We start from the raw sequence: 112,650 nt of genomic DNA, 5'->3' as shown, positions 1-112,650 counted from the left end.
ATCAAGAATCTGTTGCGTGACCTGGGCTTCACCAACACCGATGAAGCCGACGACGGCACCACCGCGCTGCCGATGCTCGAAAGCGGCCATTACGACTTCCTGGTGACCGACTGGAACATGCCGGGCATGTCCGGTATCGACCTGCTGCGCAAGGTGCGTGCCCACGACCGGCTGAAAACCATGCCGGTGCTGATGGTGACCGCCGAAGCCAAGCGCGACCAGATCATTGAAGCGGCCCAGGCCGGCGTGAATGGTTACGTGGTCAAGCCGTTCACGGCCCAGGTGCTCAAAGAAAAGATCGAGAAAATCTTCGAGCGCGTCAACGGCTGAGTCACGTCAGGGGGCGCCATGGAATCAACAAACACGTCATTGGGGGAGTTCGAGTCGACCCTCAAGAAGCACGCGCAAGAACTGGTGTCGAGCCTCGAGAAGGGGCACTTCGGCGATGCCGTGCAACTGATTCACCAGCTCAACCAGACCCGCGACCGTGGCCTGTACCAGGAGGTCGGCAAGCTCACCCGTGAGCTGCATAGCGCGATCGTCAGCTTCCAGATCGACCCGCGCATGCCGCAGGCCGAGGAAGTCTCGCAGATCACCGATGCCACCGAGCGCCTGTCCTACGTGGTCAAGCTCACCGAGGGTGCGGCCAACCGCACCATGGACCTGGTGGAGGAGAGCACTCCGGTGGTCAACGCGCTGGCCGCCGAGGCGCAGGGCCTGAGTGTCGACTGGCAGCGCTTCATGCGCCGCGAAGTCGCAGCGCCGGAGTTCCGCGAACTGGTCAAGCGTGTCGACAGTTTCCTGACGCACAGCGCCGAGGGCAACCGCAAGGTCGCCGGCCACCTCAACGACATACTGCTGGCCCAGGACTATCAAGACCTGACCGGCCAGGTGATCAAGCGCGTGACCGCGCTGGTCACCGAAGTGGAAAGCAATCTGCTCAAGCTCGTGCTGATGGCCAGTCAGGTCGACCGTTTTGCCGGTATCGAACATGACCACCAGCAGCTGCGCGCTGAAAAAGATCAAGAAAAACATCCGACTCGGGGTGAAGGTCCGCAGATTCATGCCGATAAGCGTGAAGACGTTGTGTCCGGTCAGGACGACGTCGACGATCTGCTGTCCAGCCTGGGTTTTTAAGGAGCACGTTTAATGAGCTTCGGCGCCGATGAAGAAATCCTTCAGGATTTCCTGGTAGAAGCCGGCGAAATTCTTGAGCAACTGTCCGAGCAACTGGTCGAGCTGGAAAGCCGGCCCGACGATGCCGACCTGCTCAATGCGATCTTTCGCGGTTTCCACACTGTAAAAGGGGGCGCCGGCTTCCTTCAGCTGAACGAGCTGGTGGAGTGCTGCCACATCGCCGAGAACGTGTTCGACATCCTGCGCAAAGGTGAGCGCCGGGTCGACGCGGAACTGATGGACGTGGTGCTCGAAGCACTGGACACGGTCAACAGCATGTTCGGCCAGGTGCGTGAGCGCAGTGCCGTGACCCCGGCCACCCCGGAGCTGCTGGCGGCCCTGTCGCGCCTGGCAGAGCCCGCCAGCGCCGATGCCCCTGCGGCGGTGGTCGAGGCTGCGCCCGAGCCCGTGGCGGCCGAGGCGGACATCACCGACACCGAGTTCGAACAGCTGCTCGACTCGCTCGATGCGGTCAAGGCCGAAGCGGCCGCTGCCCAGGCGCAGATGCAGGGCGAGACCCTGAGCGGCTCGGGTGATGACATCACCGACGCCGAGTTCGAGTCGTTGCTCGACCAGTTGCATGGCAAAGGCCAATTCTCGCCCGAAGTCGCCGCCGCCGACGCGGGGGGCGAAGCCAGTGCGCCGGTGAGCGACGAGATCACCGACGAAGAATTCGAGTCGTTGCTCGACCAGTTGCATGGCAAAGGCACCTTCCAGGCCAACGCTTTGCCGGCTGCCGCCGCTGCAGTGGAAAACGTGGCCGCGCCTGCCAGCAGTGACGAGATCACCGAACACGAGTTCGAAGCGTTGCTCGACCAACTGCACGGCAAGGGCAAGTTCACCGGTGAAAGCGTTGCTGGTGAAGCAGCGGTTGCCGCGCCAGCGCCGGTTGCGGCGGTGGCCGAAAGCAAACCGATCGCCAAGCCGGCACCGGCACCGGCACCCGCGGCTGCGGCTGCCAAGCCAGCAGCGCCAGCCCGTGCTCCGGCCCCGGCCGCGGAAAAGCCTGCCAGCGAAGCAGAAACCACCGTGCGCGTCGATACTGCGCGCCTGGACGAGATCATGAACATGGTCGGTGAGCTGGTGCTGGTGCGTAACCGTCTGGTGCGCCTGGGCCTGAACAGCGGCGACGAGGCCATGTCCAAGGCTGTGTCCAACCTCGACGTGGTCACCGCCGACCTGCAGACCGCGGTGATGAAAACCCGCATGCAGCCGATCAAGAAGGTGTTCGGCCGGTTCCCGCGCCTGGTCCGCGACCTAGCTCGGCAGTTGAAGAAAGAGATCAACCTGGAGCTGGTCGGTGAAGAGACCGACCTCGACAAGAACCTCGTCGAGGCCTTGGCCGACCCGCTGGTGCACCTGGTGCGCAACGCCGTCGACCACGGCGTCGAGATGCCGGACGAGCGTGAAGCCGCCGGCAAGGCCCGCACCGGCCGCGTGGTGCTCTCGGCCGAGCAGGAGGGTGACCACATCCTGCTGTCGATCTCCGACGACGGCAAGGGCATGGACCCGAGCATCCTGCGCGCCAAGGCCGTGGAAAAAGGCCTGATGGACAAGGACGCTGCCGACCGCCTCAGCGAGTCGGACTGCTACAACCTGATCTTCGCCCCAGGCTTCTCGACCAAGACCGAGATTTCCGACGTGTCTGGCCGCGGCGTCGGCATGGACGTGGTGAAAACCAAGATTTCCCAGCTCAACGGCTCGATCAACATTTTCTCGGCCAAGGGCCAGGGTTCGAAGATCGTCATCAAGGTGCCGCTGACCCTGGCGATCATGCCAACCCTGATGGTGATGCTGGGCAACCAGGCGTTCGCCTTCCCGCTGGTCAACGTCAACGAGATCTTCCACCTCGACCTGTCGCGCACCAACGTGGTCGACGGCCAGGAGGTGGTGATCGTGCGCGACAAGGCGCTGCCGCTGTTCTACCTCAAGCGCTGGCTGGTCCAGGGCCAGGTGCACGAGGAGCAGCATGAGGGCCATGTGGTGATTCTCTCGGTCGGCACCCAGCGCATCGGTTTCGTGGTCGACCAGCTGGTCGGCCAGGAAGAGGTGGTGATCAAGCCGCTGGGCAAGATGCTGCAGGGTACCCCCGGCATGTCTGGCGCCACCATCACCGGTGACGGCCGCATCGCGCTGATTCTCGACGTGCCGAGCATGCTCAAGCGTTACGCGGCACGGCGTATCTGATTTTCGGCGGCGCACCCTGGCGGGTTGCGCCGCCTAATGGAGTGTTTATGGCAGTCAAGGTCCTGGTGGTGGATGATTCCGGTTTCTTCCGCCGCCGCGTTTCGGAAATCCTCTCGGCGGACCCGACGATCCAGGTGGTTGGCACCGCGACCAACGGCAGGGAAGCGATCGACCAGGCACTGGCGCTCAAGCCCGATGTCATCACCATGGACTATGAAATGCCCATGATGGATGGCATCACTGCAGTGCGGCACATCATGCAGCGCTGCCCGACGCCGGTTTTGATGTTCTCCTCGCTGACCCATGAAGGCGCCCGCGTCACTCTCGACGCCCTGGATGCCGGTGCAGTGGATTACCTGCCGAAGAACTTCGAAGACATCTCGCGCAACCCGGAGAAGGTCAAGCAGCTGCTGTGCGAGAAGGTGCACACCATCTCGCGCAGTAACCGCCGTTTCGGAGGCTACGCCAGCCACGCGCCGGCCAGCGCACCTGCGCCGGCCAGCAGCCATGCACCGGCCAGCAGCCTGGCCAGCGCCGCACCGGTACGTGCTGCCGCGCCTGCCCGTGCGGTTGCGCCGGCACCGGCCGCAACGCACGCCCCGGCGCCCAAGCGCAAGCCTTACAAGCTGGTGGCGATCGGTACCTCCACCGGCGGCCCGGTGGCCCTGCAGCGGGTGCTGACCCAGTTGCCGGCCAGCTTCCCGGCGCCGATCGTGCTGATCCAGCACATGCCCGCTGCCTTCACCAAGGCATTCGCCGAACGCCTGGACAAGCTGTGCAAGATCAGTGTCAAGGAAGCCGAGGACGGCGACGTGCTGCGCCCGGGCCTGGCGCTGCTGGCCCCTGGCGGCAAGCAGATGATGATCGACGGCCGTGGCACGGTGAAGATCCTGCCAGGCGACGAGCGCCTGAATTACAAGCCGTGCGTGGACATTACCTTCGGCTCGGCCGCCAAGTCCTATGGCGACAAGGTGCTGTCGGTGGTGCTCACCGGCATGGGCGCCGATGGCCGTGAAGGTGCGCGCCTGCTCAAGCAGGGCGGCAGCACGGTGTGGGCCCAGGATGAAGCCAGTTGCGTGATCTATGGCATGCCCATGGCCATCGTCAAAGCCAACCTGGCCGACGCGGTGTACAGCCTGGATGAAATCGGTAAACACCTGGTCGAGGCTTGCGTCTGATGGATGTGCTCAGCCTGATTGGCCTGATCCTGGCATTTGTCGCCATCGTAGGCGGCAACTTCCTCGAAGGTGGCCACGTGGGGGCCTTGCTCAACGGCCCGGCCGGCCTGATCGTGCTCGGTGGCACCCTGGCGGCGGCCTTGCTGCAGTCGCCGCTGCCGGCATTCAAGCGCGCCTTGCAGATCTTGCGCTGGATTTTCTTCCCGCCGCGGGTCGACCTCGCCGGTGGTATCGACCGTGTGGTCAACTGGAGCCTGACGGCGCGCAAGGAAGGCCTGCTCGGCCTGGAAGGCGTGGCCGATGCCGAACCTGACCCATACGCCCGCAAGGGCCTGCAACTGTTGGTCGACGGTGCCGAGCCGGAATCGATCCGCAGCATCCTCGAAGTCGACTTCCTGACCCAGGAAAGCCGTGATATCCAGGCCGCCAAGGTGTTCGAGAGCATGGGCGGCTATGCCCCGACCATCGGTATCATCGGTGCGGTCATGGGCCTGATCCACGTTATGGGCAACCTGGCTGACCCGTCGCAGCTGGGTAACGGCATCGCCGTGGCCTTCGTCGCCACCATCTACGGCGTGGCCAGTGCCAACCTGATCCTGCTGCCGATCGCCAACAAGCTCAAGGCCATCGTCCTGCGCCAGTCGCGCTACCGCGAGATGCTGCTCGAAGGCCTGCTGTCGATTGCCGAGGGTGAAAACCCGCGCTCGATCGAGCTGAAGCTACAAGGCTTCATGGAGTAAGCCATGCGCCGTCGCCGTCATACCGAGGAGCATGAAAATCACGAACGCTGGCTGGTGTCGTACGCCGACTTCATCACCTTGCTGTTCGCCTTCTTCGTGGTCATGTATTCGATCTCCTCGATCAACGAGGGCAAGTACAAGGTCATTTCGCAAGCGCTGCTCGGGGTGTTCAACGACCCTGAGCGCAGCATGAAGCCGATCCCGATCGGCGATGAGCAGCCGCTCAGCGTGAAACCGGCGCAGCCGCTGATCAAGGACAGCGAGCAGACCGATGCGGGCCTGGCGCAGACCAGCGTCGACCCGTTGAAAACCATCAGCGACGATGTGCGCGATGCCTTCGGCGACTTGATCAAGTCCGACCAGATGACCGTGCGTGGCAACGAGCTGTGGGTGGAGATCGAACTCAATTCATCGCTGCTGTTCGGCAGTGGCGATGCCATGCCCAGCGACCAGGCATTCGCCATCATCGAGAAGGTCGGCAAGATCCTCAAGCCGTTCGCCAACCCGGTGCATGTCGAGGGCTTCACCGACAACCTGCCGATCCGAACGGCGCAGTACCCGACCAACTGGGAGCTGTCTGCAGCGCGGGCAGCGAGCATCGTCCGGCTGCTGGCCATGGAAGGGGTCAACCCGGCGCGCATGGCCTCGGTGGGCTATGGCGAGTACCAGCCGGTGGCCAGCAACGACAGCGCCGAAGGGCGTGCGCGCAATCGTCGGGTGGTGCTGGTGATTTCCCGTAACCTCGAAGTGCGCCGTAGCCTGACCGGCTCGGGCAGTGCCAACGCCACTGCGGATGCTGCGCTGCGTCGTGCTGGCACACAAAGTGCACCGCCAGCCCCAGCAGCGACGACGGCGAGGTGAGCCGTCAATTCTCTGTCACCGCATGCCCTGTGGCAGCCGGCGACACCAATGAAACAAGAGTTGTCCTATGAGAGTCTGGGCAGTAGCCAATCAAAAAGGTGGCGTGGGCAAGACCACCACCACTATCGCCCTGGCCGGCCTGCTGGCCGAGGCGGGCAAGCGCGTGGTCGTCGTCGACCTCGACCCGCATGGCTCGATGACCAGCTATTTTGGGCACAACCCGGATGCCCTGGAGCACAGCTGCTACGACCTGTTCCTGCACAAGGGCAGCGTGCCCGAGGGCCTGCCGGGGCAGTTGCTGTTGCCGACCAGCGATGAGCGTATTTCGCTGCTGCCTTCGAGCACGGCGCTGGCGGTGCTGGAGCGCCAGTCGCCAGGGCAGAGCGGCCTGGGGCTGGTGATCGCCAAGAGTCTGGCGCAGTTGTGGCAGGATTTCGACTTTGCGCTGATCGACAGCCCGCCATTGCTTGGCGTGCTGATGGTCAACGCCCTGGCTGCGAGCCAGCAGCTGGTGATTCCGGTGCAAACCGAGTTTCTTGCGGTGAAGGGCCTGGAACGCATGATCGGCACCTTGGCCATGGTCAACCGTTCGCGCAAGCAGGCGTTGCCGTACCAGATCGTGCCGACCTTGTTCGACCGCCGCACCCAGGCTTCACTCGGCACCCTGAAGGTGCTGCGCGATACCTATGAGCACCAGGTGTGGCAGGGCTACATCCCGGTCGACACGCGCCTGCGCGATGCCAGCCGCAATGGCGTCACGCCGTCCCAGTTCGATGGCAAAAGCCGCGGCGTGATCGCTTATCGGGCACTGCTCAAGCATATGCTGACCTACAAGCCCGCTGCGCAGGTGGCCTCATGAACCGACCCGTCGGCACCAAGCCGCAACTGGCCCTGCAGTCCTACCTCGATGGGCTGTTGCAGGAGGCCACCGAGGCCGAGGACATCGTCGCACTGCCAGGCTCGGCTGCAGAACCCTTGGCAGATGAGGAGTTCGCCGCCGCCGTGCGTGAAGAGCAGGCGCGCGACGCTCACCCGCCAACCCGTGTCGCCAGGCCTTTTGCCGAGCCGCAGGTGCAGGTGTTGCCCGCCGTGCTGCCGGTCGAGCAGCCCGTGGTGGCGGTGGTCGAGACGCAAGTGCTGGCTGAAGCCAGCATCCCGGTGCTGACCGAAGTACCCACGCCGGAGCCGGTAGCACCGTTGGTGGACGTGCACCTGCCAGCGGCCAGCATGGCTGACACACCGGCACCTCCGGCCAGCGTCGATGGCCGCCCGGCCTGGGCGGCCGAGCCGTTCGAGTGCCTGCTGTTCGACGTTGCCGGTTTGACCTTGGCAGTGCCGCTGGTATGCCTGGGCTCGATCTACAGCCTGGAGGGCCAGGAGTTGACGCCGCTGTTCGGCCAGCCGGACTGGTTCCTTGGCATCCTCACTTGCCAGGCCGGCAACCTCAAGGTGCTGGATACCGCGCGCTGGGTGATGCCCGATCGTTACCGCGACGACTTCCGGCAGGGCTTGAACTACGTGATTTCCGTCCAGGGCTACGAATGGGGCCTGGCGGTCCATCAGGTCAGCCGCTCGCTGCGCCTGGACCCGGCCGAGATCAAGTGGCGCAGCCAGCGTGGCCAGCGCCCCTGGCTGGCTGGTACGGTCATCGAACACATGTGTGCACTGCTCGACGTCGCCGAACTGGCCGAGCTCATCGCCAGCGGTGCGGTCAAGCAGTTGCATGCCAAACAGAAATGACACCGAACACAACCGCCAACAGCGGATTTAGAGGGCTAGGGGAATGAAAAAGTCGTCTGCGCAAGGTTCTGAAGATCCGATCCTGCAGTGGGTAACCTTCCGTCTGGACAACGAGTCCTACGGCATCAACGTCATGCAGGTGCAGGAAGTGCTGCGCTACACCGAGATTGCACCGGTGCCGGGCGCGCCAAGCTACGTGCTGGGCATCATCAACCTGCGCGGCAACGTGGTGACGGTGATCGACACCCGCCAGCGCTTCGGCCTGATGCCGTCGGATGTGACCGACAACACCCGTATCGTCATCATCGAGGCTGACAAGCAAGTGGTCGGCATCCTGGTCGACAGCGTCGCCGAGGTGGTGTACCTGCGCCAGTCGGAAATCGAAACGGCGCCGAACGTGGGCAACGAAGAGTCGGCCAAGTTCATCCAGGGCGTATGCAACAAGAACGGCGAACTGCTGATCCTGGTCGAGCTGGACAAGATGATGACCGAGGAAGAGTGGTCCGAGCTGGAGAACATCTGAGTTGATCTTCGAGGTGGCGGTAATCCTGCTGGCGCTGCTGTGGGCCCTGAGCCTGTGGTTCTTCCTGAACTACAGCAAGCGCCAGCGCGAACTGGCGGCGCAGCAGGCCGTGGGCGATGCCCTGCGCGACCAGCGCATCAAGGACCTGGCCAAGCGCCTGGATGACTACCAGAACGGCACCGTGCGCATGGGTGAGGCGCTCCATGAACTGCGCGCGACCGTGGCGCCGCTGCCGGAAAAGCTCCAACAGCTGGAGCAGCGCGACCCCAGCAGCGTGACCTTCACCCAGGCCGCCAAGCTGGTGGGCATGGGCGCCAGCGTGGCGGAGCTTACCGAAACCTGCGGCCTGACCCAGGCCGAGGCCGAGCTGATGAGCAAGCTGCACCGCAGCGAGTGATGAACAAGGCGACCTGGGGTCGCCTTTTTCTTGCCGGCTTCAGGGGCGCGCCCAGGCGTGGAAGTGGCCGGGCCGGGCGAAGCGGTTCAGCGGCAGCAGCTCGCGCAGCAGCGCGTTGTACTGCTGCAGGTCGACGAACTGCCACGAGTTCAGGCGCGGCAGGGTGTACAGGTTCATGACCTGGCGCAAGGTGCGCAGGGCCGGCAGGCGCTGGTCGATCACCGCAGTGAGCAGGGCCGGCCCGGTGAGCTGGCTGAGGCGCTCGGCATAGCGGTAGAAGCCTGGCGGGTCGTCGCGCAGGGTCGGCCGTTGCTCGTAGAAGTCGGGGTGCGCCAGGTAGCGCGTGCGCATTTCCTCGGATATCGCCAGCAAGGTCGGGTTGCCGGGGTGGCTGCCGATCAGGCTGGTGTTGTACAGGCAATTCATGCTCAGCCGTTCGTTGGACATCGGCGGCGGCAACAGCAGGCCGTCTGCGCCAGCGAGCAGGGGCACGTGATCGATGCTTTCGCCTTCGGTGGCCGGCAGCAGCACATCGTCGACATCCATGTACAGCCCGCCGAGCTCGTGCAGCATCGGATAGCGCAGTACGTCCGCGGCCGACGCGTAGTTGCTGGCGATACCGCCATTGCCGTCCAGGGCGGCCTGGTATTGCGCATGGTAGGGGCCTTGGCGGAAGTTCCTGAAGAACCCTTGCTCCTCCAGCGGCAGCACTTGCAGGCCAGGGGCCCGTTCTTTCAGCAGGCGTACGTTCTCGGCGTAGGCGGCAGGCGAGGTGTTGGAAAGGAACAGTTGCAGGCCGTATTCACTGTCGCGCAGGCGCGCGGCATTGCTGGCCAGGTTGTCGATCAGGGACGGGTCGATGACGCGGTCACCAACCCACAGACAACTGATCTGTTTGGGGATCGGCGTGCTGCCTTCGGCCATGACCGGCAGATGCACCGGCAGCGGCAGGTCGACACCCAAGGCGCGCAAGCTGCGGGTGCGCATGGCGTCAGTGACTTCACGTGGGGTATCGAGCGGTCGCAGGTTGCGGCTGTTCGGCTGCGCGACATGGCCCACCGGTTCGAGGTCATTGAGGTCGTGTTCATCGATGAACACATCGGCGGCCATGTCATAGACGACGCGTGTGTTGTAGCCGCCGATACTGGTTTGCAGCTGGTCCGGGCCGCCATCGTACTGCGGCACCCGGATCACCGCCTCGGCAACGGCCGGGTCGCCGTCGGGCAAGGGCGCGATCGGGGCGTGGGTGTGGAAGTAGGGGGCGACGTCGATATCCGGCAACTGCGGCGCCATGAGCGGGCTCAGCGGATAGCCGATCTGGTCGTTGACCCGGGTGGGCGCGACGAAGGAGTCGTTCTTGACCTCGAACAGTGCGCTGCTCCTGCTCGCACCGTGGATGAGCAGCGGCAGGGCGTTGAACAGACCCCAGGTGATATTGCCGACGCCTTCCTGCTGCTCCTGCAGGTGCTTGCCAGTGATCACCTGGTCCAGGCCCAGCCCCAACTGCACGATGCCACCTATCGCCAGCAGCGGGGCGAGCCCGGGTACCACGAAGCTCAGCGGGGCCACCAGGTTCAAGGTGGCGTTGAGGTAATGGCGCCACTTGGCTTTACTGACTTCACTGTTGCTGGTGATGATGAAATCGGCATCGTCGTAGCTGCGCTGGCGTTGCCGTTCGGCCAAGGCCTGGAAGATGTCGCCGGTGATTTTCGGGTTGTATCTGGCTGGCCGGTAGTTGACGTAATCGCGCGGCGACCAGACACCATCATCATTGAAAAAGCCGTGTTCGGGTGGCAAAGCGTGCGAAGCAGGGTAGGCGCCCAGGCCTTCCAGGGCGGTGTCCAACCCACTGAAGTCGATGCCCTGGGGGCCATCGGCCAACCTGAAGTGCTGCTTCAACGCCTGGCGCTTTGCCGGGTCTTTGCACTGCGTGCCTATCCAGTCCTTGAGCGCTGTTTCGCTGGCGAACTCCAGCAAGGGTGAGCTGTTACCTGGCACATAGAGCACCGTCATGTCGCTGATGGCGTCGTTGATGTACAGCAGGTCGGTCGCGGCGTAGCCATAGATGCTCAGGGTACTCAGGCGCAGCCTGTCGCCCCGGGGCAGCAAGTCGCAGGCGCGCCATATGAGCTTCCTTGCCGCGTCACTCAGGCTGCCTTCACCGACCTGGCGGTTGCAGGCGGCGATGAAGTTGAGCTTGCACGACAGGCGGTGACTGGCCAGGTGGTCTTGCCAGTAGCCGTCGAGCAATGCCTTGTACTGTGCGTGGTAGTCCATGGCTTCGATATGGCTCTGCAGTGTCTCGGCAGAAAGCCCAAGCAGTGTGGAATGGTCGAGGCGGCCATCCTCGGTGCGGCGGAACAGACCGTTGAACACGCGGTACCAGGCACCGTTGTGAAGGAGCGGTGGCGCGGGCAAGGTTTCGACGATCTGCAGGCTGCCCTCGGGCAGGGTACCCGCCCAGGGCGCATGGAGCAGGTCGCCGAAAATGTCGTTGTTCGATTCGCCCTGCCAGTTCATCAGGACCGCCTGGGTCAGGCTGACCCGCTGGACCACCATGGCCACGGGAGTCTCCAGGCCCTGCTCGTGGATGTGCAGGGTGACCACGTCGATCTGTTCCGGCGCCAGTTGCACCTCGTGTTGCAGCAGCCAGGCCCTGATCGCGCGCGCTACTTCGCGATCAGGACGGGGGATGGCGGCCAGATGGTCACGGACGTATTGCACGCCTGCAGTGTTGATTCGGCTTGTCGGCATGTCGCTCACCTTTCGGATTTGGGAGCGCACAAGGCTGGGTGAGGTCTGCCGGTTACTGGCGGTAGATATCTACAGGTCGTGCCGAGGTGGCAGGTACAGGTGCTCGGGTGTGATGTCCCGTTCGCCAGCTGGCTCGTCGTCGAAACCAAACGGCACCTTGCCGCGCAGTTGCCAGGCAAAGGCGATGATTTCGGCGATGGTCAGGTACAGCGCTTCGGGGATCTGCTCGCCCAGTTCCAGGCGCGCCAGCAGGCGCACCAGTTCGGCGTTCTCATAGATCGGTACTTCATGTTCGCGGGCCAGGGCCAGGATGGCTTCGGCCAGCTCGTCGTCGCCCTTGGCCGTCAGCGTGGGCGCCTGCTGCCCGTCGTAGTTCAGGGCGATGGCCTGGCGCGGTTGCTTGTTGCTCATGCAGTTTCATCCACCCAGCGTTGTTCGACCCGCGTGCGCAGGCCCTGCGGCGGAATGCCGGGGTGGCATTCCAGGTCGCCGACTTCCAGGCCACGGGCCAGCAGGCGTTCGCGCAGCGCACTGAGCTGGCTGTCGATCAGCCGCGCGGTCTGTTCGCGCTCGGCCCACAGCTGGCCGGACAGACGCCCCTGGCTCAGTTGCGCCTGAACCTGCAACGGCCCCAGGGGCGCCAGGTCGAACGCCAGGTCGATCCGCCATAGTGCCTGCAGCGGGTCCTGCTGCTCACGCTGCTGGCGTTCGGCCTGTTGCTCCGGGGTTTCTTCGCGCTGCAGCTTCACCTGCAGGGGGATGAACTCCTGGCCGTGGCGGATCGGCACTTCGGTTTGCCAGGTGGTCTGCAGGTTGCCGTTTTCCAGCGTGCCGGACTGCTGCAGGCTGCTCAGGGCGTGGCTCTGCAAGCGCGAAATGGCGGCGGCGGCCAGGCGCAGCAGCTGTTGCAGGTCACCTTCGTTTTCCATGGCCTGCAGCAGCCGTGAGGGCAGCGGGAAGGCCCCTGGTGGTGTCCTCGGGGTGACCCGGTCGAGCATGCCCAAGGCACTGCGGGCCATGGCCGGCAGTGCCTGGGCCAGGGTGGTGGGGGCGATCATGGGGCCGCTGGGGGCAGTCATCGAAGCCTGCGCCACCAGCCTGACCAGTTGCGCCTTGAGGTCGGTGGCCACGTTGGCGCCAAGGCCGCCGAGCATCTTGGCCTCAAGGAAGGTCCCGCTGTTGCTCAGGGCCTGGGCGAGGGCTTTGCCGTCACTGAGTTGGCGGGCATCCGGCAGGTTGGTCAACAGGCTGTTGGCGGTGTTGCGCAGGCCGCTGTCGCTGTTCGGGCTGTTGGCAATCTGCTGCAGCGCACTGAGCAGGCCGGGCAAGGAAGCCTGGCGGCCTTGCTGGGCAAGCAACTGCTGGGCGATGTTCAATTGCTCCTGACGCCCACTGAGCGGCACGAACCGCAGCGACTGGTCGCCTTGCACCAGGGCGCTGAGCAGGCTGCCGATCGGCAACGGGCGCGGGCTGTCGACGGCCAAAGTGGCGCCGGCCTGAGCGGTATTGAGCAAACTGACCAGCGAGCGGAAGGTGAGCGCTTCACCCACAGGTTGGGGCAGCGCCTGGTTCGTCAGGACCTTGCCCTGCAGCAGGGTACCGACCGGTACCTTGCTGGTGTCCAGTTGGGTGAGGGTGGCGATGTTGCTGGCGTTGGCTTGTTGCACCATGACGGCCAGGCGATTGCTCTCCGGCTGGCTGACGGTGAACTGACTGCCTGGCGGGATCGGCTGGTTGGCAGTGGCCTGGACCTGTGTACGGCTGCCGCTGGCCTGGATCACTTGCAGCACCAGCTGGAAGGTACTGCCACTCTGGCGCATCGTCAGCACTTCGGCCTGAGCGGTTTCGCCTGGCTTTAGCAGGCCCGGCTGCGCCTGGGTCAGGTTGAGCAGTTCACCGGTCAGCTGGGCCTTGATCGCTTGCGGATTGATCGCGGTTTGTGCGCCGAGACTATTGATTTCAGTCATGATTGTATACAACCTGTGGAGCCCGCCCTCTTGGCAGCGTGGCAGCACGTGTAATAATGCCTGCCGCCTGTCACTGCCAGTATAACGGCAGCGAGGTGGGCGACTTGAGAAGCATATAGATAAGGCGAACCCGTGACCCTTCACCTCCAAGCCGTGGGCCTGGCCTGCGAGCGCGACTGGCGCCTGCTGTTCGAGCACCTCGATTTCCAGCTGCGCCCCGGCGACATGCTGCAGATCAGCGGCCCCAACGGCAGTGGCAAGACCAGCCTGCTGCGCCTGTTGGCCGGGCTGATGCAGCCGACTGCCGGGCAGATCCTGCTGGGTGGCCAGCCGCTTGGCGACCAGCGCCATGCCCTGGCCAGCATCCTGCTGTGGATCGGCCACGCTGCGGGTATCAAGGACCTGCTCACGGCGCAGGAGAATCTCACCTGGCTCTGTGCCTTGCACCAACCGGCTACCCCGGACGCCATCTGGTCGGCGCTCGAAGCGGTCGGCTTGCGCGGTTTCGAAGACGTTCCCTGCCATACCCTGTCCGCTGGCCAGCAGCGCCGCGTGGCCCTGGCCCGGCTGTACCTGGACAGCCCGCCGCTGTGGATCCTCGACGAACCCTTCACCGCCCTCGACAAGCAGGGCGTGGCCCAGCTCGAAGCGCACCTGGCCGCCCACTGCGAACAGGGTGGCACGGTGGTGCTGACGACGCACCACTCGCTGGAGCGCAAGCCGTCCGGCTACCGGGAACTCAACCTGGGGCAATGGGCGGCATGAGCGTATTCATCCTGTTGCTGCGCCGTGAAGCACGCCTGCTGTTCCGCCGCCCTGCGGAGCTGGCCAACCCGCTGGTGTTCTTCGCCATCGTCGTGGCGCTGTTCCCGCTGGCGGTTGGCCCGGAAAGCCAATTGTTGCAAACCTTGTCGCCTGGCCTGGTCTGGGTCGCGGCCCTCCTTGCCGTGCTGCTGTCGCTCGACGGCCTGTTCCGCAGCGATTTCGAGGACGGTTCGCTGGAGCAGTGGGTGCTGTCACCGCACCCGCTGGCCATGCTGGTGCTGGCCAAGGTCCTGGCGCACTGGATCTTTTCCGGGCTGGCGCTGGTATTGTTGGCGCCATTGCTGGCGCTGATGCTGGGCTTGCCCAGCCACTGCCTGCCGGTGCTGCTTGGTTCACTGCTGCTGGGCACGCCGGTGTTGAGCCTGCTGGGCGCTGTTGGCGCTGCGCTGACGGTCGGCCTCAAGCGCGGTGGTTTGTTACTGGCGCTGCTGATTCTGCCGTTGTATATCCCTGTATTGATCCTGGGCAGTGGTGCGTTGCAGGCAGCATTGCAGAATATGCCTGCCACCGGCCATTTGCTCTGGCTCGCCAGCCTGACGGCCCTGGCAGTTACCCTGGCACCCTTTGCGATAGCGGCCGGGCTGAAGATCAGCGTCGGCGAATAACGAGTCCCGGGCTCTCAAGCCCGGCTAATACCCTGGATGTACCTGATGAAAATGAGCTGGACGTGGTTCCACAAACTGGGTTCGCCGAAATGGTTCTATGCCATCAGCGGCCGCATGCTGCCATGGCTGGCCGTTTCCGCCGTACTGCTGCTGTTGACCGGCGTGGTCTGGGGCCTGGCCTTCGCGCCGCAGGACTACCAGCAGGGCAATAGCTTCCGCATCATCTATATCCACGTGCCGGCGGCGATGCTGGCGCAGTCCTGCTATGTGCTGCTGGCAGTGGCCGGTGTGGTGGGGCTGGTGTGGAAGATGAAGCTGGCCGATGTGGCCCTGCAATGCGCAGCGCCCATCGGCGCCTGGATGACCGCCGTGGCGCTGGTCACCGGGGCCATCTGGGGCAAGCCGACCTGGGGCAGCTGGTGGGTCTGGGATGCACGGCTGACGTCGATGCTGATCCTGCTGTTCCTGTACTTCGGCATCATTGCCCTGGGCCAGGCCATCAGTAACCGCGACAGCGCGGCCAAGGCCTGCGCGGTGCTGGCCATCGTCGGCGTGATCAACATTCCGATCATCAAGTACTCGGTGGAGTGGTGGAACACGTTGCATCAGGGCGCGACCTTTACCCTCACCGAAAAACCGGCGATGCCGGCCGAGATGTGGCTGCCGCTGCTGTGCACGGCGCTGGGCTTCTACTGTTTCTTCGGTGCAGTGCTGCTGCTGCGCATGCGCCTTGAAGTGCTCAAGCGCGAGGCACGCGCCAGTTGGGTCAAGGATGAAGTGTTGAACTGCCTGGGGCGGAGGGCCGCGCGATGAGTTTCGCTTCCTTCGGCGATTTCCTCGCCATGGGCCATCATGCCCTGTATGTCTGGTCGGCCTACGGCATCTGCCTGGCGGTGCTGGCGCTGAATGTCGCTGCGCCGGTGCTGGCCCGCCGTCGCTACCTGCAAGATGAGGCGCGCCGTTTGCGCCGGGAGAACAACCAGTGAATCCGCAGCGCAAGAAACGCCTGTTCATCATCCTCGGCCTGCTGGCCGGGGTAGCGGTTGCCGTCGGCTTTGCCTTGAGCGCGCTGCAGCAGAACATCAACCTGTTCTACACCCCGACCCAGATCGCCAACGGCGAAGCGCCGCTGGACACGCGCATTCGTGCCGGGGGCATGGTCGAGAAGGGGTCGGTGCAGCGTTCCTCCGACTCGCTCGACGTGCGCTTCGTGGTCACTGATTTCAACAAGTCGGTGCCCATCACTTACCGCGGCATCTTGCCTGACCTGTTCCGTGAAGGGCAGGGCATCGTCGCCCTCGGCAAGCTCAACGGCGACGGCGTGGTAGTGGCCGACGAAGTGCTGGCCAAGCACGACGAGAAGTACATGCCACCGGAGGTCACCAAGGCCTTGAAGGAAAGCGGCCAGGCGGCCAGCGGTGCGGAGGCCAGGCCATGAATGCAGCCCTGGTGATCCCTGAACTCGGCCAGCTGGCGATGATCCTGGCGATCTGCTTCGCTGCCGTGCAGGCCACGGTGCCGCTGCTTGGTGCCTGGCGCGGTGACAGCTTGTGGATGAGCCTGGCACGCCCGGCCGCCTGGGGCCAGTTCAGCTTCCTGGCCTTTGCCTTTGCCTGCCTTACCCATGCGTTCATGACCGACAACTTCTCGGTCGCCTACGTGGCCAGCAACTCCAACAGCGCCTTGCCGTGGTACTACAAGTTCAGCGCGGTCTGGGGCGCGCACGAGGGCTCGCTGTTGCTGTGGGCGCTGATCCTCGGAGGCTGGACCTTTGCCGTGTCGATCTTCTCGCGCCAGTTGCCGCAGGTGATGCTGGCCCGCGTGCTGGCGGTGATGGGCATGATCAGCGTCGGTTTCCTGAGCTTCCTGATCATTACCTCCAACCCGTTCCAGCGCCTGCTGCCGCAGGTGCCGACCGATGGCCGTGACCTCAACCCGTTGTTGCAGGACTTCGGCCTGATCGTCCATCCGCCGATGCTGTACATGGGTTATGTGGGCTTCTCGGTGGCCTTCGCCTTTGCCATTGCCGCGCTGCTCGGCGGGCGGCTGGACGCAGCCTGGGCGCGCTGGTCGCGGCCCTGGACCATTGTCGCCTGGGCCTTCCTGGGCGTGGGTATCACCCTGGGTTCGTGGTGGGCCTACTACGAACTGGGCTGGGGCGGCTGGTGGTTCTGGGACCCGGTGGAGAACGCCTCGTTCATGCCCTGGCTGGTGGGTACCGCGCTGATCCACTCGCTGGCGGTGACGGAAAAACGCGGGGTGTTCAAGAGCTGGACCGTGCTGCTGGCGATTGCCGCGTTCTCGCTGAGCCTGCTGGGGACCTTCCTGGTTCGTTCCGGGGTGCTGACCTCGGTGCATGCGTTCGCTGCCGACCCTGCGCGTGGCGTGTTCATCCTGATCTTCCTGCTGTTCGTGGTCGGTGGCTCGCTGACCCTGTTCGCCCTGCGCGCCCCGGTGGTCAAGAGCCAGGTCGGCTTTGCCCTGTGGTCGCGCGAGACACTGCTGCTGGCCAACAACCTGATCCTGGTGGTGGCCGCTTCGATGATCCTGCTGGGCACACTGTACCCGCTGGTGCTCGATGCCCTGACCGGCGCCAAGCTGTCGGTCGGCCCCCCTTACTTCGATGCCCTGTTCCTGCCGCTGATGGCACTGCTGATGGGGGTGCTGAGCGTGGGTGTGGTGGTGCGCTGGAAGGACACCCCCGGCAAATGGCTGGCGAACATGATGACCCCGGTGCTGATCGGCAGCGCGGTGCTGGCGCCGATCGCTGGCCTGATCGTCGACGATCTCGACTGGCCGGTCCTGAGCGCCTTCGCCCTGGCGGCGTGGGTGGTGCTGGGCGGTCTGCGCGACATCGTCGACAAGACCCGCCACAAGGGCTTGGCCAAGGGTGTGCGTGGCCTGACCCGCAGCTACTGGGGCATGCAGTTGGCGCACCTGGGCCTGGCGGTGTGTGCCCTGGGCGTGGTGCTGTCGAGCAACAACAGCGCCGAGCGCGACCTGCGCATGGCGCCGGGCGAGAGCGTCGAGCTGGGGGGTTATCACTTCCTGTTCGAGGGCGCCAGGCACTTCGAGGGGCCGAACTTCATCTCCGACAAGGGCACCATCGTCGTCACCCGCGACGGCCGTGAAGTGACGACCTTGCACCCGGAGAAACGCCTGTACACCGTGCAGCAGTCGATGATGACCGAGGCCGGCATCGATGCCGGCTTCACCCGTGACCTGTACGTTGCCCTGGGTGAACCGCTGGAAAACGGCGCCTGGGCAGTGCGCGTACACATCAAGCCTTACGTCCGCTGGATCTGGCTGGGCGGTCTGCTGACCGGCCTGGGTGGGTTGCTGGCGGCCTTCGACCGGCGCTACCGCGTCAAGGTCAAGACCCGGGTGCGTGAAGCCCTTGGCGTGTCTGGAGCTGTTGCATGAAGCGTTGGATCATGGTCGTGCCACTGGCGGTATTCCTGCTGATGGCGGTATTCCTTTACAAGGGGCTGTTCCTCAAGCCTGACGAGCTGCCGTCGGCGATGATCGGCAAACCGTTCCCGGCGTTCGCCCTGGCATCCACCCAGGGTGACCGCAACCTGACCCAGGCTGACCTGCATGGCCGGCCGGCGTTGGTCAACGTGTGGGCCACCTGGTGCCCGTCGTGCAAGATCGAGCACCCGTACCTGAACCAGCTGGCCCAGCAGGGCGTGGTAATCCACGGCATCAACTACAAGGATGACAACGCGGCCGCGCAGAAGTGGCTGGCCGAGTTCCACAACCCCTACCAGCTGGATATCCGTGACGAGCAGGGCAGCCTGGGGCTGGACCTGGGCGTGTACGGCGCGCCGGAAACTTTCCTTATCGACGCCAAGGGCATCATCCGCTACAAGCACGTCGGCATCGTCGACGCCGACGTCTGGCGCCAGCAGCTGGCGCCGCTGTACCAGGGGCTGGTCGACGAGGCCACGCCATGAGGCGCTGGCTGGCAGCCGCCGTACTGGGCATGAGCCTGGCCGGTGTGGCCAAGGCGGCTATCGATACCTACCAGTTCCGTGATGACGCCGAGCGCGAGCGTTACCAGCAACTGACCAAGGAACTGCGCTGCCCCAAGTGCCAGAACCAGGACATCGCCGATTCCAACGCACCGATCGCCGCCGACTTGCGCCGCGAGATCTTCCGCATGCTCGGCGAAGGCAAGAGCAACCAGCAGATCGTCGATTTCATGGTCGACCGCTACGGCGACTTTGTGCGCTACAAGCCGGCGCTCAGCAGCCGCACCTGGCTGCTTTGGTTCGGCCCGGGCATCTTGTTGGCCGGTGGTTTCGTGGTGCTGGCGGTGATTGTCCGCCGTCGCCGTGGCCCGGCGACCCAGGCTGCCCAGGAACTGTCCGTCGAAGAACGCGAGCGTCTCGCCAAACTGCTGGAAAAAGAACAGACCCATGACTGAATTCTGGCTTAGCGCGGGCCTGCTGCTGCTCGCCGCCCTCGGCTTTTTGCTGATCCCGATCCTGCGTGGCCGCCGCCAGCAGCAGGAAGAAGGCCGCACTGCATTGAACGTCGCGCTGTATCAGGAACGCGTCGCCGAGCTGGCCGCCCAGCAGGCGGCCGGCCTGCTCGACGAGGCGCAAATGGCCAAGGGCCGCGATGAGGCGGCGCGTGAGCTGCTGGCTGACACAGAGGGTGCGGAACCCGTGCGTCAGGGCCACCTGGGCAGGGCCCTGCCCTTGTTGGCGGCAGTGCTGGTGCCGTTGCTGGCACTCGGGCTGTACCTGCACTTCGGTGCGGCGGACAAGGTCGAGCTGACCCAGGAATTCGCCGCTGCACCGAAGACGATGGACGAAATGACCACGCGCCTGGAGCGTGCCGTGGAGGCTCAGCCCGACTCGGCTGAAGGCCTGTACTTCCTTGGTCGCGCCTATATGGCCCAGCAGCGTCCTGCCGACGCGGCACGCGCCTACGAGCGCGCTGTCGCCTTGGCCGGTCGCCAGCCCGAGCTGCTGGGCCAGTGGGCACAGGCTCTCTATTTTGCGGCAGACAAGAAATGGAGCCCGCAGGTGCAGGCGCTGACCGACGAAGCACTCAAGGCCGACCCGAATGAAGTCACCAGCCTTGGCCTGCGGGGCATTGCCGCCTTCGAAGGCGAGCGCTACCAGGCAGCCATCGACTACTGGAACCGCTTGCTGGCGCAGCTGCCAGAGGGCGATGCCTCGCGGGCGGCACTGCAAGGCGGCATCGACCGTGCGGCAGAACGCCTGGGCAGCACCGGCGGCAAACCGCAGGCCACAGCGGCAGCCCGCCTGAAGGTGCGGGTGGAGCTGGCGGCGGCGCTCAAGGACAAGGTCAAGCCTGACGACACCGTGTTCATCTTTGCCCGTGCCAGCAACGGCCCGCCCATGCCGCTGGCGGCCAAACGGGTCACCGTGGCGCAATTGCCGCTGGAAGTGGAATTGTCCGATGCTGACGCTATGCTGCCGCAGATGAAACTGTCCCAGTTCGCCGAAGTCCAACTGGTTGCACGCGTATCGCGCGCCGGTCAGCCGACCCGCGGCGAATGGATCGGCCAGGGCGCGCCGCTGGCCAACACCACTCAGGCTACCCAGCACCTGACCATCGACAGCCCAGACCAGTAAGAGAGCAACGCCATGCATAGCGCCGTCCGCCTGACCCTGATTACCCTGGCCCTGGGTTTGTCCGCGTGTACCTCGCAGCAGCCATACGAGCAGCCGTCGCCACCGATCGAGACCGTGCCACCGCACCAGGGGCCTGCGGTGAAGCCGTTGCCCGGCGGGCAGCCATCGACGCAGCCGAGCAAGCCTGCGGCGATCCCCAAGCCGATGCCGCGCACTTCCGCGAGTTTCGCACCGCCACCGGGTGGAGCCAGCCACTGGGATCCGAAGCTCGGGGTTTATGTGCTGGAGAAAAAGACCAATGTCTTTTATCGGCAGCGTACCTATTACCGCTATGACAATGGATGGAGCTGGTCGCTGAGCCCGGATGGGCCATGGCAGGAGACTGACAGCAGTGGTGTGCCGGGTGGGTTGGGTCGAGCCTACGGGCAGTAACCTGTAGGCCGGTACAGTACAGTTTCAGTTGGATATTTCAGTTGACTGTACTGGCTGGTGACTCCGCATAATGCCCCTTCGAATTGACTCGGAGGTGGCATGCGCAAGACAGTCCTGGTACTGGTAGAAACCGTCGACGATTATCTGCCATTGCTCGAACAGGCCGGCTACCGCCTGATTCGTGCCCCGTCCCCGCAGATGCGCAGCGACGCCATCCAGCGCCATGCCGGCGAGATTGACGCCGTGCTGACCCGGGGGCCGTTGGGCCTGACCGCTGCTGAAATCGCCACCTTGCCCAAGCTGCAGATCATCTGTGTGATCGGTGCGGGCTACGAGCAGGTCGACCTGGCCGCCGCTGCGGCCCGCGGCATCACCGTCACCAATGGCGCTGGCGCCAATGCCGCGGCTGTTGCCGACCACACCATGGCCATGCTGCTTGCGCTGTTGCGCGATATTCCTCGCGCCGACGCCAGCACCCGTCGTGGCGAGTGGAACCGGGTGATCAGCCCCTCGGTCAGCGGCAAGCGCCTGGGCCTGCTGGGCCTCGGCGCGGTTGGCCAGGCCATCGCCAAGCGCGCCAGCCTGGGCTTCGACATGAACATCAGCTACCACAGCCGCACTCCGCGTACGGACGTGCCTTACACCTGGTACGACAGCCCGTTACACCTGGCCGACGCCGTCGACATCCTGGTCGTGGCCACCCCCGGTGGCGCCACTACCCGTAACCTGGTCGATGCCCGGGTACTCGAGGCGCTGGGCGCAGAGGGGTATCTGGTCAATATCGCCCGGGCCAGCGTAGTCGACACCCAGGCCCTGGTCTCCGCCCTTGAACAAGGCCGCCTGGCGGGCGCAGCGCTCGATGTGTTCGATGACGAGCCGGCCGTGCCAGATGCCCTCAAGGCCCTCGGCAATACCGTGCTCACGCCTCATGTGGCCGGCCAGTCGCCCGAGGCCGCACGCGACACCGTGACCTTGGTGTTGCGCAACCTGCAGGCCTTCTTCGCCGGCGAACCGGTACTCACGCCAGTCCGAGCATAACCCTTCAATACCCCGGCATGGCCGGATCACAAGGAGCGTTTGATGCAACTCGAAATTTTCCAGGTCGATGCCTTCTCCGCCGAGCCTTTTGGTGGTAACCCGGCGGCGGTGATCCCGTTGCACAGCTGGTTGCCGGACGACGTGCTGCAACGCATCGCCGAAGAGAACAACCTGTCGGAAACAGCCTACTTCGTACGCAATGGCGCAACGTTCGACCTGCGCTGGTTCACCCCCACCGTCGAGGTCGACCTGTGCGGCCATGCCACACTGGCCGCTGCCTATGTACTGTTCGAGCAGCTGGGTGAGCAAGCCGAAGTGCTGCGCTTCAACACCCGCAGTGGCGAGCTGCGGGTCAGCCGCGGTGCCGGCGGGCTGCTGGCGATGGACTTCCCGGCCAAACAGCCGCGAGCGGTGGAGGTGCCGGCCGGTTTGCTGGAGGCGCTGGGCCTGGACGCTGCCGAGGCGGTTTATCGCTCCGACGACTATGTGGTGGTGGTTGATGACGCTGCGCTGCTCGCGCCGCTGAACCCCGATTTCGTCGCCTTGTCGGCATTTGACGTGCGTGGCATCGCGGTCACTGCCGCTGGCCGTGGTTTCGACTTCGTCACCCGCTGGTTCGGCCCGCGGGTCGGCGTCAATGAAGACCCGGTAACCGGCTCGGCGCACACCTCGCTGGCACCGTTGTGGGCCGAACGACTGGGCAAGTCGTCGCTGAGCTGCGAGCAGGGCGGGGCGCGCAAGGGGCAGCTGCACTGTGAAGTGCCTGGCAATGGCCGGGTGATCATCAGCGGGCGTGCGGCGTTGTACCTGCGCGGCAGCGTGTTCATCTGATCGAACCCGTGGAGCAGCGGCCCTGTGGCAGGGCCCGATCTATACTTGCTGGCCCAACCAGCAAGGAGCCCGATCATGACCCTGGAAAAAAGCGGTAGCTGCCTGTGCGGTGAAACCCGCCTGCGCGCCACTGTCGACAATACCCATATCAGCGCCTGCCATTGCAGCATGTGCCGCAAGTGGACCGGTGGTCCGCTGCTGGTCGTGGATTGCAGCCGGGCGCCGGTCTTCGAAGGGCGGGCACCGGCGGTCTACAACTCGTCCGAGTGGGCCCAGCGTGGTTTTTGCAGCGGTTGTGGCACGCACCTGTATTACCGGCTCAAGGACAAGGACCACTATGCGGTTCCGGTAGGCCTGCTGGATGGCGATGAGGCGTGGGATTTCGACCTGCAGATTTTCGTCGAACAGAAGCCTGCCTGGTATTGCTTCGCCAACCAGACCAAGGAGCTGACCGGCGAGCAAGCGTTCGAGCAGCTTGGCTGAGCCATTGTTCATGCGAACTTGCTAAACCCGTGCATTCCTGAGAAAAGGGCGCCCTTGAATTTCAGTGTTGGAGCATGCCCATGAGCAGCGAACTGCAGATCACCGACCTCGTCGAAGGCGACGGCAAGACCGCCGTCAAAGGCGCCCTGATCACCACTCAGTACACCGGCTGGCTGGCCGACGGCAGCGAGTTCGACTCGTCGTGGTCGCGCGGCAAACCCTTCCAGTGCGTGATTGGCACCGGGCGTGTCATCAAAGGCTGGGACCAGGGGCTGATGGGTATGCGCGTGGGGGGCAAGCGCAAGCTGCAGGTGCCGGCGCACCTGGGGTATGGCGAGCGCAGCGTGGGGGCGATACCGCCGAATTCGGATCTGACCTTCGAGATCGAGTTGCTCGAAGTGCTGACGCGGGATGATTGACTCGTTTGCGTCCTACAGAGGGCGGAAAAGGACTACACGATCTGTTGGCTTTCATCTGATTGTGGTGTTTTCGACAGACGACTACCCTTGAACCCCTCAACGAATCAAGAGGGTGGCATGCCCATGAAATCGCATTTTTCCTCGAAAGTAATTCGCGAAGCTAACGCTCTGCTGGTGGCTTCGGGTGGCCGTATGGAAATCCCTTTACCACGAGAGCTTACAGGTATCATAACCAGCACCCGAAAAACCCGTTCGGAGCTGAACGCTGCATTTGAAAACGCACATGGTCGCCTACGCAAGGAGTAACAGCCCCATGGCCGATGGTTGTTACAACCACATTTACTCGGTCCTTGTGGAGAGTGACCAGGATACGCTCGGGATCATTGCCTACTCGTTATACAAGCGACAAAAAATCGAGTTCATCCAGTCCTTCAAAGACAAGCACGACAGAGAACCGAAAGACATGGATCTGGCTCCGTTTCACGATGTCAGTAACAGCCCTATCCAGCTGGAAAGCTATCGCAATCAGGCGAGCCAGCTTGTTCAAGGGTTCCTGGACGCATCTATTGCCACCCAGGCTGCTGAACTCGATCGCTACTACTCCGAAAAGGCCAGCAACGAAATCAGAAATGCCAAGCCTGGATTTTGGCCGGGCGTCGCTCAGAGTCTTGTCGGCTCGGTTCTCTTCGTCTTCTTGCTCGGGTTCCTCGTATTCTTTACCTGGAGTCTCAACCAGGGGCCGAAACAGGTGATCGAGCAGGTCTTCGATGTAGTCATCACCGATTCGCACTCGACATAATTCCGCAACACGCCTGCTCTAACGTAATCCTTGCCCAGGGAACGGCATCCACACTCAGGGAGGAACCAAACGGGCAAAGGGCACTCTGAGTCCTGCTCGTTGCCAGGGATGGCAATCACCAACACGGATGCCCTGCGGCACGGGCTGCGGGGCAATGTGGCGGGTATTCAAGACTTCTGCCACAAGAGCCTCCCTACATGAGATTGCCATCTTTCCTTCGACGTCGCCGCCACTTGTTGCTCAGCCTGGCCCTCGTCGCCGCGGCTGTGCCGCTGGCACTGGAAGTGGTCGAAAGCCGCGCTCAACCGGTCGACGGCACCCAGACGCTGGTGTTCCTGCGCCATGCCGAGAAGCCTGGTGAAGGCCTGGGGCAATTGAACTGCCAGGGGCTCAACCGCGCGCTGGACCTGGCCACCTTGTTGCCAGAGCGTTTCGGCAAGGCGGATTACGTGTTCGCGGCCAACCCTTCGCGGCATGTCGAGGAAGGCAGCCAGGACCAGAGCTACAGCTACATTCGCCCGTTGATGACCATCACCCCGAGCGCCATCCGCCTGGGTTTGCCAGTCAACATCGACTTCGCTGCCAACGACACCGACGCACTCGCCGATGAACTGCTCAGCGACAAGTACCGCAATGCCACGGTCTACACCGCCTGGTCCCACGGCTATCTGCCGGAGTTGATCAACACCGTGGCCGGCAAGGCGTTGGGCGATGAGCGGGTGATCACCGAAGACTGGAATGGCGACGATTTCGACACCCTCTACGTCCTTACCCTGACCTGGCACGACGGCAAGGCCAGCCTGCTCAGCCGTAACGTTCGCCAGGGCCTGAATGGCGGTGCCCATAGCTGCCCGACCTGATCCGCTGCTACTGTCGTGGCAGGGAAGCCAGACAGGGATGAACAATGACGCAGCGGGTGACAGTGATTGGCGGTGGCGTGGTCGGCCTGGCGACGGCTTATGCGCTGGTGCGCGAAGGCCTGTCGGTGGTGCTGGTCGAGGCGCGAGACCAGTTGGCTTCGGCGACCAGCTTCGCCAATGGCGGGCAGCTTTCCTATCGGTATGTAGCGCCGTTGGCCGATGCCGGTGTGCCGTGGCAGGCACTTGGCTGGCTGTTGCGCGGCGACTCGCCGCTGCGCCTGCGTTTGCGCCTGGACCCTGCCCAATGGCGCTGGTTGCTGGAGTTCGTGATGGCTTGCCGCAGCAGCGTCAATCGGCGTAACGCCGCGCAGCTGCTCGACTTGGCCTTGCACAGCCAGGCCACCCTGAAACGCTGGCGTGAAGACGACGGGCTGAGTGACTTCGCCTGGCGGCAGAACGGCAAGCTGGTGGCATTTCGCAGTGAGCGGGCGTTCGCCCATGGCCGGGAGCATCTGCTCGACCCCGATCGTCAACGGGTGCTCGGTGCCAGCGAAGTCAGGGCGCTGGAGCCGGCGTTGGCCGACTCGCCCTTTATTGGCGCAGTGCTGACTGCGGATGAAGAAGTCGCCGACTGCCACCGCTTCTGCCAGAGGCTGGCAGAGCGTCTGCGCGCATCCGGGCAGTGCCGGTTCCTGCTTGGCAGCCCGGTCACCCGCCTGATCAGCTGTGATGACCAGGTGGTGGCGGTGCAACTGGGGCGTGAACGGGTGGACGTCGAGCGCCTGGTACTGTGCGCCGGCCATCGAAGTGCCGGGTTGGCACTACCGGGGTTGCGGCTGCCGGTATACCCGCTCAAGGGCTACAGCCTGACGGCGCCGATTGCCGCGGCGCACCGGGCGCCGGAGATCAGCATCACGGACTACGAGCGCAAGATCGTCTATGCCCGGCTCGACCAGCAGCTGCGGGTGGCGGCGATGGTGGATATCGTTGGCTATGACGAAACAGTGGATGCGCGCCGGCTCGACAGCATGCGGCGGCAGGCGCTGGAGACCTTGCCACAGGCAGCGGATTACGCAGCGGCGGTGGAGTGGGCGGGGATGCGGCCGGCGACGCCGACCGGGGTGCCCATCGTTGGGGCTTCGGCTTATCGCAACCTGTGGTTGAACCTCGGGCATGGGGCCTTGGGGTTTACCCTGGCGTGTGGCAGCGGGGAGCGACTGGCTCGGATGCTGTGTTGACTGGTCCGGCCCTTTCGCGGGTAAACCCGCTCCTACAGTATCGTGGACCACTGTAGGAGCGGGTTTACCCGCGAAAGGGCCGGCACAGTCAACACTGCACTAGCGTCCGAACTTCATCGGCCAGCCCAGCACTTTCTTGGTCCGCGGAGTGGCATAGGTTCGCACCTTGGAGGTGCTGAGCCCCATCCGCACCAGCGACTCGGCAATGGTCACCGCCGCGCTCACTCCATCGACCACCGGCACCCCGGTGCGCTGGCGGATCTGCTCATCCAGCCCGGCCATGCCGCCACAGCCCAGGCAGATCACTTCGGCCTTGTCGTCACGCACGGCACGCTCGGCCTGCTCGACGATCGCCGCCACGGCACGCTGCGGGTCCGCTTCCAGCTCCAGCACGGCCAGGCCACTGGCGCGCACCGAAGCACAGCGGTCATACAGCCCGGAAAGCTTCAGGCGGTCTTCGATCAGCGGCACGGTGCGGTCCAGGGTGGTCACCACCGAATAGGCATGGCCCAGGTACATGGCGGTGCTGGCGGCGGCATCGGTGATGTCGACCACCGGCACGTCGAGCAGCTCCTGCAGGCCTTCGCGGCCATGTTCGCCGTAGCCGGCCTGGATCACGGCATCGTACGGGCCGTCATAGGCCAGCACCCGGTCCATCACGGCGATGGCGGCCAGGTAGCTCTCGAAATTGCCCTCCACCGACTCGGCGCCGAACCAGGGGGTCAGGCCGATGATCTGCGTGCCCGGCGCGGCGACGCTGCGCGCCTGCTCGGCAATCGCTTCGGTGATGGCTTCGGTGGTGTTGACGTTGGCAATCAGAATACGCATGGGCAATCCTCCTTGATCAATGGCTGCTGTGGTCGACGGCGATGCACTCACCGCTGATATCGTGGTATTGGCGGTTACGCGGCGCGATCAGCAGGTACACCGCGGCCGCGATGCCGGCGCCGATCAGCCAGGAAAACGGCGCAATGCCGTGGAAGTTCGGCACCAAGGCCAGGATGATGGCCAGCAGTGCTGCCGGTACGAAGGCGGCCACCGCACGCAGGTTGATGCCTTTGCTGTAGTGGTAGGCGCCGGTCGGGTGCTCGGTGTACAGCTCCGGCACGTTGATGCGGCCTTTGCGCAGCAACCAGTAGTCGGCCATGATCACCCCGTACAGCGGGCCGAGCAGGGCGCCCAGGCCAGACAGGAAGTAGACGATCACCAGCGGGCTGTTGTAGAGGTTCCACGGCAGGATCAGCACCGCCAGGGTCGCGCTGATCAGCCCGGCGCGGCGGAAGTTGAGGTGGCGTGGTGCCAGGTTGCTCAGCACGAAGGCGGGCGCGACGAAATTGGCCATGATGTTCACCGCCACCGTGACGATCAGGAACGCCAGGCAGCCAAGCACCAGGAATGGCGTGCTGGGGATGCTGGCGACGATCTGGGTCGGGCTGTCGATGATCTGGCCGTTGATCTGGAACTGCGCACCGCACAGCACCACGGTGATCATGGCGAACACCAGGATGTTCACCGGCAGGCCCCAGAAGTTGCCGACGCGGATGGTTTTGCGGCACGGCGAGGAGCGGGCGAAGTCGCAGAAGTTCAGCACCAGGGTGCCGTAGATCGCCAGCCACAGGGCGCCCCCGGCGAAGATGTTGCGCCACATCTCATAGCCGGACAGCGGCTCGGCCACCGACCAGGCGATGCGTGCGTCGGCCTGGATGTACATGAACACTGCCAGGCTGGCCACGGTCAGCAGGATCACCGGGCCGGCGAAGGCCTCGTAACGGCGCACCATCTCCATGCCGTAGGCGAGGATCACCAGCTGCACCAGCCAGATCGCCACGAAACACACCCAGCCCAGGCTCGACAGGCCGAGGATGCTGTCGTGGTCGTAGGCGGCCACTTGCGGCCACACGGCGGTGAGCAGCACGCGCAGTACCACCGATGCCAGGTAGGTCTGGATGCCGAACCAGGCGATGGCGATCACCGCGCGGATCAACGCCGGAATCTGTGCGCCGTGGATGCCGAAGGCGATGCGGCTGATGACCGGGAATGGCACGCCGGTCTTCTGCCCCATGTAGCCGGACAGGTTCATGAAGAAGTACACCAGTGCCGCGCCGATCGCCAGCGACAGCAGGATCTGCCAGCCACCCAGGCCAAGGGCGAACAAACCCATGGCAAAGGAGTAGTTGGCAATGTTGTGCACATCGTTGGTCCACAGCGCAAAGATGCTGTAGCGGCCCCAGCGGCGGCCTTCGATACGGGTGGGTGCGAGATCGCGGTTATGCAGGCGAGGGCTCAGGCCGAGTGGCGGCATATCGCCTGCAAGGGTGGAAGACGGGGTGGTGCTGGCGACGGATAGTTCAGGGGCAAGGTCGAGGCTGGTACTCATTCCGGCAGGCTCCTGATGCACGTGGACTGCGATGAGCGGGCATGCGCACGGGCTCGCCATCTCGTCGGTGCAGCTTGGCATCACTGGGTTCTGGGCGCGGCGGCCGGAGGTGGGCCGGCGTCGCGAGTTCTTGTGTATTTATGTTTCGTAAAGTTTGTATACAAAACACGAGCACACAAAAGCGAGTTCCATGCCAGACAAAAACGAAATTCAGATTGCCACTAATTTGAATCTAAGCAGCTGAAAAAATAAGTTTTTGAAATGAAGGAAATATAAGTTGACCAATCGAACAGGTTTAAATTTTTAACGGGATGATTAGTTGATCATATGGTCAGAATTAGTGGCGCGGGATGTGTAACGTATTGGGGCATTAGCTGGAAAAGTGCACACAAAAATGGCACCTATGGTGACATTCTTGTGTACAAAAAATAGTCAATTAACCAGATGGGTGGATACACTCAGTCCATCGGCGGCAACCGCCGCTTCACCGGGCTCTTCTTGATGATCGCGGTGTTGGTTTCGGCCAGCACATTGATCCGGTCGAGCAGGGTGTCGAGTTGCTCCATCGAGCGCACATGCAGCCGCGCGATGAAACAGTCCTCGCCCGTGACCTTGTCGCACTCGGTGAACTCAGGGATGGCGATGATCTGTCGCTCCACTTCCTGTAATTGCCCCGGCAGCGGGCGAATCCGCACGATCGCCTGCAACTGGTAGCCGAAGCTGCGTGGATCGATCTCCACCGTGTAGCCGCGCAACACACCGCGTTCTTCCAGGCGGCGCAGGCGCTCGCTGACGCTGGGGGCTGAAAGGCCGCTGATTTGCGCCAACGCCTTGAGCGAGCGGCGGGAGTCTTCCATCAAGGCATTGATCAGCAGTTGGTCGATGGTGTCGGTCATGCGCACCTCATCAGGCAAATCAGGAAAGTTGCCTTGATAGTAAAGGTGAAATGGCTGATACGCCTTGGTTATCCGCTGGAAGGTACAGGGTGACCCTCCGCATACTAGGGCCATCATCCAAGGGAGGTGTGAGATGGACAGTTCATTACGCCGTGGCTCGCTGGAAATGGTCGCTGCCATGCTGATTTCCGGGACCATCGGCTGGTTCGTGCTGGTGTCGGGGCAGCCGGTGCTGGAAGTGGTGTTCTGGCGCTGCGTGTTCGGGACCGGCACCTTGCTGGTGATCTGCGCGGCGTTCGGTTTTCTCAAGCCGGGTGTGATAACCCGCACCGCGTTGCTGCTTGCCATCGCCAGTGGCGTGGCCATTGTCGGCAACTGGGTGTTGCTGTTTGCCTCTTACTCAAGGGCATCGATTGCCATCGGCACGGCGGTATACAACGTCCAGCCGTTCATGCTGGTGGGCCTGGCGGCGCTGTTTCTGGGCGAGAAGATCACCCTTGCCAAGGTCACCTGGCTCAGTGTGGCATTCCTCGGCATGCTGGCGATCGTCAGCGCCCATGGCGCGGGGCAGGCCAGTGGTGAGGACTACCTGCAAGGTATCGCCCTGGCGCTGGGCGCGGCGTTGCTCTATGCGATTGCGGCGTTGATCATCAAACGCCTGAAAGGCACGCCACCCCACCTGATCGCACTGATCCAGGTCGCCACCGGGGTGGTGTTGCTGGCGCCGTGGGTGAAGTTGGGCGGGCTGCCCGGCGAGCCGTCGGCGCTGGCCAGCCTCGTGACCTTGGGCATGGTCCACACCGGGTTGATGTATGTACTGCTGTACAGCGCCATCCAGCGCCTGCCGACGGCGTTGACCGGTGCACTGTCTTTCATCTACCCGATTGCCGCGATCCTGGTTGACTGGGTGGCCTTCGGGCACCGCCTGGCGCCGTTGCAGTGGCTGGGGGTGGCGTTGATCCTGCTGGCGGCAGCGGGCATGCAGCAAGGCTGGTGGTTCCGATCTGCACAAGTACCGGCCAAGGGGTAGAATGGCGGCCTTTTCACTTGCTTGCGACCCGCCATGACCTCGCCGATGCACACCCTCGAACAGCACCTGCTCGCTGCCCTTGACCCTGCCCCTGGCGAAACCCGCCGCGTGTTCCACGGCCGCGGCCGCTGCTGGGAGGGCCTGGAGCAGGTCACGGTGGACTGGCTGCAGGGTGTGCTGTCGGTAGCGCTGTTCCGCGAACCGCCAGAGGGCCAACTGGCCGAACTGCAAGCCATGCTGCGCAACCTGGCCGAACGCGCGCAATGGACCGGCCAGGCGATCCTCATCCAGCACCGTTATCTGCCCGACAGCCCGGGCCAGTGGCTGCTGGGCGAGCCCTGCCAGCAGCGCGAGGTGGTCGAGAATGGCCTGACCTATCTGCTCGACCTGGGTGTACGGCAGAACAACGGCCTGTTCCTCGACATGCGCTACGGCCGGCGCTGGGTGCGCGAGCAGGCGGCGGGCAAGCGGGTACTCAACCTGTTCGCCTACACCTGTGGTTTCTCGGTGGCGGCGATCGCCGGTGGTGCCGAGCAGGTGGTGAACCTGGACATGGCCAAGTCGGCGCTGTCGCGCGGGCGCGATAACCATCGCCTGAACGGGCACGATGCGTCGCGGGTCGCCTATCTGGGCCATGAACTGTTCAAGTCCTGGGGCAAGGTGCGCAAGTACGGGCCTTATGACCTGATCATCATCGACCCGCCGACCTTCCAGCGCGGCAGCTTTGTCCTGACCCAGGACTACGCCAAGATCCTGCGGCGCTTGCCGGAGTTGCTCAGTGACGGCGGGACGGTTTTGGCCTGCGTCAACGACCCGGGGATCGGGCCGGAGTTTCTGATCGAAGGGATGGCGGAGCAGGCGCCCGGGTTGGCGTTTGTCGAGCGGCTGGAGAATCCGCCGGAGTTTCCTGATGTGGACCCGGCGGGCGGGCTTAAGGCCCTGGTGTTCCGCCAGCTGTGATGTCACCTGTGCCGGCCTCTGCGCGGCTGTAGGAGCGGATTTATCCGCGAGAGGCCGGTCCTGCCTACATCAATTACTGTTGATTGGTGTAGATCTGGTCAAACACCCCACCATCGTTGAAGTGGGTCTTCTGCACGGTGCGCCAGTCACCAAAGGTTTTCTCCACCGACAGGAAGTCAACTTTCGGGAAGCGGTCAGTGTACTTGGCCAGCACTGTCGCATCACGCGGGCGCAGGTAGTTCTGTGCGGCGATTTCCTGGGCCGCCGGCGACCACAGGTACTTCAGGTATTCTTCGGCCACGGCCTGGGTACCTTTCTTGGCCACTACCTTGTCAACCACGCTTACCGGCGGCTCGGCCTCGGCCGATACACTCGGGTAGACCACTTCGAACTGGTCGCGGCCGAACTCGCGGGCGATCATCTCGGCTTCGTTCTCGAAGGTGACCAGCACGTCGCCGATCTGGTTGGTCATGAACGTGGTGGTGGCGGCACGGCCACCGGTATCCAGCACTGGCGCCTGCTTGAACAGTTTGCCGACGAATTCGCGGGCCTTGGTTTCGTCGCCACCTTGCTTGAGCACATAGCCCCAGGCCGACAGGTAGGTGTAGCGGCCGTTACCCGAGGTCTTGGGGTTGGGCACGATCACCTGCACGCCGTCCTTGAGCAGGTCGGGCCAGTCCTTCAGGGCCTTGGGGTTGCCCTTGCGCACGATGAACACGGTGGCCGAGGTGAACGGCGCGCTGTTGTTCGGCAGGCGGGTCACCCAGTTATCCGGCACCAGCTTGCCGTTGTCGGCCAAGGCGTTGATGTCCGTGGCCATGTTCATGGTGATGACATCGGCCGGCAGGCCATCGATCACCGCACGCGCCTGCTTGCTCGAGCCGCCGAAGGACATCTGCACATTGACCTTCTCGTTGTGCTCGGCTTCCCAGTGCTTCTGGAATGCCGGGTTGTAGTCCTTGTAGAAATCGCGCATCACGTCGTAGGAAACGTTCAGCAGGGTCGGGGCAGCCTGGGCCAGGTTGCCGAGGGCCAGGCCGGCGGCGAGCAGTGAGGCGGTGAAGAGTTTTTTCACGGTGCGTCCTTGTTATGTTTCAAATGTTTGGCAATCTGCCACCGACTATAACGTTTGGGTATTGGCCGATTAAAGACCAAATGGCACTTTGCTTATTCGGTTTTTGCAAAGAGCGCACTGCCGCAGCGCGAGCAGAATGCTGCGCCAGGTTCATGTGTCTTCTTGTGGCAGGTCGGACAGGCATGTTGCAGCTGCTCGCCGCGCATGGCATTGGCCAATTCTGCAGTAAAGATCCCGGTCGGTACGGCGATGATCGAATAACCGGTAATCATCACCAGCGACGACAGCACCTGGCCCAGCGGCGTCTTCGGCACGATGTCGCCGAAGCCCACCGTGGTCAGCGTGACGATCGCCCAGTAGATGCCTTTCGGGATGCTGGTAAAGCCATGCTCGGGGCCTTCTATGACGTACATCAAGGTACCGAACACGGTGACCAGGGTCGACACGCTGACCAGGAACACGATGATCTTCTGCTTGCTGCCGCGCAGTGCGTCCAGCAGGTAATGCGCCTGCTTGAGGTAGGGGCTGAGCTTGAGCACGCGGAAGATCCGCAGCATCCGGATCACCCGGATCATCAACAGGTACTGGGCGTCGCTGTAGTACAGGGCGATGATTCCAGGCACGATCGCCAGCAGGTCGACCAGGCCGTAGAAGCTGAAGGCATAGCGCAAGGGCTTGGGCGAGCAGTACAGGCGGGTGAGGTACTCGGCCAGGAAGATCGCGGTGAAGCCCCACTCGATGGCGGCCAGCAGGCCGGCGTAGCCCTGGTGGACTTCGTCGATGCTGTCGAGGATCACCGTGACCAGGCTGGCCAGGATTATCAGCAGGAGGATCTTGTCGAAGCGCCGGCCGGCTACGGTGTCGGTCTGGAAGACCATGATGTAGAGGCGTTCGCGCAAAGTGGATGGGGCAGGCATCGAGAGTAACTTTTTAAGTCTTAAGGGATTTCAGACTAGAGGGAGGGTAGGTGCGGCACAAGGGAAAAATGACCTAACAGAAATGACAGTTTTCTTCAGGCCGTAATAGGGCGAGAATCATGCAGTCATTCCCTAGGAGGCTATATGAAAAACAAGGACAGATGTGCTCATGCCTATACGCCCTATGGGTACATTGCGGTCAATCACAATGAAGGCGCTATAAGGTTCACAGGCCAATGGTTCGAGCCTGTGGCTGGTGGGTACATGCTCGGCAATGGATATCGCCTGTATAGCCCTTCGCTAATGCGCTTATTAAGTCAGGATTTTTATAGTCCGTTCGGCAGCGGGGGGCTGAACGCATACGCCTACTGCAATGGCGACTCTGTGAACAAAGTCGATCCGTCAGGACATTCGGGACGACTCCTTGGTCAAAGTAGTCGGAACACATCCAGACCGGTAACTCCCCCTTTGATCCGCGCCCGTATCCAAAGTGGTAGTCGAGCGCCTGAGAACACGTACTCCGCTGCGCCCAAGCCTACTGTAGAGGCGCTCATGAGTAGACATAAAATCAATAGAACCGGTGCAAGTATGGTTCTCAACGGCGTCCCGGTCGAGATCGTCCAGCGTTCGATCTCCAATAAGATTCCCTTGAGTACGAACTTCATCGAACATGCAAGATTGCCCAAGGACTTTCTAATTGCAGGTGTGGATGAGCTTCTCTCCACAGGTAGCGACATTGAGGTAGCTGTCTACCGTAATTCGTTGTATTACTTCACATTATCTGACAATGGTTTGAACATCAGAGACCAGACACAGTGGGGAACCCTCAACGCGGACCGGAAAAGTGTTAACCCGGAAGCGGCAGTTGTCTCTACTCGTGCTGTTCGGGGTCAGCGTTGAGGAAAGCGCTTTTACCCGTGCAAATGGGTGTGCCACGTTTTTGATAGGTTGTGAAAATATAGTTGCCGACGTGCATCAGCCAGCACGCCGCTACGAAGGGCGCGGTCAGGCCGGCCACCGGCAGCAACTTGAACAGCGGTTGCAGTAGCAGGGCCAGGGCGATTGCCAGCAGCGTCACCCAAGGTTTTTCACCCTGCCGGCTGAAGGCCAGTGCCGCCAGCGCGGCGTTGAAACCGTACAGGCCCAGCCACGCGGCTTGTGCCTGGTCGGCAAGCAGCGCTATACCACCGCCAATGGCCGAGCCAAGCACTGCCCACATGGCCGCATAGGGATTGGCAATGAATATCCCGACGATGATCAGCAACCCGGCCAGCGGCTGGTCGAGCAGGAAGATCTGCCCTACGCCACGCGCCAGGGCATACGCCGGTTCTGCCTCGACGAAACCGCTGGGCGCGGGGCTTGCGAATAGCAGGACAGCCCAGCCGAGCAGCACGAACGGCGCGGTATAGGCAACCAAGAGCTTGCCGCCGCGCTTGCGCCATTGGTGGGTGATGATGCTCGACAGGCCGCCGGCGGCGATGATCAGCGGCGGCAGGATCGCCGACCAGGGCAGCACGGCGCTGATCAGGATGCCGATCAGTACGCCGTTGTAGCAGTAAAGCCCGGCCTGGCGGTCGGCGCGGTCGTAGCCGCGGCGTTGGGCAGTGAGCAGGCCGGCGAGGGCGCCGAGCAGGGCGCCGCCGACCAGGTCGGGGGCGGTCAGCAGGATGGCCAGCAGGCAGCACAGGCCGCACAGGGGGTTGCGCAGCAGCAGCACCTGGCTGAAGCCGTTGAGCAGCGCCGTGGCCCAGTCGGGGCACGGGTTGACGAAATTCTTGGTGTACATGGGCAGTCAGCAAGGTTGATGGGGGAGCGGTGGGCCTCTTTGGGCCTCGATTTTCCGCAGTGATGTGCCACACCACTGACCCGGTTGGAGCGGGCATGCCCGCTCCAACAGGAGAGGCGTGGTGGCTTAGATCAAGTTCTCGATCCGCAGCGTGTTAGTCGAGCCCGGCTTGCCGAAAGGCACACCGGCGGTGATCAGCAGCGTATCGCCCCGGCTGGCCATGCCTTGCGCCTGGGCAATCTCCAGCGCGGTGGACACCACCTCGTCGACCTGGCGCAGGCGGTCGTTGACCACCGAGTGCACGCCCCAGGCCACGCTCAGGCGGCGGGCAGTGGCCAGGTTCGGCGTCAGGTTGAGGATCGGCGCCCGTGGCCGCTCACGCGCGGCACGCAGGGTCGATGCGCCTGACTCGCTGTAGTTGACCAGCACCGCCACCGGCAGGATGCCGCTGATACGGCGGATCGCGCAGCTGATGGCGTCCGACACAGTGGCCTCGGCCTTCGGCCGGCCAACGTCCAGTTGGGCCTGGTAGTCCGGGCCGTTCTCCACCTGGCGGATGATCTTGCTCATCATCTGCACGGCTTCCAGCGGGTAGTCACCGGAGGCGGTCTCCGCCGACAACATCACCGCATCGGCGCCTTCGGCCACCGCGTTGGCCACATCGGTGACTTCGGCACGGGTCGGCGCTGGCGAGAAGCGCATGGACTCGAGCATCTGGGTGGCCACCACCACCGGTTTGCCCAGCTGGCGGCAGGTGCCGATGATGCGCTTCTGGATCTGCGGCACGCTTTCGGCCGGCACTTCCACGCCCAGGTCGCCACGCGCCACCATGATCGCATCGGCAAGTTCTGCGATGGCTTGCAGTTGTTCGACCGCTGATGGTTTTTCGATCTTGGCCATCAGGTAGGCGCGGTCACCGATCAGCTGGCGCGCTTCGACGATGTCTTCCGGGCGCTGCACGAACGACAGGGCCACCCAGTCCACACCCAGCTCCAGGCCGAAGGCCAGGTCGCGGCGGTCTTTCTCGGTGAGCGGGGAGAGGTCGAGCACCGCTTGCGGCACGTTGACGCCCTTGCGGTCGGACAGCTCGCCACCGTTGAGCACTTCGGTATCGATGGCGTCTGCGTGCTTGGCGGTTACCCGCAGGCGCAGCTTGCCGTCGTCGAGCAGCAGGTCCATGCCCGGCTCCAGCGCTGCGATGATTTCCGGGTGGGGCAGGTTGACCCGGCGGCTGTCACCCGGGGCCTTGTCCAGGTCCAGGCGCAGGGCCTGGCCGCGTTGCAACTGGACCTTGCCCTCGGCGAAGCGGCCGACGCGCAGCTTTGGCCCTTGCAGGTCCATGAGGATGCCCAGTGGGTAGTTGAGCTGTTGTTCGACTTCGCGTATCCACTGGTAACGCAGGGCGTGGTCGGCGTGTTCGCCGTGGCTGAAGTTCAGGCGAAAGATGTTCACCCCGGCCTCGACCAGCTGGCGGATGTCGTCGATGCCTTTGATCGCAGGGCCGAGGGTGGCGAGGATCTTTACTTTCTTATCAGGCGTCATGATTGGGCAGTCTCAAGGATCAGGATGGCGCGGAAGTCGTTGACGTTGGTACGGGTCGGCTCGGTGACGATCAGGGCATCGAGCGCGGCGAAATAGCCATAGCCGTTGTTGTTGTCCAGCTCATCGCTGGCCGACAGGCCCAGGGCTTCGGCGCGCGCGTAACTGCTTGGGGTCATGTAGGCGCCGGCGTTTTCTTCCGAGCCGTCGATGCCATCGGTGTCACCGGCCAGGGCATAGACGCCCGGCAGGCCTTTGAGGCTTTCGGTGAGGCTGAGCAGGAACTCGGCATTGCGCCCGCCACGGCCGTTGCCTCTTACGGTGACGGTGGTTTCACCACCGGAGAGGATCACGCAGGGTGCCTTCAGCGGCTGGCCGTGCAGCACGATCTGCCGGGCAATGCCGGCGTGTACCTTCGCCACTTCGCGCGATTCGCCTTCCAGGTCACCTAGGATCAGCGGGCTGAAGCCGGCCTGGCGGGCTTTGACCGCGGCGGCTTCGAGCGACTGCTGCGGTTTGGCGATCAGCTGGAAGTGGCTGCGTGCCAAAGCCGGGTCATCGGCCTTGACGGTTTCCGAGGCGGGGTTGTTGAGCCAGTCGATGACGGCTTCTTTCGGCGCTTCGATGTTGTAGCGCTTGAGGATTGCCAGGGCATCGGCCGAGGTGCTCGGGTCGGCCACGGTCGGGCCGGAAGCGATGACGGTGGCCAGGTCGCCAGGCACGTCGGAAATGGCATAGGTGTAGACGGTGGCAGGCCAGCAGGCCTTGGCCAGGCGGCCGCCCTTGATCGCCGAGAGGTGCTTGCGCACACAGTTCATCTCGCCGATGGTGGCGCCGGATTTGAGCAGCGCCTTGTTGATCTGTTGCTTGTCAGCCAGGGTCAGGCCTTCGGCTGGCAGTGCCAGCAGGGCGGACCCACCGCCAGACAGCAGGAAGATGACGCGGTCTTCTTCGTTAAGGTTGCTGACCAGCTCCAGCACGCGCTTGGCCACGGCCAGGCCGGCGGCATCGGGGACCGGGTGAGCGGCTTCGACCACCTCGATCTTCTGGCAGTTGGCGCCGTGACCGTAGCGGGTCACGACCAGCCCGGAGACGTCGCCCTGCCAGCTTTTTTCGACCACTTCGGCCATGGCGGCTGCGGCCTTGCCGGCGCCGATGACGATGACCCGGCCGCTACGGTCGGCGGGCAGGTAGGGTTCGAGCACCTGGCGTGGGTGGGCGGCGGCGATGGCTGTGTCGAACAGGTCGCGGAGAAGTTTTTGCGGATCGACCGACATGGCAGGCTCCCATTTATTGTTGTTCTGCAGAATCAAAAACGCCCCTGGAACTGCCTCCGTGCAGGCCGAACCAGGGGCGGGTGTTGCTCGGGGTCGCTACCTGACCTGTGGTCGCAGGTCAGGCAGCGTGTGCTTCATCGCGAGCTGCGCTCGCTCCTACAGGTCGCGGATCGAGAAGTTGGCCATGTGCTCCAGGCCTTTGATCAGCGCCGAGTGGTCCCAGTTGCCGCCGCCCAGGGCCTGGCAAGTGTTGAACACTTGCTGGGCATTGGAGGTGTTGGGCAGGTTGATGCCCAGTTCCTTGGCGCCTTGCAGGGCCAGGTTGAGGTCCTTCTGGTGCAGGTTGATGCGGAAGCCCGGGTCGAAGGTGCCTTTGATCATGCGCTCGGCGTGCACTTCGAGGATCTTCGACGACGCGAAGCCGCCCATCAGGGCTTCACGCACCTTGGCTGGGTCGGCGCCGTTCTTGGCGGCGAACAGCAGGGCTTCGGCAACGGCCTGGATGTTCAGGGCGACGATGATCTGGTTGGCGACCTTGGCGGTCTGGCCGTCACCGTTGCCACCGACGCGGGTGATGTTCTTGCCCATCGCTTCGAACAGCGGCAGGGTGCGCTCGAAGGCTTTCGGGCAGCCACCGACCATGATGCTCAGGGTCGCGGCCTTGGCACCGACTTCACCGCCGGACACCGGGGCGTCCAGGTAGGCGGCGCCAGTGGCCTTGATCTTCTCGGCGAAGGCTTTGGTGGCGGTAGGGGAGATCGAGCTCATGTCGATCACCACCTTGTTCGGGCCTACGCCTTCGGCGACGCCGTTTTCACCGAACAGGACGCTTTCGACCTGTGGGGTATCCGGCACCATGATGATGATGAATTCGGCTTCCTGGGCCACTTCCTTCGGGTTGGCCAGGGCCACGGCGCCCGCGGCGATCAGGTCGGCCGGTGCCGCGTCGTGGTGGGTGGAGACGAAGATGCTGTGACCTGCTTTCTGCAGGTTCTGCGCCATGGGCTTGCCCATGATGCCGGTGCCGAGGAAACCGATTTTAGCCATGAAAAATTACCTCTTTTATAGTTGTTCGCGGTCCCGATGGGAGCAGTGATTCAGATCGCGTTGTGCGTTTTCAGCCAGCCCAGGCCCGCTTCGGTGGTGGTCAGCGGCTTGTATTCCGCGCCCACCCAGCCCTGGTAGCCGATGCGGTCCAGGTGCTCGAACAGGAAGCGGTAGTTGATCTCACCGGTGCCGGGTTCGTTGCGGCCTGGGTTGTCGGCCAGCTGGATGTGGTTGATCAGTTTCAGGTTGGCTTCCATGGTGCGAGCCAGGTCACCTTCCATGATCTGCATGTGGTAGATGTCGTACTGCAGGAACAGGTTGTCGCTGCCGACTTCGGCCTGGATTTCCAGGGCCTGTTTCGTGGTGTTCAGGTAGAAGCCTGGGATGTCGCGGGTGTTGATCATTTCCATGACCAGGCGGATCCCGGCCGCTTTGAGCTTGTCGGCGGCGTAGCGCAGGTTTTCCACGAAGGTCTTGCGCACGTCGGCGCACTGCAGGCCTTGAGGGCGAATACCGGCCAGGGCATTGACCTGGGTGTTGCCCAGGACCTTGGCGTATTCGATGGCCTTGTCGACACCGGCGCGGAACTCTTCGACACGGTCAGGGTGGCAGGTGATGCCGCGTTCACCCTTGGCCCAATCGCCGGCCGGCAGGTTGAACAGCACCTGGGTCAGGCCATTGGCGTCCAGCTGCTGCTTGATTTCGGCTGCGCTGAAGTCGTACGGGAAGAGGTATTCGACGCCGCTGAAACCAGCGTCGGCGGCAGCCTTGAAGCGGGCCAGGAAGTCCTGTTCGGTGAACAGCATGGACAGGTTGGCAGCGAAGCGAGGCATGGGTTGTCTCCTTGCGATGAAGGCCCCCAGGGCAAGCCCGGGGGCGTCAGGCGATCAGTCCAGCAGCGAGATGGCGGTTGGCGCGTCGTTACCGACCAGGGCCAGGTCTTCGAACTCGTTGACCGCGTTGATCTCGGTGCCCATGGAAATGTTGGTCACACGTTCGAGGATCACTTCGACCACGACCGGTACGCGGAACTCTTCGGCCATCTTCTGTGCCTTGAGCAGGGCAGGGGCGATCTCGGCCGGCTCGAACACGCGGATGGCCTTGCAGCCCAGGCCTTCGACCACGGCGACGTGGTCGACACCGTAGGTGGCAGCGTCGGTCGAGTTGATGTTCTCGAACGCCAGTTGTACACAGTAATCCATGTCGAAGCCACGCTGCGCCTGACGGATCAGGCCCAGATAGGCGTTGTTCACCAGCACGTGGACGTAAGGCAGGTTGAATTGCGCGCCGACGGCCAGCTCTTCGATCATGAACTGGAAGTCGTAGTCACCCGACAGCGCGACCACCTTGCGCTTCGGATCGGCCTTGACCACGCCCAGCGCGGCAGGAATGGTCCAGCCCAGCGGGCCGGCCTGGCCACAGTTGATCCAGTGGCGTGGCTTGTACACGTGCAGGAACTGCGCACCGGCGATCTGCGACAGGCCGATGGTGCTGACGTAGCAGGTGTCCTTGCCGAACACCTGGTTCATCTCTTCGTACACGCGCTGCGGCTTGACCGGCACGTTGTCGAAGTGGGTCTTGCGCTGCAGGCTGGCCTTGCGCTGCTGGCAGTCTTCCAGCCAGGCCTTGCGGCACTTCAGCTTGCCAGCGGCTTTCCACTCGCGGGCCACTTCGAGGAACACGTCCAGGGCCTTGCCGGCGTCGGAAACGATCCCCAGGTCCGGGGTGAACACGCGGCCAATCTGGGTCGGCTCGATGTCCACGTGCACGAACTTGCGGCCTTCGGTGTAGACGTCGACGGAACCGGTGTGGCGGTTGGCCCAACGGTTACCGATACCGAACACCAGGTCGGATTTGAGCAGGGTGGCGTTGCCGTAGCGGTGCGAAGTCTGCAGGCCGACCATGCCGACCATCTGTGCGTGGTCGTCCGGGATGGTGCCCCAGCCCATCAGGGTCGGGATTACCGGTACGCCGGTCAGTTCGGCGAACTCGACCAGCTTGTCGCTGGCGTCGGCGTTGATGATGCCACCACCGGCTACCAGCAGCGGGCGCTCGGCGTCATTGAGCAGGGCCAGGGCTTTTTCGGCCTGAACGCGGGTGGCGGACGGTTTGTTGATTGCCAGCGGTTCGTAGGCGTCGATGTCGAATTCGATCTCGGCCATCTGCACGTCGAACGGCAGGTCGATCAGCACCGGGCCTGGGCGGCCGGTACGCATTTCATAGAAGGCCTTCTGGAAGGCGTAGGGCACTTGGCCTGGCTCCAGAACGGTGGTCGCCCACTTGGTGACTGGCTTGACGATATTGGTGATGTCGACAGCCTGAAAGTCTTCCTTGTGCAGGCGGGCACGGGGAGCCTGGCCGGTGATGCAGAGAATCGGGATGGAGTCGGCCGAAGCGCTGTACAGGCCGGTGACCATGTCGGTGCCGGCTGGGCCGGAGGTACCGATACACACGCCGATGTTGCCTGGGTTGGCCCGGGTGTAGCCCTCGGCCATGTGCGAGGCGCCTTCGACGTGACGAGCGAGGACATGATCGATGCCACCGACTTTCTTCAGGGCCGAATACAGCGGGTTGATGGCAGCCCCCGGGATGCCGAACGCGGTATCTACACCTTCACGGCGCATGACCAGAACGGCTGCATCGATTGCTCTCATTTTGCTCATGGTTTGTGCCTCATTGATTTTGTAATTGTATACAACTTGCTTTGTGCCAGAGTGTATTCATGGCTGGCCGCTCAGGTCAACGGGTTTTCGTCGGACAGGATCCCTTTCGTTCGAGCGCCCGTGAAAACGGTGGTTTGCGGTCTCGCATACGATCGTTTCAATTTATTGTATACAAAAATTAATTCAGTTGTGTTCTATTGGTTCATCGATTTTTCACCTGCCCTCAGGGCTTCTCACAACAAGAAGAGGACCTTTCCATGAACGCTTTGAACCTGAAAGTCGCGGTCAGCCTGGTGAACGCCGCGTTGGCGGCGGGCCGCGCAATCAATGCCGCCCCCCTGACCGTGGCCGTGCTGGATGCCGGTGGGCACCTGCTCGCCTTGCAACGCGAGGACGGCGCCAGCCTGATTCGCCCGGAAGTGGCCACGGGCAAGGCTTGGGGTGCGATTGCCCTGGGCAAGGGCTCGCGCCTGCTGGCGCTGGATGCGCAGCAACGGCCGACGTTTTTCGCCGCGTTGAACGGCTTGGGCGAGCGGCCGGTGGTGCCGGCGCCGGGTGGCGTGCTGATTCGTGATCAGGATGGAAAGGTGCTGGGAGCGGTGGGGATCAGCGGCGATACATCGGATATCGACGAGCAGTGCGCGATCAGTGCGATCGAAGAGGTGGGGTTGAAGGCGGATGCGGGTGTAGCGGCGTAAGGCTTGAGATTGTAGGGGGCCGCAAAGCGGCCCCACTGGTCCTGTCAGGCAGCTTCAGGCTCACAGCCCTTGAGCACCATGCGGATGATGGTGTCGGCCGCAGCATCGTAATCGCTGTCGGCCAGCCTGGCCTTGCCGGTCACGGCTGAAATCTGCCAATCGAAATCGGCGTAGGTCTGGGTCGCGGCCCAGATGCTGAACATCAGGTGGTGGGCATCGACATGGGCGATCTGCCCGCGGTCGATCCAGCGCTGGATGCACTCGATGTTGTGCCGGGCCTGCTCGTTCAACTGCTCCACCTGGCTTGGCGACAGGTGCGGCGCGCCATGCATGATTTCGCTGGCGAACACTTTCGAGGCATGGGGCAGGTCACGCGAAATGCGGATCTTCGAGCGGATGTACGCACTCAATACTTCTTTCGGATCACCGTCGGCATTGAACGGCGTCGACGCCTGCATGATCGGCGCGATGATGCTCTCCAGGACCTCGCGGTAGAGGTTGTCCTTGGATTTGAAGTAGTAATACACGTTCGGCTTGGGCAGGCCGGCCTTGGCGGCGATGTCACTGGTCTTGGTGGCGGCGAAGCCCTTGTCGGCGAATTCTTCACTGGCTGCGCGCAGGATCAGTTCCTTGTTGCGCTCGCGAATGGTGCTCATGGTCAGGGATCTTCCTCGTGTCTGGCCACCTCTAAGAGGGATCGGGCATGGTAGCACCGCGCCCGACGGGCGCTCAAGGCAGGGGCTTTGGGCTAGAATCCGGCAAATCGACTCATTTGGACACAAACAAACATGGCAGGAAGCAGTTTACTGGTACTGATCGACGATATCGCCACGGTGCTCGACGATGTGTCGGTGATGACCAAGGTTGCGGCGAAGAAGACCGCAGGCGTACTGGGCGACGACCTGGCGCTCAATGCCCAGCAGGTCACCGGGGTGCGTGCCGATCGCGAGCTCCCGGTGGTATGGGCGGTGGCCAAGGGCTCGCTGGTGAACAAGGCGATCCTGGTGCCGGCAGCGCTGTTGATCAGCGCGTTCATCCCTTGGGCGGTGACGCCACTGCTGATGCTCGGCGGCGCCTACCTGTGTTTCGAGGGCTTCGAGAAGCTGGCGCACAAGTTTCTGCACAGCAAGGAAGAGGACCAGCTGCATCACGAGGCACGCAAGGAGGCTGTGGCCGATGCCGCTGTCGACCTGGTAGCGTTCGAGAAAGCCAAGGTCAAGGGTGCGGTGCGTACTGACTTCATCCTCTCTGCCGAGATCATCGCCATTACCTTGGGCATCGTCGCCGACACGCCGCTGACGCAGCAGATCATCGTGCTTTCGGGCATCGCGGTGGTCATGACCATCGGTGTGTATGGGCTGGTGGGGGGGATCGTCAAGCTTGACGACCTGGGGCTGTGGATGACCCAGAAATCCTCAGCGCTGTCCCGTTCGATCGGCAATGGCATCCTGCGCGCCGCGCCCTACATGATGAAGAGCCTCTCGGTGATCGGTACTGCGGCGATGTTCCTGGTCGGTGGCGGGATTCTGGTACACGGCGTGGCGCCCTTGCATCATGCGATCGAGGCATTCAGCGAGGGGCGCGGTGGGGCGCTGACCAGCGGCTTGCTCAATGGCCTGGCCGGTGTGCTGGCCGGAGCCGTGGTGCTGGCGGTGGTGGCTGTTGCGGGGAAACTGTGGCGGGCGCTGCGGCCCGCCACATGAGGGCTCACTTGCCAGCAGCGACGCCTTGTTCTTCGGGCTTCCAGGCCAGCAGGCCCTGGCTGAAGCCGTAGGCCGCACTCTGGTAATAGGCGATTGCCCGACGGATCAGCGGGTTGTCGCTGGCAACCGTGGTTTCCCGGCTCTTGCCCAGCGCGTCTGCATGCACACGCATGCCGCCACGCGGGCTGAGAATGGCCAGGTCGCTGCCGTCGAACAGCCCCAGGTGCTGGTAGTTGCCGATCAGCACCCGTGGCGGCAGGTCGTCTTGCTTGAGCAGGTCGCGGCCGAAGAAGGTCGAGGTGTAGTCGAAGTTGAGCAGGCCCAGCAGGGTAGGAGCCAGGTCGATCTGGCTGGCCAGCTTGCTGTCTTCGCGGGGCTCGATCATTTTGGGCGCATAGATCCACAGCGGGATCTGATAGTTGTTCACCGGCAGGTCCTCGACCCCGGCACTGCCGGCCGTGTGGTCGGCGACAAACACGAACAAGGTGTTGTCGAACCATGGCTTGCCCTTGGCTTCCTTGAGGAACTGAGCGATGGCATGGTCGGTGTACTTCACCGCGCCTTCGCGGCCGTCGCCTGACGGAATGTCGATGCGGCCATCCGGGTAGGTGTAGGGGCGGTGGTTCGAGGTGGTCATCAACTGCAGGAAGAACGGCTTCTGTCGGGCGTGATCGGCATCGGCCAGCTTGAGGGTCTGCCGGTACAGGTCCTCGTCGGCCATGCCCCAGGCATTCTTGAAGCTGATTTCGCTTTCATCGACGCTGCTCTGGTCGACGATGCGGTAGCCGTTGCCGCTGAAGAAGGCATTCATGTTGTCGAAATAGCCGCGCCCGCCGTAGACGAATACGGCGTCATAGCCTTTGGCGGTGAGTTGCTGGCCAAGGCTGGCGTAGCCGCTTTCGCGGCCGATGCGCTTGACGATCGAGCGGCCCGGGGTAGGCGGGATCGACAGGGTGATGGCTTCCAGGCCGCGGTCGGTACGGGTGCCGGTGGCATAGAAATTGTTGAAGTACAGGCTCTCGCGGCGCAGGGCATCGAGGTTCGGCGTGAGGTTGCGCGCATCACCGTTGCTGCCCATGTACTTGGCGCTGAAGCTTTCGATGGTCACCAGGATGATGTTCGGCGTGCGCTGCTCGCCGTTGGCATTGATGTGGCGGCGGATGTCCTGGGGTTCCTGGCCTTGGAATTGTGCATTGGGTTCGGCCAGCTCCTGGTGCATCTGCGCGCCGATTTCGCCGGCGCCGAGGCTGGCGTAGAACTGGGTGTAGTCCAGTTCGTTGTTACGGAAGGCTGCGAAGAACTGGTACGGGCCGTTGCTGGCCAGTTCGCGCTGATAGGCATTGCCGCCCTGGCCGCGCGGGAACTGCTGGTCGATCACCACGATGTTGAGGCCGACCAATACCGCCAGTACAGCCAGCCCGGACAAGCGCTGACGCGAGGTGGCGGCGGGGCCGGCGAGTGCCTGGGCCAGTGGCTTGCGCAACGCCAGGCCGAGCAGGACCGCAGCCACCGCGATGCCGCTGAGCAATGCGGGCAGTGGGTAGGATTCGCGGATGTTGTCCAGCACTTCCTTGGAATAGACCAGGTAGTCGACAGCGATGAAGTTGAAGCGTACGCCGAATTCGTCCCAGAACAGCCACTCAGCCACGGCAACGAACAGCATCACGAACAGGCTGACCACCAGCAAGCCGCCGAGCAGCCAGCGGTTGGCACGCGAGCGCCACAATCGGTTCGGGCAAAGCGCCAGGTACAGGCCCAGAGGCAGGGCCGTGTAGATCAGGAAGCTCAGGTCGTAGATCGCCCCATCGAAGAAGATCGAGAAATAATTGCCGCTGACCTCATCTAGATGAGTCACCAGCAATATGAGTCGTGTCAGCAGAAAGATGCCGAACCAGGTTGAGCAAACGAGCAGCAGATAGCGCCACGGCGCGGCGAGGGGAGTACGCATCAAGTTGGCCTGTTTTATTTCTTGGTTGTGCGAGGGCAACTAGTCTAGTCGAAAAGTTGCAAAAAAAATGTCAAAAATCTACGGCGCACGAGGGTGACGGCTTTATAGTGGTAACTTGCCAATTCAGACTTGATCGGGAGGGGGCACATGTTCGGTGTACTGACTTACGACGCCTATCACTTGGCGCTCTACCTGCTCACCGCGCTGGCGTGGGGGGCTTTGGGCTTTGGTTTCCTGCTGCGTAGCAGCGACGCTCAGGCCCTTTACAAGTGTTGTGCGATGCTCGGCCTGGCATTGGCGATCAATGCGGTAATGCTGGTGCTGGATATCTTCCGGGTAATCCCGCACCACGAAGTGGAGTTGGTATTGCTGATGCTTGGCATGTTACTGCCGATGGTCATATTTTTGACTTTCAAGGCAATATTTTTTGTAAGTAAGACTAATCTCAAAAAGCTGTAAGTTTAAACTTACAAGGCGGCTCCATGACCGCGCCGTCAGATAACGGCGCTGTCACGTTTCAGCCGATCAGAAGTGTACTTTCACCAGGAAGCTCATGGTGTTCTGGTCAGTGGTAAAGCCATCGCTGTCCTTGATGCCGTACTTGTCCTTCCAGTAATCGTACTCGACACCGACATACAGCTGCTTCTCGCCCAGGTGCAGGGCCTTGCCCAGGTCGTACTTGATCTGCGGGTTGAAGTGCAGGTTGGCGTGGTAGGTGCCGTGACGGTTCTCGTCGTTGTCGACGACCCAGTCCATGAAACCGTCGATCAGCACATCGGAGTCACCGACCGGAATGGTGTAGGACCAGACCGGAGTAATCTGCCAGACATTGTTACCCGCGCGGCTGCCTTCAGGCATGCGGTTGTAGAAGTTCAGCTGGAAGTAGTCGAAGCCCGGAATGTTCAGGTCGAAGCCCGGGCCGATCAGGTACGAGTCGACGTCACCTTCGCCAAACTCGTAGGTCGCGGCCAGCAGCACGTCCTTGACCGGGCCAAACTCAAGCTTCTGGTCGAAGATCTTGCCAAACGACAGGCGCGGGCTGAATTCGCCGTAGTAGCTGTTGGGGCCGTTGTTGGCGTCCTTCTTGCCCTGGTAGAAAATCTTGTCAACGAAGAAGAAGTTGTCGCCGTACTTCCAGCCATCGGCATGCTCGAAGGTGAAGGTTTGCTGGATCTCTGGGTTGACCTTGAAGTTCTTGCCCCACAGGTAGGTCAGGCTGTTGTTCTGCCACTGCAGCAGGTCGCCGGCGAAGGTGGTGCCGCAGGCCAGCAGGCCGCCCGCGAGAATCAGGCTGTTGATGGTACGCATTGCGAGTGTCGCTCCCTTGATTGATCTGTTGTCAGCGCTCGTTGGCGCTTTTTTGTCTTTTGAGTCAGCTTTTTTCGATTGGCCACAACTATTTGGCAAGAGCTGCGCCAACTTTTCGGGGTTAGCTGCTACCTTCCTGCTCGACTCGTTCTGAACGGATGAAAATGGGTATTTCAGGCTGGCAACACGTCGGCCAACCGCCCGAATTCATTGACTGAGCGGTCAGTAAACGCCGGCAGAATCCATTGTGCCGTGATCGAGGGGGCGCGCAGATTACTGGCTTGCGCGCCGCGCCTCAAGTGCTCCGTCCTGGAGCACGGTGATACAAACTTGGGCGCTTGGTCAGATTTTCAGAAGTGTACTTTGATCAGCGCGCTGGCGACACTTTGATTACTGTCCAGATTGCCGCGGCTGTCGATGCCGTACTTGTCTTTCCAGTAGCTGTACTCGAAGCCGACGTAGAGCTGTTTGGCACCGATATTCAGGGCCTTGCCCAGGTCGTATTTGACCTGCGGGTTGAAGTGCAGGTTGGCATGGTAGGTGCCCCGTTTGTTCTGGTCGTTGTCGGTGACCCAGTCCATGTAACCGTCGATCAGAATGTCGGATTTGCCCACAGGGATGGTGTAGGACCAGCCGGGGGTAATCTGCCAGACGTTGTCACCGGGGCGGCTGCCTTCGGTGTTGCGCACATAGAAATTCAGCGTGAAGTAGTTGAAGCCGGGAATGTCCAGGTCGAAGCCGGGGCCGATCAGGTAGGCCTCGTTGTCGCCTTCGCCGCGTTCGTAGGTCATGGCCAGCAGCACGTCCTTGACCGGGCCGAAGGCGAGCTTCTGGTCGAAGATCTTGCCGAAAGAAAGGCGCGGGCTGAACTCACCGTAGTAGGTGGTCACGCCTTTGCCGGGATCGGGTTTGCCGTTGTAGAAGATCTTGTCGACGAACATGAACGTGTCGCCGTACTTCCATTTGTTGGCATGCTCGAAGGTGACGGTCTGCTGGATGCTCGGGTTGACCTTGAAATCCTTGCCATACAGGTAGGTCAGGCTTTCGCCATGCCACAGCAGCCAATCGCCTGCATGGGCGGGGAGGGTGGCCAGCAGGCTGCTGCCCAACAGCAGGCTTGATGCAATGCGCTTCATGTTGTGATTCCCGGACTTATTGTTTTTGTTGGCGGTTTTTTCGGCGCGCAGGCGCCCCGAGCGGCCCATTCCGGCGGGCCGACGGTGAAACGGTTACTGCGGAATGTGAGCAGGGGCGGCACACTGCGCCGCCCCGCTCAGGGCTCAATGCTGGTGGCAGGCGTCGTTATGCACGGCGCGCTCGGCACCACCGAGGATGTTGAACAGCACGTTGAGCACCAGGGCACTGACCGTGGCCATGGCGATCCCGCTGTGGGTGATGGGCTCCATCCACTGCGGCATCTGTGCAAAGAACTCCGGCTTGACCACGGGAATCAGGCCGAAGCCGACGCTCACCGCCACCAGCAGCTGGTTGCGGCGGTCGCCGATGTCGGCTTCCTGGAGGATCTTGATCCCGGTGGCGGTGACCATGCCGAACATGGCGATGGACGCGCCGCCCAATACTGCAGGCGGGATCGAGGCGATCAGGAAGGCCGCCTTGGGCAACAGGCTGAGCATGATCAGCAGCGCACCGGCCATTACCGTGACGTAACGGCAACGTACGCCAGTCATTTGCACCAGGCCGATGTTCTGGGCGAACGAGGAGTGGGTGAAGGTGTTGAAGAAACCGGCGACGAACGACGCACCGGCATCGCACAACAGGCCGCGACGCAGCATTCCAGGTGTCACTTCACGGTCTGTCACCTTGCCCAGGGCGAGGAACATGCCCGTCGACTCGACGAAGATGATCACCACCACCAGGCACATCGACAGGATCGGCGCCAGGCTGAAGGTCGGCATGCCGAAGTGCAGTGGCGTCACCACTTGCAGCCACGGCGTGTCGCCCAGGCCCGACAGGTCGACCATGCCGATGGAGCCGGCCAGGATGTAGCCAAGGCCCATGCCCACCAGCACCGACACGTTGACCCAGAAGCCACGCATGAAGCGGTTGATCAACAGGATGACTGCCAGCACCAGGCCAGCCACCAGCAGGTAGATCGGCGAACCGAAGGTCGTGGCGTCCTGGCCACCACCGGCCCAGTTGACCGCTACGGGGAACAGCGACAGGCCAATCGAGGTGATCACCGTACCGGTGACCAGGGGCGGGAAGAAGCGTACGACCTTGGACATGAACGGCGCGATCAGCATGCCGAAGAACCCGGCAGCGATGGTCGCGCCGAAGATCCCTTGCAGGCCGACGCCCGGCATGCCGGCCATGGCCACCATGCTGCCGACGGCCGCAAAACTGGCACCCATCATCACCGGCATGCGGATCCCGACCGGGCCGATACCGAACGACTGGATGATGGTGGCGACACCGGCGACCAACAGGTCGGCGTTGATCAGGAAAGCAACTTCTTCACGGGACAAACCAGCGGCCTGGCCGATGATCAGAGGGACGGCGATCGCCCCCCCGTACATCAGCAACACATGTTGCAGGCCAACCAGGATCAGTTGGAACAGGGGCAGAGGCTGTCGCGGCGGCGCAACTGGGATGTACGCCTTGCGTGACTCGGACATGCAGCACCTCGAGTTTTGTTTTTATTCTCGGATCCAAGCGCCGGTCGCAAGCGGCGGGCCAAGGCAGCCCGGGTTTCCCGCCAGCAGTCGAACGCTCGATGCTTGCTTGTTGCGTATGTCTTGAAGCAGAGGCCGGATCAACCGGCCTCTTCGCGGGCAAGCCCACTCTCCAGGGAGAGCGGGGTGCCCGGTGGATCAGTTGACCTGAGCGCCTTTGGCGATCCAGTCGCCGACGAGCTTGCGCTCTTCGGCGGTCATCTGGGTGATGTTGCCCAGCGGCATGATCTGGCTGGCGACCGCTTGCGCCTGAATGCGCGCGGCCTGGGCCTGGATCTGCTGCGGGGTGTCGAACATCACGCCGGCCGGTGCTGCGCTGAACAGTGGGCTGGTCGGTTTCGACGAGTGGCACACGCTGCAGCGTTCCTGGATGACTTTATGGATCTTCTCGAAGTCGCCACCGGCGGCCTGAGCCGTTGCCTGGGCCGGGGCCTCGGCGGGTGCGGCTGGCGCTTCGGCGGCCTTGGCGGCTTCTTCAGCGCGCAGTTCGGCGGCGGTCTTGCCCCCGACGGCGGTGGCTGGCAGTGGCTGGTACTCGACCTTCGCTGCGGCCTGCTCAGGGCTGACGGCCATCGGCTTGGGGCCGGTGACGTAGGCCAGGCAGATCATCGCCAGGGCACCGACCGGCAGGGTCCAGGCGTACTTGTTGCTGTCGTGGCGGGTGTTGAAGTAGTGGCGGATCAGAACCGCGGCTACTGCGATACCGGCCAGGATCAGCCAGTTGTACTGGCTACCGTAGGTGCTCGGGAAGTGGTTGCTGATCATGATGAACAGCACCGGCAGGGTGAAGTAGTTGTTGTGACGCGAGCGCAGCAGGCCCTTGGCCGGCAGTACCGGGTCCGGTGTCTGGTTGTTCTCGATCGCCGCTACCAGCTGGCGCTGGGCCGGCATGATGATGCGGAACACGTTGCCGACCATGATGGTGCCGATGATCGCGCCGGTGTGCAGGTAGGCACCGCGGCCGCTGAACACCAGGCTGAAGCCGAAGCAGGCGGCAATGATCAGGACGAACAGCACGGCGCCGAGCAGGGCAGGGTGCTTGCCCAGCGGCGAGTCGCACAGGAAGTCGTAGATGAACCAGCCGGCAACCAGCGAACCGATACCGATGGCCACGCCTTCGGCACCGCTCAGGGTGCTGCCGGGGGCCAGCAGGTACAGGCTCGGGTTCCAGTAGAACACCACGCACAGCAAGGCGATACCGGACATCCAGGTGAAGTAGGCTTCCCATTTGAACCAGTGCAGGTTCTCGGGCATTTTCGGGGGTGCGAGCTTGTATTTCTCCAGGTGGTAGATACCACCGCCGTGAATCGCCCAGAGATCACCCGATAACCCATCGCGCGGGTTGCTTCGGTTCAGGTGGTTCTCCAGCCAGACGAAGTAGAACGATGCACCGATCCAGGCCACGCCGGTGATCATGTGAACCCAGCGAATGCTCAGGTTCAGCCATTCGTGAAGGTGTGCTTCCACAGTATGTACCTCTGCCGATCACCGTGAACGATGACCGACCTTTTCTTATTGGTGGGGATTGAGGATCAGCATCTGTTCCTCGGTGAAGTAATGCTCATCGCAGTTGTTGCCAGAACCGCTGCGATCAACCACCAGGAAGTCATCCCGCTTTTCGATCGTCAGCACCGGGTGGTGCCAGACGCCGCGATGGTAATTAACGCCCTGCCTGCCGTTACTACGGAAGGCACGGACCAAGCCTGATACAGGTGCATCGCCAACGGGCGCGACCACGATCAGAAAGGGGTTGCCGAGCAGCGGGATGAAAGCCTGGCTGCCCAGCGGATGGCGTTCCAGCATGCGTACGGTCAGCGGCATGTCCTGCGCGTCGGCGCGGAAGATGCTGATGATCGCCTTGTCCTCGGGCTCGGCGGTCTCGACCGTGGCGAGCTTGTGGAAGCGCATGGTCGAGCCGTTGTTGATCATGAAGTGATCGCTGCCATCGGTTTCGATCACGTCTCCGAATTCGGCGAAGGCTTCTTTGGTCAGGGGCTCGATCATCAGGGTGCGCATGCGGATATCTCTTCTATTGTTCGATGTGCTGAATTAGGTTCGGCTGTTGCTTACAGCTGCAACAGGCGGAACAGGGCGATCAGGTTGATCTGCGCCAGGGCTTCCTTGAATTCGGCATCGGCATCGTTATGGATGCGTTTTTCGAAGGAAGCGAGGATCTGGTGCCGGTTGCTGCCTTTCACCGCCATGATGAACGGGAACTGGAACTTGGCCTTGTAGGCGTCGTTCAGCTCGGTGAAACGGGCGAACTCTTCGGCGGTGCACTGGTGGATACCGGCGCCGGCCTGCTCGTTGGTGCTCGATTCGGTCAGCTCGCCCTGGATGGCGGCCTTGCCGGCCAGGTCCGGGTGAGCGTTGATCAGCGCCAACTGGTCGGCGTGGTTGGCGCTGAGCAGGATGTCGCTCATGCGCTGGTGCAGCGCCTCGATCTCGTCCAGTTCGCCCAACTGGCCCAGGTCGTAGGCTTTTTCGGCGACCCATGGCGAGTGCTCATAGATGTCCGCGAACGCCGCGACGAAGGCGTCACGGGACAGCGCGGAGGGCTTGAGGGTCTTGAAGGCGGTCATCAGGCGTTCTCTTTCTTGTACGGGTGGGTGGCGTGCCAGTGGCGGGCGATGTCCACGCGGCGGGCGAACCAGACCTGGTCGTGGCTCTTGGCGTAGTCGACGAAGCGCTTGAGCGCAGCCAGGCGTGCCGGGCGGCCGACCAGGCGGCAGTGCAGGCCGATGGACAGCATCTTCGGCGCTTCGGCGCCTTCGGCGTACAGCACGTCGAACGCGTCTTTGAGGTACTGGAAGAACTGTTCGCCGCAGTTGAAGCCCTGCACCTGGGTGAAGCGCATGTCGTTGGTGTCGAGGGTGTACGGGATCACCAGGTGCGGCTTGCCGGTCGGGTTGTTCGGTTCCCAGTACGGCAGGTCGTCGTCATAGGTGTCGCTGTCATAGAGGAAGCCCCCTTCCTCCATGACCAGACGGCGGGTGTTCGGGCCGGTGCGGCCGGTGTACCAGCCCAGGGGGCGCTCGCCGGTGATTTCGGTGAGGATGCGGATGGCTTCGAGCATGTGCTCGCGCTCCTGGGCCTCGTCCATGTTCTGATAGTCGATCCAGCGGTAGCCGTGGCTGCAGATCTCGTGGCCTGCTTCGGCCATGGCGCGGATCACATCGGGGTGGCGCTGGGCGGCCATGGCCACGGCGAAGATGGTCAGCGGTACGCCGCTGTCCTTGAACAGCTTGAGCAGGCGCCACACACCGGCGCGGCTGCCATACTCGTACAGCGATTCCATGCTCATGTTGCGCTGGCCCTGCAGCGGCTGGGCAGCGACCATCTCGGAGAGGAAGGCTTCGGACTCTTTGTCACCGTGCAGGATGTTGCGTTCGCCGCCTTCCTCGTAGTTGAGGACGAAAGACAGCGCGATGCGAGCGTTGCCCGGCCATTGCGGGTGAGGAGGGTTGTTGCCGTAACCGATCAGGTCGCGAGGATAGTCAGCGCTCACTGCAGTCTTCCTTCTTGTGTGTTAGTGCGGGGTGGGCGGGGCCGCGTCGGGATGTCGCACCACCGGATGGGCTGATTGTATACAACTTCTGAAATCTTTTGTAAGCCTGTTTTTCCGCATTTCTTCCCTTTTGTCGCATGAGAATCCGTTGCAAGAAACCTGCCTGTTTGGTCAGTTAATGGCATTAGGCTCTGCACAGCGCCTGTATTTGTGACTGATGGCTGGTTGGCGGGGCTCGCGACGCAAGGGCTTAAAAAATTGTGTACAATCTAGCGCTGAAATGTCTTAATGGCCTCATTCCCGCACATCGCAGGCCCCATGCTGGGGCATTGGCTGTGTATTTTTTGCCCATAGATTGAACAAGAGGCGACAAGCAGATGGGACGTTTGACCACACACGTACTGGATGCCGCGCATGGCTGCCCAGGCAGCTCGATCAAGGTCGAGCTGTACCGCGTCGAAGGCCAGCAACTGGAGCTGGTGAACACTGCCCTGACCAACAGCGATGGCCGCGTCGACGCCCCGCTGCTGCAGGGTGACGATTACCGTACTGGTGTCTACCAGCTGCAGTTCAGTGCTGGCGCCTACTACCGTGCCCGCGGCGTGCAGCTGCCGGACACGGCGTTTTTGGATGTTGTCGTGCTGCGTTTCGGCATCGATGAAAAGCAGGAGCACTACCACGTGCCGCTGCTGATCTCGCCGTACAGCTATTCGACCTACCGCGGAAGCTAGTTGGTCGCTAGAAGAATCTTCGTAGGTCCTTTGGCCCGCTCTCACACTGGCGGGCTTTTTTTCGTCTGGTGTATTGGTTTCCTGCAGTTTGAGTCAGCAGTGCGGTATGACTGACACTTTTGTCAGTAGTCACCTCTGTGCGACCTTGTCATGATCAGCGTACCTGCAGAAGGTGAGGAACTCGGCTGATGAACCTGAACAATGCCTATTCGCCCTATGGTTTACGAAGCACACAAATCACACCGCCCGGGTTACTCGGCTTCAATGGCCAGGTTTTTCACAATACAGTGCAGGGCTATGCGCTCGGGAACGGGCATCGTGTGTATAATCCAAGGTTGATGCGGTTCATCAGTCCAGACGCCTTGAGCCCATTTCTCAAGGGCGGCATCAACGCTTATGGTTACTGCCTGAATGATCCTGTCAACGGGCACGACCCCAGTGGCAAAAATCCCTTTTTCGGAAATACCGTAAAAAGAGCTTCGGGTTTGATTAAGCAGGTCGCTAATCGTTATAAAGCACTGACTGCCGACGAGGGATTAAAGAATAACCAATACTGGAATATGGCCGAAGAGATGGCCTACGCGAAAAAGCAAGTAAAAGAAAGCTCGACGTTGTACAGGGTTATTACCAGCAAGAACGGATTCGATCAACTGGAGCCTGGGTGGCACCACAAGTTTGTACAGACCACAGAGCGCAAGATCGTCGTGTTCAGCAGTAAGGATGATGATACGATGCCGAGTCACGGCAGTCTCGCTGAGTTTTCTGGGCTTGGGTTTGGCACGAAAGGCCTTGGCAAGACAGCGATAGTCGCAGGGTATATTATCGTCGGCCCCGATGGTAAAATTTTATTTAATCACTATTCTGGCCATTTTCAGACACCGTTCCAGAGCCTGCATGAATTAAACGACTTTCTGGGAACGGTCGGTGTTGAGGCGCATTACATCCGTATTTTTGGATTTTGACACTTTATTAAGCTGCCAGCTTTGTGCCGTGTGCTTCGGGTGCCTTGGTCGCGCAGTGGTCTGTTCAAGTATGCGTTTTTGACAATGGGCGCCTAAGCGCCCATTGCGGAGGTTGGGGAGTCAGAGGAATACAAACTTCGCAATGAATATCACGCACAGCACCCACAGGCTGGCGGAGATTTCCTTGTATTTGCCAGTGCCTGCCTTCAACGCTACATAACTGATGAAGCCCAAGGCGATACCATCAGCGACCGAGAAGGTCAGCGGCATCATGATCACCGTGACGATCGCCGGAATGCTGTCCGTCGCTTCATCCCAATGAATGTGCGCCATGCTGCCCATCATCAGCATCGCCACATAGATCAACGCGCCGGCAGTTGCGTAAGCCGGAATCATCCCGGCCAGTGGTGCAAAGAACATCGCGGCAACGAACAGAATGCCCACCACCACCGCCGTCAGGCCAGTACGACCACCTGCGGCTACACCTGCGGCACTTTCCACATAGCTGGTCACCGGTGGTACGCCGACCACCGCACCGAACACGCTCGAAGCACTGTCAGCCTTCAATGCCCGCGACAGGTTTTCGATGCGCCCGTCCGGCGCCACCAGGTTCGCCCGCTGGGCCACGCCCATCAGGGTGCCAGCGGTGTCGAACATGTGCACGAACAGGAAGGCCAGCACCACGCTGATCATGCTGACGTTGAACACGCCAGCCACGTCCATGGCCATCCAGGTCGGTGCCAGGCTCGGCGGCATCGACATCACCCCGCCGAATTTGACCAGGCCCAGGCCCCAGCCCGCCAGGGTGACGCCGATGATGCTGATCAGGATCGCCCCGAACACCCGCTTGTAGCTGAGGATGGCGATCAGCAGGAAGCACAGCGCCGCCAGCAGTGGCCCTGGTTCATGCAGCGAGCCCAGCTTGATCAGGGTGGCCGGGCTGTCGACGATGATGCCCGCTGTCTTCAGGCCGATCAGCCCGAGAAACAATCCGACGCCGGCCCCCATGGCATGGCGCAGGCTCACCGGGATGCTGTTGAGCAGCCATTCGCGCACGCGGGACAAGGTCAGGAACATGAACAGCACGCCGGAGACGAACACCGCCCCCAGCGCCGTTTCCCAGTTGTAGCCCATGGTGCCGACCACGGTGTAGGTAAAGAAGGCATTGAGCCCCATGCCCGGCGCCAGGCCCACCGGCCAGTTGGCGTACAGGCCCATCAGCAGGCAGCCCAGCGCGGCGGCGATGCAGGTAGCGACGAAGGCGGCGCCGTGGTCGATGCCGGCGTCGGCCATGATGTTGGGGTTGACGAAGATGATGTAGGCCATGGTGATGAAGGTGGTCACCCCGGCGATCAGTTCGGTTTTGACGGTGCTGCCGTGTTGCTTGAGTTTGAAAATCCGCTCCAGCCAGCTCGTTTCGAGCGGTGGCGCGAGATCCAGCGTAGGGGCTTCGGATTTGCGGCTTTCCACAGCGAGTACTCCTCAAGTCTTTCTTGTTGTTGTGGGAGCCAGGGTCCTGAGCAATGCACTTGGTGGCTCCTCGAGGGAAGGCAGACGTCTGACGCGTTTTGTTGACTCACGGGTCAAGATGTTGCTCGGTGGATTATGCTTTTGTGTACAAAGAATGCAAATAATGTTTTATGTTTTGTACGCGCAATGCGTCGTACAACGGCTATATAGGTAAAACGCCCCCTGCGGAATCGCCTCAGCCTGTGTACAATGGCGCCATACTTTCTCTTCGTGCCTCGAGAGCCCATGAACGAACAGCTGCAACCTCTGAAAAAACCTGCGCGCACTGGCAAGGCCGGCCGCAGTGGTACCCAGGACGACATCGTCTACGCGCACATCTTCGAGGCTATCCTCGAGCAGCGATTGGCGCCGGGCACCAAGTTGAGCGAGGAAGCGCTGGGCGAGATCTTTGGCGTCAGCCGCACCATCATCCGCCGCGCCCTGTCGCGCCTTGCTCACGAAAGCGTGGTGCTGCTGCGGCCCAATCGCGGTGCGGTGGTGGCCAGCCCGACGGTGGAAGAGGCCCGCCAGGTATTCTTCTCGCGGCGCATGGTCGAACGCGCCATCACCGAGCTGGCCGTGCAGCACGCGACGCTGGAGCAGCTCAACGAACTGCGCCAGATGGTGCGCGAGGAGCGTGACAGCTTCTCGCGTGGCGACCGCGGTGCCGGCATCAGACTTTCCGGCGAGTTCCACCTCAAGCTGGCCGAGGCCGCTGGCAATGCACCCTTGGTGAGCTTCCAGCGCAGCCTGGTCTCGCAGACCTCGCTGATCATTGCCCAGTACGAAACCGGCACCCGGTCGCATTGCTCGTATGACGAGCACATGCAGCTGATCGATGCCATCGAGGCGCGCGATGCCGAACAGGCGGTCAGCCTGATGATGCACCACATGGACCACATCGACAGCAAGCTGAACCTTGACGAGGAAAGCGCCTCGGACGACCTGCACGCGGTGTTCTCGCACCTGCTGAAGAAACCAAAGGTGTCGGCCAAGGGCTGATCCTGACCTAGGTATTGAAAGGGCCGCTCTGCGGCCCTGTTTGGTTACTGGCCAATAGCCAAAGCTCTGCTAAATTCTTGTGAGCAAACCTTCATCAAGCAGTTGGGCTTGCGCATCCATTGCGTTCCACTTCTTGAGGATAGGTCGATGACCATGTCTCTGGGTACACGGATGGGGGCCGAGCTGGTCGGCACCTTCTGGTTGGTTCTGGGTGGTTGTGGCAGTGCCGTACTCGCAGCCAGTTCTCCGGTCGGCATCGGTGTGCTCGGTGTCGCCTTCGCCTTCGGTCTCACCGTCCTGACCATGGCCTTCGCCATCGGTCATATCTCCGGTTGTCATCTCAACCCCGCCGTGTCGTTCGGGCTGGTGGTCGGTGGCCGCTTCCCGGCCAAAGAGCTGTTGCCCTACGTGATTGCCCAGGTGATCGGCGCCATCCTGGCGGCTGGCGTGATCTACCTCATTGCCAGTGGCAAGACCGGATTCGAACTGTCCGCGGGCCTGGCGTCCAACGGCTACGCTGACCATTCGCCCGGTGGCTACACACTGGGCGCGGGCTTCATCAGTGAAGTGGTGATGACCGCAATGTTCCTGGTAGTGATCATGGGTGCCACTGATGCGCGTGCCCCGGCAGGCTTCGCGCCGATCGCCATCGGCCTGGCCCTGACCCTGATCCACCTGATCTCGATCCCGGTGACCAATACCTCAGTGAACCCCGCGCGTAGCACGGGGCCGGCGTTGTTCGTCGGCGGCTGGGCCCTGCAGCAGCTGTGGCTGTTCTGGGTGGCGCCGCTGATCGGAGCTGCGATCGGCGGCGCGCTGTACCGGGCGCTGGCGAAACAACCTTAGCGCTGGTGCACGCAACGCCCGGCGGCGTAGGTTTCGCGTACGGTGCGGTCGTCGCCCAGGGTGGTCAGCACGAACAGGGTTTCTTCGATGCTGCCGGACTGCTGAATGCGGTAGTCCAGCAGCGGCGTGGCCTTGTAGTCAAGTACCACGAAGTCGGCGTCGTTGCCCGGGCGCAGGCTGCCGATACGGTCGTCCAGGCGCAAGGCGCGAGCGCCACCTAGGGTGGCCAGGTACAGCGATTTGTACGGGTGCAGGCGCGCGCCTTGCAGCTGCATCACTTTGTAGGCCTCGTTCAAGGTGTTGAGCAGCGAGAAGCTGGTGCCAGCGCCAACGTCCGTGCCCAGGCCCACGTTGACCTTGAAGCGCTCAGCCTGGGGCAGGTTGAACAGGCCGCTGCCGAGGAACAGGTTGGAGGTGGGGCAGAAGGCCACGGCCGAGCCGGTTTCGGCCAGGCGCTGGCATTCGCTGTCGCACAGGTGCACGCCGTGGGCGAACACCGAGCGCTCGCTGAGCAGCTCGAAGTGGTCGTAGACGTCCAGGTAGCCCTTCTGCTCAGGGAACAACGCCTTGACCCAGTCGATTTCCTTGAGGTTCTCGGAAAGGTGGGTGTGCATGTACAGGCCCGGGTATTCCTTCAGCAGCTGACCGGCCAGGGTTAATTGCTCCGGTGTGCTGGTCGGGGCGAAGCGTGGGGTCACGGCGTAGTGCAGGCGGCCCTTGCCGTGCCAGCGTTCGATCAACTGCTTGCTCTCGGTGTAGCCGGACTCGGCGGTGTCGGTCAGGTAGTCCGGGGCGTTGCGGTCCATCATCACCTTGCCGGCAATCATTCGCAGGTCCAGGCGCTCGGCTTCTTCGAACAGGGCATTGACCGACTGCGGGTGCACGCTGCCGAACACCAGGGCAGTGGTGGTGCCGTTGCGCAGCAGCTCCTTGAGGAAGATCTTCGCCACCTTGTCGGCGTGATCCTTGTCGGCGAACTGTTTTTCGCAAGGGAAGGTGTAGGTATTGAGCCAGTCCAGCAGTTGCTCGCCGTAGGAGCCGATCATGCCGGTCTGCGGGAAGTGGATATGGGTATCAATGAAACCCGGGGTGATCAGCGCGTCCTGGTAATGCACCACTTCCATGTCGGCCGCCAGGCTCGGTAGCAGCTCGCTGGCGGGGCCGACGGCGCTGATGCGGCCATCGTCGATCACCAGCAGGCCGTCCTCGAAATACTCATGGGAAGCGTCCAGGCCTACCTCGGCCGGGTCGGCGATGCTGTGCAGGATGGCGGCACGGTAGGCTTTGCGGGTAACGGTCATAACTCACTCGTCAAATGGCTTGGCTGCGGCGGGAAGGCGGCAGCAACTGGGCAATGGGGCCGGCATTGGCGGCAGCGTCGTGCTGGCCGAAGCAGGCGTTGTAGGTGGCAATGATTTCGCCGGCGATGGACACGGCAATCTCGATCGGCAGCTTGCCCTTGACCTCGGGCAGGCCCATCGGGCAGCGCATGCGCGCCAGCAGCGCATCGTCGTAGCCGCGCTCGCGCAGGCGGTGCTCGAACTTGACCCGCTTGGTCTTCGAGCCGATCAGGCCGAACCAGGTGAAATCGTTGCGCTTGAGAATGGCGGCGGTCAGTTCCAGGTCGAGCTGGTGGTTGTGGGTCATGACGATGCAGTAGCTGCCTGGCGGCAGGTCTGCGACTTCGTCAACCGGCTCCTCACTGACGACCTTGCTCACCCCGTTGGGGATGAGTTCGGGGAATTCCTGTTCACGCGAGTCGATCCAGCGCACCCGGCAGGGCAGCGCGGCGAGCAAGGGTACCAGAGCGCGGCCGACATGGCCCGCGCCGAACACGGCGATCTCTGCCTGCACAGCAGCCATGGGCTCGAACAGCAGCACGGTGGCCCCACCGCAGCACTGGCCGAGGCTGGCACCGAGGCTGAAGCGCTCCAGGTGCGGGGTGTTGCGGTGCTCTTCGAGCATCTGCCGGGCGATGTGCAGGGCCTTGTATTCCAGGTGGCCGCCGCCGATGGTGTCGAACAGGCCGGTGGCGCTGACGACCATCTTCGAACCGGCGTTGCGCGGGGTCGAGCCGCGCTCCTCGATGATGGTCACCAGCACGCAGGCTTCGCCGCGGGACTGGTGGTCGGCGAGGGCGTTGATCCATTGGTGCATGATTCAGCCTCTCTCAGTCCTTGTGGGAGCGGGTTTACCCGCGAAGGCGGCGGTAAGGCCACTATCGTATTCGCGGGTGAACCCGCTCCCACAGGGGCCTGCGTTGTCAGTGGGTGACGGTTTCCAGTTCCTGTTCAGTCGGTTGCTGCTGGGCCACCGCCTTGCGCATCTGCTCACAACCCCACAACACCCGCTCCGGCGTCGCCGGCGCATCCACCTGTGGCTGCACGCGGTAGTCGGCGATGCTGGCCACGGCGTCCTTGAGGGCGCACCAGGCGGCGATGCCGAGCATGAACGGCGGTTCGCCCACGGCCTTGGAGTGGAACACGGTGTCTTCCGGGTTCTTGCGGTTTTCGACCAGCTTCACCCGCAGGTCCAGCGGCATGTCCGCCACTGCCGGGATCTTGTAGCTGGCCGGGCCGTTGGTCATCAACTTGCCCTTGGCGTTCCATACCAGTTCTTCGGTGGTCAGCCAGCCCATGCCCTGGATGAAGCCGCCCTCGACCTGGCCGATGTCGATGGCCGGGTTCAGCGAGTCGCCCACGTCATGCAGGATGTCGGCGCGCAGCATCTTGTACTCGCCGGTCAGGGTGTCGACGATCACTTCCACGCAGGCAGCCCCGAAGGCGAAGTAGTAGAACGGCCGGCCGCGTGCCTGGCTGCGGTCGTAGTAGATCTTCGGCGTGCGGTAGAAGCCGGTGCTCGACAGCGAAACCTGGGCGAAGTACGCCTGCTGCACCAGTTGCTCGAAGCTGACGATCTGGTCGCGCACGCGCACATGGCCGTTGCGGAACTCGACATCTTCCTCGGTCACCTGGTAGTGCCGCGCGGCAAATTCGGTGAGGCGCTTCTTGAGGATCTCGGCGGCGTTCTGCGCGGCCTTGCCGTTCAGGTCGGCGCCACTCGAAGCTGCGGTTGGCGAGGTATTGGGTACCTTGTCGGTATTGGTGGCGGTGATCTGGATGCGGCTGAAATCGACCTGGAAGACCTGTGCCACCACCTGTGCCACCTTGGTGTTCAGGCCCTGGCCCATCTCGGTACCGCCGTGGTTCAGGTGAATGCTGCCGTCGGTGTAGATGTGGATCAGCGCACCGGCCTGGTTGAGGAAGGTGGCGGTGAACGAAATACCGAACTTGACCGGGGTCAGCGCCAGGCCCTTCTTCAGCACCGGGCTGTTGGCATTGAAGCGGCGGATCGACTCGCGGCGTTCGGCGTAGTCGCTGCTGGCTTCGAGCTCGGCAGTCATTTCTTCGAGCATGTTGTGCTCGACGGTCTGGTAGTAGTGGGTGACGTTGCGCTCGGTCTTGCCGTAATAGTTGGCCTTGCGCACGGCCAGCGGGTCGCGGCCCAGGTGGCGGGCGATGTGGTCCATCACCTGCTCGATGGCGACCATCCCCTGCGGGCCACCGAAGCCGCGGTAGGCGGTGTTGGAGGCGGTGTTGGTCTTGCAGCGGTGGCCGTGCACGGTGGCATCGCCCAGGTAATAGGCGTTGTCGGAGTGGAACATGGCGCGGTCGACGATCGAACCGGACAGGTCGGGCGAGTAGCCACAGTTGCCGGCCAGGTCGAGGTTGATGCCGTGCAGGCGGCCGTCGTCGTCGAAGCCGACGTCGTACTCCACGTAGAACGGGTGGCGCTTGCCGGTCATGGTCATGTCTTCGACCCGGGGCAGGCGCATCTTGGTCGGTTGCCCTGTCAGGCGGGCGATCACCGCGCACAGGCAGGCCGGGCTGGCCGCCTGGGTTTCCTTGCCGCCGAAGCCGCCGCCCATGCGGCGCATGTCCAGTACCACCTTGTTCATTGGCACATCGAGCACTTCGGCGACCAGCTTCTGCACTTCGGTGGGGTTTTGCGTGGAGCAGTAGACGATCATGCCGCCGTCCTCGGTGGGCATCACCGAGGAAATCTGGGTTTCCAGGTAGAAGTGTTCCTGGCCGCCGATGTGCAGGGTGCCTTGCAGGCGGTGCGGGGCGCTGGCCAGGGCTGCGGCCGAGTCGCCGCGCTGGTGGGTGTGGCTGTCGAGCACGAAGTGCTTCTTGCGCAAGGCATCGACCACATCCAGCACCGGCTCCAGGTCTTCGTATTCGACGATGGCGGCCATGGCCGCTCGGCGTGCGGTGTCGAGATCGCAAGCCGCCACGGCGAGCACCGGTTGGCCGAAGAATTCGACCTTGTCGATGGCTAGCAGCGGGTCGCCGGCCACCACCGGGCCGATGTCCTTCAGCCCTGGAATGTCTTCGTGGGTAATGGCGATGCGCACGCCTTCGAAGGCGTAGCAGGGCGAGGTGTCGATGCGCAGGATGCGCGCATGGGCGCGGTCTGCGGTGCGCGCATAGACGTGCAGTTGATTGGGGAATTCCAGGCGGTCGTCAATGTATACCGCTTCGCCCGACACATGCTTGTCGGCACTGTCGTGCTTGACGCTGCGGCCGACCCCGGTGGTCAGGTCCTGGCTGAACAGTTCGGCCATCTCGGCCTGGCTCTTGGCTGCGTGATGGTTAGACATAGTCGGTCACCCGGGTCTCGATGTAGGGCGTTTGCTGTTCGATGTAGTACTTGCGCAACAGGTTTTGCGCGGTCAGCAGGCGGTACTCCTTGCTGGCGCGGAAGTCGCTGAGCGGGGTGAAGTCTTCGGCCAGGGCCTGGCAGGCACGCTCGATGCTGGCCTGGTTCCACGGCTTGCCGCGCAGGGCGGCTTCGCAGGCGCGGGCGCGCTTGGGAATCGCCGCCATGCCACCGAAGGCGATACGCACGCCGCTGACCACACCGTCTTCGATGCTCAGGTTGAAGGCGCCGCAGACAGCGGAGATGTCGTCATCCAGGCGTTTGGACACTTTATAGGCACGGAAGGCCCAGTCGTTGCTGGCGCGTGGCACGATGATCTTCTCGATGAATTCGCTGTCCTGGCGGGCAGTGATGCGGTAGTCGATGAAGTAGTCTTCCAGTGGCATCACCCGCTGGCGCTCGCCCTGGCGCAGCACCACCTGCGCATCCAGAGCGATCAGCAGGGGCGGCGAATCGCCGATCGGCGAGGCGTTGCCGATGTTGCCGCCGAGGGTGCCCTGGTTGCGGATTTGCAGCGAGGCGAAGCGGTGCAGCAGGGCGCCGAAGTCCGGGTATTCCTCGTTGAGTGCGCCGTAGCAGTCGGTGAGCGGGGTGGCGGCGCCGATTTCCAGGTGGCTGGCGGTCTTGTCGATGCGCTTGAGTTCGGCGACGTGGCCTACGTAGATCATCACCGGCAGGGTCTTGTGGAACTGGGTGACCTCCAGCGCCAGGTCGGTACCACCGGCCAGCAGGCGGGCTTCAGGGTGCGAGCTGTACAGGTCGGCCAGGTCGGCCACGGTCAGCGGCACCAGGCAGCGCTTGTCGCCACTGTTGAGTTCGCCGGTCTGGGTAGGCGCAATGGCCTTGAGACGGGCGATGGTCTGTTCTTGCTGGGCGTCGAACTGGTCGCGGCACGGCTGGCGGCAGCTTTGCTCGGCGGCGTCGAGGATCGGGCGATAGCCGGTGCAGCGGCACAGGTTGCCGGCCAGGGCTTCCTGGGCCTGATGCAGGTCAGCGCCCTGGCTGTTCTTCTGCAGGGCGAACAGCGACATGACGAAACCGGGCGTGCAGAAGCCGCATTGCGAACCATGGCAATCGGCCATGGCCTGTTGCACGCTGTGCAGTTGGCCGTTGTGCTTGAGGCCTTCGACGCTGATCAGTTGCTTGCCGTGCAGTGATGAAACGAAGGTCAGGCAGGCGTTCAGGCTGCGGTAGCGCAGGCTGTCCTCGCCCTGTTCGTCCGGGACGAGTTCGCCAACCACCACGGTACAGGCGCCACAGTCGCCACTGGCGCAGCCTTCCTTGGTGCCGGGTTTGCCCAGGTGCTCACGCAGGTACTGCAGCACCGTCATGTTTGGGTCCAGGGCGTGCTCACTACGCAGCTCCTGGTTGACGAGAAACTGGATCACGGGGATGGCCTCGCAATGGTTTTATTGTTGTTGGGCGGACAATAAGCAGACCTGTCGCGGTGGTCAATATTTTTCTGACTCAAAGGTCAGGAAAATGCGCATGTCAACGCCCAGCCGAACGCAGCGCCCATATCACAAGCATAGATCGCGCCGTGTCGCAGACGGGCTGGCAGGGCAAATAAAGCGCCGTGCCCCTCTGCGCGTGCGCCGGGCAAGTGCGCTACAATCGCTCCCTTGTGCCCAGTTCAATGATTTTGAAGGAAAACCATGACGTTCAAGGCGCCGGACAGCCTCTCCGAGCAGATTGCCGACTACCTGGCCGAACGCATCATCCGCGGCGAACTTGCGCCGGGTGAGCGTATCCAGGAGCAGAAGGTCACCCAGGCCCTCAGCGTCAGCCGCGGCTCGGTGCGCGAAGCGTTGTTGATCCTCGAACGTCGCCATCTGGTTGCGATCCTGCCGCGACGTGGCGCTCATGTCACTGAACTGGACGAGCGCAGCGTGCGCAGCCTGTGCACCTTGATGGGCGAGTTCTACATCCTGCTGGGCAACGCTGTTGCCCAGAAATGGCGCCTGGAAGCCGACCTGCGCCCGTTCCTGGACATCCAGCAACGCCTGCAGCAGGCTCGCGAGCGCCAGGACATCAAGGTGTTCGTCGCCGAGAGCTTCGCGGTGATGCGCGCTGCCTATCCTTTTGCTGACAACCCCTATCTGCAGGAAACCGTAGAGAACCTTCAGCCGGCCATGAGCCGCGCCTACTACCTGGCCCTGGACCAACGCCAGGCCAGCATGGACGACTACCTCGACCTGTTCGCCCGCCTGCTCGAAGCCGTAGTGGCGCGTGACCTGCCGCGAATCCGCGAGGTGCTCACCGCCTATGGCCAGCGCAGCTGCGAACTGGTACTGGCGGCGTTGGCCCGAGGCTGACCGATGCGCCTGAAGTGCATTCGCCTGGCCGGGTTCAAGTCGTTCGTCGACCCGACCACGGTCAACTTCCCCAGCAACATGGCGGCGGTGGTCGGCCCCAACGGCTGCGGCAAGTCCAACATCATCGACGCAGTGCGTTGGGTGATGGGCGAAAGTTCGGCGAAGAACCTGCGTGGCGAGTCGATGACCGACGTCATCTTCAACGGCTCCACCAGCCGCAAGCCGGTGAGCCAGGCGAGCATCGAACTGGTGTTCGACAACAGTGAAACCACCTTGGTGGGCGAATATGCCGCCTACGCCGAAATTTCCATCCGCCGCAAGGTCACCCGCGACGGGCAGAACAGTTACTACCTGAACGGCACCAAGTGTCGCCGCCGGGACATCACCGACATTTTCCTCGGCACCGGCCTGGGGCCGCGCAGCTACTCGATCATCGAGCAGGGCATGATCTCCAAGCTGATCGAGGCCAAGCCCGAAGAGCTGCGCAACTTCATCGAAGAGGCGGCCGGCATCTCCAAGTACAAAGAGCGCCGCCGCGAGACCGAAAGCCGCATCCGCCGCACCCAGGAGAACCTGGCGCGCCTGACCGACCTGCGCGAAGAGCTGGAGCGCCAGCTTGAGCGCCTGCACCGCCAGGCCCAGGCCGCCGAGAAATATCGCGAATACAAGGCCCAGGAACGCCAGCTCAAGGCGCGCCTGTCGGCCTTGCGCTGGCGTGATCTGGACGAGCGTGTGCGCCAGCGCGAGAGCGTGATCGGCGATCAGGATGTCGCTCATGAGGCGCTGGTCGCCGAGCAGCGCAATGCCGATGCCAGCATCGAGCGGCTGCGCGACGGCCATCATGAATTGTCCGAGCGCTTCAACCAGGTGCAGGGCCGCTTCTATTCGGTGGCGGGTGACATCGCCCGGGTAGAGCAGAGTATCCAGCACGGCCAGCAGCGCCTGCGCCAGTTGCAGGACGACCTCAAGGAAGCCGAGCGCACCCGCCTGGAAACCGAATCACACCTGGGGCATGACCGCACCTTGCTGGCCACCCTGGGTGAAGAGCTGGCGATGCTCGAGCCCGAGCAGGAACTGACCCTGGCCGCCGCCGAAGAAGCTGCCGCCACCCTCGAAGAGGCCGAGCTGGGCATGCACGGCTGGCAGGAGCAGTGGGACGCTTTCAATACCCGCTCTGCCGAACCGCGGCGCCAGGCCGAAGTGCAGCAGGCGCGCCTGCTGCAACTGGAGGCCAGCCTGGAACGCATTGCCGAGCGCCAGCGCAAGCTGGCAGAGGAGGGCGAGCAACTGGGTGCGCAACCACAGGATGCCTCCCTGCTCGAACTCTCCGAGCAACTGGCCAGCAGCGAGATGCTGCTCGAAGAGTTGCAGTTGTCGGAAGAACAGGTGGTCGAGCGCCTGGAAAGCGTGCGCGAGCAGTTGCAGCAAGCGACCAGCGCCCAGCAACAGCAGCAGGGTGACCTGCAACGTCTTGGCGGCCGTCTGGCCTCGTTGGAGGCGCTGCAGCAGGCCGCACTGGAGCCGGGTGGTGGCGCCGTCGATTGGCTGCGCGAGCAAGGCCTGGAGCAGCGCCCGCGCCTGGCGGAGGGCCTGCGCGTGGAGCCGGGGTGGGAGCTGGCGGTGGAAACCGTGCTCGGTGCCGATTTGCAGGCCGTGCTGCTGGACGATTTTGCCGGGCTGGATTTCAACGGCCTGGAGCAGGGCGAATTGCGCCTGTTGCTGGCGGCTGGCGACAGCGAACGTCACCCTGGCAGCTTGCTCGACAAGGTCGAGGGGCGCACCGATTTGAGTCCGTGGCTGGGCCGGGTGCTGCCCGTTGAAGACCTTGCCGAGGCCCTGGCCCGGCGCGCAGCGCTGGGCGAAGGGCAGAGCCTGGTCAGCCGTGACGGCTACTGGGTTGGCCGCCATTTCCTACGCGTCAGCCGGGGTGGCGAGGCACAAGGTGGCGTGTTGGCCCGCGGCCAGGAGATCGAGCGCCTGGGGCAGCAGCAGCTGGAGTTTGAAGCCGCGCTGGAGCAGGTGGAACAGCAGCTTCAGGCTACCCGCGAGCAGCAGCTGGGCCTTGAAGAGCAGCGTGAGCAACTGCGCCGCCGCACCCAGGAAGAAAGCCGCCAGCACGGTGAGCTCAAGGCCAGCCTTTCTGCCGGCCGTGCACGCGCCGAGCAGATGGAGCTGCGCCGCCGCCGCCTGCAGGAAGAGCTGATTGAACTCCAGGAGCAGCGTGCCCTGGAGCAGGAACAGTTGGGCGAGGCGCGCCTGGTGCTGCAGGAAGCACTGGACCTGATGGCTCAGGACACCGAGCAGCGCGAACAGCTGATGGCGCGCCGCGACACCCTGCGCGAAGGCCTTGACCGTATCCGCCAGGAAGCCCGTCACCACAAGGACCACGCCCATCAGCTGGCCGTGCGCCTGGGCTCGCTGCGCGCCCAGTACGACTCCACCCGCCAGGCCTTGGAGCGCCTGGAGCAACAAGCCGCGCGTCTGAGCGAACGCCAGGAGCAGCTGAGCCTGAACCTCGAAGAAGGTGAGGCGCCGCTCGAAGAACTGCGCCTGAAGCTCGAAGAGCTGCTGGAGCGGCGCATGAGCGTCGATGAAGAAATGCGCCTGGCGCGCCTGCACATGGATGAAGCCGACCGCGCACTGCGCGATGCCGAAAAGCGCCGCACCCAGGCCGAGCAGCAAGCCCAGCTGTTGCGCGGCCAACTGGAGCAGATGCGCCTGGAAAACCAGGGCCTGGACATCCGCCGCAAGACCTTGCAGGAACAATTGCTGGCTGACGGCTACGATTTGCAGGGTGTGCTCGCCACCGTCGAGGCCGATGCCAGCGAGCAGGGCACCGAGCAGGAACTGGAGCAGATGGAAGGCCGCATCCAGCGCCTGGGGGCAATCAACCTGGCGGCCATCGAGGAGTACGAGCAGCAGTCCGAGCGCAAGCGTTACCTCGACGCCCAGGACGCCGATCTGGTCGAGGCCCTGGACACCCTGGAAAACGTCATCCGCAAGATCGACAAGGAAACCCGCAACCGCTTCAAGGATACCTTTGATCAGATAAATGCCGGATTGCAGGCACTTTTTCCAAAAGTTTTCGGTGGTGGCAGCGCTTATCTGGAACTGACGGGCGAAGATCTACTCGATACAGGGGTGGCGATCATGGCGCGCCCGCCGGGCAAGAAGAACAGCACCATCCATCTGCTGTCCGGCGGCGAGAAGGCACTGACCGCATTGGCGCTGGTGTTTGCCATCTTCAAGTTGAACCCCGCACCGTTCTGCATGCTCGACGAGGTCGATGCGCCGCTGGACGATGCCAACGTCGGGCGGTACGCCCGCCTGGTCAAGGAAATGAGTGAAAGCGTGCAGTTCATCTACATCACCCATAACAAGATTGCCATGGAGATGGCGGATCAATTGATGGGGGTGACCATGCATGAACCTGGTTGTTCACGTCTTGTTGCAGTTGATGTGGAGGAGGCCCTGGCCATGGTGGAGGCCTGATGAGCGATGATAGGGCGAAAACAACAGGCAAATGACCCTGTCATGTGCGACAGACGGTGTAAAGTTGTCTTTGGTCGTGCTAGCTTAATGTCACTCGTTTTTTGCGTGGGTAAAACGCCTGTCAGAACATAGAGTTGGCGCCACGTGTTAAAGGGCTTTGAACCCTTTGTTTTCAAGCATATTTTTATAGAGGCACGGGATTACATGGAAATCGGTCTGCGCGAGTGGCTGATCGTCATCGGCGTCATTGTCATCGCCGGTATTCTTTTCGACGGCTGGCGCCGCATGCGCGGCGGAAAAGGCAAGCTGAAATTCCGTCTGGATCGCAGTTATTCCAACCTGCCGGACGAAGAGGGCAGCGCTGAAGTGCTCGGCCCGTCGCGGGTGCTGGAAACCCAGAAGGAGCCTGAACTGGACGAAACCGACCTGCCCTCGGTCAGTGCGCCAGCACGTGAGCGTGAGCGTGAGCCCAAGCCGGCCAAGGCCAGCAAGCGCGGCAAACGTGTGGCAGAAGCACAGCAGGGCGACTTGAACCTGGCCGCCGAACCACGCGAGCCCGACCTGTTCGCCGATGCCGAGGAAGATCTCGCCGCCGACACCACCCGCAATAACGGCTTCGCTGCCACGGGCAACGCAGCCAAGGAGTTGCCACCGGTCGAGGAAGTGCTGGTGATCAGCGTGATTTCCCGCGATGAAGGTGGTTTCAAAGGGCCGGCCCTGCTGCAGAACATCCTTGAAAGCGGCCTGCGTTTTGGTGAAATGGATATCTTCCATCGCCACGAAAGCATGGCCGGTCATGGTGAGGTGCTGTTCTCCATGGCCAACGCTGTCAAGCCGGGCATCTTCGACCTGGACGACATCGACCATTTCAGCACCCGTGCGGTGAGCTTCTTCCTCGGCCTGCCAGGCCCGCGTCATCCGAAGCAAGCCTTCGACGTGATGGTGGCGGCAGCGCGCAAGCTGGCCCACGAGCTCAATGGCGAACTGAAGGACGATCAGCGCAGCGTGCTGACAGCCCAGACCATCGAGCACTACCGGCAGCGCATCGTCGAATTCGAGCGCCGTGCGCTGACCCAGAAGCGCTGATGTGCCCAAGTGGGCGGACCTGGCCTCGGTCTCGCCCACCCTGTTTCAAGTGCAAGAGCAGCCCTGGGCTGCTCTTTTGCTTTGCAAGAGAACCTGAAAATGACCGCCGAAACCCGAATCCACGAACTGCGCGCCGAGCTGGACCAGCACAATTACCGCTACTACGTGCTCGACGAGCCGAGCGTGCCCGATGCCGAGTACGATCGCCTGTTCAATGAGCTCAAGGCGCTCGAGGCCGAGCATCCGCATCTGGTTACCCCTGACTCGCCTACCCAACGTGTCGGCGGTGCTGCCCTGGCTGCCTTCAGCCAGGTTCGTCACGAAGTGCCGATGCTCAGCCTCGGTAATGCTTTCGAAGAAGCCGACCTGCGCGAGTTCGGTCGCCGCGTGGTGGATGGGCTCGACCAGCCCGGCACGGTGGACTTCAGTTGTGAGCCGAAGCTCGATGGCCTGGCGGTGAGCCTGCTCTACCGTGACGGCCAGCTTGTGCAGGGTGCCACCCGTGGCGACGGCACCACCGGCGAGGACATCAGCGCCAATGTGCGCACCGTGCGCAACATCCCGCTGAAACTGCAGGGCGAGGGCTGGCCTGCCGTGCTCGAAGTGCGTGGCGAGGTGTACATGAGCAAGGCCGGCTTCGACCGCCTCAATGCCGCCCAGGCGGAAGCTGGCGGCAAGACCTTCGCCAACCCGCGCAACGCCGCTGCCGGCAGCCTGCGCCAGCTCGATTCGAAAATCACTGCCGGGCGCCCACTGGAGTTCTGCTGCTACGGCGTCGGGCAGGTTTCCGCGAGCATCGGCGAAAGCCACATCGGCATCCTTGAACAGCTCAAGCAGTGGGGCCTGCCGATCAGCCGCGAACTCAGGCATGCCGCCGGTATCGAAGAATGCCTGGCCTATTACCGCGACATCGGCGAGCGCCGCAACAGCCTGCCGTACGAAATCGACGGCGTGGTATTCAAGGTCAACAGCCTGGCTGCACAGCGCGAGCTGGGCTTCCGCGCGCGTGAGCCACGCTGGGCGATTGCCCACAAGTTCCCGGCCATGGAAGAACTCACCGAAGTGCTGGACGTAGAGTTTCAGGTCGGCCGAACCGGCGCGGTCACGCCGGTGGCACGCCTGAGGCCGGTCAAGGTGGCGGGCGTGACAGTGTCCAACGCCACCCTTCACAACATGGACGAAATTGCCCGGCTGGGGCTGCGCATTGGTGACACGGTGATCATCCGCCGTGCCGGTGATGTGATCCCGCAAGTCATGCAAGTGGTGCTCGAGCGTCGCCCCGAAGATGCGCGCCCGGTGCACGTGCCCAGCGAATGCCCGGTGTGCGGTTCACAGGTCGAACGTACCCAGCTGGTCAAGCGTAGCAAGGGCAAGGAAACCACCAGTGAAGGTGCGGTGTACCGCTGCGTCGGCCGCCTGGCCTGCGCTGCCCAGCTCAAGCAGGCGATCATTCACTATGTCTCCCGTCGTGCCATGGACATCGATGGCCTGGGCGAGAAGAGTGTCGAGCAGCTGGTGGATGAAGGGCTGATCAGCTCGCCGGCCGATTTGTACAAACTGGAATTCGATCAGATCGTGGGCCTCGAGGGCTTTGCCGAAGTTTCCAGCAAGAAGTTGCTGGACGCCATCGAGGCCAGCAAGCGCCCGAGCCTGGCGCGCTTCATCTACGCCCTGGGCATTCCGGATGTCGGCGAGGAAACCGCCAAGGTCCTGGCGCGCTCGCTGGGCAGCCTCGAACGTGTGCAGCAGGCGCTGCCACAGGTGCTGACTTATCTGCCGGACATCGGCCTTGAAGTCGCCCATGAGATCCACAACTTTTTCGAAGACGAGCACAACCGCAAGGTCATCGAGCAGTTGCTGGCCTGTGGCATGCAGCTGCAGGATGAAGGCGAGCTGGCTGCCGAGTTCGCCGCCAGCACTACCCTTGCCGGCATGATCGCCAAGCTGGATATCGCTTCGGTCGGCCCGACCGGTGCCGAGAAGCTGGTGGCCAAACTCGATAGCCTCGACAAGATCATCGCCGCTGACGGTATCGACCTGCGCCAGGCCCTGGCGGCGAAACAGGCCGAAGCGGTGCGCGAGTTCTTCAGGGATGAGGCCAACCAGAAGCTGGCCCGTGATATCGAGGCCCAGCTGTTGGCCTTTGGCATGCACTGGAGCAGCGAGAAGAAGGTGGCCGAAGGCCTGCCGCTCGCCGGGCAGACCTGGGTGCTGACAGGGTCCCTGGAGTGCTTCAGTCGTGACGTCGCCAAGGAGAAGCTGGAAGGTCTGGGCGCCAAGGTGGCCGGTTCGGTGTCTGGCAAGACCCACTGCGTGGTCGCCGGCCCTGGCGCCGGCTCCAAGCTGGCCAAGGCCAGTGAGCTGGGGGTGAAGGTGCTGGATGAGGAAGCCTTCGTGGCCTTCCTGGCGGAGCATGGCATCACCGTCTGATGGCGAAGGCCGCCGTGCAATCTGGACAAGTCATTGAGAAATGATGACTTTTTCTTGCGCAGAGGTTGTATCTTCGCCCCAGACCGGTACAATGGCGCGGCTCGCTGCTTGGCGAGCCGCGTAGTGGTGGCCCCATCGGTCCCCCCGCATTGATTACCCGTTAACCTGGTCAGGCCCGGAAGGGAGCAGCCATAGCGGGAACATCGAGTGCCGGGGTGTGGCTGGTGGGGCCGCCTCCATTCTTTAAGTCCTTGAATTTAAAGGACTTACCTCGCTTGAAATCTCGAAGTGGACCAGTGCTTAGGCACATCGTAGTGGTGCACCATGCACCTATTCTAGCTTCGGATCACCCTGCCTCCAATGATTGATTTGCCATACTGGCTGCATTCTCGCCTTCTGCCTGTATCTTGACGTCAAATTTTTAGGCATAGCAAAATGCCTGTACTCTCGCTATCGTTCAATTTTGCCCCTACGTCATCGAGGGAATGATGCGATTTTCAGAATACTTCAATCTTGGCCTCACCCAGCCTTACTTGGACTTTCTAGATATAAAGTTGGATACAGACTTACCGGTTTTCTTAGAGCCAAGCGCTATAAAGGACTTGAATAGTCCATGGGGGAATGAGCTTGCATCGCTTTTGCAGACATTCTTTGAAGAGGTTCTGACGTTAATTCGGGATGGGAGCAATCAAAAGGCTCAAAACCTATTGTCCTCACTCAACGAGCGGAATGAATTTCACCTGGGGTATTCAGCCAATGAGTCGCGCGGACATGGATTTGGAAGTGGGTCTGCCAAAAGTGTTTGGGGAGCACTAAGCCAAAGCGCAGCAGTGAGGACCGGATTGTTGAAAGACTTGGAGGATACGGCGCTATTAATCCCGGGTATCGGAACAGATATGATATCGGATGCCATCTGTAATATTCTTCGTGGTCCACTAATCAAATATACGCAAGATATGTGCGATTTTTACGGCATCCCCCTAACTCCGGGTGTTGATTCAGGACCTATCTGGAATGCCGAGAAAGGGCGGTGGGATACGGGGTTAGTTCCGCTGCCCGTTACTTCTTTCGGTAAAGTAATCTTGGTTCCGAAAATACTTGTTAGGCAGCGTCTGGGCTATAAGTTTGAAGAGTACTACCGCCACTTTCTCTTGCCTCAAATGCAGCAAGAACATCTCAGTGCCCGCTCTGATTTAGTCGAGGTATTGAGTAGTGGTCGAGAACGAGTTACCAAGAAAGCGTTAATGGCTAGGTTTGGAAAGGATAAACTGGCCGCTGTAAGGGAGACTCAGGTTCGACCTCGAGTGCTCGATGAGTATAGGGAATATAAAGCGACAAAGGTCTCTGCTCCGATGACCCAGGAGCAGTTTTCAGAAGTCGAAGGTAATGAGCTCCCTGATTTGTCTTCTTTGGTGTCAGAGTTGAGGGCGCTGCTGCCAGGCAAAGATGACGCAGATAAGTACGAGAAGGTGATTGAAAAGATTTTTTCAGTTATTTTCTATCCCTCGCTATGCAATCCGAAAAAACAGACGCAGTTGCATGCGGGGCGTAAGAGGGTTGATATTACATACACCAACGAAGCTAAAACCGGCTTTTTTTCATGGCTTTCTTTGCACTACTGCGCGCCGCTGATTTTTGTGGAGTGCAAGAATTATGGTAAGGAATTAGGTAACCCTGAAATTGATCAGCTGTCGTCTAGATTCAGTCCTAGTAGAGGTCAAGTTGGTATTTTAGTATGTCGATCTATTCAGGATAGGGCGCTTCTGTTGCAGCGTTGTAAGGATACAGCTCAAGATAGGCGAGGATACATGATGGTACTTGATGATGAGGATATTGCAGCCCTGGTAAAGGTTTATGAAACCAATCTTGCAGAGATTTTTAAGGAGTTTAGACGTCAGTGGGACCTGTTAATAAATTAAGCTGGACTTATGTTCGCAATGGCTAAGTAATTTTTACTGACCAGCACCTGTGTTGGTGAGTTGTGTAAAGGGGCGGGAATCAGCGGAAAAGTGGCCACCTGACCTTCGGTGCTTGAAGCCATTTCCTGAAAGCCTAGGTTTCACTGATGGACGCTTCGCGCCGCACAGCACGCCGTGATCGACAAGTAATGCGCAAGCCATTATAGGGCATACATCAGTTGTGATTACTTTTGAGCAGTATGGTGGAGGGGGCCGCAAGAAACCATCGCAGCGCTGCTCAAAGAATGACTCATAGATGTCCATAGTAACGTGCGTGGATTTTGAGGGGGGGTGAGGCATAGAGGATGGTTCCCTGCTGCGCTTCGTTCTTGCATAGGATCCTCCCCTGCATCCCTCACGAGCAATGTGCGATTCCGCCATGAGTGGCATTCTGCTATATTGCCCAGTAGGCATGAATAAGTGTTTATGCCTATTTTTCTTTGCACTTGGAAGCAGTGGGCGGCGATCTACAAGGCTTTTTAAGTCAGCAGTGATTGTGATCGCATGGTTCGATACCGAATCAATAATAAGGCGTAGCTAGCACGAACTCGATGCTGAGAAGAGCTTCGATGTCAAACGTACAATATGGATATGGGTTGTTGTCAAGCAGGAGTCGCAATGTCGGATTGGATAACAGATAGTCAGGATGAACAGAATTTTGAGGGGCTTATTAGGGATGCGGATCAAATTCACATTCCGATTTTTCAGCGGAGCTACGTTTGGAAAAATAAGCAATTAGCTGAGCTTTTGGCTGACATAGACCAGGTAAGGTCAGGAGTAGAAGAAACCCAATTCATGGGGGCTATCGTTGCTTATGAAAAACCATTTAGGGGGAATGCTGTAGGTCGTATGCGAGCCCTGGAGATAGTTGATGGGCAACAACGAATACTTACTTTGTATGTGTTCGTAATGGCTTTGGTGGAATGCATTGCTTCGTTTGATAAGGACGAGGCCCTTGAGCTTGTGCGTCTTTATCTACTGCTGCCCTCTCGACGTGGCCTTGAAATCACAACTAGAATCGTTCCGGCGTTCGCTGATCGTAGCCAGTTTAGAATTATTTGGGATCGTATAAATAGCCCGTCGATTTTGCAAGATAAGTTGGCTGACGTCCAGTTACTTCTACCTCCGCCAAGTGGGAGTGCAGAAGGTGAACTTCTAAGTCAGTATGAACGCATACTGCGGCATATTAAGTCGGAGTTAAGCGTAGATCCTGATAATTCATTGGAGCATCTGCGTGAAATGCTTGGGATTGTAACTGGGCATCTTTCCTTTGTGCATCTTAAACTAACTGATGCATCGGCTGCGACAAAGATTTTTGAAAGATTGAATTTTAGAGGCGTGAAGGTTGGTGTTGTTGATCTTGTAAGGAATGAGGTGTTTGCGAGTTTGGCAGAAGATCCTGTTAATGCTCAGCGTGTTTTTGATCACATTTGGAGTCCTTTTGAAGCTGCTTTTGTCGGCAGGGCGGAGCACTTCTTCTTTCCCTATTGCCTGATTCAAGATAGCAATACCAGGAAGTCGGAGCTATTCATGCAACTCAGGACTTCTTGGAAGGGGTTAGCGCCAGAGCAGATGATCAACGATATGAAGCCTCTTCAAGGGCCATTTTTGGCCATTGATCAGACAGGTTATCAATCGGGTAGTAAGGAAATTTCCAGGCGATTAGATCGCTTGGTACGCCTACGTCGCCCAGCTTCAGTATATCCATATGTTATGTCGATGCTTCTTGAGTATGAACGATCCTCCATCAAAGAGAAAACTGTGGTTGAGCTTCTGGACGCATTGGAATCGTTTTTGATTCGGCGAGCTATCGTTGGGTTGGAGCCGACAGGATTGCATGCCGTATTCAAGGGGCTATGGGGGCAAATGAAAAATCACAATGTCAGTGAGTTTAAGCGGCAGATTAAAGCACGGCCAACTATTCAGTGGCCTAGTGATGGTGACGTCAAGGGTGCGATTGAGAAAAGGGCTTTGGCGAGGGCGAATGTTTGTGGGTATATCTTGGTCGAGTATGATCAAAGCTTGAAGGGGGATAACCCTCCATTGTTGCCAACTATAGAACATATTCTCCCACAGACTTTAGGGGAAGGGTCTGAATGGGCAAAAGTTTTTAATAAGGAGCAGCATAAGCATATGAAGGATCTTTTGGCGAATGTTGTGCCGTTATCCTCGCCATTGAATTCCTCTCTCCAAGATTCGCCGTATAATGTGAAAAAAGCCAGATATAAAAAAGAGTCGATGTTTACTACTCCGAGAGCATTGGCCGATAAGTGGGCTGGTTGGAATCCGAAGTCAATTGAGCAGCGAACTAAAGTTTTAGCTGAATGGGCGATAGCTAGGTGGCCAGTTTCAATTTGATCTGGGAAATAGGTCGTGAGCTTGAGCTTTGACCCCTTCAGCGAAACTCTTGCTGCGGCCTACGGGGGGGCGAGTTATTCATGGCCATGCGATCCTTTCGGGGATCGCCTTTTGATGAATGTCCAGGCAGCCCATCATGGCCATGATTGGTTCCATACCAAGTCTAGCTGCTAATTTTTCCGGTCGGATAATCTAGGGGTTTATTTGCAAATTTTCCCGGCACCTTGTCTTGGCGGAAGTGGCACTCGAATAGCCTATTACGGACTATCAGATCGGGAGCGGGCGAGTCGGTGAAAACCTTATAACAGGTGGTCGGGATTAAGAGCCATTACCGTGCCAAGTTGATGCCGACAGCCAGAATCGGCAAATATCGCAGGCGATGAAATGCCCCACTGAAGGGGTTAGTTGCGGAAGCTTTCTATCGCAGACGTAATGGCATCCGCGTTAGTGTCGAGGGCCTGGAGACAGGCCATTGTGCTGTCGTGGACATTCACAGATCCTCGCTGGCTAGCCCACGTACTGACTTCCTCTATCGCTGCCCTCAAGGCAGTCTGGTTCATATGCAGCAACTCCAACGTGTTCGCTATTGCTGCGTCCCGGTCTTCCATGGTTTGCTAATTCTGGGGCTGATACCGCAGCGTAGGGGTTTACAGCACCCTGTTCCAGTGGTGCTTGAATGTATCCACTCCTTACTCCTGGGGTACTTGGCCGGCCTTCTCCAGCGCCTCTTTCTTGTCCATCCAGGGTTGGTAATCCGCCTCAGTGAGATCAGGGCCGTTGGGCATGTGGGATTGCTCAATCTTCTCATCGAGGATTGCGTATTCTTTCCTGAACGCTTCGTGTGCTGCCTCCAGGGCGTTCAACTGGCGAACCTTCTGTACCGTCGTGGTACTGCACTTCAACAGCTCGGCCACCTTCCGGATGCTCTTTCCGTCTGCCAGTAGTTCACTAACTCGCTTGTGCAGGTCAAGATTAGCTGGACGGCCTTTGTATGCACCATCTGCTTTGGCTGTAGCGATGCCCTGGGCCTGACGTCGGCGGCGGTCTTCGTAATCTTTGCGTGCTACCACTGCGAGTATGTCCAGCAACATGCCGTTCACAGCTGCAATCATCCCCTTGGTGAAGTCATCCATTCCCTCGGCTGGCTTCAAGGCCGCGTGACTGGTGCTTAGGTCAACGGACACTACAGTCACCTTCTTGGCCGCGATCCTAGCCTTCAGCAATGCCCAATCGTCCTGACTTAGCCTGGATAACCGATCTACCCCTTCGATCAACAGCACGTCACCTTCGTGGCTGTCGTCCAGAAGGCGGAACAACTGGGGGCGTTCAAGTTTGGCGCCGCTGGCGTTCTCGATGTAGAACGCTGCGATCTTATGACCTTGCTCAGCAGCGAAGTCGATCAACGATTGCTTGGCCCGTGTCCCGTCCTGTTCGGAGGTGGATGCCCGAAGATAAGCACGGATGAACATAGTAGGTTGCTCTGTGACAGTTTGGGTGTATCACATATTAATGTGTCATATAAGGTTGGTAAAGGTATTTAATGACACGGTTTCGAGGGCACTATCCGCACCTTTCATACCGTTGCACCTGTAGCACCTCAAGTACACCCTAAACCACACAGTGAACAGTAGGTCGCGTATGTGCTAGAACCCATCAACCCGACAAAAATAAAGGAAGGATTCTTATGAATGTGCATAAAGCACTTCTAGCTGTAGTCATCGCTCTACCAGGCTACGTCCACGCGGGTGGATTCAGCTCTGATCAACTCTGTAAGGCAGCGATAGCCATGGAGATGGGGCGGCCAGCAGGCACTATGAAAACGATGCGACTGGGTGAGGTACCCGAAATAAGCTACAAACGTCCTGATGGTGATCGTTTTCGTTACAAGAGCAAGGTGGTCGGAGATCGGATCATCTGGTCAGCCTTCTTCACTGACACTGCCAATTGGGGACGTTGGCGGGACGGTGAGTGGGATGCTGCACTAACGTTTGCGGTAGCAGGGGAAACCCTCCATGTAACTTCGTCAGAAACGGGTCTGACTCAAACCTTTACCAAGGCTGACTTCTGAAAGCGGTTGGGATTTGCAAGGGGATACTGCATAACCATTCAGTTCTTGTGGTTTAAGGTCGGCAGGGGCGTGTGGCTAAGCCCAATCCCCCGCAATGCCAAGGAATTCGGGGCTTGCGATCAGGATCCATGCCTGAAGGACGGGTGGATGCAGTGGTGGAAGGTAGTTAAATGGCAGTTTTCTTATAGTTCTTTGCGGGTATTACAGGCCTTCGAACAGGTCGGAGATACTTACGCCCAATGCGTCAGCCAACACCTTGATAGCGTTGATGGATGGGTTGGCGCCACCCGTCTCGATGCGGGACATGTACGTCCTGGCCAAGCCGCACCGATCTGCGAATGCTTCCTGAAACTGGACCTGAATTGAAGCAGGATCGCTGGTGATCAAATCCCTACCTCCAGGTTTCACAGCACGTCTGTTTCGAAGATGGTGGGTGAGCCTAGGGTTCTTGGGATCAAGCCCAGGCCTGAGTAAGTTGGTGCCATGGGAGTAAAAAATTAATTTGAGCTTGACGTGGATCTTGGTCTTTGGTAAATGTTTCGGTTCGAGTCATCGCAAGTCCGCAAGACAATTAGTAAGTCCGTGTCAGTAAGTCCCTCCAGTAAGCCCCGCCTCGGTTGATGCTAGCCGGCAGTAAGTCAGTAAGTCAGTAAGTTCTGCGGAAACGACGAAGTGGCATTAGGCCGCCTCGCTAATTCCTATCGACATTTTTTTACTGAAGGGGCGTCAACATGAGGGTGAAGGTTAAAGGCGATATTAATTCTGAGTACGTGATGAGTCTGGTGGAGGAGGCTTTAGATCTGTGGCTTCTGCCGATCTTGGCGCGGGGTTTCACGGGTAACCTCTATATCGCAATCCGTACAGTGCTGAGGGAGAGGCATTCGATATCGTCGATCATCTCGTCGTGCCACTGCGGTAGCTGTGGTACGGGCTGTCGACATGTCAAACTTACCATGTCGTCGTTAGTAGCCCTAGACGTGGCTTGCTTGGACTCGATGGGGCAAGTTGTATGAAGCAACGGAGCGTCAGGGTTAAGTACGATAGAGAGCTTAATGGTCGGTGGCTGAAGCACTGGTCGGAGCCAGGGGTAGGGGAGACAATCACCTATCGCAGCCTCAGTGCGAGCAGATACGGCCAGATGATGGAGCGCTGCAAATCCAGTACGAGGAAGCTTGCCAATCCAGGGTATGCTGATGCAAGGTCGAGCTTCGAGAGCTTTCAGCACTTTGTATGTTGGTCACGGGAGCAGTATGGGTATGATGTTAGTAATGCCTCTTGGTGTTTGGACAAAGATATCCTCGTGATCGGCAACACCGACTACGGCCCGGATACCTGCTTGTTCGTTCCCCAGGAAGTCAATAAGTTTTTCTGCACTGGAGGGGCCAAGAAACGCTCTTACCCAGACCCTACAATGCAGGATGTCCCATTTGTGGGCTGGTCGCCCTCCCTGCGACGCTTTACGGTGCAATGTGGAGATAAGTACAGCTACTTCGATGACCCGTATGAAGCTCACGCATGGTGGCAGGCACAGAAAATTGCTATGGCTCTTGAGTTTCGGGTCAAGTACTCAATGCACAAGAAATTAGTCGGTGCTCTTGACGAGCGAATGGAGAGGTGTCTGGGTGATCTCCGCCATGGTCGCTTAACCCAGCGGCTGTAGTCGGATCTGGAGTTGGTTGATTCTCCTCCTAGTGGATGTTATATGTTGTGGTAGAGGGTGTGGGGCAGGAACCAAAGCCCCACCATTTCCAAGCTTGCAGTTCTGAGTATTTCATGTGACGCGGCGCGTCACGGATTAATATGTTCAAGTAGTGTCTTCTTACAGTGGGGGAGGGTGCTGCCCTCCTTCCCCTACTCCATATAGAGTTGCTTAGCGTGCCTTCGGCACAGGTTCAATTTGTCGTGACGTTTACGTCACAGCTTAGAATGTATAGTTTGTTTTTCTTGAGGTTGGAGGGGGCTGCCCTCCCTCTCTCAATTGATTAGTGTTGTTTATCGTGCTCTGGGCACCCATAAGTTATCCGTGGCGTTTACGCCACAATAGGTATGTTTCCCTTGTGCAATAACGTGTCCGGAATCTACCGTACACTTAGTATGGTGGGTGTGATTTAAGAATTTCGGACAAATGAGAATATTTATTAACTGCTAAGCTTGCGATGGCTCAGATCCAACCCTGTGCCTCGGCATAGTCAAGAAAGTGGTCTTGGCGAGAAGGCTCGGGGAAGTAGTCTTTCTCGTCAGGTTTTAACTTTTCGTGAACGGATTTTGAGATCGGTATGTCGGGGCATCCCTCAAGTTCACCGATCAGCCTTACGCTCCTGTCCATAAGCTTTTCGAGGGGTTCTGGTCCGTATCCTGGAACCGTAAGCTTAAGGAGATGCTGAGTTGCGGCATAGCGTTGCTTTCTCCGTGCCAGTACAGCGGCTTCGCTATCATCCCCATCCCTGGTGCCATGTACCGCCATGTATTCAGTGACATACTCCGCAATCCTGCTCATCAGGTCATTGGCTGCGCTGCAAAGGAGGTTGAAACCAGACCGTGGAGATTTTTCGTCAACCCAATCCATCACAAAGATTACATTGGTGGCTCTTCCAGCCGCTCGCTCTTGAACTTGTGATTTAATCCACTTGATTGTGGTGCTGCTATAGTTGCTGATGTAGCAGCCTTTGGAAGTATCCCAAGAGCTGCCATATTCCTCATGTAATATGCTTCGGAATTCATAGTCGCGAATTCCGTGGTTGCGGCTTGCTAGCGTGAACACCCTCTCGATAGACTTAGTGGAGGGGGTGGCTGATTTGGTAGAAATCTTTGGGGCTTTCTTCGGTTTTTCTACACTTTTGGAAAGCTCTTTGACTCGGCGCTCTGGCAGACCTGTCATTTCCATGATTTTTTTGATAGATAAGCCAGATTTGCGAAGTTCAATAACCTTGTGTTCAGGTGGGCTTGATGGCGTAGCGTTCGTAACCATGCTTTATTTTCGACAGATTTGTTAAGCGAGGTGGTGTCTGGCCTGATCCAGCTAATGTTGGATAGGTTGTCGGGTGTCATCGCTAAATTCTAGGTGCTTTATTAAATATAGTTCAAGCTAAGAGTGCTTGGACTAGATGGCTATGCTCTCACTGCTAGTCCTCGCACCGTGTTCTAATTGTCAGGGAAGGTTTCTCAGGATTTCTACTTTAGCAATGTGCTCTCGACGCTTCTTTTTGGGATGGCCTTGCTTGATTTTAAACATTGCTTCCCGGGCTTTGTAGTAGCTTCGAAAAATTTCCAGCTGTGAGTAGGACGGATTGCAGTTCGGCCAATTGATCTGAAACTGCAAGATGAAATCACATTCACTGTCGCTAGCAGCAACGCAATGCTGCCTGTCTTGAATTGAAGGCTCATAAGTGCATCCTGTGATTTCCAATTCATTTGTCATCAGGAAATACATTTGATACTGCCTGTAAATGTCAGGTTCTGTATTGATTGCGCAGTATGGTGAGCGGAATGCATAAACGATCGCTGATAGTTTTTCAGGGGTGCAGTCAGTGCAGTTGGCATTGTCTATTTTGGATGTGTTCATGTTGGGTTCTATAGGTAGATAATATTATGGGCGAGTTTGTTCGTTGATTTGATCTGGTTTAGTGATATCTAATTTCCAGGATCTATCTTCAGTGCGGGTCATTTCTGCTTTATGTCTTTTTGAGGTTTTTGCTTGTCTGAGCTTGTTGCGTTTTTAGGTAATTGTCCGTGATGCCCTTCGGTGGGGTGAAATTCTTGTCGTTTGATAGTTCTATGTCAACGGGTTTTGCGAATTAAATTTTAAATGCAACTTGCTTACTTGCTTACTTGCTTACTTGCTTACTTGCTTACTTGCTTACTAAATTGATTAATTGCACAAGCACCTACGTACCTACGTACCTACGTGATTGAGCACGCACGTACCTACCCATCCACGTACCTCAGTGAGTGCTTACTCACTTGAGTACTTACGCAAGTGAGTAAATGAGTAAATGAGTAGACGTATGTACAACCTGCGCGCCCCAGCGAGCCAGGACGGGAAATCGAGCCGTGCTAGGCCGGTAGATCGATGCTCTTAAGAGCCTCAGCCATCGCCCTCAGAGGGCTGCGGCTGCCGTAGATGCTGAACGTAACCGCGCCGTCCTCGTGTCCTGCAATCCGCTTGATCAGCGAGTCCTGGACTCCTGCGTCACGTAGGTCATCAATGAGCGTGTGGCGGAAGCTGTGAAAGGTCTTGCGAGGGTCGGTGATACCTAGCTTTGTCTTGTAGCGACCGAACCACTTAGACGGAGCATGGCCGAGCTTGCCTCGCACTGCTTCTAGCTCAGGGAATAAGCGATCAGCGCCGGTAGCTTTGACCGATTCAACATGCTGAAGCAGGCCCAGGTCCAGCAGGGTGGGGTGGAGAGGGAGCATGCGACGACTGCTGGCGTTCTTCAGGTTCTGCCCGTCACGACTGTCATCAATACGGATGCACTGAATGCCCTGTTGCTCGATGAAATCATCGACTCTCAACTGACATAGCTCTTCCAGTCGTGCCCCGGTAGCTCGTCCAATTAAAGGAAGCCAGTAGCGCCATGGGTGCTTGCGTGATTCTTTCCGCAGCGCCTCATGGTTCAGTAGTGCTGCCAGGTCGCGGCGGTCAAATGACAGGCGAGCTTCTTTGGCCGATCTCGTCATGACTTTCATGCCAGCCAAGGGATTCTCGGTGACGTACCCGTTCGATTTGCACCAGTTTATGAAGGCCGTTAGCTTGCGTAGCCGATTGTTCACCGTGACTGCGGTGATGGTTTTGTAGGTGCTGCTTGACTCAACCACCTGCCTCATCGTTTTCCCCTTGAATTCGGGACGTAGGCCGAAGTACTGGGGGCAGCGGCTGAGTCTTTCTTTCAGTAGTCGGGCTTGGTGGGCATCGAAGGCCTTAGGTGGCATATCTCCAATCAGCTCGAACAGATCGGCTAGGGCACGCTCGACTTCATCCGCACTGACTTGCCGCCATGTGCCACCGCGTTTCCCTTCTTCTATATAGAGCTTCGATAGGGCAGCGAGGGTAGGGCTGTCGTGTCCGGCCTTCACTGGGGCCGTCGAAGTCGCCCGTTGTGTTACAGGAATGGCTGGTGTGGGGGCTGAGTCCCGCCACTGCGAACACAGCGCACGAAGCGTCTGAAGGTCTGTTAGCGGGTGCTCGCTGAGGTGGACATGTAGCCGTTGAACGATGGATGCAGCGAGGAACAAGGCACTCTGCCGATGCCTGATGTTCAGACTCAAACGCAAAGTGTGACACCTCGGGAAGAGATGCTTGGGTAGCCTGAGATTCAGGTAATAGACGGCTTCGCGTCTGATGATGTAGGCCATGGGTGTGACACCAAAGTGTTACAGCAAAGTGTGACAGTGCTGACTACACCCCAAGTTTTAAGCGACCGTGCTGTGTGTCCGCACGGGGAGATATCTTGCTACCGCACCAGCCTGAAACCCTTGCCCCGTAAGGCCCGCATTGATTACCGAGCATGCCTTGCATGCTACCTGGTCAGGCCCGGAAGGGAGCAGCCATAGCGGGAACATCGAGTGCCGGGGTGTGGCTGGTGGGGCCGCCTCCATTTCCGGGGTCGGAAAATTGCAGTCGGCCCGGCATTCGGATTCATCCCCCTCGGTATCACTTGGCTACAGGTGTCGCATGATCAATGTGCCGACAACTATCAAGGTCAAAGTGAATCCCGCGCCCAGGCAGAAAGGCAGCACCTCTTGCCATATGGATACGTTCCTGGCTCTGCGCATGTCCTCTTCCATTGCCTCGAGATCATGGTGAAATTGCTCGCGAATTTCCTGGATTGACCGATGCATGAGCTTCCTCTTATAGCTAGTTAGCTGGTAGTTATCTGGTCAGAAGGCTGATGATTGTGCCTATCGCCCCCAGTGCGGCTGAGCCGACTACGTACGGATACCAGAATGTCTCCCGTTTGAGTTTGCTCGCTTCAGCCAGAAATTTACTGGCTTCGGCTCTGAGTTTGTGGTTCTCGATCAGAAGCCTGTCGAGTTCAAGATTGTCACGGTCGTCCTGACGCATGAGGCTTCCTTATTCGATAGTGCGCGCGGCTGTACAGCTATTTTGTTCTGTTTCCTTTCTTGGGGAAATCGTTCGCTTCGGATGTGGTTGTAGTCTCGGTGGCTTTGATTTTCCGATATTTCAAGGGCTGCGGCGTGCACCTGGAAATCTCCTGCTTTAAAAGGGGAAATTTCCTACACGCATTCCTTTTCTGAAGATTTATCCTACGCAACCTGTCGCCACCCGTCTGATTGTCCCTGGGAAGCCTGCCCTTTAGCATTTTGTGGTCGCTGTCGGTTCAGTGATCGGGTGTGGAAGCCCAGCAAGTACACTGGCGGTTGTCGTTATGGCAGCTGTGCGCGGGAGGTATCCGTACCTGCCGGGATCGCCGTGTACCTGGTCTTCCACCCCGTGTACAGCTGCCACCCTCATGCGTGGAAGCAAGAGGAGCGCAGCACAATAAACACGGAGCTGTTATGAAAAAGATTGTTCCAGATCCACCTCACAACCTCGATCCTCAGCCAGGCAAGGTCCTGTCTCGCGCCATCAGCGAGGGCATTGTCCCGATGGAATACGTGCTGATGAACGTCTCCCATTATCTGATGTTTGCCTACAGCGACAGCGGGCGGGCGCTGGATCGCATCGAGGATGAAGAGACGAGGCAATTGCTCCAGCATGGCTTGCGGGCGATGCAGATTGCCTGTGGTCAGGCGGATGCGTTGGTGGCGGCTGTTGAACGGAAGAGATTGTGTGAGGGCTGGCAGGTACTTGCCACAACAGCTTCAGCGCCTGCGAGATCGAGCGCCGCCCGCGCGGCGCTTCGCGGGGCAAGCCCGCTCCCACAGTCTGTTTCAGGCCAGTTATTCCTGTGAGGCCTCCACTGTCCGCCTTGTTTGTTCCATTCGATATTGAGTTGGGCTCACCCGCTTTCCCTTTGATTTCCAATCATGCACCAAGGCCGACACCGGTACTTGTACAGAGGAATGGCCCGAAACAGACTGTGGGAGCGGGCTTGCCCCGCGAAGCGCCGCGCGGGCGGCGCTCGATCTCACAAACGCTGAAACTTTGTGGCAGGCACCTGGAGGCCCAGACATTCAGGCATGCGCCCAGCGGCCTGGTCCAGACTCAAGGCCGAACCCGCAAAACCTCCCCCGAATACCCTGTCGCCCCATACCGCCGCACAATCCGCTCAACTTCCCCCGACTCCCTCATCCGTACCAACGCCCGCAAAATCCCCTGGGTCGGTATCGCCGGATCATTCCTCACCATGCACCCCAGCGCCTGTTCCTCCAGCACCGCCTGCACCTGGAGCCGCTGCCCGGCCGGTAAGCCCTGGTTGAACCATGCCACCGACAGCTCATTGCTCACCGCATGTTGATACCGGCCAACCTGTAGCTTCTGCAGCGCCAGTTGCTGGCTGCGGCTGTCCTCTCGCTGCAGGCGCCCTTGGGCGAACAATGGCTCCAGTGTGCCGTAGGCGTAGCCCAGCACCGTGCCGATCGCCTGGGGTGGCAGCTGTTCGGGGCGGGCAGGGGCTGCGTCGCCCGGGCGCCCGACCAAGACATCGCGCTGATGAATCAGCGGAATGCTCCAGACGAAATTTCCCGGCCGATCATTGAACCATTGGCTGCTCACATAGCAGCGGACATCGATATCGCCCGCGTCCATCGCCTGTTGCATGCGCAGGCGGGCCATCACGTGGTACTCCGGGCGTACCCCAGCCTCTCGGGCCAGTGCCTGGATAAGGTCGAATACCAGGCCCTCCACCGGCTGGTCGCCTTCGATCCGCACCAACGGCATACTCCAGCTCTCGGCCACGGAGAAACGCAGCACCGGCAGCTCCGCCAGGCTGTGCGTGGTCCAGAGCATGAGCAGAGCCAGCAGTCGTCGCAATGCATATCCTCCTTGAACAGTGCGCCCGTTGCTTAGCTTAGACGAGCCGCGCAGGGTGCAATTTTGCCCCCGCTCCGCTAGCATTAGCGATCTTCCGCTCGATCAGGCTGCGATGGTTTTTCGATGAGTTATCAGGTTCTTGCACGTAAATGGCGTCCGCGCTCGTTCCGCGAAATGGTCGGCCAGGCCCATGTGCTCAAGGCCTTGATCAATGCCTTGGACAACCAGCGCCTGCACCACGCCTATCTGTTCACCGGCACCCGGGGTGTGGGCAAGACCACCATTGCACGAATCATAGCCAAATGCCTCAACTGCGAGACCGGTATCACGTCCACGCCCTGCGGCACGTGTTCGGTATGCCGGGAGATTGACGAGGGCCGCTTCGTCGATCTGATCGAGATCGACGCCGCGAGCCGCACCAAGGTCGAAGATACCCGCGAACTGCTCGATAACGTGCAGTACGCGCCAAGCCGTGGGCGCTTCAAGGTCTACCTGATCGACGAAGTGCACATGCTCTCCACCCACTCGTTCAACGCCTTGCTCAAGACGCTGGAAGAGCCGCCGCCCTACGTCAAGTTCATCCTTGCCACCACCGACCCGCAGAAGCTGCCTGCGACCATCCTGTCGCGCTGCCTGCAGTTCTCGTTGAAGAACATGAGCCCCGAGCGGGTGGTCGAGCACCTGAGCCACGTGCTGCAGGCCGAGAACGTACCGTTCGAGCCGGATGCCCTGTGGTTGCTCGGCCGTGCTGCCGACGGTTCGATGCGTGATGCCATGAGCCTGACTGACCAGGCCATTGCCTTTGGCGAAGGCAAGGTGCTGGCGGCCGATGTGCGTGCCATGCTCGGCAGCCTCGATCACGGCCAGGTCTATGGTGTGCTGCAGGCGCTGCTCGAAGGCGATGCGCGTGCGCTGCTCGAAGCCGTCCGCAACCTTGCCGAGCAAGGGCCGGACTGGGGCGGCGTGCTGGCCGAAATGCTCAATGTGCTGCACCGCGTCGCCATCGCCCAGGCCTTGCCCGAGGCGGTGGATAACGGTCAGGGCGATCGCGACCGGGTGCTGGCACTGGCCTCGGCGTTACCGGCCGAAGATGTGCAGTTCTACTATCAGATGGGCCTGATCGGCCGCCGCGACCTGCCCTTGGCGCCGGACCCGCGAGGCGGTTTCGAAATGGTCCTGCTACGCATGCTGGCGTTCCGCCCGGCAGATAGTGACGACGCGCCGAAGCCGGTGCTAAAGCCAGTGGGGATCAGCCAGGCCACAGCTGATCCGGCAACCCCGGTGGCAGCGCAAGCCGTTGCTGCCGCAGCGCCTGCCTTAGCGCCGGCGCAACCTGCGCCCGTGGCCTCGGCCCCGCAGGCCGAGGTCGCGCCGGTCGAGGAGCCGGTTCCTGAACCTGAGCCCGAGGTTGTAGCGCCTGAGCCGGTGGCGGTGGAGGAGGTCATCGATCTACCCTGGGAGGAGCCCGCTGCGCCGCCCGCGCCCGTCGCCGCTCCGGCCCCGGCCCCGGTAGCTGCCGCGCAAAGCGCCCAGCCTTCCTACGACGAGCCACCGTTCGACCCATCCGCCTACGCTTCGGCGGGTATGGAGCGCGACGACGAGCCGCCGATGGATGAGGACTACTACGCTGGCGAAAGTGATCCGGTAGGCTTCAGCTACCTGGACGAGCTGGCGGAACACGTTCAGGAAGATGCCCCGGCAGCCGCGCCCGAGCCGCTGCCAGCTGCCCGGCCGGCGACCGGCCTGGCCTTGCAATGGCTGGAATTGTTCCCACAGTTGCCTGTGTCCGGGATGACAGGCAACATCGCGGCAAACTGTACGCTGATGGCTGTCGACGGTGACGACTGGCTGCTGCACCTGGACCCTGGTCAGGGTGCGCTGTTCAATGCCACCCAGCAACGCCGGTTGAACGAGGCGCTCAACCAGCATCTGGGGCGCACCTTGAACCTGCGGATCGAGCTGATCCGCCCCGAGCAGGAAACCCCGGCCCAGGCAGCCTCGCGCAAGCGTGCCGAGCGCCAGCAGGACGCCGTGCTGTCGATCGAGCAGGATCCGTTGATCCAGCAGATGATCAAGCAGTTCGGTGCCACGGTGCGACAGGATACTATTGAGCCTGTAGAAGCCCTGGTCAGCCAGGGCCAGTAATCGATAACCATGCGGCCGGCCCCTCGCCGGGCCGCATCACACGACCCAATCGAGGTATACCCCATGATGAAAGGTGGCATGGCCGGCCTGATGAAGCAGGCCCAGCAGATGCAGGAAAAGATGCAGAAGATGCAGGAAGAGCTGGCCAACGCCGAAGTCACCGGCCAGTCCGGTGGTGGCCTGGTGAGCGTGGTGATGACCGGCCGTCACGACGTCAAGCGTGTCAGCATCGACCAGAGCCTGATGTCGACCGACGAGGACGACAAGGAAGTCCTGGAAGACCTGATCGCCGCTGCGCTGAACGACGCCGTGCGCAAGATCGAGCAGAACAGCCAGGACAAGATGGGCAGCATGACCGCTGGCATGCAATTGCCACCGGGCTTCAAGATGCCGTTCTAACGCTTCGGCAATTCAAGAGAGCCGCCATTGGGTTTCCAGTGGCGGCTTTTTTATTTGAATGATTGAACAATTACACGTTGTTCAATCAGTCTCCTTTCGACAGTTCCACCGAGCGTCGATGCGCAGCGGAAGTTGCCTGTTCCACCAGTTGCCGAAGTTTGTGCTGGCTTTCAAATACTTCAATGGCCGCAGCGGTAGTGCCATTGGGGGAAGTTACCGCGACGCGCAGTTCGGTGAAATTGGCATGAGCCTGATGTTGCAAAGTTGCAGCGCCGAACGCAGTCTGCGCTGCCAGTTTTCGTGCCAGTTCAGCGTCCAGTCCCAACTTCACGCCCGCCTCGGCAAGAGCCTCGCTGAACAGATGGTAATACGCCGGGCCGCTGCCGCTGATGGCCGTCACCGCATCCAGTAGCTGTTCCTCATCCACCCAGTAAGCCGCACCTACCGCCTCGAACAGGCGGCCTATCACGGCCTTGCGTTTGCTATCGAGCTGCGCACCTGCATACAGCCCTGTGCAACCGGCCCCCAGCAGTACCGGAGTATTAGGCATGGCTCGCACCACCGGGCAACGCTGGCCGATGGCGTCGCTCAGGCTGGCCTCGGTAACGCCCGCAGCTACCGAGACCACAGTGGCCCGACTGCACTGTCGATCATTCAGCCCGGCGAGCGCGCTGCTGGCGTAAGCCGGCTTGACTGCCAGCACGATCAGTTCGAATGCCTGATCGGCGGGTACATCCTGCAGTCGGGTGTAGTGGCCTGCTGCGGCGTTCGCACTCAACCCTGGGTCGACGATGGTCAGGCGTTCGACCAGGCCGCCCTTGAGCCAGGCATCGCCCAGCGCGCCGCCCATTCGCCCGTAACCGATTAAAAGCACGTTCATTGACTGCCTCGCGGTGTGTTTGTTGTTCTCGTTTTTTAGCTTAAGGGCTTTTTTGACAAAGGTGCAACCGGGTGCAACTCAAAAGCATGTGTATTGGCAGGCTATTCGGTGACTCATGAGTCAGTCGCGCACTCTTTTGGTGTTAGTGGGTGTTTCTGCTGTTTGAATGAACCAAAACGGGGCATTTCGTTATTAATTCCAAAATAATAAATGATTAATCGTTTAATCAAGGTTGCACCTTTTTAAAAGGTTTGAATAAGATTCGCTCGCAATGGTGCAACCCGGTTGCTCTTTTGTGCTGTGCTCGCCGACATAACATCAAAAATACGGAGACTCGAATGACGCCTTCCAGTGCAACCCCCTCAGCTACCCAGGGGCGTGGCCGAGCCTTGGTCGCCAGCCTTACCGGCAGCTCCATCGAATGGTTCGACTATTTCCTCTACGGCACCGCCGCCGCCCTGGTCTTCAACAAGCTGTTCTTCCCCACATTCGACCCGGTAGTCGGGCTGCTGCTGGCCTATCTGTCGTTTTCCCTGACCTTTTTTGTGCGGCCCATCGGTGGCGTGCTGTTTGCCCACATCGGCGACCGCATCGGGCGCAAGAAGACCCTGGTCATCACCTTGTCACTGATGGGCGGCGCAACCGTGCTGATCGGTTGCCTGCCAACCTATGAGCACATCGGCGTGTGGGCGCCGGTGCTGCTGATCACCCTGCGCGTGATACAGGGCCTGGGCATTGGCGGCGAGTGGGGTGGTGCGCTGCTGCTGGCCTATGAATATGCCCCAGCCAATCGCAAGGGCCTGTTCGGCAGCGTGCCGCAGGTGGGCGTGACAGTGGGTATGCTGCTGGCGACCATGGCCGTAAGCCTGATGGCCATGCTGCCGGAGGAGCAGTTCATGAGCTGGGGCTGGCGTGTGCCGTTCGTACTCAGCGCCGGGCTGGTGTTCCTCGGCCTGTGGATTCGCCACGGTCTGGACGAAACGCCGGACTTCAAGAAAGCCAAGGCTTCCGGCAACGTGGCGAAAATGCCGCTGGTCGAAACCTTGCGCGATCACTGGCGCGAAGTGCTGATTGCCGCTGGCCTGAAAGTGGTGGAAACGGCGCCGTTCTATATTTTCTCGACCTTCGTTGTCAGCTACGCGGTCACCACGCTGGGCTACGACAAGGTCAGTACCCTCAATGCAGTGATGGTCGGCGCGGCGGTCGCGTCGCTGATGATCCCGGCCATGGGCTGGCTGTCGGACAAGGTCGGGCGCAAGGCGGTGTACATCGCCGGCATTCTGCTGATCGCTGCGTTCATCGTGCCGTACTTCAAGCTGCTTGACACCCGTACCACCTGGGGCCTGATGCTGGCGACCGTGATTGCCTTCGGCGTGCTGTGGGCACCGGTGACCGCCGTGCTTGGAACCATGAGTTCGGAAATCTTCTCCACTCGGGTGCGTTACACCGGCATCACCCTGGGTTATCAGCTGGGCGCCGCCCTGGCTGGCGGTACCGCGCCGTTGATCGCCACTTTCCTGCTCAGCCGCTACAACGGCAGCTGGCTACCGGTGGCGTTGTACCTGCTGGCGACGGTGGCCATCTCGCTGGTGGCGGTGCTGGCCGTGCGTTCGGGCAAGGGTGACAAGCCTGGCGATCCAGCGTTGATTTGACGCAACAGGCACTGGTGGGTATAAACCGGCTCTTATTGATTTGTCAGGCCTTACCCATGAGCTTCAGCCCCCTGATCCGCCAACTGATCGACGCCCTGCGCACCCTCCCGGGCGTCGGCCAGAAAACCGCCCAGCGCATGGCCCTGCAGCTGCTCGAACGTGACCGCAGCGGCGGCCTGCGCCTAGCCCAGGCGTTGAGCCAGGCCATGGAAGGGGTAGGGCATTGCCGCCAGTGCCGGACCCTGACCGAGCAGGAGCTGTGCCCGCAGTGCAGCGACCCGCGCCGTGACGACACGCAGCTGTGTGTGGTGGAAGGGCCAATGGATGTGTACGCGGTGGAGCAGACCGGCTATCGCGGGCGTTACTTCGTGCTCAAGGGGCACTTGTCGCCGCTCGATGGCCTGGGGCCAGAGGCCATCGGTGTGCCGCAGCTGATGGCGCGGATCGAGGAGCAGGGCAGCTTCACCGAGGTGATCCTGGCGACCAACCCGACCGTGGAAGGTGAGGCGACCGCGCATTACATCGCCCAGTTGCTGAACGAGAAAGGGCTGGTGGCGTCGCGGATCGCCCATGGCGTACCGCTGGGCGGGGAGCTGGAGCTGGTTGACGGCGGAACGCTGGCCCATGCCTTTGCCGGGCGCAAGCCGATCTCGCTGTGATTGGCTGGGGCTGCACAGCGGCCCCAGCCAGCAACTCAGTATTCGCTCAGGGAAAACTCGGTCAGGCAGAAGGTCGGCACTCCGGCCGCCTGCAACCGGCGCGAGCCATCCAGCTCGGGCAGGTCGATGATCGCCGCCGCCTCGAACACTTGGGCGCCGGTGCGACGCACCAGGTTGGCGGCCGCCAGCAGGGTGCCGCCGGTGGCAATCAGGTCATCGAAGATCAACACCGAATCGCCTTCGCACAGGCTGTCGGCATGCACTTCCAGGAAGGCTTCGCCGTACTCGGTCTGGTAGCCCTCGCTCAATACGTCGGCCGGCAGCTTGCCCTGTTTGCGGAACAGGATCAGCGGCTTGTTCAACTGGTGGGCGATGATCGAGCCGATCAGGAAGCCGCGTGCGTCCATGGCGCCGATGTGGCTGAACTCAGCCTCTACATAACGCTCGATGAACTGGTCGGCCACGTAACGCAGCCCGCGCGGCGACTGGAACAGCGGGGTGATGTCGCGAAAGATCACGCCGGGCTTGGGGAAGTCCACTACCGGGCGGATCAGGGCTTTGAGGTCGAAGGCGTCGCTGTGCATTGTTGCGGGTATCCTGGGAAAACGAATGCCCAAGTATACCCGCTAAACGCCGGCCTCAGGCCTCGATTGCACCACCGGCCAGCGCACACAGCTGGATCGGGTCGAGGATGTGCACTTCCTTGCCTTCGGCGCGAATCAGGCCGTTCTGCTGGAAACGGGTGAATACCCGCGACACGGTTTCCACCGCCAGGCCCAGGTAGTTGCCGATTTCGTTGCGCGACATGCTCAGGCGGAACTGGTTGGCCGAGTAACCGCGGGCGCGGAAGCGTGCGGACAGGTTGACCAGGAACGTGGCGATGCGTTCGTCGGCGGTCTTCTTCGACAACAACAGCATCATCTGCTGGTCGTCGCGAATTTCGCGGCTCATCACCCGCATCAACTGGCGACGCAGCTGTGGCAGTTGAACGGAGAGCTCATCGAGGCGCTCGAAGGGGATCTCGCAAACCGAAGTGGTTTCCTGGGCCTGGGCCGACACCGGGTAGGCCTCGGTGTCCATGCCGGACAGGCCGACCAGCTCGCTGGGCAAGTGGAAGCCGGTGATCTGTTCTTCACCGCTGTCGCTCAGGCTGAAGGTCTTGAGGGCGCCGGAGCGTACGGCATAAACCGAGCCGAAATTGTCACCCTGGCGGAACAGGAACTCGCCTTTCTTCAGCGGGCGTCCGCGTTTGACGATTTCATCCAGTGCATCCATGTCTTCGAGGTTGAGCGAAAGAGGCAGGCACAGGGGGGCCAGGCTGCAATCCTTGCAATGGGCCTGGTTGTGGGCGCGCAGTTTGACTGGCTCGGACATTTGAATCGATCCTTGTGGGAAAGCACACATAAGTCGTAAGGGTAACTCACGACCGAGGGTGTAGGCCAGTCTGCGCTACTTTGAAGCGAACTGGCGAAACCCCGGCGGGAAAATGCCGGGAGTCCTTGTCAGCCCATAGTGTGCCTGCCCTGGGGGGCTTGTCCATGTGGTCGATTGACTCCGTGATCAGATTACCCGTGAGAAGCGCTGGCGGTTATGCATCGCCAGGTAGGCATCGAACACCATGCACACCGAGCGTGCCAGCAGGCGCCCGGCCGGAAGGATACGGATGCCCGTGTCGTCCAGGCTGATCAGGCCATCGCGCTGCAGGGTCTGCAGAGCTGGCCAGAGGTCGTTGAAATAGCCGCGAAAATCGATGCTGAACGCTTCCTCGATCGGTTCGAAGTCCAGTTCGAAATGGCAGATCAGCTGCTGGATCACGGCCCGCCGCAAGCGGTCGTCGTGGTTGCAGACCAGTCCGCGCTGGGTCGCCAGCTGGGCGTTGGACAGGGTGTCCTGATAGGTATTGAGGTCGCTGCTGTTCTGGCAGTAGAGGTCGCCGATCTGGCTGATCGCCGATACGCCCAGGCCGATCAGGTCGCAATGACCATGGGTGGTGTAACCCTGGAAGTTGCGCTGCAGGGTGCCTTCTTCCTGGGCAATCGCCAGTTCGTCGTCAGGCAGGGCGAAGTGATCCATGCCGATGTAGCGATAGCCGGCGGCGGTCAGCTGTTCGATGGTGTTGCGCAGCATCTCGAGCTTGACCGCCGGTGCCGGCAGGTCGTTGCTGTCGATGCGCCGCTGCGGCATGAAGCGTTCGGGCAGGTGGGCGTAGTTGAACACTGACAGACGGTCGGGTTGCAGGCGGATCACTTCGTCGACGGTGCGGGCAAAGCCCTCCACGGTCTGTTTGGGCAGGCCGTAGATCAGGTCGAGGCTGACCGAACGAAACTGCAGGGTGCGCGCGGCCTCGATCAGGGTGCGGGTCTGCTCCAGGCTCTGCAAGCGGTTGACCGCGCGCTGAACGGCCGGGTCGAGGTCCTGCACGCCGAGGCTGACACGGTTGAAGCCCAGCTCGCGGAGCAGGCCCATGGTCGACCAGTCGGCCTCGCGCGGGTCGATCTCGATGCCGTAGTCGCCGGAGTCGTCGTCCAGCAAGTTGAAGTGCTTGCGCAAGGTAGCCATCAGCTGGCGGAGTTCGACGTGGCTGAGGAAGGTCGGCGTGCCGCCGCCGAAATGCAGCTGCTCAACGCGCTGTTTAGGCGCCAGGTGGCAGGCGATCAGCTGGATCTCCTGCTCCAGGCGTTGCAGGTAAGGCGCAGCGCGGCCGCGATCCTTGGTGATGACCTTGTTGCAGGCGCAGTAGTAGCAGATGTTGGCGCAGAACGGCACGTGCACGTACAGCGAAAGCGGGCGCACGGCCCGGCGGCTCTCGCGCAGGGCGTGGAGCAGGTCGAACGAACCTACCTCACTGTGCAGTTGCACGGCGGTCGGGTAGGAGGTGTAGCGTGGGCCGGCGAGATCGTAGCGGCGGATCAGGTCGGCATCCCAGCGTAGGTCGGCGAGCATGTGGGAGTCCCCGGATGATGCAGCAGTGTCCGGAGTCTATGGCTGTCTGTAGGAAAGTGTGTTGATTTGTATCAAGCGTCCATCAGTGGCCCATGAGCCAATGCTGGTGCGGGCCGGGCAAGGTCCAGATACCAAACAGGATCACCAATACACCACCGGCCATGCGCACGCTACGCCGTCTCAACACGGCGTTTACCCGCTCCGCCGCCAGGCCGGTGGCGAGCAAGATGGGCCATGTGCCCAGCCCGAATGCCAGCATCAACGCTGCGCTGTAGCCGGCGTTGCCCTGGCTGGCTGCCCACAGCAAAGTGCTGTAGACCAGGCCGCACGGCAACCAGCCCCACAGTGCCCCCAATAGCAGTGCACGGGGCACGCTGGAGACCGGCATAAGGCGCGAAGCGGCTGGCTGGATATGCCGCCACAGCCCACGGCCCAGCGCTTCGATGCGGGTCAGGCCGCTCCACCAGCCGGCCAGGTACAGCCCCATGGCGATCAGCAGCAGCGCCGCCACCACGCGCAGCGCCATGGCCGCCGAGCTGCTGGCCAGTGCCCAGCCAGCCAGGCCGAGCAGCAGGCCGGCGCAGGCATAGCTGAGGATGCGCCCCAGGTTGTAGGCCATCAGCAGGCGCAGCCGCCGGCCGCGTTGCTCGGGGGGAATGGCCAGGGTCAGCGCGCCCATCAGGCCGCCACACATGCCCAGGCAGTGGCCGCCACCGAGCAGGCCGAGCACCAGGGCCGAGCCGAGCAGGGGCACCAGGTCAGGCACGGGGTGGCGCTGCCTTGTCGTCGGGCGCTGCGGTTTCTTCGGGTTTGACCGCCGCCTGATGGCGCGGGTCCTGATCATCGAACAGGATGCTGTGGGCCGGGCTCTCGAGGTCATCGTACTGGCCGCTGTCCACCGCCCAGAAGAAGATGTAGACGGCCACGCCAACCAACAGCAGGGCGGCAGGGATCATCACATAGAGGGCGGGCATGGCGACTTCCTTCCGTGAGCGGCTGTGTCGTTCGCCGCCAGGCCTGCCACCGCCGGCAGGCGGGTCAGGCGCAGGGCATTGAGCACCACGATCAGCGAACTGACCGACATGCCGATGGCCGCCCATACCGGGGTGACCCAGCCAAGCGCGGCGAACGGCAACATGAGGCCATTATACAGGGTTGCCCAGAGCAGGTTCTCGAGGATGTTGCGGCGGGTACGGCGGGCCAGGTCGAAGGCCTGTACCAGTGCCTGCAGGCGGTTGGACAGCAGCACCGCATCGGCGCTGGTCTTGGCAAGGTCCGTGGCGCTGCCCATGGCAATGCTGATGTCGGCAGCGGCCAGCACGGGCACGTCGTTGACCCCGTCGCCGAGCATCAGCACCTTGCGCCCGGCGGCCTGCAGGGCCTTGAGGCGGTCCAGCTTGTCGTCCGGGCGCAGGCCGCCGATGGCTTGGTCGATGCCCAGTTGCGCGGCCACCTCGGCGACCATCGGCGAGCTGTCGCCGGACAGCAGCAAGGTACGCCAGCCGCGTGCCTGGCAGGCAGCGAGCAGGGCTGGGGCATCCTCGCGCAGGCGATCATCGAGGCCGAACCAGGCGAGTGGCCCCTGCTGGTCGCCCAGCAGCAACCATTGACCACGCGGTTCCGGCACGGTGGGGATCTCGGTGCCGCTCAGGGCGCAGACAAACGTGGCCTGGCCAATGCGCAGCGGCTGGCCGTCGACCCGGCCTTCAAGCCCGAGCCCCGGGACTGTCTGCACGTCGTCGGCGGCCGCTGCGGTGCGGCCAAAGGCGCGCGCAATCGGGTGCTCGGAGCGGTTTTCGAGGGCGGCGGCAAGGGCCAGGCAACGGTCGGCCGGCAGCGTTGCCAATGGGCGAATGCTGCGCAGGGTCAGGCGGCCCTCGGTCAGGGTGCCGGTCTTGTCGAAAATCACCGTGTCGATCTGGTTCAGGCCCTCAAGTACATGGCCACGGGTGACCAACAGGCCGAGCTTGTGCAGCGTTCCGGTGGCGGCAGTGAGTGCGGTCGGGGTGGCCAGCGAGAGCGCGCACGGGCAGGTCGCCACCAGCATGGCCAGGACGATCCAGAAGGCCCGCGCCGGGTCCAGGTACCACCACCACAGGCCGATGGCCACGGCGGCCAGGAGCGAGAACAGCAGGAAGTACTGCGAGGCGCGGTCGGCGATTTCCGCCAGCCGTGGCTTTTCCGTCTGCGCGCGCTCAAGCAGGCGGACGATGGCCGACAGCCGCGAGTCATGGCCGAGCGCTTCGACCTCAACGTTCAGTGTGCTCTCGACGTTCAGCGTGCCGCCGGTGACGTGCTCGCCGACGCGCCGTGGTTGTGGCAGATACTCACCGGTCAGCAGCGATTCGTCGACGCTGGAGCGCCCTTCGACGATGCGTCCGTCCGCCGGGATCACCGCACCGGGCAGTACCTGCACGGTGTCGCCACGCTGCAGTTCGCCGAGCAGGATGCGTTCGGCCCGCCCGTAGCTGTCCAGGCGCAGGCACGAGGCCGGTAGCAGGTTGACCAGCTGCGCGGTGGCTGCGGCCGTGCGCTCGCGGGCGCGGCGCTCGAGATAGCGGCCGGTCAGCAGGAACAGGGCGAACATGCCGACGGTATCGAAATACAACTCGCCGCTGCCGGTCACGGCCGTCCAGATGCCGGCGCCAAAGGCCAGGCCGATGGCCAGCGACACCGACACGTCCATGGTCAGGTGGCGGGTACGCAGGTCGCGCGCGGCGCCTTTGAAGAATGGCGCGCAACTGTAGAACACGATGGGAATGGTCAGGAACAGCGCGACCCAGCGCAGGATGGTGTGCATTTCCGGCGACAGGTCGATGTTGAACTCCGGCCAGGTGGCCATCGTTGCCATCATCGCCTGGAACCACAGCAGGCCGGCCACGCCCAGGCGGCGCAAGGCGCTGCGGTTGTCCCTGGCAAGCTGTTCGGCGGCCTGGTCGGGCTGGTACGGGTGGGCGGCGTAGCCGATCTGGCGCAGTTCGGCGAACAGCCGCGACAGCGGTAGCTGGTGGTCGTCCCAGTTGAGCAACAGGCGGTGGTTGGACAGGTTCAGGCGGGCTTCGGCGACGCCAGGCAGATTGCGCAGGTGCTTTTCGATCAGCCAGCCGCAGGCGGCGCAACTGATGCCTTCGACCAGCAAGGTGGCCTCGGCCAGGTCGCCCGTATGGCGGACGAAGTTCTGCTGGACATCGCTGCGGTCGTACAGGGCCAGCTCATCTTGCAGTTGTTTCGGCAGTGCCTCGGGGTTGGCGCTGCTGTCGCTGCGGTGCTGGTAGTAGTGCTCAAGGCCGCTGGCGACGATGGACTCGGCCACCGCCTGGCAGCCGGGGCAGCAGAACTGCCGGGGCTCGCCGAGGACCACGGCGGTGAAGCGGCTACCGGTGGGGACGGGCAGGGCGCAGTGGTAGCAGGGGGTGGGTTGGGTCATCACATCATTGCCTTACACAAATCGTCTGCCTGAGCGCGGTACCTGTGGGAGCGGGTTCACCCGCGAATGCGGCAGGCCTGAAAACAGCTTTGCCTGATCTGGCGCATTCGCGGGTAAACCCGCTCCCACAGGGGGAGGCGGTGGTGCGGTTACTGGTGTTCGGCTCCCTGGAGCGCTTCGTCACCCAGCTGCAAGGTCACGCCATGCTCGACCTTCTCTTCCTCGAACAACCGCCACACATGCTCGTCCTGGCTACCCAGCAGTTCGACGAACCGGCGTCCGTCGACCTTGTCCTCCAGCTGCCCGATATAGCGCCCGCGCTCGACCCGGCTGAGCAGTACTTTGCGGTCCCTGTCCGGCTGGGTCGGCGAAATCAGGTTGAGCTCCAGGCTTTGCGGATCGCTGTTGCCGCTCAGGCGCACCTCCGCCTCGCCGGTCAGCTCATCCAGGTGCACGCTGGCCTTGAGGTTGAGGGTCTGGGCCAGCAGCTCGCGGTCCAGCGAGCGGTTGATGCCTTTGCCCGCTTCGTAGTAGTTGTCGTTGACCAGGTTGTCCGGGTTGTGCACGGCGATGCTGACCATGGTCAGGCTCAGGCACACCGAGGTGGTCAGAATGCCGATGATGATCCAGGGCCAGAGGTGCTTGTACCAAGGGCTGGCGGCGGTGGCGGCAGGCATTGTCAGTGTTCTCTCTGTCAGCGGATCTGTGGGCCGATGAAGCGGCTCTTGGCTTCAACCTTGGCAGCACTGTCGTCGGCGCTGTTGAGGATGAAGGTGATTTCGTTGGTGGTGGATGGCAGCTTCTCAGGCGCAATCGACAGCTGTACCGGCAGGCTGACAATATCGCCGGCGGCCACGCGGATCTCGCGCTGGCCTTCCAGGCGCAGGTCGGGCAGGCCGGTGGCGTCCAGCACGTAGACGTGGTCGCGCTGGTCCTTGTTCATGACCTTGAGGCTGTATACGTTCTCGATCCGGCCTTGGGCGTTCTCGCGGTACAGCACGCGGTCCTTGCTGACGTCGAAACCGACCAGCGAACGGGTGGCGAAGGCCGTGCCCAGGGCGATGATCATCACCAGCAGCACCACGGCATAGCCGATCAGGCGAGGGCGCAGCATGTGGGTCTTCTGGCCCGAGAGGTTGTGCTCGGTGGTGTAGCTGATCAGGCCTTTGGGGTAGTTCATCTTGTCCATGATGCTGTCGCAGGCATCGATGCACGCCGCGCAGCCGATGCACTCGATCTGCAGGCCATCGCGAATGTCGATTCCGGTGGGGCAGACCTGCACGCACATGGTGCAGTCGATGCAGTCGCCCAGGCCCATGGCCTTGTAGTCGGCGTCTTTCTTGCGCGGGCCGCGGGTTTCGCCGCGGCGCGGGTCGTACGAGACGATCAGGGTGTCCTTGTCGAACATCACGCTCTGGAAGCGCGCATAGGGGCACATGTACACGCACACCTGCTCGCGCAGCCAGCCAGCGTTGCCGTAGGTGGCCAGGGTGAAGAAGCCGACCCAGAAGTAGGCCCAGCCATCGGCTTGGCCAGTGAAAAACTCGGTAAACAGCTCGCGGATCGGGGAGAAGTAACCGACGAAGGTCATGCCGGTGACGAAGCCGATCAGCAGCCACAGGCTGTGCTTGGCGAACTTGCGCAGGAACTTGTTGCCGCTCATGGGCGAGCGGTCAAGCTTCATGCGCTGGTTGCGGTCACCCTCGGTGACTTTTTCGCACCACATGAAGATCCATGTCCACACGCTTTGCGGGCAGGTGTAGCCGCACCACACGCGCCCGGCGAATACAGTGATGAAGAACAGGCCGAAGGCGGCGACGATGAGAATGCCCGACAGCAGGATGAAGTCCTGGGGCCAGATGGTGGCGCCGAAGATGTAGAACTTGCGCTCCGGCAGGTTCCACCACACGGCCTGGTGGCCACCCCAGTTCAGCCACACGGTGCCGAAGTAGAGCAGGAACAGCACGGCCCCGCCGACCATCCGCAGCCTGCGGAAGATGCCGGTGAAGGCGCGGGTATAGATTTTTTCGCGAGAGGCGTAGAGGTCGACGGAATCCTTCCCTTTGCTGGCAGGCGGGGTGACGTCATGTACCGGAATTTGCTTGCTCATCATCAAGTCCCACGGCAGTGGAGAAACGCCGCGGCCAGTGCGTGCCGGCCACAGTCTCGCGCATGCTGCTAGCGCTATGCGATCCATGATACGCCGCTGGTGGCGGTATGGGATCGCGCTGCGACCTTTAGTCGCGTTGGGTTCGTGGTGTGAATCGTGTTATGGCGAGTGTCAATTGATCCAGGTCAGCTTGTGCTGCATTTGCCGGCCTCTTCGCGGATGAATCCGCTCCTACAGGGACCGCGTGTGTATGTAGGAGCGGATTTATCCGCGAGAGGCCAGGCCTGCCTTACTCTGCCTGCTGGGCCGGTTCAGCCTGGTGCGACAGGCTGTACACATAAGCCGCCAGCAAGTGCACCTTGTCGTTACCCTGAAGCTGCTCCTGCGCCGGCATCTGCCCCTGGCGGCCATAGCGAATGGTCTGCTGCAGCTGGGCAAAGCTCGAACCGTAGATGAACGCCTGCGGGTGGGTCAGGTTCGGCGCGCCCATGGCCGGGGTGCCCTTGCCCTCAGGCCCGTGGCAGGCAACGCAGTTGGCGGCGAACAGCTTCTGGCCGTTCTCGGCATCGGCCTTGGCGCCTTCCGGCAGGCTGCGGCCATCGAGTTTGCTGGTGACGAACGCGGCGACATCGGCAACGCCCTGTTCGCCCAGCACTTCACCCCAGGCTGGCATCACGCCATGGCGGCCGCCCATGATGGTGGTCTTGATGGTTTCCGGCTCGCCGCCCCAGCGCCAGTCGTTGTCGGTAAGGTTGGGGAAGCCATAGGCGCCCTTGGCATCGGAGCCGTGGCACACCGAGCAGTTCGAGGCGAACAGGCGTGCGCCCATCTTCAGCGCTTGCGGGTCCTTGGCGACCTCTTCGATCGGCATCGCCGCGAACTTGGCGAAGATCGGCCCGAAGCGTGCGTTGGCCTTGGCCATTTCCTTTTCCCACTCGTGCACGCCGGTCCACCCCGGCTGGCCGTTGGAGAATTCGGTCTGCTTGTCGTTGTCCAGGTACGAATAGCCCGGCAGGATGCCTTTCCAGTTGCCCAGGCCCGGGTACAGCACCAGGTAGCCAAGGGCGAAGACGATGGTGCCGACGAACAGCCAGAACCACCATTTCGGCAGCGGGTTGTCGTACTCCTCGATGCCATCGAAGGCATGCCCGACGGTCTCGTCGGTGGCCTCTTCGCGCTGGCCCTTGCGGGTCGACAGCAGCAGCCAGGTCAGCGAGAAGATGGTGCCCAGGGTCAGGACGGTAACGTACAGACTCCAGAAGGTTGTCATTGTTGTTTGCTCCCAGAAGCTTTTGCTTGCTCGACGTGCTTGCTGGCCTCGGGATCATCCGCGAAGGGCAGCTGGGTCGCTTCGTCGAAGTCCTTCTTGCGCCGTGGGTTGAACACCCACAGCGCCAGGCCCACGAAGGCCACCATCACCACGACGGTGCCCAGGCCGCGAATCATCCCGATATCCATCAGCGTCACCGTTTGCTTTTGATGATGGTGCCAAGACCCTGCAGGTACGCGACCAGCGCGTCCATTTCGGTCTTGCCCTTGACCGCGTCGCGGGCGCCGGCGATGTCGGCGTCGCTGTAGGGCGTGCCCAAGGTACGCAGTACTTCCAGCTTCTTCGCGGTGTCCTTGCCATCGAGCTTGTTCTCGACCAGCCACGGGTAGGCCGGCATCTTCGATTCCGGTACCACGTTGCGCGGGTTGTACAGGTGTGCGCGGTGCCAGTCATCGGAGTAGCGCCCACCGACGCGGGCCAGGTCCGGGCCGGTGCGCTTGGAGCCCCACAGGAACGGGTGGTCCCAGACGCTTTCGCCAGCGACCGAGTAGTGGCCATAGCGTTCGGTTTCGGCGCGGAACGGGCGGATCATCTGCGAGTGGCAGCCAACGCAGCCTTCACGGATGTAGATGTCGCGGCCTTCGACTTCCAGCGCGGTGCGCGGTTTCATGCCTTCGACCGGCTTGTTGGTGACGTCCTGGAAAAACAGCGGGACGATCTGGGTCAGGCCACCGACGCTCACGGCGATGACCATGAAGAAGGCCAGCAGGCCTATGTTCTTCTCGACGGCTTCATGCTTCATCAGTGCGCTCCCACGACGACGATCTTGGCGGCTTCCTCGGCCTGTACCGGGTTGGCGGCACGCACGGTGCGGAACACGTTGTAGGCCATCAGCAGCATGCCGGTGGCGAAGAACGCACCGCCCAGGGCGCGGACGATATAGCCAGGGTGGCTGGCTTGCAGGGCTTCGACGAAGGAGTAGGTGAGCGTGCCGTCATCGTTGATGGCGCGCCACATCAGGCCCTGGGTGATGCCGTTGACCCACATCGAGGCGATGTACAGCACAGTGCCGATGGTCGCCAGCCAGAAGTGCGCGTTGATCAGGCCGACGCTGTGCATCTGCTCGCGGCCGTAGAGTTTCGGAATCATGTGGTAGACCGCGCCGATCGAGATCATCGCCACCCAGCCGAGGGCGCCGGCGTGCACGTGGCCGATGGTCCAGTCGGTGTAGTGCGACAGCGAGTTGACGGTCTTGATGGCCATCATCGGGCCTTCGAAGGTGGACATGCCGTAGAACGCCAGCGACACCACCAAAAAGCGCAGGATCGGGTCGGTGCGCAGTTTGTGCCAGGCGCCCGACAGGGTCATCATGCCGTTGATCATGCCGCCCCAGCTCGGTGCCAGCAGGATGATCGACATCACCATGCCCAGCGATTGCGCCCAGTCGGGCAGCGCGGTGTAGTGCAGGTGGTGCGGGCCGGCCCAGATGTACAGGGTGATCAGTGCCCAGAAGTGCACGATCGACAGGCGATAGGAGTAGATCGGCCGTTCAGCCTGCTTGGGCACGAAGTAGTACATCATCCCGAGGAAGCCGGTGGTGAGGAAGAAGCCCACCGCGTTGTGGCCGTACCACCACTGGATCATCGCGTCGGTGGCACCGGCATAGGCCGAGTACGACTTGAACAGGCTCACCGGCAGCGAAATGTGGTTGACGATGTGCAGCATCGCGGTGACCACTATGAAGGCGCCGTAGAACCAGTTGCCGACATAGATGTGCTTGGTCTTGCGCTTGACGATGGTGCCGAAGAACACCAGCCCGTAGGTGACCCAGACGATGGCCAGCAGGATCGCCAGCGGCCATTCCAGCTCGGCGTATTCCTTGGTGGTGGTGAAGCCCATCGGCAGGGTGATCAGCGCGCCGACGATCACCGCCTGCCAACCCCAGAAGGTGAAGGCGGCCATGCTGTCGGAGATCAGCCGGGTCTGGCAGGTGCGCTGCACCACGTAGTAACTGGTGCCGAACAGCGCACAGCCACCGAAGGCGAAGATGACCAGGTTGGTGTGCAGCGGGCGCAGGCGGCCGAAGCTGGTCCAGGGCAGGTCCAGGTTCAGTTGCGGCCACACCAGCTGCGAGGCGATGAAGACGCCCAGGCCCATGCCAAGGATCCCCCAGACCACCGTCATGATGGCGAACTGGCGGACGACCTTATAGTTATAAGCAGTCGGACTGATTGCTGTGCTCATGCTAAGGTTCCACGGTTTTGGTGTTCTTGTTGGTCGAAAAATCGGCGCCGGTATCGATAACCGCGTGGGTTATGACAACGCAAGGATCCGTGCGCCGACCCGTGTCCGGGCCCTTCCGCCGGTGTCCCGCGGCGAGAGGGTCGGGACGATTGTACACAAATAAATATTTGTAATGTGTACCGTTTTTCATCTTTTTCTGATCGATTGGTCAAGCTTTTTTTGCGGGCGGCATCAGGCTGTGCGCCGCGTCTGCTTCGGACCTTTCGGAGCGAAGCCGCTGTGGCAACAAGCTTAGTTCTGTTCGGAGGGGGTGCAAGGGCGGGGGTAGAGCGGGGAGAGGGGCCGCAAGGCGGCCCCGAGGGTTTTACTGGGCGGTCAGCTTTTCGGCGGCATCGTTCTGCGACAGGCTGTACACATAGGCCGCCAGCAGGTGCACCTTGTCATTGCCCTGGATCTCCGCCTGGGCCGGCATCTGCCCCTGGCGCCCATAGCGAATGGTCTGCTGCAACTGGGCAAAGCTCGACCCATAGATGAACGCCTGCGGATGGGTCAGGTTCGGCGCGCCCATGGCCGGGGTGCCTTTGCCTTCAGGCCCGTGGCAGGCCACGCAGTTGCCGGCGAAGATTTCCTTGCCCTTGACCGGGTCGGCCTTGACCCCTTCCGGCAGGCTGCGGCCATCGAGGTTGCTCAGCACGAACGCAGCGACATCCGCCACGCCCTGCTCCCCGATCACCTCGGCCCAGGCCGGCATCACGCCGTGGCGGCCATTCATGATCGAAGCCTTGATGGTCTCCGGCTCGCCGCCCCAGCGCCAGTCGTTGTCGGTCAGGTTGGGGAAGCCGTAGGCGCCCTTGGCATCCGAGCCGTGGCACACCGAGCAGTTGGAGGCGAACAGGCGGCTGCCCATTTTCAGCGCTTGAGGGTCCTTGGCGACTTCCTCTACCGGCATGGCCGCGTACTTGGCGAAGATCGGGCCGAACCTGGCGTCGGCCTTTTCCATCTCCTTCTGCCACTCGTTGGCACCGGTCCAGCCATTCTCATAGCCGGGCAGGATGCCCTTCCAGTTGCCCAGGCCCGGGTACAGCACCAGGTAACCGGCGCCGAACACCAGGGTGCCGACGAACAGCCAGAACCACCACTTGGGCAGCGGGTTGTCGTACTCCTCGATGCCATCGAAGCTGTGCCCCATGGTCTGGTCGGTGGTGCTGTTGCTCTGGCCCTTGCGGGTCGACAGCAACAGCCACGCCAGGCCGATCAGGCTGCCGATGGTCAGTACACTGATATAGGTACTCCAGAAGGTGGTCATTGCGCTTTGCTCCTCACAGCCGCAGTCATGGCAGCAGGTTCCTGCCCGGCAGGGGGCAGGCGGTCGTCGACGAAGGGCAGCAGGCGCGCTTCGGCGAAATCATGGTCGCGGCGTCGGTTGAACACCCACAGTGAGAGGCCGATGAAGGCGATCATCACCACCAGGGTGCCCAGCCCACGGATCATGCCGATGTCCATTTCCATGGTGGTTTACCTCTTGTTCTTGATGGCGGTGCCAAGCACCTGCAGGTAGGCGACCAGCGCGTCCATCTCGGTCTTGCCCTTGACCGCGTCACGGGCGCCGGCGATGTCCTCGTCGGTGTACGGCACGCCCAAGGTGCGCAGGGTGCGCATCTTGGTGTCGGTGTGGCTGTTGTCGACCTTTTCCGCGACCAGCCACGGGTAGGACGGCATCTTCGATTCCGGTACCACGTTGCGCGGGTTGTACAGGTGCGCGCGGTGCCAGTCGTCCGAGTAGCGGCCACCGACGCGGGCCAGGTCCGGGCCGGTGCGCTTGGAGCCCCACAGGAACGGGTGGTCCCAGACGCTTTCACCGGCGACCGAGTAGTGGCCGTAGCGTTCGGTTTCGGCGCGGAACGGGCGGATCATCTGCGAATGGCAGCCGACGCAGCCTTCGCGGATGTAGATGTCGCGGCCTTCCAGTTGCAGCGCGGTGTAGGGCTTCATGCCTTCGACCGGCTTGTTGGTGACGTCCTGGAAGAACAGCGGGACGATCTGGGTCAGGCCGCCGATGCTCACGGCAAACACCATCAGCAAGGCCAGGAGGCCTACGTTTTTCTCGATGACTTCATGTTTCATCAGTCATGTCTCCTCAAGCCAGCTGGGCGTTCGCAGGGGCGGCGTCGAGCGCCGGCGAACGCACGGTGCGCCAGGTGTTCCAGGCCATCAGGAACATGCCGCTGAGGAAGATCGCGCCGCCGACGAAGCGCACGATGAAGCCTGGGTGGCTGGCCACCAGGGTTTCAACGAACGAGTAGGTGAGCGTGCCGTCGCTGTTGACTGCGCGCCACATCAGGCCCTGGGCGATGCCGTTGACCCACATCGAGGCGATGTACAGCACGGTGCCGATGGTCGCCAGCCAGAAATGCGCGTTGATCAGGCCCAGGCTGTGCATCTGCTGCTTGCCGAACACTTTCGGGATGGTGTGGTACAGCGCACCGATCGAGATCATCGCCACCCAGCCGAGGGCGCCGGCATGCACGTGGCCGATGGTCCAGTCGGTGTAGTGGGACAAGGCGTTGACCGTCTTGATGGCCATCATCGGGCCTTCGAAGGTGGACATGCCGTAGAACGCCAGCGACACCACCAGGAAACGCAGGATCGGGTCGCTGCGCAGTTTGTGCCAGGCCCCCGACAGGGTCATCATGCCGTTGATCATGCCGCCCCAGCTTGGCGCCAGCAGGATCAGCGACATCACCATGCCCAGCGACTGCGCCCAGTCCGGCAGGGCGGTGTAGTGCAGGTGGTGCGGGCCTGCCCAGATGTACAGGGTGATCAGTGCCCAGAAGTGAACGATCGACAGGCGATAGGAATACACCGGGCGCTCGGCCTGCTTGGGCACGTAGTAGTACATCATCCCGAGGAAGCCGGCGGTGAGGAAGAAGCCTACCGCGTTGTGGCCGTACCACCATTGCACCATGGCGTCGGTGGCACCGGCGTACACCGAGTACGACTTGGTCAGGCTGACCGGCAGCTCCAGGTTGTTGACGATGTGCAGCAGCGCCACGGTGAGGATGAAGGCGCCGAAGAACCAGTTGCCGACGTAGATGTGCTTGGTGGTGCGCTTCATCAGCGTGCCGAAGAACACGATGGCGTAGCTGACCCAGACGATGGTGATGAGGATGTCGATCGGCCATTCCAGCTCGGCGTATTCCTTGGAGCTGGTGTAGCCCAGCGGCAGGGTGATGGCCGCCAGCAGGATCACCAGTTGCCAGCCCCAGAAGCTGAACGCCGCCAGTTTTGGCGCGAACAGGGTGGTCTGGCAGGTGCGTTGCACCGAATAATAGGAGGTGGCAAACAGCGCGCAGCCGCCGAATGCAAAGATCACCGCATTGGTATGCAGCGGTCGCAGGCGGCCGAAGCTGGTCCAGGGGAGGTCGAAGTTGAGGGAAGGCCAGGCGAGCTGGGCGGCGATGAAGACGCCGAGCCCCATCCCGACGATTCCCCACACCACCGTCATGATGGCGAATTGGCGGACCACCTTGTAGTTATAGGCGGTACTGCTGGTTGTGTTCATGTATGGGTTCCCATCCACGGTTATTGGCAGGCTTTACAGCGAGGCAAGCATGAGTAATGGGCAAAGTGCCGGTATTGACGGGGATCAATGGGCGCAGGTCGGAAATGTCCCAGGCTTGCGCTGCGATCCTCCGCAGGTTGAAGGCAAAGACGGCTACAAGGGCTGCCTGATCCTGGCCCATGGCGCAGGTGCGCCGATGGACAGCGGGTTCATGGACGAAATGGCGCAAAGGCTTGCGGCACTTGGGGTAGCGGTAGTGCGCTTCGAGTTCCCGTACATGGCCGAGCGCAGGGTTACCGGCGGCAAGCGGCCGCCGAACCCGCAGAAGGTGTTGCTGGAATGCTGGCGCGAGGTGTACCGGCAGGTGCGACCTTTGGTCGCGGGTAAGCTGGCAGTGGGTGGCAAGTCCATGGGCGGTCGCATGGCCAGCCTGTTGGCCGACGAATTGGGTGCGGATGCGCTGGTGTGCCTGGGTTATCCGTTCTACGCGGTGGGCAAGCCCGAGAAGCCGCGAGTGGAGCATTTGGCCGAGTTGAAAACGCCGACCTTGATCGTGCAGGGCGAGCGCGATGCGCTGGGTAACCGCGAGGCGGTGGCGGGGTATGCGTTGTCGTCGGCGATCGAGGTGAGCTGGCTAGTGGCGGGGGACCATGACCTGAAGCCGTTGAAGGCCTCGGGGTTCAGCCATGAGCAGCATTTGCAGGCGGCGGCGGAGCGGGTTGTGGCTTTTTTACAAGAATAGCGGTGGGGTTTCGTACATTGATCGCCGCCTAATCTAATCAAATCCGGGCTTATTTTGTAGGAAAAACTACCCTGCTATGTGGGAACCTTCCTAATCGCCCGCCTCGCATGGACTATCAACAAATTACAGGCCAATGTAAACGGAAATTCTCCTCCTTTCGGCGCCAAGTTGTCGCAGAGGAGTTGGGAAATGCAGTTTCCGTTCAGAGGTCGTTATGTCTGAAACCGCACGCTTGATCTTCAACCATAGCCAACACATCCATGGTGATGCCTCTGCGGACTTCGTATGGGGTGATAACCGGGCTCATGCGTCTGTCCGCTTCCTGCTATGAAACCACCCTGAACCACACCTGGCCCTGCTCGGGTGTGGCAAGCAGTACTGCATCTACCAGCCCCCGCCTGTTGGCAGAAGATGGTAGCGAGGGCTCTCGTTACGAGCTTGAGTCACAGGCTCTCAAACTGACGATGGAGTGAACATGGAGTCCACCAACGATAGCCAGGCAGAAGCACCGCACGCAGAAGGGGTGACCAGTAGAGAGAGCACTGTAGTGGTTGCCTACCAGAAAGCCGCGCAGTGCTACTTCCGCCCCGACACCGAGGAGCTGGTATTCCTTGCCGGCATGGAGGCCGGCAGGTTTGAAACCCACTGGCGTGGCATGCAGGCCAGCATCAGCAACTTCCACGAGGCGCAAGCCAGGTATCAGGAAGTGCTTGAGGCCTACATGGCCGGTTCGCTGAAAGGCCTTTCGGCGCTGGCGCGGGACCAACACGAAATCGCAATTGCCGCTGCCGAAGACAATGTGGATGAACAGCGCAAGGCGATACACGAGAAGCTGGGCACGTTCTCGCAAAACGGCATGGCCTACGAGGACGTGGTCGAGCTGCTGCCGATCAGCGGCCAGAACAGCAAGGGCAAGCGGGGCAAGAAGCCCATTCGCTATGCCTATGTGAAAAAGAGCTTTTACGACGCAAACAAGCAGGGTGGAAAGCTAAGCAGCAAGTCGCTCAAGGCCAAAGATAAGAAAACCGGCCAGCAAAGTTTTATCCGCAAGGACAAACGCGGCAATACCCGCATTGATACGCAGCTGTTACGGCAACAGTTGCTGAACCTGGAGTGGCGGAAGCTGAAGCTTGAACTGGCCGACGTGCTGAAGTGGACCGGTGCTGACTTCAACCCGGAGGACTTGCAAAAGGACCTGACGCTGTTCGACTGGGCGGACAGCTGGAACGAAAGTGCAACGACCAGCGGCGCGCTGTTTGGTAGCGAGAACATCGATTTTTCGGCCGGCGCCCAGTTCATGCGCCTTGTTTCCAACGTGGGCGCCAGTGCCGAGTTCGACCCCGCCAAGGGCCAGGCAGCGGTCAATGTCGCTGCCAAGGCCAGCTTCTCCATCGCCTCGGCAACGGTTGGCACCCAGGCCTTCGTACCGGATCGCCTGGGCTGGTCGCTGGCCTACGCCCACGGTGATGGCCAAACCTTCGACATGGGCCGGATGCGCTTGTTGATCGAGCCGGAGCTGACCGGCTTCATCGGTGCGTCGGTAGTGCTGGAAGGCCAGTTGCAGGTGGTGGTCAAAGGCGACAAGCAGATGCTGGCCGGCCAGCCGGGTGGGCGGCTGCCGCGCTTCGAAACGCGGCGCACCAAAGGGGCGGTGTTCCACCAGCAGATGGATGCCGAGGACGAGGGGCTGAAGCTTACCGGTCAGGGATTTGCAGGGGCTCGGGCAGAGGGCAGCCTGAAAGGCAGCTTGCAGTGGTTGAAACCGGCAGGGCCGATCGACCCGGAGCACTGGACAGCGGGCATGCTGATGTCCAGTGGCGAGTTCACGGACTTTTGCACGATTGCGCAGAGCATAGGCGGGTTGGCAGGTGTTGGCGCGAGTGGGAAGTTTCACTGCACGTTCATTAACGGCAAGTTTTGCTTTCATGTTGCTGCCAGCCTCTGTTGGGGCTACGGGGCCAAGGGCGGGCTTATTTTTGAGGTGGGTACTAACTCGATTGCGGAGTTTGGGGCGTGGTTGGTGTATCAGCTTCATCGATTGGATTATGGGTTCTTTTCTATTGTCGATAAAGACGCGTTTGCTATCTATAGCAGGGCATGTGTGGTTGGGCTCATTGGCGTGGGTTTTGAACTTTATGCGCGATATGCGCAGTTTGGTAAAGACTTGTCGAAGGTGGCTGGTGATTTATCAAATGCGTTGATTGAATTTGCTGGTAGTGCTAAAGACCAGATTGCCACATCTCGTCGGAGAAATATGTTGGCAAAAAATACTATTTCTCGTCGCTTTGAGTTACTTGCCTATACTCCGGAATCTAAAGGTATCTTGATTTATCTGCTGACTAGGCATGGCAAACTGGATTATCAGGACCCGAATAATATGGGGGAGAATCTCGTACCTGATTTCTTTCAGCAGCGAAAAGAAGCGGTGGTTTGGGTTCTGAGAAGTATTCAAACCCTTGTCGAGTGGCGAAAGGTGCTGTGCCGCGTAACAGTTGATGGTGGTAGCCAAGCCGGCGAGGGAGATGAGGCAATTGTAGAAAAACGGCAAGAACAGAGCTTGATAGAGTTCCTGCAAATTGGGTTCGATCGCGATGATGATCTTCGCAGGGCGAAGGACGAATTGTACGCCATTCGAAAGGTTATCAGGTTGGAAAGCAGTTGGGGGTATGCGCTTACTATGAATAACACCGAATACTATAGGCTGAATTACGGTGATAACCCCAATTTCCCTGAGCGCTGTAGTTTTGGCCCTGATTGCAGTGAATTTGATTTTAGGTGGGGGGAAGTATGAGGGCATATCTGAATATTAGTCTCGTTTTGGTCGCTTCAGCTATTGCTGGGTGCGGACAGGAAGTCAGCAGCAATGTAGCTAGTGCTCCGCAAGTGGATCCTGAAAGGGTTGAGGCTTTTGTTGAGAAGGTAGTCGAGCGGCAGGTGTATGTTGAAGGTGGCAAATACCTGATGGGGGATTTCGGTGCTGAGTATGGTTTGGAAAAAATTCAATATGATGCTGATGTGAACAGTAAGCCGCTTCATGAGGTAAAGCTTAGTAGTTTTTCCATGTCGAAGTTCAAGGTGACGAATGAGGAGTATGATTTTTACCTGCTGGCAA

The 112,650-nt window shown here is 61.3% G+C and carries 102 protein-coding genes, 1 other RNA gene and 2 pseudogenes (1 of these 105 only partly in view); 53 read left to right on the top strand and 52 right to left on the bottom strand.

The features are described from left to right. The 10 genes from ACQKPS_RS23590 to ACQKPS_RS23545 form a co-directional block, all read left to right on the top strand. Positions 1–330, top strand: the 3' portion of a protein-coding gene (locus ACQKPS_RS23590; RefSeq protein WP_103446503.1) for a chemotaxis response regulator CheY. It extends 45 nt beyond the left edge of the window; the window shows 330 of its 375 coding nt (coding positions 46–375); its start codon lies off the left edge, out of view; it ends in the stop codon at positions 328–330. Positions 331–348: 18 nt separating this feature from the next. Further along, positions 349–1,137, top strand: coding sequence for a protein phosphatase CheZ (locus ACQKPS_RS23585; RefSeq protein ID WP_254484349.1), 789 nt, complete (start codon positions 349–351; stop codon positions 1,135–1,137). Positions 1,138–1,149: 12 nt separating this feature from the next. Continuing rightward, positions 1,150–3,363, top strand: coding sequence for a chemotaxis protein CheA (locus tag ACQKPS_RS23580; RefSeq protein WP_427605708.1), 2,214 nt, complete (start codon positions 1,150–1,152; stop codon positions 3,361–3,363). Between the two features lie 47 nt (positions 3,364–3,410). Then, positions 3,411–4,541: a protein-glutamate methylesterase/protein-glutamine glutaminase gene (locus ACQKPS_RS23575; RefSeq protein WP_254484353.1), complete on the top strand. Its 1,131-nt coding sequence runs from the start codon at positions 3,411–3,413 to the stop codon at positions 4,539–4,541. Further along, on the top strand, positions 4,541–5,281 hold the full coding sequence (locus ACQKPS_RS23570; RefSeq protein ID WP_054884177.1) for a flagellar motor protein: 741 nt from the start codon (positions 4,541–4,543) through the stop codon (positions 5,279–5,281). Before ACQKPS_RS23575 ends, ACQKPS_RS23570 begins: the two co-directional genes overlap by 1 nt. 3 nt (positions 5,282–5,284) lie before the next feature. Next, positions 5,285–6,142, top strand: a complete 858-nt coding sequence (gene motD, locus ACQKPS_RS23565) for a flagellar motor protein MotD (protein ID WP_054884176.1) — start codon at positions 5,285–5,287, stop codon at positions 6,140–6,142. Between the two features lie 67 nt (positions 6,143–6,209). Further along, entirely contained in the window at positions 6,210–7,001 is a 792-nt protein-coding gene (locus tag ACQKPS_RS23560) for a ParA family protein (RefSeq protein ID WP_054884175.1), read from the top strand. Continuing rightward, the gene (locus ACQKPS_RS23555; RefSeq protein ID WP_283724949.1) at positions 6,998–7,882 is read left to right on the top strand and encodes a chemotaxis protein CheW; all 885 of its coding nucleotides are present in this window, start codon (positions 6,998–7,000) and stop codon (positions 7,880–7,882) included. Before ACQKPS_RS23560 ends, ACQKPS_RS23555 begins: the two co-directional genes overlap by 4 nt. Positions 7,883–7,925: 43 nt before the next feature. After that, complete coding sequence (locus tag ACQKPS_RS23550; protein ID WP_016393802.1) at positions 7,926–8,405, top strand: chemotaxis protein CheW; 480 nt, start codon at positions 7,926–7,928, stop codon at positions 8,403–8,405. A gap of 1 nt (position 8,406) precedes the next feature. Continuing rightward, complete coding sequence (locus ACQKPS_RS23545) at positions 8,407–8,802, top strand: DUF2802 domain-containing protein (protein WP_254484357.1); 396 nt, start codon at positions 8,407–8,409, stop codon at positions 8,800–8,802. A gap of 39 nt (positions 8,803–8,841) precedes the next feature. Here the strand turns inward: ACQKPS_RS23545 and ACQKPS_RS23540 are convergent, their stop codons facing one another. The 3 genes from ACQKPS_RS23540 to ACQKPS_RS23530 all read right to left on the bottom strand — a co-directional run bounded on the left by ACQKPS_RS23540 (position 8,842) and on the right by ACQKPS_RS23530 (position 13,523). Beyond that, the gene (locus ACQKPS_RS23540) at positions 8,842–11,556 is read right to left on the bottom strand and encodes a dermonecrotic toxin domain-containing protein (RefSeq protein ID WP_427605707.1); all 2,715 of its coding nucleotides are present in this window, start codon (positions 11,554–11,556) and stop codon (positions 8,842–8,844) included. A 69-nt stretch (positions 11,557–11,625) separates the two neighbouring features. Further along, entirely contained in the window at positions 11,626–11,967 is a 342-nt protein-coding gene (locus ACQKPS_RS23535; protein WP_254484361.1) for an EscU/YscU/HrcU family type III secretion system export apparatus switch protein, read from the bottom strand. Then, complete coding sequence (locus tag ACQKPS_RS23530; protein ID WP_427605706.1) at positions 11,964–13,523, bottom strand: flagellar hook-length control protein FliK; 1,560 nt, start codon at positions 13,521–13,523, stop codon at positions 11,964–11,966. Before ACQKPS_RS23530 ends, ACQKPS_RS23535 begins: the two co-directional genes overlap by 4 nt. Before the next feature lie 132 nt (positions 13,524–13,655). On the opposite strand from ACQKPS_RS23530, the gene ccmA reads away from it, so the two are divergent. The 17 genes from ccmA (at position 13,656) to ACQKPS_RS23445 (ending at position 26,665) form a co-directional block, all read left to right on the top strand. After that, entirely contained in the window at positions 13,656–14,288 is a 633-nt protein-coding gene (ccmA, locus tag ACQKPS_RS23525) for a cytochrome c biogenesis heme-transporting ATPase CcmA (protein WP_427605705.1), read from the top strand. After that, complete coding sequence (gene ccmB / locus ACQKPS_RS23520) at positions 14,276–14,953, top strand: heme exporter protein CcmB (protein ID WP_371263234.1); 678 nt, start codon at positions 14,276–14,278, stop codon at positions 14,951–14,953. The genes ccmA and ccmB overlap by 13 nt, the downstream gene beginning before the upstream one ends. A 45-nt stretch (positions 14,954–14,998) precedes the next feature. Continuing rightward, positions 14,999–15,766 (top strand): heme ABC transporter permease, encoded by a 768-nt coding sequence (locus ACQKPS_RS23515; protein ID WP_313202092.1) that lies wholly within the window; start codon positions 14,999–15,001, stop codon positions 15,764–15,766. Next, the gene (gene ccmD, locus ACQKPS_RS23510; protein WP_079229104.1) at positions 15,763–15,939 is read left to right on the top strand and encodes a heme exporter protein CcmD; all 177 of its coding nucleotides are present in this window, start codon (positions 15,763–15,765) and stop codon (positions 15,937–15,939) included. Before ACQKPS_RS23515 ends, ccmD begins: the two co-directional genes overlap by 4 nt. Then, positions 15,936–16,391, top strand: a complete 456-nt coding sequence (gene ccmE, locus ACQKPS_RS23505) for a cytochrome c maturation protein CcmE (RefSeq protein WP_176506586.1) — start codon at positions 15,936–15,938, stop codon at positions 16,389–16,391. The genes ccmD and ccmE overlap by 4 nt, the downstream gene beginning before the upstream one ends. Positions 16,392–16,402: 11 nt before the next feature. After that, entirely contained in the window at positions 16,403–18,376 is a 1,974-nt protein-coding gene (locus ACQKPS_RS23500) for a heme lyase CcmF/NrfE family subunit (RefSeq protein ID WP_254485543.1), read from the top strand. After that, on the top strand, positions 18,373–18,909 hold the full coding sequence (locus ACQKPS_RS23495; RefSeq protein ID WP_054884165.1) for a DsbE family thiol:disulfide interchange protein: 537 nt from the start codon (positions 18,373–18,375) through the stop codon (positions 18,907–18,909). The genes ACQKPS_RS23500 and ACQKPS_RS23495 overlap by 4 nt, the downstream gene beginning before the upstream one ends. Further along, a complete protein-coding gene (locus tag ACQKPS_RS23490) occupies positions 18,906–19,382 on the top strand; it encodes a cytochrome c-type biogenesis protein (RefSeq protein ID WP_254484369.1) in 477 nt (158 codons plus the stop codon). The genes ACQKPS_RS23495 and ACQKPS_RS23490 overlap by 4 nt, the downstream gene beginning before the upstream one ends. Further along, complete coding sequence (gene ccmI, locus ACQKPS_RS23485) at positions 19,375–20,565, top strand: c-type cytochrome biogenesis protein CcmI (RefSeq protein WP_254484371.1); 1,191 nt, start codon at positions 19,375–19,377, stop codon at positions 20,563–20,565. The genes ACQKPS_RS23490 and ccmI overlap by 8 nt, the downstream gene beginning before the upstream one ends. 12 nt (positions 20,566–20,577) lie before the next feature. Then, positions 20,578–20,997, top strand: coding sequence for a hypothetical protein (locus ACQKPS_RS23480; protein WP_254484373.1), 420 nt, complete (start codon positions 20,578–20,580; stop codon positions 20,995–20,997). 99 nt (positions 20,998–21,096) lie between these two features. Continuing rightward, the gene (locus ACQKPS_RS23475) at positions 21,097–22,035 is read left to right on the top strand and encodes a 2-hydroxyacid dehydrogenase (RefSeq protein WP_254484375.1); all 939 of its coding nucleotides are present in this window, start codon (positions 21,097–21,099) and stop codon (positions 22,033–22,035) included. 42 nt (positions 22,036–22,077) lie between these two features. After that, positions 22,078–22,866: a PhzF family phenazine biosynthesis protein gene (locus ACQKPS_RS23470; protein WP_254484377.1), complete on the top strand. Its 789-nt coding sequence runs from the start codon at positions 22,078–22,080 to the stop codon at positions 22,864–22,866. A gap of 75 nt (positions 22,867–22,941) precedes the next feature. Further along, entirely contained in the window at positions 22,942–23,349 is a 408-nt protein-coding gene (locus ACQKPS_RS23465; protein WP_254484379.1) for a GFA family protein, read from the top strand. Positions 23,350–23,429: 80 nt separating this feature from the next. After that, positions 23,430–23,768, top strand: coding sequence for an FKBP-type peptidyl-prolyl cis-trans isomerase (locus ACQKPS_RS23460; protein WP_254484381.1), 339 nt, complete (start codon positions 23,430–23,432; stop codon positions 23,766–23,768). 313 nt (positions 23,769–24,081) lie between these two features. Beyond that, a complete protein-coding gene (locus ACQKPS_RS23455) occupies positions 24,082–24,567 on the top strand; it encodes a hypothetical protein (RefSeq protein WP_283724957.1) in 486 nt (161 codons plus the stop codon). Between the two features lie 197 nt (positions 24,568–24,764). Beyond that, on the top strand, positions 24,765–25,427 hold the full coding sequence (locus tag ACQKPS_RS23450) for a histidine phosphatase family protein (protein WP_283724958.1): 663 nt from the start codon (positions 24,765–24,767) through the stop codon (positions 25,425–25,427). A gap of 44 nt (positions 25,428–25,471) precedes the next feature. Continuing rightward, on the top strand, positions 25,472–26,665 hold the full coding sequence (locus tag ACQKPS_RS23445; RefSeq protein WP_427605704.1) for a D-amino acid dehydrogenase: 1,194 nt from the start codon (positions 25,472–25,474) through the stop codon (positions 26,663–26,665). Between the two features lie 99 nt (positions 26,666–26,764). On the opposite strand, the gene ACQKPS_RS23440 is transcribed toward ACQKPS_RS23445, so the two are convergent. From ACQKPS_RS23440 to ACQKPS_RS23430, 3 genes are all read right to left on the bottom strand, one after another. Then, entirely contained in the window at positions 26,765–27,493 is a 729-nt protein-coding gene (locus tag ACQKPS_RS23440) for an aspartate/glutamate racemase family protein (RefSeq protein ID WP_254484387.1), read from the bottom strand. Positions 27,494–27,509: 16 nt separating this feature from the next. After that, positions 27,510–29,042 carry an NCS1 family nucleobase:cation symporter-1 gene (locus ACQKPS_RS23435; protein WP_283724961.1) on the bottom strand — a complete coding sequence of 511 codons (1,533 nt, stop codon included), beginning with the start codon at positions 29,040–29,042 and terminating at the stop codon, positions 27,510–27,512. 458 nt (positions 29,043–29,500) lie between these two features. Next, positions 29,501–29,938: an Lrp/AsnC family transcriptional regulator gene (locus tag ACQKPS_RS23430; protein WP_254484391.1), complete on the bottom strand. Its 438-nt coding sequence runs from the start codon at positions 29,936–29,938 to the stop codon at positions 29,501–29,503. A gap of 133 nt (positions 29,939–30,071) precedes the next feature. On the opposite strand from ACQKPS_RS23430, the gene ACQKPS_RS23425 reads away from it, so the two are divergent. Further along, the gene (locus tag ACQKPS_RS23425; protein WP_254484393.1) at positions 30,072–30,968 is read left to right on the top strand and encodes a DMT family transporter; all 897 of its coding nucleotides are present in this window, start codon (positions 30,072–30,074) and stop codon (positions 30,966–30,968) included. A 33-nt stretch (positions 30,969–31,001) separates the two neighbouring features. Then, a complete protein-coding gene (locus tag ACQKPS_RS23420) occupies positions 31,002–31,928 on the top strand; it encodes a class I SAM-dependent methyltransferase (RefSeq protein WP_427605703.1) in 927 nt (308 codons plus the stop codon). A gap of 73 nt (positions 31,929–32,001) precedes the next feature. Here ACQKPS_RS23420 and ACQKPS_RS23415 read toward each other — a convergent pair whose 3' ends face one another. Then, complete coding sequence (locus ACQKPS_RS23415) at positions 32,002–33,003, bottom strand: sulfate ABC transporter substrate-binding protein (protein WP_186603284.1); 1,002 nt, start codon at positions 33,001–33,003, stop codon at positions 32,002–32,004. A 92-nt stretch (positions 33,004–33,095) separates the two neighbouring features. Beyond that, the gene (locus ACQKPS_RS23410; RefSeq protein WP_427605702.1) at positions 33,096–33,920 is read right to left on the bottom strand and encodes an ion transporter; all 825 of its coding nucleotides are present in this window, start codon (positions 33,918–33,920) and stop codon (positions 33,096–33,098) included. A gap of 144 nt (positions 33,921–34,064) precedes the next feature. Here ACQKPS_RS23410 and ACQKPS_RS23405 point away from each other — a divergent pair, with 144 nt between their 5' ends. After that, positions 34,065–34,820 carry an RHS repeat-associated core domain-containing protein gene (locus ACQKPS_RS23405; RefSeq protein ID WP_427605701.1) on the top strand — a complete coding sequence of 252 codons (756 nt, stop codon included), beginning with the start codon at positions 34,065–34,067 and terminating at the stop codon, positions 34,818–34,820. Here the strand turns inward: ACQKPS_RS23405 and ACQKPS_RS23400 are convergent. From ACQKPS_RS23400 to gcl, 6 genes are all read right to left on the bottom strand, one after another. Further along, positions 34,792–35,706: an urea transporter gene (locus ACQKPS_RS23400; RefSeq protein WP_427605700.1), complete on the bottom strand. Its 915-nt coding sequence runs from the start codon at positions 35,704–35,706 to the stop codon at positions 34,792–34,794. The two genes, ACQKPS_RS23405 and ACQKPS_RS23400, sit on opposite strands and share 29 nt — an antisense overlap. Positions 35,707–35,832: 126 nt before the next feature. Then, positions 35,833–37,248, bottom strand: coding sequence for a pyruvate kinase (gene pyk, locus ACQKPS_RS23395; protein WP_176506567.1), 1,416 nt, complete (start codon positions 37,246–37,248; stop codon positions 35,833–35,835). Beyond that, on the bottom strand, positions 37,245–38,522 hold the full coding sequence (locus ACQKPS_RS23390) for a glycerate kinase type-2 family protein (RefSeq protein WP_427605699.1): 1,278 nt from the start codon (positions 38,520–38,522) through the stop codon (positions 37,245–37,247). The genes pyk and ACQKPS_RS23390 overlap by 4 nt, the downstream gene beginning before the upstream one ends. A 156-nt stretch (positions 38,523–38,678) precedes the next feature. Further along, entirely contained in the window at positions 38,679–39,569 is an 891-nt protein-coding gene (locus ACQKPS_RS23385; RefSeq protein WP_254484424.1) for a 2-hydroxy-3-oxopropionate reductase, read from the bottom strand. Positions 39,570–39,619: 50 nt separating this feature from the next. Then, positions 39,620–40,402, bottom strand: coding sequence for a hydroxypyruvate isomerase (hyi, locus tag ACQKPS_RS23380; RefSeq protein ID WP_254484426.1), 783 nt, complete (start codon positions 40,400–40,402; stop codon positions 39,620–39,622). Between the two features lie 54 nt (positions 40,403–40,456). Further along, on the bottom strand, positions 40,457–42,232 hold the full coding sequence (gcl, locus tag ACQKPS_RS23375) for a glyoxylate carboligase (RefSeq protein WP_054884142.1): 1,776 nt from the start codon (positions 42,230–42,232) through the stop codon (positions 40,457–40,459). 257 nt (positions 42,233–42,489) lie between these two features. Between gcl and ACQKPS_RS23370 the strand changes: the two genes are divergently transcribed. After that, positions 42,490–42,930, top strand: a complete 441-nt coding sequence (locus ACQKPS_RS23370) for a GlcG/HbpS family heme-binding protein (RefSeq protein WP_427605698.1) — start codon at positions 42,490–42,492, stop codon at positions 42,928–42,930. 44 nt (positions 42,931–42,974) lie between these two features. Here ACQKPS_RS23370 and ACQKPS_RS23365 read toward each other — a convergent pair whose 3' ends face one another. Next, positions 42,975–43,586: a TetR/AcrR family transcriptional regulator gene (locus ACQKPS_RS23365; RefSeq protein ID WP_054884140.1), complete on the bottom strand. Its 612-nt coding sequence runs from the start codon at positions 43,584–43,586 to the stop codon at positions 42,975–42,977. A 132-nt stretch (positions 43,587–43,718) separates the two neighbouring features. Between ACQKPS_RS23365 and ACQKPS_RS23360 the strand changes: the two genes are divergently transcribed. Continuing rightward, positions 43,719–44,633: a DUF808 domain-containing protein gene (locus ACQKPS_RS23360; RefSeq protein ID WP_254484427.1), complete on the top strand. Its 915-nt coding sequence runs from the start codon at positions 43,719–43,721 to the stop codon at positions 44,631–44,633. Between the two features lie 4 nt (positions 44,634–44,637). On the opposite strand, the gene ACQKPS_RS23355 is transcribed toward ACQKPS_RS23360, so the two are convergent. Next, positions 44,638–46,581 carry an LTA synthase family protein gene (locus ACQKPS_RS23355; RefSeq protein ID WP_427605697.1) on the bottom strand — a complete coding sequence of 648 codons (1,944 nt, stop codon included), beginning with the start codon at positions 46,579–46,581 and terminating at the stop codon, positions 44,638–44,640. Positions 46,582–46,728: 147 nt separating this feature from the next. Here ACQKPS_RS23355 and ACQKPS_RS23350 point away from each other — a divergent pair, with 147 nt between their 5' ends. Further along, positions 46,729–47,040, top strand: a complete 312-nt coding sequence (locus ACQKPS_RS23350) for a hypothetical protein (RefSeq protein ID WP_427605696.1) — start codon at positions 46,729–46,731, stop codon at positions 47,038–47,040. 66 nt (positions 47,041–47,106) lie between these two features. On the opposite strand, the gene ACQKPS_RS23345 is transcribed toward ACQKPS_RS23350, so the two are convergent. The 7 genes from ACQKPS_RS23345 to puuE form a co-directional block, all read right to left on the bottom strand. Further along, positions 47,107–47,889 (bottom strand): outer membrane protein OmpK, encoded by a 783-nt coding sequence (locus ACQKPS_RS23345; protein WP_283724973.1) that lies wholly within the window; start codon positions 47,887–47,889, stop codon positions 47,107–47,109. 350 nt (positions 47,890–48,239) lie between these two features. Then, the gene (locus ACQKPS_RS23340; RefSeq protein ID WP_054884195.1) at positions 48,240–49,025 is read right to left on the bottom strand and encodes an outer membrane protein OmpK; all 786 of its coding nucleotides are present in this window, start codon (positions 49,023–49,025) and stop codon (positions 48,240–48,242) included. 144 nt (positions 49,026–49,169) lie between these two features. After that, positions 49,170–50,525, bottom strand: coding sequence for a nucleobase:cation symporter-2 family protein (locus ACQKPS_RS23335; protein WP_054884135.1), 1,356 nt, complete (start codon positions 50,523–50,525; stop codon positions 49,170–49,172). Positions 50,526–50,720: 195 nt separating this feature from the next. Beyond that, the gene (locus ACQKPS_RS23330; RefSeq protein ID WP_054884134.1) at positions 50,721–52,049 is read right to left on the bottom strand and encodes a urate hydroxylase PuuD; all 1,329 of its coding nucleotides are present in this window, start codon (positions 52,047–52,049) and stop codon (positions 50,721–50,723) included. Positions 52,050–52,094: 45 nt separating this feature from the next. Next, a complete protein-coding gene (locus tag ACQKPS_RS23325; protein WP_054884133.1) occupies positions 52,095–52,598 on the bottom strand; it encodes an ureidoglycolate lyase in 504 nt (167 codons plus the stop codon). 50 nt (positions 52,599–52,648) lie between these two features. Then, complete coding sequence (gene uraD / locus ACQKPS_RS23320) at positions 52,649–53,164, bottom strand: 2-oxo-4-hydroxy-4-carboxy-5-ureidoimidazoline decarboxylase (RefSeq protein WP_254484435.1); 516 nt, start codon at positions 53,162–53,164, stop codon at positions 52,649–52,651. Next, positions 53,164–54,090, bottom strand: a complete 927-nt coding sequence (gene puuE, locus ACQKPS_RS23315) for an allantoinase PuuE (protein WP_054884131.1) — start codon at positions 54,088–54,090, stop codon at positions 53,164–53,166. Before puuE ends, uraD begins: the two co-directional genes overlap by 1 nt. A 377-nt stretch (positions 54,091–54,467) precedes the next feature. On the opposite strand from puuE, the gene uraH reads away from it, so the two are divergent. Further along, on the top strand, positions 54,468–54,821 hold the full coding sequence (uraH, locus tag ACQKPS_RS23310) for a hydroxyisourate hydrolase (protein WP_054884130.1): 354 nt from the start codon (positions 54,468–54,470) through the stop codon (positions 54,819–54,821). A gap of 188 nt (positions 54,822–55,009) precedes the next feature. Beyond that, entirely contained in the window at positions 55,010–55,783 is a 774-nt protein-coding gene (locus tag ACQKPS_RS23305; protein ID WP_254484437.1) for an RHS repeat-associated core domain-containing protein, read from the top strand. A gap of 120 nt (positions 55,784–55,903) precedes the next feature. On the opposite strand, the gene ACQKPS_RS23300 is transcribed toward ACQKPS_RS23305, so the two are convergent. Further along, positions 55,904–57,253 carry an NCS2 family permease gene (locus ACQKPS_RS23300; protein WP_427605695.1) on the bottom strand — a complete coding sequence of 450 codons (1,350 nt, stop codon included), beginning with the start codon at positions 57,251–57,253 and terminating at the stop codon, positions 55,904–55,906. A gap of 285 nt (positions 57,254–57,538) precedes the next feature. Here ACQKPS_RS23300 and ACQKPS_RS23295 point away from each other — a divergent pair, with 285 nt between their 5' ends. Continuing rightward, positions 57,539–58,294: a GntR family transcriptional regulator gene (locus ACQKPS_RS23295; RefSeq protein WP_110636686.1), complete on the top strand. Its 756-nt coding sequence runs from the start codon at positions 57,539–57,541 to the stop codon at positions 58,292–58,294. A gap of 147 nt (positions 58,295–58,441) precedes the next feature. Beyond that, the gene (aqpZ, locus tag ACQKPS_RS23290) at positions 58,442–59,140 is read left to right on the top strand and encodes an aquaporin Z (RefSeq protein WP_427605694.1); all 699 of its coding nucleotides are present in this window, start codon (positions 58,442–58,444) and stop codon (positions 59,138–59,140) included. Here the strand turns inward: aqpZ and guaD are convergent. The 4 genes from guaD to xdhA all read right to left on the bottom strand — a co-directional run bounded on the left by guaD (position 59,137) and on the right by xdhA (position 65,250). After that, positions 59,137–60,441, bottom strand: coding sequence for a guanine deaminase (gene guaD / locus ACQKPS_RS23285; RefSeq protein ID WP_254484441.1), 1,305 nt, complete (start codon positions 60,439–60,441; stop codon positions 59,137–59,139). The two genes, aqpZ and guaD, sit on opposite strands and share 4 nt — an antisense overlap. Positions 60,442–60,451: 10 nt before the next feature. Beyond that, on the bottom strand, positions 60,452–61,297 hold the full coding sequence (gene xdhC / locus ACQKPS_RS23280) for a xanthine dehydrogenase accessory protein XdhC (protein ID WP_254484443.1): 846 nt from the start codon (positions 61,295–61,297) through the stop codon (positions 60,452–60,454). Positions 61,298–61,403: 106 nt separating this feature from the next. Next, entirely contained in the window at positions 61,404–63,803 is a 2,400-nt protein-coding gene (gene xdhB, locus ACQKPS_RS23275; RefSeq protein WP_254484445.1) for a xanthine dehydrogenase molybdopterin binding subunit, read from the bottom strand. Beyond that, on the bottom strand, positions 63,796–65,250 hold the full coding sequence (gene xdhA / locus ACQKPS_RS23270; RefSeq protein WP_254484447.1) for a xanthine dehydrogenase small subunit: 1,455 nt from the start codon (positions 65,248–65,250) through the stop codon (positions 63,796–63,798). Before xdhA ends, xdhB begins: the two co-directional genes overlap by 8 nt. Positions 65,251–65,517: 267 nt before the next feature. Here xdhA and ACQKPS_RS23265 point away from each other — a divergent pair, with 267 nt between their 5' ends. The 7 genes from ACQKPS_RS23265 to ACQKPS_RS23235 all read left to right on the top strand — a co-directional run bounded on the left by ACQKPS_RS23265 (position 65,518) and on the right by ACQKPS_RS23235 (position 77,501). Further along, entirely contained in the window at positions 65,518–66,177 is a 660-nt protein-coding gene (locus ACQKPS_RS23265; RefSeq protein WP_283724979.1) for a GntR family transcriptional regulator, read from the top strand. A 3-nt stretch (positions 66,178–66,180) separates the two neighbouring features. Continuing rightward, positions 66,181–69,669, top strand: coding sequence for a chromosome segregation protein SMC (smc, locus tag ACQKPS_RS23260; RefSeq protein WP_427605693.1), 3,489 nt, complete (start codon positions 66,181–66,183; stop codon positions 69,667–69,669). A 204-nt stretch (positions 69,670–69,873) separates the two neighbouring features. Further along, positions 69,874–70,755: a cell division protein ZipA gene (gene zipA, locus ACQKPS_RS23255; RefSeq protein ID WP_254484453.1), complete on the top strand. Its 882-nt coding sequence runs from the start codon at positions 69,874–69,876 to the stop codon at positions 70,753–70,755. A 99-nt stretch (positions 70,756–70,854) separates the two neighbouring features. Continuing rightward, a complete protein-coding gene (gene ligA / locus ACQKPS_RS23250) occupies positions 70,855–73,185 on the top strand; it encodes an NAD-dependent DNA ligase LigA (protein ID WP_427605692.1) in 2,331 nt (776 codons plus the stop codon). A gap of 133 nt (positions 73,186–73,318) precedes the next feature. Further along, positions 73,319–73,415, top strand: an RNA gene (gene ffs, locus ACQKPS_RS23245) — signal recognition particle sRNA small type. 258 nt (positions 73,416–73,673) lie between these two features. Then, positions 73,674–75,104: a hypothetical protein gene (locus ACQKPS_RS23240; protein WP_427605691.1), complete on the top strand. Its 1,431-nt coding sequence runs from the start codon at positions 73,674–73,676 to the stop codon at positions 75,102–75,104. Between the two features lie 657 nt (positions 75,105–75,761). Continuing rightward, on the top strand, positions 75,762–77,501 hold the full coding sequence (locus ACQKPS_RS23235; RefSeq protein ID WP_427605690.1) for a DUF262 domain-containing protein: 1,740 nt from the start codon (positions 75,762–75,764) through the stop codon (positions 77,499–77,501). An 866-nt stretch (positions 77,502–78,367) separates the two neighbouring features. Here the strand turns inward: ACQKPS_RS23235 and ACQKPS_RS23230 are convergent. Continuing rightward, positions 78,368–78,970: pseudogene (locus ACQKPS_RS23230) on the bottom strand (recombinase family protein); the annotation flags it as partial. 215 nt (positions 78,971–79,185) lie between these two features. On the opposite strand from ACQKPS_RS23230, the gene ACQKPS_RS23225 reads away from it, so the two are divergent. Further along, complete coding sequence (locus ACQKPS_RS23225; RefSeq protein ID WP_427605689.1) at positions 79,186–79,569, top strand: hypothetical protein; 384 nt, start codon at positions 79,186–79,188, stop codon at positions 79,567–79,569. A 201-nt stretch (positions 79,570–79,770) separates the two neighbouring features. Here the strand turns inward: ACQKPS_RS23225 and ACQKPS_RS23220 are convergent, their stop codons facing one another. The 5 genes from ACQKPS_RS23220 to ACQKPS_RS23200 all read right to left on the bottom strand — a co-directional run bounded on the left by ACQKPS_RS23220 (position 79,771) and on the right by ACQKPS_RS23200 (position 85,633). After that, complete coding sequence (locus ACQKPS_RS23220) at positions 79,771–79,977, bottom strand: helix-turn-helix domain-containing protein (protein ID WP_427605688.1); 207 nt, start codon at positions 79,975–79,977, stop codon at positions 79,771–79,773. A gap of 1,753 nt (positions 79,978–81,730) precedes the next feature. Then, positions 81,731–82,537: a hypothetical protein gene (locus ACQKPS_RS23215; RefSeq protein WP_427605687.1), complete on the bottom strand. Its 807-nt coding sequence runs from the start codon at positions 82,535–82,537 to the stop codon at positions 81,731–81,733. Positions 82,538–82,717: 180 nt separating this feature from the next. Further along, positions 82,718–83,131, bottom strand: a complete 414-nt coding sequence (locus ACQKPS_RS23210; RefSeq protein WP_427605686.1) for a hypothetical protein — start codon at positions 83,129–83,131, stop codon at positions 82,718–82,720. Positions 83,132–83,622: 491 nt separating this feature from the next. Continuing rightward, on the bottom strand, positions 83,623–84,924 hold the full coding sequence (locus tag ACQKPS_RS23205; RefSeq protein ID WP_427605685.1) for a site-specific integrase: 1,302 nt from the start codon (positions 84,922–84,924) through the stop codon (positions 83,623–83,625). A gap of 517 nt (positions 84,925–85,441) precedes the next feature. Continuing rightward, a complete protein-coding gene (locus tag ACQKPS_RS23200; RefSeq protein ID WP_152958908.1) occupies positions 85,442–85,633 on the bottom strand; it encodes a hypothetical protein in 192 nt (63 codons plus the stop codon). Positions 85,634–86,088: 455 nt separating this feature from the next. On the opposite strand from ACQKPS_RS23200, the pseudogene ACQKPS_RS23195 reads away from it, so the two are divergent. Continuing rightward, positions 86,089–86,355, top strand: a pseudogene (locus tag ACQKPS_RS23195) (hypothetical protein); the annotation flags it as partial. Positions 86,356–86,737: 382 nt separating this feature from the next. Here the strand turns inward: ACQKPS_RS23195 and ACQKPS_RS23190 are convergent. Next, positions 86,738–87,505 carry a substrate-binding periplasmic protein gene (locus ACQKPS_RS23190; RefSeq protein ID WP_427605684.1) on the bottom strand — a complete coding sequence of 256 codons (768 nt, stop codon included), beginning with the start codon at positions 87,503–87,505 and terminating at the stop codon, positions 86,738–86,740. 123 nt (positions 87,506–87,628) lie between these two features. Here ACQKPS_RS23190 and dnaX point away from each other — a divergent pair, with 123 nt between their 5' ends. Beyond that, positions 87,629–89,650: a DNA polymerase III subunit gamma/tau gene (gene dnaX, locus ACQKPS_RS23185; protein ID WP_427605683.1), complete on the top strand. Its 2,022-nt coding sequence runs from the start codon at positions 87,629–87,631 to the stop codon at positions 89,648–89,650. Positions 89,651–89,713: 63 nt separating this feature from the next. Further along, positions 89,714–90,049, top strand: a complete 336-nt coding sequence (locus ACQKPS_RS23180) for a YbaB/EbfC family nucleoid-associated protein (RefSeq protein WP_028692865.1) — start codon at positions 89,714–89,716, stop codon at positions 90,047–90,049. Positions 90,050–90,134: 85 nt separating this feature from the next. Here ACQKPS_RS23180 and proC read toward each other — a convergent pair whose 3' ends face one another. Continuing rightward, positions 90,135–90,929: a pyrroline-5-carboxylate reductase gene (gene proC / locus ACQKPS_RS23175; RefSeq protein WP_283724985.1), complete on the bottom strand. Its 795-nt coding sequence runs from the start codon at positions 90,927–90,929 to the stop codon at positions 90,135–90,137. A 338-nt stretch (positions 90,930–91,267) separates the two neighbouring features. Between proC and ACQKPS_RS23170 the strand changes: the two genes are divergently transcribed. Both ACQKPS_RS23170 and recR read left to right on the top strand, forming a co-directional pair. Next, positions 91,268–92,581: an MFS transporter gene (locus ACQKPS_RS23170; protein ID WP_427605682.1), complete on the top strand. Its 1,314-nt coding sequence runs from the start codon at positions 91,268–91,270 to the stop codon at positions 92,579–92,581. Between the two features lie 56 nt (positions 92,582–92,637). Beyond that, positions 92,638–93,240 carry a recombination mediator RecR gene (gene recR / locus ACQKPS_RS23165; protein WP_054884114.1) on the top strand — a complete coding sequence of 201 codons (603 nt, stop codon included), beginning with the start codon at positions 92,638–92,640 and terminating at the stop codon, positions 93,238–93,240. A 35-nt stretch (positions 93,241–93,275) separates the two neighbouring features. On the opposite strand, the gene ACQKPS_RS23160 is transcribed toward recR, so the two are convergent. From ACQKPS_RS23160 to ccoN (ACQKPS_RS23085), 16 genes are all read right to left on the bottom strand, one after another. After that, positions 93,276–93,824, bottom strand: a complete 549-nt coding sequence (locus tag ACQKPS_RS23160; protein ID WP_009683910.1) for an adenine phosphoribosyltransferase — start codon at positions 93,822–93,824, stop codon at positions 93,276–93,278. 55 nt (positions 93,825–93,879) lie between these two features. After that, positions 93,880–94,614 carry a Crp/Fnr family transcriptional regulator FnrA gene (gene fnrA / locus ACQKPS_RS23155; protein WP_060508220.1) on the bottom strand — a complete coding sequence of 245 codons (735 nt, stop codon included), beginning with the start codon at positions 94,612–94,614 and terminating at the stop codon, positions 93,880–93,882. A 186-nt stretch (positions 94,615–94,800) separates the two neighbouring features. Beyond that, entirely contained in the window at positions 94,801–96,183 is a 1,383-nt protein-coding gene (gene hemN / locus ACQKPS_RS23150; protein WP_254484469.1) for an oxygen-independent coproporphyrinogen III oxidase, read from the bottom strand. Positions 96,184–96,265: 82 nt separating this feature from the next. After that, positions 96,266–96,949 (bottom strand): sulfite exporter TauE/SafE family protein, encoded by a 684-nt coding sequence (locus ACQKPS_RS23145; RefSeq protein ID WP_427605681.1) that lies wholly within the window; start codon positions 96,947–96,949, stop codon positions 96,266–96,268. Further along, positions 96,942–97,157, bottom strand: a complete 216-nt coding sequence (ccoS, locus tag ACQKPS_RS23140) for a cbb3-type cytochrome oxidase assembly protein CcoS (protein ID WP_254484473.1) — start codon at positions 97,155–97,157, stop codon at positions 96,942–96,944. The genes ACQKPS_RS23145 and ccoS overlap by 8 nt, the downstream gene beginning before the upstream one ends. Further along, positions 97,139–99,610, bottom strand: a complete 2,472-nt coding sequence (locus ACQKPS_RS23135; RefSeq protein WP_427605680.1) for a heavy metal translocating P-type ATPase — start codon at positions 99,608–99,610, stop codon at positions 97,139–97,141. Before ACQKPS_RS23135 ends, ccoS begins: the two co-directional genes overlap by 19 nt. A gap of 149 nt (positions 99,611–99,759) precedes the next feature. After that, positions 99,760–100,287, bottom strand: coding sequence for a FixH family protein (locus ACQKPS_RS23130; protein ID WP_427605679.1), 528 nt, complete (start codon positions 100,285–100,287; stop codon positions 99,760–99,762). Between the two features lie 17 nt (positions 100,288–100,304). Next, entirely contained in the window at positions 100,305–101,720 is a 1,416-nt protein-coding gene (ccoG, locus tag ACQKPS_RS23125) for a cytochrome c oxidase accessory protein CcoG (RefSeq protein WP_254484479.1), read from the bottom strand. 289 nt (positions 101,721–102,009) lie between these two features. Then, the gene (gene ccoP / locus ACQKPS_RS23120; RefSeq protein WP_283724990.1) at positions 102,010–102,990 is read right to left on the bottom strand and encodes a cytochrome-c oxidase, cbb3-type subunit III; all 981 of its coding nucleotides are present in this window, start codon (positions 102,988–102,990) and stop codon (positions 102,010–102,012) included. Continuing rightward, positions 102,987–103,178, bottom strand: a complete 192-nt coding sequence (locus ACQKPS_RS23115) for a CcoQ/FixQ family Cbb3-type cytochrome c oxidase assembly chaperone (RefSeq protein ID WP_051101055.1) — start codon at positions 103,176–103,178, stop codon at positions 102,987–102,989. The genes ccoP (ACQKPS_RS23120) and ACQKPS_RS23115 overlap by 4 nt, the downstream gene beginning before the upstream one ends. Before the next feature lie 5 nt (positions 103,179–103,183). After that, the gene (gene ccoO / locus ACQKPS_RS23110; RefSeq protein ID WP_054884105.1) at positions 103,184–103,792 is read right to left on the bottom strand and encodes a cytochrome-c oxidase, cbb3-type subunit II; all 609 of its coding nucleotides are present in this window, start codon (positions 103,790–103,792) and stop codon (positions 103,184–103,186) included. Then, positions 103,792–105,234, bottom strand: a complete 1,443-nt coding sequence (gene ccoN / locus ACQKPS_RS23105; RefSeq protein ID WP_159411429.1) for a cytochrome-c oxidase, cbb3-type subunit I — start codon at positions 105,232–105,234, stop codon at positions 103,792–103,794. The genes ccoO (ACQKPS_RS23110) and ccoN (ACQKPS_RS23105) overlap by 1 nt, the downstream gene beginning before the upstream one ends. Positions 105,235–105,598: 364 nt before the next feature. Continuing rightward, positions 105,599–106,540: a cytochrome-c oxidase, cbb3-type subunit III gene (ccoP, locus tag ACQKPS_RS23100; protein WP_427605678.1), complete on the bottom strand. Its 942-nt coding sequence runs from the start codon at positions 106,538–106,540 to the stop codon at positions 105,599–105,601. After that, positions 106,537–106,743, bottom strand: coding sequence for a cbb3-type cytochrome oxidase subunit 3 (locus ACQKPS_RS23095; RefSeq protein WP_054884102.1), 207 nt, complete (start codon positions 106,741–106,743; stop codon positions 106,537–106,539). The genes ccoP (ACQKPS_RS23100) and ACQKPS_RS23095 overlap by 4 nt, the downstream gene beginning before the upstream one ends. 6 nt (positions 106,744–106,749) lie before the next feature. Then, on the bottom strand, positions 106,750–107,358 hold the full coding sequence (gene ccoO / locus ACQKPS_RS23090; RefSeq protein WP_054884101.1) for a cytochrome-c oxidase, cbb3-type subunit II: 609 nt from the start codon (positions 107,356–107,358) through the stop codon (positions 106,750–106,752). Between the two features lie 13 nt (positions 107,359–107,371). Further along, positions 107,372–108,796, bottom strand: coding sequence for a cytochrome-c oxidase, cbb3-type subunit I (gene ccoN, locus ACQKPS_RS23085; RefSeq protein ID WP_254484485.1), 1,425 nt, complete (start codon positions 108,794–108,796; stop codon positions 107,372–107,374). 49 nt (positions 108,797–108,845) lie between these two features. Here ccoN (ACQKPS_RS23085) and ACQKPS_RS23080 point away from each other — a divergent pair, with 49 nt between their 5' ends. The 3 genes from ACQKPS_RS23080 to ACQKPS_RS23070 all read left to right on the top strand — a co-directional run. Further along, on the top strand, positions 108,846–109,538 hold the full coding sequence (locus ACQKPS_RS23080) for an alpha/beta family hydrolase (RefSeq protein ID WP_427605677.1): 693 nt from the start codon (positions 108,846–108,848) through the stop codon (positions 109,536–109,538). Positions 109,539–110,013: 475 nt separating this feature from the next. After that, complete coding sequence (locus tag ACQKPS_RS23075; RefSeq protein WP_427605676.1) at positions 110,014–112,329, top strand: hypothetical protein; 2,316 nt, start codon at positions 110,014–110,016, stop codon at positions 112,327–112,329. Beyond that, positions 112,326–112,650, top strand: a 325-nt coding sequence (locus ACQKPS_RS23070) for an SUMF1/EgtB/PvdO family nonheme iron enzyme (protein WP_427605675.1), incomplete at its 3' end; no start/stop codon positions are given. The genes ACQKPS_RS23075 and ACQKPS_RS23070, both read left to right, overlap by 4 nt.

This window comes from Pseudomonas sp. NPDC086566, assembly GCF_050280885.1.
In the GTDB taxonomy this organism is placed as follows: domain Bacteria; phylum Pseudomonadota; class Gammaproteobacteria; order Pseudomonadales; family Pseudomonadaceae; genus Aquipseudomonas; species Aquipseudomonas vlassakiae.
The sequence above is the reverse complement of the archived record's forward strand: the minus strand, read 5'-3'. Positions and strand labels throughout refer to the sequence as shown.

Excerpts from the sequence above, each read along its gene's own strand:
- ACQKPS_RS23435 (WP_283724961.1), bottom strand. The coding sequence starts at position 29,042 with ATGAGTACCAGCCTCGACCTTGCCCCTGAACTATCCGTCGCCAGCACC.
- ACQKPS_RS23445 (WP_427605704.1), top strand. The coding sequence starts at position 25,472 with ATGACGCAGCGGGTGACAGTGATTGGCGGTGGCGTGGTCGGCCTGGCG.
- ACQKPS_RS23095 (WP_054884102.1), bottom strand. The coding sequence starts at position 106,743 with ATGGAAATGGACATCGGCATGATCCGTGGGCTGGGCACCCTGGTGGTG.
- ACQKPS_RS23420 (WP_427605703.1), top strand. The coding sequence starts at position 31,002 with ATGACCTCGCCGATGCACACCCTCGAACAGCACCTGCTCGCTGCCCTT.
- recR (WP_054884114.1), top strand. The coding sequence starts at position 92,638 with ATGAGCTTCAGCCCCCTGATCCGCCAACTGATCGACGCCCTGCGCACC.
- ACQKPS_RS23450 (WP_283724958.1), top strand. The coding sequence starts at position 24,765 with ATGAGATTGCCATCTTTCCTTCGACGTCGCCGCCACTTGTTGCTCAGC.
- ACQKPS_RS23515 (WP_313202092.1), top strand. The coding sequence starts at position 14,999 with ATGAAAATGAGCTGGACGTGGTTCCACAAACTGGGTTCGCCGAAATGG.
- ccoN (WP_254484485.1), bottom strand. The coding sequence starts at position 108,796 with ATGAACACAACCAGCAGTACCGCCTATAACTACAAGGTGGTCCGCCAA.
- proC (WP_283724985.1), bottom strand. The coding sequence starts at position 90,929 with ATGAACGTGCTTTTAATCGGTTACGGGCGAATGGGCGGCGCGCTGGGC.
- ACQKPS_RS23355 (WP_427605697.1), bottom strand. The coding sequence starts at position 46,581 with ATGCGTACTCCCCTCGCCGCGCCGTGGCGCTATCTGCTGCTCGTTTGC.
- ACQKPS_RS23305 (WP_254484437.1), top strand. The coding sequence starts at position 55,010 with ATGAACCTGAACAATGCCTATTCGCCCTATGGTTTACGAAGCACACAA.
- guaD (WP_254484441.1), bottom strand. The coding sequence starts at position 60,441 with ATGACCGTTACCCGCAAAGCCTACCGTGCCGCCATCCTGCACAGCATC.
- ACQKPS_RS23580 (WP_427605708.1), top strand. The coding sequence starts at position 1,150 with ATGAGCTTCGGCGCCGATGAAGAAATCCTTCAGGATTTCCTGGTAGAA.
- ACQKPS_RS23335 (WP_054884135.1), bottom strand. The coding sequence starts at position 50,525 with ATGTCCGAGTCACGCAAGGCGTACATCCCAGTTGCGCCGCCGCGACAG.
- ACQKPS_RS23360 (WP_254484427.1), top strand. The coding sequence starts at position 43,719 with ATGGCAGGAAGCAGTTTACTGGTACTGATCGACGATATCGCCACGGTG.
- smc (WP_427605693.1), top strand. The coding sequence starts at position 66,181 with ATGCGCCTGAAGTGCATTCGCCTGGCCGGGTTCAAGTCGTTCGTCGAC.
- ACQKPS_RS23475 (WP_254484375.1), top strand. The coding sequence starts at position 21,097 with ATGCGCAAGACAGTCCTGGTACTGGTAGAAACCGTCGACGATTATCTG.
- ACQKPS_RS23210 (WP_427605686.1), bottom strand. The coding sequence starts at position 83,131 with ATGAACACATCCAAAATAGACAATGCCAACTGCACTGACTGCACCCCT.
- ccmI (WP_254484371.1), top strand. The coding sequence starts at position 19,375 with ATGACTGAATTCTGGCTTAGCGCGGGCCTGCTGCTGCTCGCCGCCCTC.
- ACQKPS_RS23425 (WP_254484393.1), top strand. The coding sequence starts at position 30,072 with ATGGACAGTTCATTACGCCGTGGCTCGCTGGAAATGGTCGCTGCCATG.
- ACQKPS_RS23390 (WP_427605699.1), bottom strand. The coding sequence starts at position 38,522 with ATGTCGGTCGATCCGCAAAAACTTCTCCGCGACCTGTTCGACACAGCC.
- ccmB (WP_371263234.1), top strand. The coding sequence starts at position 14,276 with ATGGGCGGCATGAGCGTATTCATCCTGTTGCTGCGCCGTGAAGCACGC.
- ACQKPS_RS23115 (WP_051101055.1), bottom strand. The coding sequence starts at position 103,178 with ATGGATATCGGGATGATTCGCGGCCTGGGCACCGTCGTGGTGATGGTG.
- ACQKPS_RS23385 (WP_254484424.1), bottom strand. The coding sequence starts at position 39,569 with ATGGCTAAAATCGGTTTCCTCGGCACCGGCATCATGGGCAAGCCCATG.
- uraH (WP_054884130.1), top strand. The coding sequence starts at position 54,468 with ATGGGACGTTTGACCACACACGTACTGGATGCCGCGCATGGCTGCCCA.
- ACQKPS_RS23575 (WP_254484353.1), top strand. The coding sequence starts at position 3,411 with ATGGCAGTCAAGGTCCTGGTGGTGGATGATTCCGGTTTCTTCCGCCGC.
- ACQKPS_RS23200 (WP_152958908.1), bottom strand. The coding sequence starts at position 85,633 with ATGCGTCAGGACGACCGTGACAATCTTGAACTCGACAGGCTTCTGATC.
- xdhB (WP_254484445.1), bottom strand. The coding sequence starts at position 63,803 with ATGTCTAACCATCACGCAGCCAAGAGCCAGGCCGAGATGGCCGAACTG.
- ACQKPS_RS23180 (WP_028692865.1), top strand. The coding sequence starts at position 89,714 with ATGATGAAAGGTGGCATGGCCGGCCTGATGAAGCAGGCCCAGCAGATG.
- ACQKPS_RS23430 (WP_254484391.1), bottom strand. The coding sequence starts at position 29,938 with ATGACCGACACCATCGACCAACTGCTGATCAATGCCTTGATGGAAGAC.
- ligA (WP_427605692.1), top strand. The coding sequence starts at position 70,855 with ATGACCGCCGAAACCCGAATCCACGAACTGCGCGCCGAGCTGGACCAG.
- ACQKPS_RS23130 (WP_427605679.1), bottom strand. The coding sequence starts at position 100,287 with ATGCCTGCCGCCACCGCCGCCAGCCCTTGGTACAAGCACCTCTGGCCC.
- ACQKPS_RS23080 (WP_427605677.1), top strand. The coding sequence starts at position 108,846 with ATGAGTAATGGGCAAAGTGCCGGTATTGACGGGGATCAATGGGCGCAG.
- ccoP (WP_283724990.1), bottom strand. The coding sequence starts at position 102,990 with ATGACAACCTTCTGGAGTCTGTACGTTACCGTCCTGACCCTGGGCACC.
- ACQKPS_RS23400 (WP_427605700.1), bottom strand. The coding sequence starts at position 35,706 with ATGTACACCAAGAATTTCGTCAACCCGTGCCCCGACTGGGCCACGGCG.
- ACQKPS_RS23235 (WP_427605690.1), top strand. The coding sequence starts at position 75,762 with ATGTCGGATTGGATAACAGATAGTCAGGATGAACAGAATTTTGAGGGG.
- ACQKPS_RS23495 (WP_054884165.1), top strand. The coding sequence starts at position 18,373 with ATGAAGCGTTGGATCATGGTCGTGCCACTGGCGGTATTCCTGCTGATG.
- ACQKPS_RS23585 (WP_254484349.1), top strand. The coding sequence starts at position 349 with ATGGAATCAACAAACACGTCATTGGGGGAGTTCGAGTCGACCCTCAAG.
- ACQKPS_RS23170 (WP_427605682.1), top strand. The coding sequence starts at position 91,268 with ATGACGCCTTCCAGTGCAACCCCCTCAGCTACCCAGGGGCGTGGCCGA.
- ACQKPS_RS23460 (WP_254484381.1), top strand. The coding sequence starts at position 23,430 with ATGAGCAGCGAACTGCAGATCACCGACCTCGTCGAAGGCGACGGCAAG.
- ACQKPS_RS23570 (WP_054884177.1), top strand. The coding sequence starts at position 4,541 with ATGGATGTGCTCAGCCTGATTGGCCTGATCCTGGCATTTGTCGCCATC.
- ACQKPS_RS23215 (WP_427605687.1), bottom strand. The coding sequence starts at position 82,537 with ATGGTTACGAACGCTACGCCATCAAGCCCACCTGAACACAAGGTTATT.
- hemN (WP_254484469.1), bottom strand. The coding sequence starts at position 96,183 with ATGCTCGCCGACCTACGCTGGGATGCCGACCTGATCCGCCGCTACGAT.
- pyk (WP_176506567.1), bottom strand. The coding sequence starts at position 37,248 with ATGACGCCTGATAAGAAAGTAAAGATCCTCGCCACCCTCGGCCCTGCG.
- dnaX (WP_427605683.1), top strand. The coding sequence starts at position 87,629 with ATGAGTTATCAGGTTCTTGCACGTAAATGGCGTCCGCGCTCGTTCCGC.
- ACQKPS_RS23455 (WP_283724957.1), top strand. The coding sequence starts at position 24,082 with ATGGCCGATGGTTGTTACAACCACATTTACTCGGTCCTTGTGGAGAGT.
- ccmD (WP_079229104.1), top strand. The coding sequence starts at position 15,763 with ATGAGTTTCGCTTCCTTCGGCGATTTCCTCGCCATGGGCCATCATGCC.
- ACQKPS_RS23240 (WP_427605691.1), top strand. The coding sequence starts at position 73,674 with ATGCGATTTTCAGAATACTTCAATCTTGGCCTCACCCAGCCTTACTTG.
- ACQKPS_RS23440 (WP_254484387.1), bottom strand. The coding sequence starts at position 27,493 with ATGCGTATTCTGATTGCCAACGTCAACACCACCGAAGCCATCACCGAA.
- ACQKPS_RS23405 (WP_427605701.1), top strand. The coding sequence starts at position 34,065 with ATGAAAAACAAGGACAGATGTGCTCATGCCTATACGCCCTATGGGTAC.
- gcl (WP_054884142.1), bottom strand. The coding sequence starts at position 42,232 with ATGAGCAAAATGAGAGCAATCGATGCAGCCGTTCTGGTCATGCGCCGT.
- ACQKPS_RS23535 (WP_254484361.1), bottom strand. The coding sequence starts at position 11,967 with ATGAGCAACAAGCAACCGCGCCAGGCCATCGCCCTGAACTACGACGGG.
- ACQKPS_RS23555 (WP_283724949.1), top strand. The coding sequence starts at position 6,998 with ATGAACCGACCCGTCGGCACCAAGCCGCAACTGGCCCTGCAGTCCTAC.
- ACQKPS_RS23265 (WP_283724979.1), top strand. The coding sequence starts at position 65,518 with ATGACGTTCAAGGCGCCGGACAGCCTCTCCGAGCAGATTGCCGACTAC.
- ccoO (WP_054884101.1), bottom strand. The coding sequence starts at position 107,358 with ATGAAACATGAAGTCATCGAGAAAAACGTAGGCCTCCTGGCCTTGCTG.
- ACQKPS_RS23550 (WP_016393802.1), top strand. The coding sequence starts at position 7,926 with ATGAAAAAGTCGTCTGCGCAAGGTTCTGAAGATCCGATCCTGCAGTGG.
- ccoN (WP_159411429.1), bottom strand. The coding sequence starts at position 105,234 with ATGAGCACAGCAATCAGTCCGACTGCTTATAACTATAAGGTCGTCCGC.
- ACQKPS_RS23465 (WP_254484379.1), top strand. The coding sequence starts at position 22,942 with ATGACCCTGGAAAAAAGCGGTAGCTGCCTGTGCGGTGAAACCCGCCTG.
- ccoS (WP_254484473.1), bottom strand. The coding sequence starts at position 97,157 with ATGCCCGCCCTCTATGTGATGATCCCTGCCGCCCTGCTGTTGGTTGGC.
- ACQKPS_RS23480 (WP_254484373.1), top strand. The coding sequence starts at position 20,578 with ATGCATAGCGCCGTCCGCCTGACCCTGATTACCCTGGCCCTGGGTTTG.
- xdhC (WP_254484443.1), bottom strand. The coding sequence starts at position 61,297 with ATGCACCAATGGATCAACGCCCTCGCCGACCACCAGTCCCGCGGCGAA.
- hyi (WP_254484426.1), bottom strand. The coding sequence starts at position 40,402 with ATGCCTCGCTTCGCTGCCAACCTGTCCATGCTGTTCACCGAACAGGAC.
- ACQKPS_RS23160 (WP_009683910.1), bottom strand. The coding sequence starts at position 93,824 with ATGCACAGCGACGCCTTCGACCTCAAAGCCCTGATCCGCCCGGTAGTG.
- ccoG (WP_254484479.1), bottom strand. The coding sequence starts at position 101,720 with ATGAGCAAGCAAATTCCGGTACATGACGTCACCCCGCCTGCCAGCAAA.
- ACQKPS_RS23135 (WP_427605680.1), bottom strand. The coding sequence starts at position 99,610 with ATGACCCAACCCACCCCCTGCTACCACTGCGCCCTGCCCGTCCCCACC.
- ACQKPS_RS23365 (WP_054884140.1), bottom strand. The coding sequence starts at position 43,586 with ATGAGCACCATTCGCGAGCGCAACAAGGAACTGATCCTGCGCGCAGCC.
- ACQKPS_RS23225 (WP_427605689.1), top strand. The coding sequence starts at position 79,186 with ATGAATGTGCATAAAGCACTTCTAGCTGTAGTCATCGCTCTACCAGGC.
- aqpZ (WP_427605694.1), top strand. The coding sequence starts at position 58,442 with ATGACCATGTCTCTGGGTACACGGATGGGGGCCGAGCTGGTCGGCACC.
- ACQKPS_RS23490 (WP_254484369.1), top strand. The coding sequence starts at position 18,906 with ATGAGGCGCTGGCTGGCAGCCGCCGTACTGGGCATGAGCCTGGCCGGT.
- ACQKPS_RS23345 (WP_283724973.1), bottom strand. The coding sequence starts at position 47,889 with ATGCGTACCATCAACAGCCTGATTCTCGCGGGCGGCCTGCTGGCCTGC.
- ACQKPS_RS23410 (WP_427605702.1), bottom strand. The coding sequence starts at position 33,920 with ATGCCTGCCCCATCCACTTTGCGCGAACGCCTCTACATCATGGTCTTC.
- ACQKPS_RS23295 (WP_110636686.1), top strand. The coding sequence starts at position 57,539 with ATGAACGAACAGCTGCAACCTCTGAAAAAACCTGCGCGCACTGGCAAG.
- ACQKPS_RS23540 (WP_427605707.1), bottom strand. The coding sequence starts at position 11,556 with ATGCCGACAAGCCGAATCAACACTGCAGGCGTGCAATACGTCCGTGAC.
- ACQKPS_RS23560 (WP_054884175.1), top strand. The coding sequence starts at position 6,210 with ATGAGAGTCTGGGCAGTAGCCAATCAAAAAGGTGGCGTGGGCAAGACC.
- ACQKPS_RS23205 (WP_427605685.1), bottom strand. The coding sequence starts at position 84,924 with ATGGCCTACATCATCAGACGCGAAGCCGTCTATTACCTGAATCTCAGG.
- fnrA (WP_060508220.1), bottom strand. The coding sequence starts at position 94,614 with ATGTCCGAGCCAGTCAAACTGCGCGCCCACAACCAGGCCCATTGCAAG.
- ACQKPS_RS23325 (WP_054884133.1), bottom strand. The coding sequence starts at position 52,598 with ATGCGCACCCTGATGATCGAGCCCCTGACCAAAGAAGCCTTCGCCGAA.
- motD (WP_054884176.1), top strand. The coding sequence starts at position 5,285 with ATGCGCCGTCGCCGTCATACCGAGGAGCATGAAAATCACGAACGCTGG.
- ACQKPS_RS23530 (WP_427605706.1), bottom strand. The coding sequence starts at position 13,523 with ATGACTGAAATCAATAGTCTCGGCGCACAAACCGCGATCAATCCGCAA.
- uraD (WP_254484435.1), bottom strand. The coding sequence starts at position 53,164 with ATGACCGCCTTCAAGACCCTCAAGCCCTCCGCGCTGTCCCGTGACGCC.
- ACQKPS_RS23075 (WP_427605676.1), top strand. The coding sequence starts at position 110,014 with ATGGAGTCCACCAACGATAGCCAGGCAGAAGCACCGCACGCAGAAGGG.
- ACQKPS_RS23370 (WP_427605698.1), top strand. The coding sequence starts at position 42,490 with ATGAACGCTTTGAACCTGAAAGTCGCGGTCAGCCTGGTGAACGCCGCG.
- ccoO (WP_054884105.1), bottom strand. The coding sequence starts at position 103,792 with ATGAAGCATGAAGCCGTCGAGAAGAACATAGGCCTGCTGGCCTTCTTC.
- zipA (WP_254484453.1), top strand. The coding sequence starts at position 69,874 with ATGGAAATCGGTCTGCGCGAGTGGCTGATCGTCATCGGCGTCATTGTC.
- ACQKPS_RS23340 (WP_054884195.1), bottom strand. The coding sequence starts at position 49,025 with ATGAAGCGCATTGCATCAAGCCTGCTGTTGGGCAGCAGCCTGCTGGCC.
- ccoP (WP_427605678.1), bottom strand. The coding sequence starts at position 106,540 with ATGACCACCTTCTGGAGTACCTATATCAGTGTACTGACCATCGGCAGC.
- ACQKPS_RS23350 (WP_427605696.1), top strand. The coding sequence starts at position 46,729 with ATGTTCGGTGTACTGACTTACGACGCCTATCACTTGGCGCTCTACCTG.
- ACQKPS_RS23470 (WP_254484377.1), top strand. The coding sequence starts at position 22,078 with ATGCAACTCGAAATTTTCCAGGTCGATGCCTTCTCCGCCGAGCCTTTT.